Source organism: Nocardioides sp. Z43_10, assembly GCF_059766615.1.
In genome coordinates this window covers 110029-224189 of the sequence record NZ_JCBAJY010000008.1, presented here as the reverse complement: position 1 = coordinate 224189, position 114161 = coordinate 110029, and the positions used below count along the sequence as shown (strand labels likewise).

Annotated in this window: 100 protein-coding genes (2 of these 100 only partly in view); 41 read left to right on the top strand and 59 right to left on the bottom strand. The window is 71.5% G+C overall.

Annotated elements, in window-relative coordinates; translation table 11 throughout:
• Both AC6EI4_RS15925 and AC6EI4_RS15920 read left to right on the top strand, forming a co-directional pair.
• Positions 1-2656: the 3' portion of a DEAD/DEAH box helicase gene (locus AC6EI4_RS15925; RefSeq protein ID WP_498452098.1), read on the top strand. Its footprint begins 389 nt before the window's first position; only the last 2656 of its 3045 coding nucleotides appear in the window; the start codon falls outside the window, past its left edge; its stop codon occupies positions 2654-2656.
• A 180-nt stretch (positions 2657-2836) separates the two neighbouring features.
• Positions 2837-5086, top strand: coding sequence for a PAS domain-containing sensor histidine kinase (locus AC6EI4_RS15920; RefSeq protein WP_498452055.1), 2250 nt, complete (start codon positions 2837-2839; stop codon positions 5084-5086).
• A gap of 10 nt (positions 5087-5096) precedes the next feature.
• On the opposite strand, the gene AC6EI4_RS15915 is transcribed toward AC6EI4_RS15920, so the two are convergent.
• Genes AC6EI4_RS15915 through AC6EI4_RS15905 form a run of 3 tightly spaced genes read right to left on the bottom strand, consistent with a single transcriptional unit; the run spans position 5097 to position 7524 of the window.
• The gene (locus AC6EI4_RS15915; RefSeq protein ID WP_498423944.1) at positions 5097-6194 is read right to left on the bottom strand and encodes a potassium channel family protein; all 1098 of its coding nucleotides are present in this window, start codon (positions 6192-6194) and stop codon (positions 5097-5099) included.
• Between the two features lie 9 nt (positions 6195-6203).
• On the bottom strand, positions 6204-6572 hold the full coding sequence (locus AC6EI4_RS15910; RefSeq protein ID WP_498423943.1) for a hypothetical protein: 369 nt from the start codon (positions 6570-6572) through the stop codon (positions 6204-6206).
• Positions 6573-6585: 13 nt separating this feature from the next.
• A complete protein-coding gene (locus AC6EI4_RS15905; protein ID WP_498423942.1) occupies positions 6586-7524 on the bottom strand; it encodes a YihY/virulence factor BrkB family protein in 939 nt (312 codons plus the stop codon).
• A gap of 18 nt (positions 7525-7542) precedes the next feature.
• Here AC6EI4_RS15905 and AC6EI4_RS15900 point away from each other — a divergent pair, with 18 nt between their 5' ends.
• On the top strand, positions 7543-9189 hold the full coding sequence (locus tag AC6EI4_RS15900) for an acyl-CoA dehydrogenase family protein (RefSeq protein WP_498452054.1): 1647 nt from the start codon (positions 7543-7545) through the stop codon (positions 9187-9189).
• 281 nt (positions 9190-9470) lie between these two features.
• Here the strand turns inward: AC6EI4_RS15900 and AC6EI4_RS15895 are convergent, their stop codons facing one another.
• Positions 9471-10907: a flavin-containing monooxygenase gene (locus AC6EI4_RS15895; RefSeq protein ID WP_498452053.1), complete on the bottom strand. Its 1437-nt coding sequence runs from the start codon at positions 10905-10907 to the stop codon at positions 9471-9473.
• Between the two features lie 48 nt (positions 10908-10955).
• On the bottom strand, positions 10956-12392 hold the full coding sequence (locus tag AC6EI4_RS15890) for a glycine hydroxymethyltransferase (protein WP_498452052.1): 1437 nt from the start codon (positions 12390-12392) through the stop codon (positions 10956-10958).
• Between the two features lie 440 nt (positions 12393-12832).
• On the opposite strand from AC6EI4_RS15890, the gene AC6EI4_RS15885 reads away from it, so the two are divergent.
• The 4 genes from AC6EI4_RS15885 to AC6EI4_RS15870 are packed head-to-tail and all read left to right on the top strand — an operon-like array spanning position 12833 to position 16271.
• Complete coding sequence (locus AC6EI4_RS15885) at positions 12833-14539, top strand: nitrite/sulfite reductase (protein ID WP_498452051.1); 1707 nt, start codon at positions 12833-12835, stop codon at positions 14537-14539.
• Position 14540: 1 nt separating this feature from the next.
• Entirely contained in the window at positions 14541-14735 is a 195-nt protein-coding gene (locus AC6EI4_RS15880; protein WP_498423937.1) for a hypothetical protein, read from the top strand.
• Positions 14732-15478 carry a phosphoadenylyl-sulfate reductase gene (locus AC6EI4_RS15875; protein WP_498452050.1) on the top strand — a complete coding sequence of 249 codons (747 nt, stop codon included), beginning with the start codon at positions 14732-14734 and terminating at the stop codon, positions 15476-15478. Before AC6EI4_RS15880 ends, AC6EI4_RS15875 begins: the two co-directional genes overlap by 4 nt.
• Before the next feature lie 49 nt (positions 15479-15527).
• Positions 15528-16271 carry a sirohydrochlorin chelatase gene (locus AC6EI4_RS15870; RefSeq protein WP_498452049.1) on the top strand — a complete coding sequence of 248 codons (744 nt, stop codon included), beginning with the start codon at positions 15528-15530 and terminating at the stop codon, positions 16269-16271.
• A gap of 66 nt (positions 16272-16337) precedes the next feature.
• Here AC6EI4_RS15870 and AC6EI4_RS15865 read toward each other — a convergent pair whose 3' ends face one another.
• The 5 genes from AC6EI4_RS15865 to recA are packed head-to-tail and all read right to left on the bottom strand — an operon-like array spanning position 16338 to position 19783.
• On the bottom strand, positions 16338-16718 hold the full coding sequence (locus AC6EI4_RS15865; RefSeq protein ID WP_498452048.1) for a DUF3037 domain-containing protein: 381 nt from the start codon (positions 16716-16718) through the stop codon (positions 16338-16340).
• Entirely contained in the window at positions 16715-17524 is an 810-nt protein-coding gene (locus AC6EI4_RS15860) for a HipA family kinase (RefSeq protein WP_498452047.1), read from the bottom strand. Before AC6EI4_RS15860 ends, AC6EI4_RS15865 begins: the two co-directional genes overlap by 4 nt.
• Positions 17525-17563: 39 nt before the next feature.
• On the bottom strand, positions 17564-18043 hold the full coding sequence (locus tag AC6EI4_RS15855; protein ID WP_498452046.1) for a phosphoribosyltransferase: 480 nt from the start codon (positions 18041-18043) through the stop codon (positions 17564-17566).
• Between the two features lie 56 nt (positions 18044-18099).
• The gene (locus AC6EI4_RS15850; RefSeq protein ID WP_498423931.1) at positions 18100-18762 is read right to left on the bottom strand and encodes a regulatory protein RecX; all 663 of its coding nucleotides are present in this window, start codon (positions 18760-18762) and stop codon (positions 18100-18102) included.
• Complete coding sequence (gene recA / locus AC6EI4_RS15845; RefSeq protein WP_498423930.1) at positions 18746-19783, bottom strand: recombinase RecA; 1038 nt, start codon at positions 19781-19783, stop codon at positions 18746-18748. Before recA ends, AC6EI4_RS15850 begins: the two co-directional genes overlap by 17 nt.
• Before the next feature lie 294 nt (positions 19784-20077).
• Here recA and AC6EI4_RS15840 point away from each other — a divergent pair, with 294 nt between their 5' ends.
• The gene (locus tag AC6EI4_RS15840; protein WP_498423929.1) at positions 20078-20503 is read left to right on the top strand and encodes an organic hydroperoxide resistance protein; all 426 of its coding nucleotides are present in this window, start codon (positions 20078-20080) and stop codon (positions 20501-20503) included.
• A gap of 23 nt (positions 20504-20526) precedes the next feature.
• Here AC6EI4_RS15840 and AC6EI4_RS15835 read toward each other — a convergent pair whose 3' ends face one another.
• The gene (locus tag AC6EI4_RS15835; protein WP_498423928.1) at positions 20527-20718 is read right to left on the bottom strand and encodes a DUF3046 domain-containing protein; all 192 of its coding nucleotides are present in this window, start codon (positions 20716-20718) and stop codon (positions 20527-20529) included.
• 111 nt (positions 20719-20829) lie between these two features.
• Here AC6EI4_RS15835 and AC6EI4_RS15830 point away from each other — a divergent pair, with 111 nt between their 5' ends.
• Positions 20830-21339 carry a GNAT family N-acetyltransferase gene (locus tag AC6EI4_RS15830; RefSeq protein ID WP_498423927.1) on the top strand — a complete coding sequence of 170 codons (510 nt, stop codon included), beginning with the start codon at positions 20830-20832 and terminating at the stop codon, positions 21337-21339.
• 7 nt (positions 21340-21346) lie between these two features.
• On the opposite strand, the gene AC6EI4_RS15825 is transcribed toward AC6EI4_RS15830, so the two are convergent.
• From AC6EI4_RS15825 to AC6EI4_RS15815, 3 genes are read right to left on the bottom strand one after another with little or no spacing between them, the layout of a single operon-like run.
• Positions 21347-22150 carry an ABC transporter permease gene (locus AC6EI4_RS15825; RefSeq protein WP_498452045.1) on the bottom strand — a complete coding sequence of 268 codons (804 nt, stop codon included), beginning with the start codon at positions 22148-22150 and terminating at the stop codon, positions 21347-21349.
• Positions 22150-22941 (bottom strand): ABC transporter permease, encoded by a 792-nt coding sequence (locus AC6EI4_RS15820; RefSeq protein ID WP_498452044.1) that lies wholly within the window; start codon positions 22939-22941, stop codon positions 22150-22152. Before AC6EI4_RS15820 ends, AC6EI4_RS15825 begins: the two co-directional genes overlap by 1 nt.
• Positions 22941-23876, bottom strand: a complete 936-nt coding sequence (locus AC6EI4_RS15815; protein ID WP_498452043.1) for an ABC transporter ATP-binding protein — start codon at positions 23874-23876, stop codon at positions 22941-22943. The genes AC6EI4_RS15820 and AC6EI4_RS15815 overlap by 1 nt, the downstream gene beginning before the upstream one ends.
• A 103-nt stretch (positions 23877-23979) precedes the next feature.
• On the opposite strand from AC6EI4_RS15815, the gene AC6EI4_RS15810 reads away from it, so the two are divergent.
• The gene (locus AC6EI4_RS15810; protein WP_498452042.1) at positions 23980-28578 is read left to right on the top strand and encodes an ATP-dependent helicase; all 4599 of its coding nucleotides are present in this window, start codon (positions 23980-23982) and stop codon (positions 28576-28578) included.
• The gene (locus AC6EI4_RS15805) at positions 28571-29368 is read left to right on the top strand and encodes a DNA-formamidopyrimidine glycosylase family protein (protein WP_498423920.1); all 798 of its coding nucleotides are present in this window, start codon (positions 28571-28573) and stop codon (positions 29366-29368) included. The genes AC6EI4_RS15810 and AC6EI4_RS15805 overlap by 8 nt, the downstream gene beginning before the upstream one ends.
• A gap of 19 nt (positions 29369-29387) precedes the next feature.
• Here AC6EI4_RS15805 and AC6EI4_RS15800 read toward each other — a convergent pair whose 3' ends face one another.
• From AC6EI4_RS15800 to AC6EI4_RS15765, 8 genes are all read right to left on the bottom strand, one after another.
• Entirely contained in the window at positions 29388-29720 is a 333-nt protein-coding gene (locus AC6EI4_RS15800; protein WP_498423918.1) for a helix-turn-helix domain-containing protein, read from the bottom strand.
• Between the two features lie 59 nt (positions 29721-29779).
• Positions 29780-30298, bottom strand: coding sequence for a CinA family protein (locus tag AC6EI4_RS15795; RefSeq protein ID WP_498452041.1), 519 nt, complete (start codon positions 30296-30298; stop codon positions 29780-29782).
• Positions 30299-30391: 93 nt separating this feature from the next.
• Positions 30392-33238 (bottom strand): ExeM/NucH family extracellular endonuclease, encoded by a 2847-nt coding sequence (locus AC6EI4_RS15790; RefSeq protein ID WP_498452040.1) that lies wholly within the window; start codon positions 33236-33238, stop codon positions 30392-30394.
• A gap of 105 nt (positions 33239-33343) precedes the next feature.
• The gene (locus AC6EI4_RS15785; RefSeq protein WP_498452039.1) at positions 33344-35551 is read right to left on the bottom strand and encodes a bifunctional metallophosphatase/5'-nucleotidase; all 2208 of its coding nucleotides are present in this window, start codon (positions 35549-35551) and stop codon (positions 33344-33346) included.
• Positions 35552-35765: 214 nt separating this feature from the next.
• Positions 35766-36371, bottom strand: a complete 606-nt coding sequence (pgsA, locus tag AC6EI4_RS15780) for a CDP-diacylglycerol--glycerol-3-phosphate 3-phosphatidyltransferase (protein WP_498423912.1) — start codon at positions 36369-36371, stop codon at positions 35766-35768.
• Positions 36368-37783, bottom strand: coding sequence for a 30S ribosomal protein S12 methylthiotransferase RimO (gene rimO / locus AC6EI4_RS15775; RefSeq protein WP_498424022.1), 1416 nt, complete (start codon positions 37781-37783; stop codon positions 36368-36370). Before rimO ends, pgsA begins: the two co-directional genes overlap by 4 nt.
• 179 nt (positions 37784-37962) lie before the next feature.
• Positions 37963-39951 (bottom strand): helix-turn-helix domain-containing protein, encoded by a 1989-nt coding sequence (locus AC6EI4_RS15770; RefSeq protein ID WP_498452038.1) that lies wholly within the window; start codon positions 39949-39951, stop codon positions 37963-37965.
• The gene (locus AC6EI4_RS15765) at positions 39948-42584 is read right to left on the bottom strand and encodes a DNA translocase FtsK (RefSeq protein WP_498452037.1); all 2637 of its coding nucleotides are present in this window, start codon (positions 42582-42584) and stop codon (positions 39948-39950) included. The genes AC6EI4_RS15770 and AC6EI4_RS15765 overlap by 4 nt, the downstream gene beginning before the upstream one ends.
• Before the next feature lie 218 nt (positions 42585-42802).
• On the opposite strand from AC6EI4_RS15765, the gene AC6EI4_RS15760 reads away from it, so the two are divergent.
• From AC6EI4_RS15760 to cydD, 3 genes are all read left to right on the top strand, one after another.
• Complete coding sequence (locus AC6EI4_RS15760) at positions 42803-44251, top strand: cytochrome ubiquinol oxidase subunit I (RefSeq protein ID WP_498423909.1); 1449 nt, start codon at positions 42803-42805, stop codon at positions 44249-44251.
• A 10-nt stretch (positions 44252-44261) separates the two neighbouring features.
• Positions 44262-45281 carry a cytochrome d ubiquinol oxidase subunit II gene (cydB, locus tag AC6EI4_RS15755; RefSeq protein WP_498452036.1) on the top strand — a complete coding sequence of 340 codons (1020 nt, stop codon included), beginning with the start codon at positions 44262-44264 and terminating at the stop codon, positions 45279-45281.
• A gap of 97 nt (positions 45282-45378) precedes the next feature.
• Entirely contained in the window at positions 45379-48807 is a 3429-nt protein-coding gene (gene cydD / locus AC6EI4_RS15750) for a thiol reductant ABC exporter subunit CydD (protein ID WP_498452035.1), read from the top strand.
• On the opposite strand, the gene AC6EI4_RS15745 is transcribed toward cydD, so the two are convergent.
• Genes AC6EI4_RS15745 through AC6EI4_RS15715 form a run of 7 tightly spaced genes read right to left on the bottom strand, consistent with a single transcriptional unit; the run spans position 48782 to position 54801 of the window.
• Positions 48782-50473, bottom strand: coding sequence for a ribonuclease J (locus AC6EI4_RS15745; protein ID WP_498452034.1), 1692 nt, complete (start codon positions 50471-50473; stop codon positions 48782-48784). The genes cydD and AC6EI4_RS15745 overlap by 26 nt on opposite strands.
• A gap of 8 nt (positions 50474-50481) precedes the next feature.
• Positions 50482-51384: a 4-hydroxy-tetrahydrodipicolinate synthase gene (dapA, locus tag AC6EI4_RS15740; protein WP_498423905.1), complete on the bottom strand. Its 903-nt coding sequence runs from the start codon at positions 51382-51384 to the stop codon at positions 50482-50484.
• Positions 51385-51413: 29 nt separating this feature from the next.
• Positions 51414-52340 (bottom strand): LLM class F420-dependent oxidoreductase, encoded by a 927-nt coding sequence (locus tag AC6EI4_RS15735; protein ID WP_498452033.1) that lies wholly within the window; start codon positions 52338-52340, stop codon positions 51414-51416.
• A gap of 57 nt (positions 52341-52397) precedes the next feature.
• On the bottom strand, positions 52398-52889 hold the full coding sequence (locus AC6EI4_RS15730; protein WP_498452032.1) for a dihydrofolate reductase: 492 nt from the start codon (positions 52887-52889) through the stop codon (positions 52398-52400).
• Positions 52886-53695 carry a thymidylate synthase gene (locus AC6EI4_RS15725; RefSeq protein ID WP_498423902.1) on the bottom strand — a complete coding sequence of 270 codons (810 nt, stop codon included), beginning with the start codon at positions 53693-53695 and terminating at the stop codon, positions 52886-52888. The genes AC6EI4_RS15730 and AC6EI4_RS15725 overlap by 4 nt, the downstream gene beginning before the upstream one ends.
• 10 nt (positions 53696-53705) lie before the next feature.
• On the bottom strand, positions 53706-54530 hold the full coding sequence (locus tag AC6EI4_RS15720) for an aminoglycoside adenylyltransferase domain-containing protein (RefSeq protein ID WP_498452031.1): 825 nt from the start codon (positions 54528-54530) through the stop codon (positions 53706-53708).
• A gap of 4 nt (positions 54531-54534) precedes the next feature.
• The gene (locus AC6EI4_RS15715) at positions 54535-54801 is read right to left on the bottom strand and encodes a hypothetical protein (RefSeq protein ID WP_498452030.1); all 267 of its coding nucleotides are present in this window, start codon (positions 54799-54801) and stop codon (positions 54535-54537) included.
• 38 nt (positions 54802-54839) lie between these two features.
• Between AC6EI4_RS15715 and AC6EI4_RS15710 the strand changes: the two genes are divergently transcribed.
• Positions 54840-56213, top strand: coding sequence for a bifunctional adenosylcobinamide kinase/adenosylcobinamide-phosphate guanylyltransferase (locus AC6EI4_RS15710; RefSeq protein ID WP_498452029.1), 1374 nt, complete (start codon positions 54840-54842; stop codon positions 56211-56213).
• Positions 56210-57028 (top strand): adenosylcobinamide-GDP ribazoletransferase, encoded by an 819-nt coding sequence (locus tag AC6EI4_RS15705; RefSeq protein ID WP_498452028.1) that lies wholly within the window; start codon positions 56210-56212, stop codon positions 57026-57028. The genes AC6EI4_RS15710 and AC6EI4_RS15705 overlap by 4 nt, the downstream gene beginning before the upstream one ends.
• 308 nt (positions 57029-57336) lie before the next feature.
• Here the strand turns inward: AC6EI4_RS15705 and gcvT are convergent, their stop codons facing one another.
• On the bottom strand, positions 57337-58452 hold the full coding sequence (gene gcvT / locus AC6EI4_RS15700) for a glycine cleavage system aminomethyltransferase GcvT (protein WP_498452027.1): 1116 nt from the start codon (positions 58450-58452) through the stop codon (positions 57337-57339).
• A 43-nt stretch (positions 58453-58495) separates the two neighbouring features.
• On the opposite strand from gcvT, the gene AC6EI4_RS15695 reads away from it, so the two are divergent.
• Positions 58496-60082 (top strand): leucyl aminopeptidase, encoded by a 1587-nt coding sequence (locus AC6EI4_RS15695; RefSeq protein ID WP_498452026.1) that lies wholly within the window; start codon positions 58496-58498, stop codon positions 60080-60082.
• Position 60083: 1 nt separating this feature from the next.
• Here the strand turns inward: AC6EI4_RS15695 and AC6EI4_RS15690 are convergent, their stop codons facing one another.
• On the bottom strand, positions 60084-60440 hold the full coding sequence (locus AC6EI4_RS15690; RefSeq protein ID WP_498452025.1) for a hypothetical protein: 357 nt from the start codon (positions 60438-60440) through the stop codon (positions 60084-60086).
• Between the two features lie 126 nt (positions 60441-60566).
• Here AC6EI4_RS15690 and lpdA point away from each other — a divergent pair, with 126 nt between their 5' ends.
• The 3 genes from lpdA to AC6EI4_RS15675 all read left to right on the top strand — a co-directional run bounded on the left by lpdA (position 60567) and on the right by AC6EI4_RS15675 (position 64779).
• Positions 60567-61946 (top strand): dihydrolipoyl dehydrogenase, encoded by a 1380-nt coding sequence (gene lpdA, locus AC6EI4_RS15685; RefSeq protein ID WP_498452024.1) that lies wholly within the window; start codon positions 60567-60569, stop codon positions 61944-61946.
• A gap of 60 nt (positions 61947-62006) precedes the next feature.
• Positions 62007-63794 carry a 2-oxoglutarate dehydrogenase, E2 component, dihydrolipoamide succinyltransferase gene (gene sucB / locus AC6EI4_RS15680; RefSeq protein ID WP_498452023.1) on the top strand — a complete coding sequence of 596 codons (1788 nt, stop codon included), beginning with the start codon at positions 62007-62009 and terminating at the stop codon, positions 63792-63794.
• An 85-nt stretch (positions 63795-63879) separates the two neighbouring features.
• The gene (locus tag AC6EI4_RS15675; RefSeq protein ID WP_498452022.1) at positions 63880-64779 is read left to right on the top strand and encodes a TIGR01777 family oxidoreductase; all 900 of its coding nucleotides are present in this window, start codon (positions 63880-63882) and stop codon (positions 64777-64779) included.
• Here AC6EI4_RS15675 and AC6EI4_RS15670 read toward each other — a convergent pair.
• The gene (locus tag AC6EI4_RS15670) at positions 64762-65295 is read right to left on the bottom strand and encodes a hypothetical protein (RefSeq protein ID WP_498423881.1); all 534 of its coding nucleotides are present in this window, start codon (positions 65293-65295) and stop codon (positions 64762-64764) included. The two genes, AC6EI4_RS15675 and AC6EI4_RS15670, sit on opposite strands and share 18 nt — an antisense overlap.
• A 126-nt stretch (positions 65296-65421) precedes the next feature.
• Here AC6EI4_RS15670 and lipB point away from each other — a divergent pair, with 126 nt between their 5' ends.
• The 5 genes from lipB (at position 65422) to AC6EI4_RS15645 (ending at position 70029) form a co-directional block, all read left to right on the top strand.
• Entirely contained in the window at positions 65422-66159 is a 738-nt protein-coding gene (gene lipB, locus AC6EI4_RS15665) for a lipoyl(octanoyl) transferase LipB (RefSeq protein ID WP_498452021.1), read from the top strand.
• Positions 66160-66259: 100 nt separating this feature from the next.
• Complete coding sequence (locus AC6EI4_RS15660) at positions 66260-67264, top strand: ABC transporter ATP-binding protein (RefSeq protein ID WP_498452020.1); 1005 nt, start codon at positions 66260-66262, stop codon at positions 67262-67264.
• Complete coding sequence (locus AC6EI4_RS15655) at positions 67261-68265, top strand: hypothetical protein (RefSeq protein WP_498452019.1); 1005 nt, start codon at positions 67261-67263, stop codon at positions 68263-68265. The genes AC6EI4_RS15660 and AC6EI4_RS15655 overlap by 4 nt, the downstream gene beginning before the upstream one ends.
• Before the next feature lie 45 nt (positions 68266-68310).
• Entirely contained in the window at positions 68311-69261 is a 951-nt protein-coding gene (gene lipA, locus AC6EI4_RS15650; protein WP_498423873.1) for a lipoyl synthase, read from the top strand.
• A gap of 60 nt (positions 69262-69321) precedes the next feature.
• Positions 69322-70029 carry a DUF4191 domain-containing protein gene (locus tag AC6EI4_RS15645; RefSeq protein WP_498423871.1) on the top strand — a complete coding sequence of 236 codons (708 nt, stop codon included), beginning with the start codon at positions 69322-69324 and terminating at the stop codon, positions 70027-70029.
• Positions 70030-70120: 91 nt separating this feature from the next.
• Here AC6EI4_RS15645 and AC6EI4_RS15640 read toward each other — a convergent pair whose 3' ends face one another.
• Both AC6EI4_RS15640 and AC6EI4_RS15635 read right to left on the bottom strand, forming a co-directional pair.
• Positions 70121-70987: an SCO4651 family lipoprotein gene (locus AC6EI4_RS15640; protein ID WP_498423869.1), complete on the bottom strand. Its 867-nt coding sequence runs from the start codon at positions 70985-70987 to the stop codon at positions 70121-70123.
• Between the two features lie 66 nt (positions 70988-71053).
• Positions 71054-71476, bottom strand: a complete 423-nt coding sequence (locus tag AC6EI4_RS15635; RefSeq protein WP_498423867.1) for an RDD family protein — start codon at positions 71474-71476, stop codon at positions 71054-71056.
• Positions 71477-71671: 195 nt separating this feature from the next.
• Here AC6EI4_RS15635 and glnA point away from each other — a divergent pair, with 195 nt between their 5' ends.
• From glnA to AC6EI4_RS15620, 3 genes are all read left to right on the top strand, one after another.
• Complete coding sequence (glnA, locus tag AC6EI4_RS15630; RefSeq protein WP_498423865.1) at positions 71672-73090, top strand: type I glutamate--ammonia ligase; 1419 nt, start codon at positions 71672-71674, stop codon at positions 73088-73090.
• A 334-nt stretch (positions 73091-73424) separates the two neighbouring features.
• Entirely contained in the window at positions 73425-74510 is a 1086-nt protein-coding gene (locus AC6EI4_RS15625; protein ID WP_498423864.1) for a nucleotidyltransferase domain-containing protein, read from the top strand.
• Complete coding sequence (locus AC6EI4_RS15620; protein WP_498423863.1) at positions 74507-74845, top strand: HepT-like ribonuclease domain-containing protein; 339 nt, start codon at positions 74507-74509, stop codon at positions 74843-74845. The genes AC6EI4_RS15625 and AC6EI4_RS15620 overlap by 4 nt, the downstream gene beginning before the upstream one ends.
• A 121-nt stretch (positions 74846-74966) precedes the next feature.
• On the opposite strand, the gene AC6EI4_RS15615 is transcribed toward AC6EI4_RS15620, so the two are convergent.
• The 8 genes from AC6EI4_RS15615 to AC6EI4_RS15580 form a co-directional block, all read right to left on the bottom strand.
• On the bottom strand, positions 74967-75827 hold the full coding sequence (locus AC6EI4_RS15615) for a pirin family protein (RefSeq protein ID WP_498452018.1): 861 nt from the start codon (positions 75825-75827) through the stop codon (positions 74967-74969).
• 107 nt (positions 75828-75934) lie between these two features.
• Positions 75935-77221, bottom strand: coding sequence for a glutaminase (locus AC6EI4_RS15610; protein WP_498452017.1), 1287 nt, complete (start codon positions 77219-77221; stop codon positions 75935-75937).
• A 13-nt stretch (positions 77222-77234) separates the two neighbouring features.
• Positions 77235-77627, bottom strand: coding sequence for a GNAT family N-acetyltransferase (locus tag AC6EI4_RS15605; protein ID WP_498423859.1), 393 nt, complete (start codon positions 77625-77627; stop codon positions 77235-77237).
• The gene (locus tag AC6EI4_RS15600; RefSeq protein ID WP_498423857.1) at positions 77624-77941 is read right to left on the bottom strand and encodes a GNAT family N-acetyltransferase; all 318 of its coding nucleotides are present in this window, start codon (positions 77939-77941) and stop codon (positions 77624-77626) included. Before AC6EI4_RS15600 ends, AC6EI4_RS15605 begins: the two co-directional genes overlap by 4 nt.
• A gap of 35 nt (positions 77942-77976) precedes the next feature.
• Positions 77977-78816, bottom strand: coding sequence for an alpha/beta fold hydrolase (locus tag AC6EI4_RS15595; RefSeq protein WP_498452016.1), 840 nt, complete (start codon positions 78814-78816; stop codon positions 77977-77979).
• A gap of 42 nt (positions 78817-78858) precedes the next feature.
• Positions 78859-79803, bottom strand: a complete 945-nt coding sequence (locus AC6EI4_RS15590) for a protein kinase domain-containing protein (RefSeq protein ID WP_498452015.1) — start codon at positions 79801-79803, stop codon at positions 78859-78861.
• Positions 79800-80519 carry an ABC transporter permease gene (locus AC6EI4_RS15585; RefSeq protein ID WP_498452014.1) on the bottom strand — a complete coding sequence of 240 codons (720 nt, stop codon included), beginning with the start codon at positions 80517-80519 and terminating at the stop codon, positions 79800-79802. The genes AC6EI4_RS15590 and AC6EI4_RS15585 overlap by 4 nt, the downstream gene beginning before the upstream one ends.
• A 51-nt stretch (positions 80520-80570) precedes the next feature.
• Positions 80571-81449 carry an ABC transporter ATP-binding protein gene (locus AC6EI4_RS15580; protein ID WP_498423848.1) on the bottom strand — a complete coding sequence of 293 codons (879 nt, stop codon included), beginning with the start codon at positions 81447-81449 and terminating at the stop codon, positions 80571-80573.
• Positions 81450-81665: 216 nt separating this feature from the next.
• Between AC6EI4_RS15580 and AC6EI4_RS15575 the strand changes: the two genes are divergently transcribed.
• The gene (locus tag AC6EI4_RS15575; protein WP_498452013.1) at positions 81666-84407 is read left to right on the top strand and encodes an ATP-binding protein; all 2742 of its coding nucleotides are present in this window, start codon (positions 81666-81668) and stop codon (positions 84405-84407) included.
• An 18-nt stretch (positions 84408-84425) separates the two neighbouring features.
• On the opposite strand, the gene AC6EI4_RS15570 is transcribed toward AC6EI4_RS15575, so the two are convergent.
• Complete coding sequence (locus AC6EI4_RS15570) at positions 84426-84773, bottom strand: winged helix-turn-helix transcriptional regulator (protein ID WP_498452012.1); 348 nt, start codon at positions 84771-84773, stop codon at positions 84426-84428.
• A gap of 63 nt (positions 84774-84836) precedes the next feature.
• Between AC6EI4_RS15570 and AC6EI4_RS15565 the strand changes: the two genes are divergently transcribed.
• Positions 84837-87083, top strand: a complete 2247-nt coding sequence (locus tag AC6EI4_RS15565) for an LLM class flavin-dependent oxidoreductase (protein ID WP_498452011.1) — start codon at positions 84837-84839, stop codon at positions 87081-87083.
• A 16-nt stretch (positions 87084-87099) separates the two neighbouring features.
• On the opposite strand, the gene AC6EI4_RS15560 is transcribed toward AC6EI4_RS15565, so the two are convergent.
• The 4 genes from AC6EI4_RS15560 to AC6EI4_RS15545 all read right to left on the bottom strand — a co-directional run bounded on the left by AC6EI4_RS15560 (position 87100) and on the right by AC6EI4_RS15545 (position 90561).
• Positions 87100-87555: an arsenate-mycothiol transferase ArsC gene (locus tag AC6EI4_RS15560; RefSeq protein WP_498452010.1), complete on the bottom strand. Its 456-nt coding sequence runs from the start codon at positions 87553-87555 to the stop codon at positions 87100-87102.
• On the bottom strand, positions 87552-88685 hold the full coding sequence (arsB, locus tag AC6EI4_RS15555) for an ACR3 family arsenite efflux transporter (protein ID WP_498452009.1): 1134 nt from the start codon (positions 88683-88685) through the stop codon (positions 87552-87554). Before arsB ends, AC6EI4_RS15560 begins: the two co-directional genes overlap by 4 nt.
• On the bottom strand, positions 88682-89095 hold the full coding sequence (locus AC6EI4_RS15550) for a metalloregulator ArsR/SmtB family transcription factor (RefSeq protein ID WP_498452008.1): 414 nt from the start codon (positions 89093-89095) through the stop codon (positions 88682-88684). Before AC6EI4_RS15550 ends, arsB begins: the two co-directional genes overlap by 4 nt.
• Positions 89096-89181: 86 nt before the next feature.
• Positions 89182-90561 carry an NAD(P)-binding domain-containing protein gene (locus AC6EI4_RS15545; protein WP_498452007.1) on the bottom strand — a complete coding sequence of 460 codons (1380 nt, stop codon included), beginning with the start codon at positions 90559-90561 and terminating at the stop codon, positions 89182-89184.
• 92 nt (positions 90562-90653) lie between these two features.
• Between AC6EI4_RS15545 and AC6EI4_RS15540 the strand changes: the two genes are divergently transcribed.
• The gene (locus AC6EI4_RS15540) at positions 90654-91523 is read left to right on the top strand and encodes a helix-turn-helix domain-containing GNAT family N-acetyltransferase (protein ID WP_498423836.1); all 870 of its coding nucleotides are present in this window, start codon (positions 90654-90656) and stop codon (positions 91521-91523) included.
• A 48-nt stretch (positions 91524-91571) separates the two neighbouring features.
• Here the strand turns inward: AC6EI4_RS15540 and yidD are convergent, their stop codons facing one another.
• From yidD to aspA, 3 genes are all read right to left on the bottom strand, one after another.
• Complete coding sequence (gene yidD / locus AC6EI4_RS15535) at positions 91572-91961, bottom strand: membrane protein insertion efficiency factor YidD (protein WP_498423835.1); 390 nt, start codon at positions 91959-91961, stop codon at positions 91572-91574.
• A gap of 164 nt (positions 91962-92125) precedes the next feature.
• Positions 92126-93520, bottom strand: a complete 1395-nt coding sequence (locus AC6EI4_RS15530) for an anaerobic C4-dicarboxylate transporter (RefSeq protein ID WP_498452006.1) — start codon at positions 93518-93520, stop codon at positions 92126-92128.
• A gap of 4 nt (positions 93521-93524) precedes the next feature.
• Positions 93525-94976, bottom strand: coding sequence for an aspartate ammonia-lyase (gene aspA / locus AC6EI4_RS15525; RefSeq protein WP_498452005.1), 1452 nt, complete (start codon positions 94974-94976; stop codon positions 93525-93527).
• Between the two features lie 201 nt (positions 94977-95177).
• Here aspA and AC6EI4_RS15520 point away from each other — a divergent pair, with 201 nt between their 5' ends.
• The gene (locus AC6EI4_RS15520) at positions 95178-95852 is read left to right on the top strand and encodes a GAF and ANTAR domain-containing protein (RefSeq protein WP_498452004.1); all 675 of its coding nucleotides are present in this window, start codon (positions 95178-95180) and stop codon (positions 95850-95852) included.
• 91 nt (positions 95853-95943) lie between these two features.
• Entirely contained in the window at positions 95944-96774 is an 831-nt protein-coding gene (locus AC6EI4_RS15515) for a class II glutamine amidotransferase (protein WP_498452003.1), read from the top strand.
• Between the two features lie 25 nt (positions 96775-96799).
• On the opposite strand, the gene AC6EI4_RS15510 is transcribed toward AC6EI4_RS15515, so the two are convergent.
• Positions 96800-97789 carry an aldo/keto reductase gene (locus tag AC6EI4_RS15510; protein ID WP_498423828.1) on the bottom strand — a complete coding sequence of 330 codons (990 nt, stop codon included), beginning with the start codon at positions 97787-97789 and terminating at the stop codon, positions 96800-96802.
• Positions 97790-98085: 296 nt separating this feature from the next.
• Between AC6EI4_RS15510 and AC6EI4_RS15505 the strand changes: the two genes are divergently transcribed.
• From AC6EI4_RS15505 to AC6EI4_RS15485, 5 genes are read left to right on the top strand one after another with little or no spacing between them, the layout of a single operon-like run.
• Positions 98086-99441, top strand: coding sequence for an aspartate aminotransferase family protein (locus AC6EI4_RS15505; protein ID WP_498423827.1), 1356 nt, complete (start codon positions 98086-98088; stop codon positions 99439-99441).
• Positions 99438-100328 (top strand): ABC transporter permease, encoded by an 891-nt coding sequence (locus AC6EI4_RS15500; protein ID WP_498423826.1) that lies wholly within the window; start codon positions 99438-99440, stop codon positions 100326-100328. Before AC6EI4_RS15505 ends, AC6EI4_RS15500 begins: the two co-directional genes overlap by 4 nt.
• Positions 100329-100388: 60 nt before the next feature.
• A complete protein-coding gene (locus AC6EI4_RS15495) occupies positions 100389-101198 on the top strand; it encodes an ABC transporter ATP-binding protein (RefSeq protein ID WP_498423825.1) in 810 nt (269 codons plus the stop codon).
• 19 nt (positions 101199-101217) lie between these two features.
• On the top strand, positions 101218-102279 hold the full coding sequence (locus AC6EI4_RS15490; RefSeq protein ID WP_498423823.1) for a taurine ABC transporter substrate-binding protein: 1062 nt from the start codon (positions 101218-101220) through the stop codon (positions 102277-102279).
• A 7-nt stretch (positions 102280-102286) separates the two neighbouring features.
• Positions 102287-103027: an SDR family NAD(P)-dependent oxidoreductase gene (locus AC6EI4_RS15485; RefSeq protein ID WP_498452002.1), complete on the top strand. Its 741-nt coding sequence runs from the start codon at positions 102287-102289 to the stop codon at positions 103025-103027.
• On the opposite strand, the gene AC6EI4_RS15480 is transcribed toward AC6EI4_RS15485, so the two are convergent.
• The 5 genes from AC6EI4_RS15480 to AC6EI4_RS15460 all read right to left on the bottom strand — a co-directional run bounded on the left by AC6EI4_RS15480 (position 103028) and on the right by AC6EI4_RS15460 (position 108005).
• Positions 103028-104554, bottom strand: coding sequence for an aminotransferase-like domain-containing protein (locus tag AC6EI4_RS15480; RefSeq protein ID WP_498452001.1), 1527 nt, complete (start codon positions 104552-104554; stop codon positions 103028-103030).
• 60 nt (positions 104555-104614) lie between these two features.
• On the bottom strand, positions 104615-105406 hold the full coding sequence (locus tag AC6EI4_RS15475; RefSeq protein WP_498452000.1) for a sulfite exporter TauE/SafE family protein: 792 nt from the start codon (positions 105404-105406) through the stop codon (positions 104615-104617).
• A gap of 38 nt (positions 105407-105444) precedes the next feature.
• Complete coding sequence (locus AC6EI4_RS15470) at positions 105445-106413, bottom strand: MsnO8 family LLM class oxidoreductase (RefSeq protein ID WP_498451999.1); 969 nt, start codon at positions 106411-106413, stop codon at positions 105445-105447.
• A 57-nt stretch (positions 106414-106470) separates the two neighbouring features.
• Positions 106471-107703, bottom strand: coding sequence for a tyrosine-protein phosphatase (locus AC6EI4_RS15465; RefSeq protein ID WP_498423816.1), 1233 nt, complete (start codon positions 107701-107703; stop codon positions 106471-106473).
• A 116-nt stretch (positions 107704-107819) separates the two neighbouring features.
• Positions 107820-108005 carry a hypothetical protein gene (locus tag AC6EI4_RS15460; protein ID WP_498423815.1) on the bottom strand — a complete coding sequence of 62 codons (186 nt, stop codon included), beginning with the start codon at positions 108003-108005 and terminating at the stop codon, positions 107820-107822.
• 218 nt (positions 108006-108223) lie between these two features.
• Between AC6EI4_RS15460 and AC6EI4_RS15455 the strand changes: the two genes are divergently transcribed.
• Complete coding sequence (locus AC6EI4_RS15455) at positions 108224-108973, top strand: GAF and ANTAR domain-containing protein (RefSeq protein WP_498451998.1); 750 nt, start codon at positions 108224-108226, stop codon at positions 108971-108973.
• Between the two features lie 7 nt (positions 108974-108980).
• Here the strand turns inward: AC6EI4_RS15455 and crcB are convergent, their stop codons facing one another.
• Genes crcB through AC6EI4_RS15440 form a run of 3 tightly spaced genes read right to left on the bottom strand, consistent with a single transcriptional unit; the run spans position 108981 to position 113295 of the window.
• Complete coding sequence (gene crcB / locus AC6EI4_RS15450; protein ID WP_498451997.1) at positions 108981-109361, bottom strand: fluoride efflux transporter CrcB; 381 nt, start codon at positions 109359-109361, stop codon at positions 108981-108983.
• Complete coding sequence (locus tag AC6EI4_RS15445) at positions 109358-109843, bottom strand: fluoride efflux transporter FluC (protein WP_498423810.1); 486 nt, start codon at positions 109841-109843, stop codon at positions 109358-109360. The genes crcB and AC6EI4_RS15445 overlap by 4 nt, the downstream gene beginning before the upstream one ends.
• A complete protein-coding gene (locus AC6EI4_RS15440) occupies positions 109843-113295 on the bottom strand; it encodes an FUSC family protein (RefSeq protein ID WP_498423809.1) in 3453 nt (1150 codons plus the stop codon). Before AC6EI4_RS15440 ends, AC6EI4_RS15445 begins: the two co-directional genes overlap by 1 nt.
• A 186-nt stretch (positions 113296-113481) precedes the next feature.
• Between AC6EI4_RS15440 and AC6EI4_RS15435 the strand changes: the two genes are divergently transcribed.
• Both AC6EI4_RS15435 and AC6EI4_RS15430 read left to right on the top strand, forming a co-directional pair.
• Positions 113482-113787 (top strand): urease subunit gamma, encoded by a 306-nt coding sequence (locus AC6EI4_RS15435; protein WP_498423808.1) that lies wholly within the window; start codon positions 113482-113484, stop codon positions 113785-113787.
• A gap of 3 nt (positions 113788-113790) precedes the next feature.
• On the top strand, positions 113791-114161 hold the 5' end (the start) of the coding sequence (locus AC6EI4_RS15430) for a sirohydrochlorin chelatase family protein (RefSeq protein ID WP_498423806.1). It continues 499 nt past the right edge of the window; 371 of the gene's 870 nt are visible here — the first part of the coding sequence; it begins with the start codon at positions 113791-113793; its stop codon lies off the right edge, out of view.

Below are 114161 nucleotides of genomic sequence, written 5' to 3'. Positions count from 1 at the left end.
CTTCGTCAAGTGGCATGGTCTGCGTCTACTCGAGGACGAGCTCGGACGACTGCGGCGCCGCGGCGCGCCGTTACGAGTCATCACCACGACCTACATGGGCGCCACCGAACGGGCTGCGCTCGACCGCCTCGTACACGAGCTGGGCGCGGAAGTGCGGATCCAGTACGACGCCGCCCGGACCCGCCTCCACGCCAAGGCCTGGATGTTCCGCCGCCAGACCCGCTACGACACGGCCTACGTCGGCTCGTCCAACCTTTCCCGCGCCGCCCTGCTCGACGGGGTCGAATGGAACGTCCGGCTGTCTCGGGTTGCCACCCCGGCGCTGCTGGACAAGTTCCGCGGAACCTTCGACACCTACTGGAACGACGCGAGCTTCGAGATCTATCAGCCCGACCGGGACCGGGATCGTTTGGACGACGCACTGGCCGAAGCCTCAGGACGCCGCCAGCACGACCGGGTGACGATCAGCCTGTCGGGTCTCCAAGTCAGGCCCTTCGCCTACCAACAGCACATGCTCGACGAGCTGGCTGTCGAGCGCGATGTACACGACCGGCATCGCAATCTGGTCGTCGCCGCCACGGGAACCGGCAAGACCGTCGTTGCTGCGCTCGACTACCGCCGGCTGTGCGGGACCACCGCGGCCGAGCGGCCACGACTGCTCTTCGTGGCACATCGCAAGGAGATCCTCGAGCAGTCGCTGCGGACGTATCGGGAGGTCTTGACCGACCCCACATTCGGCGAGCTCTACGTCGCCGGGGCGCGCCCCGAGCGCTGGGATCAGGTCTTCGCCAGCGTGCAGTCGCTGCAATCATATGGCGTCACGAACATTCCTTCCGAGGCCTATGACGTGGTGGTCATCGACGAGTTCCACCACGCCCAGGCGCCGACGTACCGACGACTGCTCGAGCACCTGACGCCTCGTGAGCTGCTCGGGCTGACCGCCACTCCCGAGCGCGCTGACGGTGTCGACGTCCGCGCCGAGTTCTTCGGCGGTCGCACAGCCACCGAACTGCGCTTATGGGATGCCTTGGGCAAGGATTTGCTGTGTCCTTTCCACTACTTCGCCGTCGCGGACGGCACCGACCTGCGGCGCATCAGCTGGAGTCGTGGCCGGTACGACGAGGGCGAACTGTCCCACGTCTACACCGGTAACCAGGCCCGGGTCGCGATCGTCCTGCGGCATCTGCGCGAGAAGGTCCTGGATCCCGGTTCCATGCGTGCCCTCGGCTTCTGCGTCAGCGTCGCCCATGCCCGCTTCATGGCGCAGTCGTTCAATGCTGCCGGCATCCCCGCGCTCTGCGTCAGCGGCGATACCCCGGTCCCCGAGCGCCAGCGGGCGCTCGACGACCTCAAGTCGCGACGGGTCAACATCCTCTTCGCGGCGGACCTGTTCAACGAAGGCCTCGACCTTCCCGAGGTCGACACGGTCCTGTTCCTGCGTCCCACCGAGAGCGCCACGATCTTCCTGCAGCAGCTCGGTCGCGGACTGCGGCGCACCCCTCACAAGGCCGTACTGACCGTTCTGGACTTCGTCGGACACCACCGCCAGGAGTTCCGCTTCGACAAGAAACTGCGGGCGCTGACCGGCGAGACTCGTCGAGGACTCGAGCGGGAGATCGAACGGGGGTTCCCGTTTCTGCCGTCCGGCTGTCAGATCATCATGGACCGACAAGCTCAGTCGTTGATCCTGGAGAACCTGCGCACCCAGGTCGCCAACAGTTGGAAGTCGATGACCGCGGAACTGCGCTCGTACGGCGATCTGGACCTTCCGACGTTCGTGCACGAGTCGGGAATCGAGCTTCCCGACATCCTGCGCCGCGGCCAGCGCTCCTGGACCCAGTTGCGCCGCGACGCCGGCCTGCCCACGCTCGCCGGCACCCCGCGCGAGCGTGACCTGCTCAAGCGGATCCGCGCGTTCGCCCACGTGGACGACGAGCTTCGAGCGGTCGGCTACCGCACCCTCCTCGACTCGGCTGATCCCTACGCCGATCTCAGCAGCCTGGAGCAACGGTTGGCACGCATGCTGTTCTTCTCCGCCTTCCCCGCCGCTGGCGGCTTCTCGTCGTACGACGAAGGCCTCGCCGCCATCCGCACCGAACACGCGGCGGCCGCGGAGCTCGGCTCGGTGATCGACCTGGTGTTCGACGCGACGCGCCACGACGCCATCCCGCTGACCAAGGACCTCGCCGCGGTTCCCCTGCGCGTTCATGCCTCATACCAGCGCGAGGAGATCCTCGCGGCCCTCGACTACGCCAACCTCAACCGCAAGCCGACCAGCATGATGCAGGGCGTGGCGTACTGCGAGCCGCTCAACGTAGACGCCCTCTTCGTGACCCTGAAGAAGTCCGAGGCCGACTACTCCCCCACCACGATGTATCGCGATTACCCGATCAGCCCGACGCTCTTCCACTGGGAGTCGCAGAACGCCACCTCGGTCGCCTCACCCACCGGACAGCGCTACCTCTCGGGAGCAAGCACGGTGCTGCTGTTCTGCCGCATCGAGCACAAGGGCGAATACGACACCGCCCCGTATGTGCTCCTGGGTCCCGCCTCGTATGTCAAGCACGTGGGCGAGCGTCCGATCGCCATCACCTGGGAGCTGCAGCACGCCATGCCGTCGACCTTCTTCACCGAGGCCGCTCTGGTCGACTCCTGAGCTGCCTGCCCTGACCCTTACGCATCGGCCGCGCCCGACAGGCTCGACCCCTTGCGCCCGAACCGCCTGCCGACTCAGCCGGAAAGTGCTAAGAATGACCACCCGGCGCCCAACAGCATGTGCCGGAGGACACCGACACGGCGAGGGGGGCCACGCGTGCGGACCGATCCGGCGAGGGCTGTGCCTGCGCACGAGCGCGCGCTGGTCGAGACCAGCCAGCGCCACCGCTCGCTGTTCGAGTACAACCCGCACGCCGTGTTCTCCCTGGACCTGGCGGGGCGCTTCACCGCCGCCAACCCCGCCTCCGAGCGGGTCTCGGGCTACACCGAGGACGAGCTCCGGTCGATGGAGTTCGCGCGGATCATCGCCGAGGAGCACCTCGACGCGACGATGACCGCCTTCCTCAAGGTCGTCGAGCAGGAGCCCCAGCAGCTCGAGGCGCTGATCCTGCACAAGTCCGGCCGCCGGATCTGCGTGCGGATCACCGGCCTGCCGATCGTCGTCGACGGCGAGGTGGTCGGCGTGTACGGGATCGCCGAGGACGTCACCGAACGACTCCAGCTGCAGAACGACCTCGACCTGACCTGGGCCGCGGTGGCGACCGCGATGGACGGCATCTGCATCATCGACGCCGAGCAGCGCATCGTCTCCATCAACGACGCCCGCACCCGGATGCACGGCTTCGAGCACGGCGAGGAGCTGATCGGACAGGACTTCTCGGTGCTCACCGGCCCCGACCAGCCCCCCTGGCCGGCGTCGTTCGTCAGCGACCCGCGGGGTCGCTGGCAGGGTGAGGTCACCGGCCGGCGTCGCGACGGCACCACGTTCCCACTCGAGTCGTCGGTCTCCCGGCTGCCCGGTGGCGAGGTCATCTCCATCGCGCGCGACATCACCTCGCGCCGTGCCGCGGAGCGCGAGCTGCGCGGCAGCGAGGAGCGCTACCGCACGATCCTGGCCGAGATCGCCGAGGGGTACTTCGAGGTCGATCTCTTCGGCAACATGACGTTCCTGAACAAGTCCCTGACCACGCTCTTCGGCGGGCCGGCCGACAGCCTGATCGGCACCAACCACCGTGAGTTCACCCACCCCGACAGCCTCGCCAAGGTCCACCACCACTTCGCCGAGGTGCTGCGCACCGGACAGACCGAGCCCGGCTTCGACTGGAAGTTCATCTCCCCCGACGGCAGCGAGGGATACGTGTCCACATCGGTCTCCCTGGTCCGCGACGAGGACGGCGAGCCGGTCGGCTTCCGCGGGATCTCCCGCGACGTCACCGAGCGGGTCATCGCCGAGGATGCCCTGCGCCGCAACGAGCAGCGCCACCGGCTGATCACCCGCGCCACCCGCGAGGTCATCTGGGACACCGACCTGCTCAGCGAGGTCACCATGTGGTGGGGCGCCACCCACGCCATGTTCGGCATCGACGGCGACGGCCTCGAGATCGACAACGACTGGTGGACCGAGCGCATCCACCCCGACGACCGGGCGGCGGTGCTGGACTCGATGCGCGACGTCTACGCCTCCGACGAGGACATGTGGATCGCCGAGTACCGCTTCCGGGCTCTCCACTCGCATGAGGTGACCGTCTTCGCCCGCGGCTATGTGGTGCGCGACGAGGAGGGCATCGCGGTGCGCTGCGTCGGGTCGATGATGGATATCTCCGAGCGCAAGGAGGCCGAGCGCCAGCTGAGCGAGGCACGCCTAGCGGCCGAGGAGGCCAGCCAGGCGAAGTCGCTCTTCCTGGCCAACATGAGCCACGAGATCCGCACCCCCCTGACCAGCGTGCTCGGCGGCACCGAGCTGCTGCTGGAGACCGAGCTCGCTCCCGCCCAGGCCAAGCTCGCCGGGTCGATCGACCGGTCCGGGCGCCGGCTGCTGGCGCTGGTCAACGACATCCTCGACTTCTCCAAGATCGAGGCCGGGATGGCCCGCCTGGACCTTGCCGAGTACGACGTGCGCGCGGTCGTGCGCGATTCCGCCTCGATGCTGGAGCGCACCGCCGCCGACAAGGCGCTGACCTTCGAGACCGCGGTGGACGGCGCCGTCCCCGCCCAGGCCTGGGGTGACCCGGCCCGGCTCTCCCAGGTGCTGACCAACCTGCTGTCCAACGCGGTCAAGTTCACCGAGGCCGGCCACGTCCGGCTGCGCGCCGATGTGGCCGGCGTCCCCGGTGCGGGCCCCGAGGAGCAGCGGCTCCGCTTCGTCGTGGAGGACACCGGGATCGGCATCAGCGACGAGCAGAAGCCGCGGCTCTTCCACTCCTTCAGCCAGGCCGACGGCTCGATCACCCGCCGCTACGGCGGCACCGGCCTGGGCCTGGCGATCTGCAAGCAGCTGGTCGAGCTGATGGACGGCAGCATCCACGTGCACAGCCGGGCCGGGCACGGCAGCACCTTCACGGTGACCCTGCCGCTACGGCGTCACGCCTGAGCGCGGACGCTCACTCGCGCTCGTCGATCGCCAGGTCCTCGCCGTGGGTGCCCGGTCGCGGCGCCCACGGCCGCTCCCGGGACGGGCGTACGACGATCAGCCGGTCGCCGCGGGCCAGCCGGGTGACGACGGGGTCGAAGTAGCGGTGCACCTTCTCGTCGCGCACCACCGCGATCACCTGGTCGGGCAGCGACTGCGGGGGCTTGCCCACCTCGCTGACCAGCAGGTCGCGCTCGGCGACCTCGAGGCCCTCGCCGTAGGTCAGCAGGTCCTCCATCACCGAGCCCAGCTGCGGCGAGACCGAGGACAGCCCGAGCAGCCGGCCGACCGCCTCGGAGGAGGTGATCACCGAGTTCGCGCCGCTCTGGCGCATCAGCGGGACGTTCTCAGACTCCCGCGCCGAGACCACGATCCAGGTGTCGGGGTTCAGCTGACGCACGGTGAGCGTGGCCAGCACGTTGGAGTCGTCGCGGTCGGTGGTGATGATGACCTGGCTGGCGTTCTCCACGCCCGCGCGGCGCAGCACCTCGCGACGCGTCGCGTCGCCGGTGACCACGGCGAGCCCGTCGGCGTGCGCCTCGTGCAGGGCCGGTCCGCTGGGGTCGACGATCACGATCTCGTCGCGCTCCCGGCCGTTGCTGACCAGCGTCTCGACCGCGCTGCGGCCCTTGGTGCCGTACCCGATGACGACGACGTGGTCTCCCATTTTTCTCCTCCACCGGGCGACCCGGAACATCTCGCGGCCCTGGGAGGCGAGCACCTCCAGGGTGGTGCCGATCAGCAGCACCAGGAAGGCGATGCGGGCCGGCGTGATGACGAACGCGTTGATCATCCGGGCGGTGTCCGAGACCGGCGCGATGTCGCCGTACCCGGTCGTGCTCAGGGTGACCGTCGTGTAGTAGATCGCGTCCAGCAGGTCGACCTTGCCGTCGCTGGCGTCGCTGTATCCGGTGCGGTCGAAGTAGACCAGCAGCACCGTGCCGACCAGGATCCCCGCCGCGGCGAGCAGCCGCCGGCCCAGCTCCCACCACGGCGAGCGCTCGGGGTCGGGGAGCGCGACGTCGGCGTAGCCTCGCGGACGCGTCGTAGGGGACTCCGGGTCTGACACGTGAGGAACCTAGTCCACGACGTCGCCGTAGATGTACACCTTGCCGCCAGCTGTCTCGTCGTCCTCGTCGCGCTCGTCCTCGGGCGCCTGGGGGGTCTGCACCGACACGAAGCGGAAGCTGTCGCCCTCGTGGGGCGTGGTCGAGCCGGAGTCACGGCGCCACACGCCGCACAGGACGCCCTCCTCGGCGCCCTCCTGGTCGGCGACCGCGTCACCGGACAGGCACAGCTCGTTGGAGGTCGAGTTGAAGGAGTCGACGGTGCCGGTCGTCTGCGAGACCATGTCCGGTCCGGTCACGACACCGATCAGGTAGCCGCCCAGCACGCACAGGGCGCCACCGGCCACGATCAACGGGGCAGGGAGATTCACGTTCGCCACGTCGCCGAGTCTTTCACGACGCCTCGCGGACCCCGCGCCGGGACCTCAACCGCTGGGCGAGCTCGAAGCGGGCCCGGCTGGTCGACAGCTGCGGGAACACCGCGTCGCACGCCGCGTTGACCGCCGCCCCGATCAGCACCGCGATCGAGACCAGGTAGAGCCACAGCAGCACCGCGATCGGTGCGGCCAACGGCCCGTAGATGCTCGCCGACTCCGCCGCGGTCACCGTCAGCACCCAGCGCAGCACGTAGGAGCCGAGCACCCACGACACCAGCGAGAACGTCGCCCCCGGCAGGTTGAACGACCAGTTCGTCCGCACCGGCACCGACACGTGGTACAGCGTGGCCAGGAAGCAGATGCCCAGCACGAGGACCACCGGCCAGTACAGCGACTCGATGGCATCGAAGCGCTCCGGCACCCAGCGCCCGACCAGCGTCGGACCGGCGACCATCAGCGGGAGGCTGACGATGCCGATCGCCAGCCCCATCACGTACAGGCCGAACGACAGCGCCCGGGTCTTCACGATCCCCCGCTGCCCGCCCAGGCCGTGCATGATCGTGATCGTGTCGACGAACACGTTCAGCGCCCGCGAGCCCGACCACAGCGCCAGCACGAAGCCGATCGAGATCACGTCGTAGCGCCCGCCGGCCAGCACCTCGTCGATGGTGGGCTCGATGATCGAGCTCACCGCGTCCTCGGTCAGCGCCTGCGAGGACAGGTCGATGACCGCGGCCCGCACGTCGGCCACACGCGCCTCGGGGAACCCCTCCGAGACGTACCCGATCGCCCCGGCCAGTGCGAAGACCAGCGGGGGCATGGACAGCACCGCGAAGAACGCCGCCTCGGCCGCCAGCCCGGTCACCCGGTAGCGCATGCACGAGGCCACGGTCGCCACCACGACCCGCCACAGCAGGTCACCGATCCGGCGCAGCTGCTCCCCCGCGATCGGCATGGCGCCTACGGTATCCACATGCGCACCGACAGCCGGGCCGACATCCGCACCGTCATCAATCAGGTTCCTGTGCTGGCCGGGTACAACGTCGTCACCTCCGACCTCGCGCTCACCGAGGCGGTCACCCGGCACGCCGCGCCCGAGGTGGTCGAGGACCTGGCCGAGCTGGGCGCGCAGGCCGGCAGCGCGGAGGCCCGTGAGCACGGCATGCTCGCCAACGAGCACCCGCCGCAGCTGGTGCCCTACGACCGCTACGGCACCCGGGTCGACGAGGTGCGCTTCCACCCCTCGTGGCACTGGCTGATGGAGCGCGCCGTCGGCCACGGCCTGCAGGCGGCCCCGTGGGAGTCGGACTCGCCGCACGCGCACGTACGGCGCGCGGCGGGGTTCCTGGCCTGGTCCCAGACCGAGCCCGGCCACGGGTGCCCGATCTCGATGACCTACGCCGCGGTGCCCGCGCTGCGCGCCGACGAGGCCCTGGCCAAGGAGTGGGAGCCGCTGCTGGCCGCGACGTCGTACGACCCGGGGGTGCGGGCGGCCGCGCAGAAGAGCGGCGCGCTGGCCGGGATGGGGATGACCGAGAAGCAGGGCGGCTCCGACGTGCGCAGCAACGTCACCTTCGCCCGGGCCGCCGCGGCTGACGGCGAGTACACGCTGCACGGGCACAAGTGGTTCACCTCCGCGCCGATGAACGACGTCTTCCTGGTCCTCGCCCAGGCGGTCGGCGGCGTCACCTGCTTCGTGGTGCCCCGGGTGCTGCCCGACGGCACCCGCAACCAGCTCGATGTGGTGCGCCTCAAGGACAAGCTCGGCAACCGCTCGAACGCCTCCGCGGAGCTCGAGCTCGACGGCACCCTGGGCATCCGGCTCGGCGACGAGGGCCGCGGGGTGCGCACGATCATCGAGATGGTGGCCGCCACCCGCCTGGACTGCGTGCTCGGCTCCGCGTCGCTGATGCGCAAGGCGCTGGCCGAGGCGTCGTGGCACGTCGCGCACCGCTCCGCGTTCGGGTCGCTGCTCGCCGACAAGCCCCTGATGCAGAACGTGGTCGCCGACCTGGCGGTCGAGTCCGAGGCGGCCACCGCGCTGGCCATCCGGCTCGCGGCCGCCGTGGACAACCGCGACGATCCGCGGGAGGCGGCGTTGCGGCGGATCGCGCTGCCGCTGGCGAAGTTCTGGGTCTGCAAGCGCACCCCGGCGATGGTGGCCGAGGCGCTCGAGTGCCTGGGCGGCAACGGCTACGTCGAGGAGTCGGGGCTCCCGCTGCTGTTTCGCGAGTCCCCGCTGAACTCGGTCTGGGAGGGCTCGGGCAACGTCAACGCGCTCGACGTGCTGCGCGCACTCTCCCGTGAGCCGGAGGCCCTCGACGCCTGGATCACCGAGGTCGGCCTGGCCCGCGGCGCCGATGCCCGCCTGGACCGCGCCGTCGACGACACGCTGGCCCTGCTGGGCGACGCGGCCGGCCTCGAGGTGGCCGCGCGGCGCCTCGCCGGGCAGATGGCCGCCTGCCTGCAGGGCTCGCTACTGGTCCGCTTCGCCCCCGCGGAGGTCGCCGACGCGTTCTGCTCCTCGCGCCTGGGCGCCACTTGGAACGGCACCTTCGGCACCCTCACCTCCGGCGGCCTGCGCACGATCGTGGAGCGGGCGACGCCGGTGCTGGGGTGAGGCTGCGGGCTGGGGGTTGGGGCCGCGGCGTGGCGTGCGGGCGTGCGGCGTGCGGCGTACGGCGTACGGCGTCAGACGCTGAGCCTCACCGATTGGGCAGAAACGGCACCCCCGGACGCCGAATCGCACCCGTTGGGGACCAAACGGCGACATCTCTCCGCCGACACACGCCAACCCTCACCGATTGGGCAGAAACGGCATGCCCGGACGCCGAATCACATCCGTTGGGGACCAAACGGCGGCCCCGGCCGCGTCTTTCAGGCCCGGCGACGTAACGCCGGTCACCGGAAGCTGAGGACCCCGTCGTCCACCGGGCGGGCCAGCGCCCGGCGGTCGCGGACGTAGTTCATGCTCAGGTTCCACGGCGCGCGGTCGCCCTGCTTGGGCAGCCGGTCCATCACCCGCTGGATGTAGCCGGCCTGGAAGTCGGTGAACGGCAGCGCCGCCACGGACGGGTCGCGCGGTACGACGAACGTGCGGGCACCGACGTGGTCCATGTGCTGCAGCAGCCGGACGACGTACTGCGAGACGAGGTCGGCCTTCAGCGTCCAGGAGGCGTTGGTGTAGCCGAAGACGAAGACGAAGTTCGGCACGTCGCTGAGCAGCATCGCCCGGTAGGCCATCGTCTCGGCGAGGTCGACCTTCTCCCCGTCGACGACCAGGTCCATCCCGTGGAAGAGCGCCACCTCGATGCCGGTCGCGCTCACCACCAGGTCGGCCTCGAGCTCCTCGCCGGAGGCCAGCCGGATGCCGCGCTCGGTGAACGTCTCGATGGTGTCGGTGACGATGGAGGCGTCCCCGTGGCGCAGCGCCCGGAACAGGTCCCCGTCGGGCACGACGCACAGCCGCTGGTCCCACGGGTCGTAGCGCGGGCTGAAGTGCACGTCGACCGGGTAGCCCTCGGGCAGCTGGGCCGCGGCCAGCCGCCGGAACAGTCGGCGCGCCGCTGCGGGGCGGCGCCTGCTCAGCTCGTAGGAGGCCATCGCGCGCAGCACGTTCTTCCACCGGCTCAGCGTGTACGCCGCGCGCCCGGGCAGCACCCGGCGCAGCAGCGCGCCGGCCCGGTCCTGGGAGGGCAGCGCGACCACGTACGTCGGGGAGCGCTGCAGCATCGTCACGTGGGCGGCCTCGCGCGCCATCGCCGGTACCAGCGTCACCGCCGTGGCCCCGCTGCCGATCACCACCACCCGCTGACCGGAGTGGTCGAGGTCCTCGGGCCAGTCCTGCGGGTGCACCAGCCGCCCGGCGTACCGCTCGATGCCGGGGAAGACCGGCGCGTGGCCCCGGTCGTAGCGGTAGTAGCCGGTGCACGCCCAGACCAGGTCGGCGGTGAGCTCGCGGGTCTCGCCGTCGTGCTCGACGCTCAGCGTCCAGCGTGCCTCGGCGCTGGACCACTCCGCCCGGGTGACCCGGTGACCGAAGCGGATCCGCTGGTCGATCCCCCGCTCCTGGGCCGCCTCGGTGACGTAGTCGCGGATCGAGTCGCCGTCGGCGAGCACCTGACCGCCCAGCCACGGCTTGAAGTGGTACCCGAGGGTGAGCATGTCGGAGTCCGAGCGCACCCCGGGGTAGCGGAACAGGTCCCAGGTGCCGCCGATCCGCTCGCGCGCCTCGAGCACCGCGTAGCTGCGCTCGGGGAAGGCGTCGACGAGATGGGCGGCCGCGCCGATCCCGGACAGGCCGGCTCCGATGATGACGACGTCGAGGTGCTCGCTCACCCGGGGCAGTCTAGGCACGATCCCAGCCCCGCCCCGGGTGTCGCAGACTCAGCCCAGCACGAGCCCGGGGTAGAGCGGGTGCTTGTCGAGCATCTCCGCGGAGGCGTCCTTGACCTTGGCGGCCACCCCGTCGGCCAGCTGGTACGACGCCTTCGACGGCCCGCCCGCCTTGGTCGTGCCGGGCTGGGTGTTCGACAGCACCTCGACGACCAGGTCCGCGACCCGGTCGAACTCCTCGGCGCCGAAGCCGCGGGTGGTCAGCGCGGGCGTGCCCAGGCGGATGCCGGAGGTGTACCAGGCGCCGTTGGGGTCGGCCGGGATCGAGTTGCGGTTGGTGACCACACCGGCGTCGAGCAGCGCCGACTCGGCCTGGCGACCGGTGAGGCCGAAGGAGGTGACGTCGAGCAGCACCAGGTGGTTGTCGGTGCCGCCGGTGACCAGGCGGGCGCCGCGCTTGAGGAAGCCCTCGGCCAGCGTCTGGGCGTTGTCGGCGACCTCGTGGGCGTAGGTGGTGAACTCGGGCCGGCGCGCCTCGGCCAGGGCGACGGCCTTGGCGGCCATCACGTGCGAGAGCGGGCCGCCGAGCACCATCGGGCAGCCGCGGTCCACCGAGGAGGCGTACTCCTCCTGGGCCAGCACCAGACCGCCGCGCGGGCCGCGCAGGGACTTGTGGGTGGTGGTGGTGGTGACGTGGCCGAACGGCACCGGGTCCTCGTCGCCGGTGAAGACCTTGCCCGCGACCAGGCCGGCGAAGTGCGCCATGTCGACCATCAGCGTGGCGCCGACCTCGTCGGCGATCTCGCGCATCTTCGCGAAGTTCACCCGGCGCGGGTAGGCGGAGTAGCCGGCGACCAGGATCAGCGGCTTGAACTCGCGTGCCTTGGCGCGCAGCGCGTCGTAGTCGAGCAGCCCGGTCACCGGGTCGGTGCCGTACTGCTGCTGGTGGAACATCTTGCCGCTGATGTTCGGCCGGAACCCGTGGGTGAGGTGGCCGCCGGCGTCCAGCGACATGCCGAGCAGACGCTGGTTGCCGAGCTCGTGGCGCAGCTTCTCCCAGTCGGACTCGGTGAGCTCGCTGACGTTCTTGGCGCCGAGCCGCTCCAGCGCGGGGCTCTCCACGCGGTGGGCCAGGATCGACCAGAAGGCGACCAGGTTGGCGTCGATGCCCGAGTGCGGCTGCACGTAGGCGTACGGGGCCCCGAACAGCTCGCGGGCGTGCTCGGCGGCCAGCGCCTCGACCGTGTCGACGTTCTGGCAGGCCGCGTAGAAGCGGTGCCCGACGGTGCCCTCGGCGTACTTGTCGCTGAACCAGGTGCCCATCGTCAGCAGCGTCGCCGGAGACGCGTAGTTCTCCGAGGCGATCAGCTTCAGCGATCCGCGCTGGTCCTCCAGCTCCTGGCGGGTCGCCGCCGCGATCCGCGGCTCGACCGAGGCGATGACCTCGAGAGCCTGGGTGTACACGCTGCTGATCCGCTCATCCGTCATGTCTCCCAGCCTAGTGACCCGCCACACCGGCCGCCTCCCCGCGCCGAGCCGCAGACCGGCCGCAGAGGTGACCTGCGTCTCACCCAGCGCGCGGACCGCCCCACTGAGCCACTTGGCAGGTCCGCATCTTGGACAGACGTCTCACCACATGAGATTGCCGGTTGTGGAGACGCCGTCCGCTCCGTGAGACTCGCCGTCATGATCAGCTCCGCAACGCACACGTACCTCGTGGTTCGACGCCACGTGGACTACGGGCGTACGCGCAGCTCCATGTGTTGGCCCTGCTGACCTCGTCGTGCCAGCCCCCCGCTGGTCCGACGGACGCCCGACTGTGAACCTTCAGACCACCGGGCGCCGGTCGCAGGCCACCCCGACGACCTCACCGTCGCGGCGTCGGCCCCGCGCATCGCGCGTCTTCGTACCGCGTTAGGAAACGTCCCGTGAACGATCAGGCCCCCGCCGCACGCACGCCCCGCCCGCGCCCCAAGCGCGGCGAGGGGCAGTGGGCCCTCGGCTACCGAGAGCCGCTCAACGCCAACGAGCAGTTCAAGAAGGACGACGACGCACTCAACGTGCGCGCCCGCATCGAGGGCATCTACTCCAAGCGAGGCTTCGCCTCGATCGACCCCAACGACCTGCGCGGCCGGATGCGCTGGTGGGGTCTCTACACCCAGCGCGCCGAGGGCTTCGACGGCGGCAAGACCGCCACCGTGGACCCGGCCGAGCTCGACGCCGAGTTCTTCATGATGCGGGTCCGCTCCGACGGCAAGATCCTCGGCCCCGAGCAGCTGCGCGCGCTCGGCGAGGTCTCCACCACCTACGCCCGCGACACCGCCGACGTCACCGACCGGCAGAACATCCAGTACCACTGGATCCGCATCGAGGACGTGCCCGCGGTCTGGGAGCGCCTGGAGTCCGTCGGCCTCGACACCCAGGAGGCCTGCGGCGACTCCCCGCGTCCCTTCCTGGGCTCCCCGCTGGCGGGGATCGCCCGCGACGAGATCATCGACGGCAGCCCCGCGCTGGCCGAGATCAAGCGCCGCTTCATCGGCAACCCGGCCTTCTCCAACCTGCCGCGCAAGTTCAAGACCGCCGTCACCGGCCACCCCAGCCACGACGTGGCCCCCGAGGTCAACGACGTCTCCTTCGTCGGCACGGTCCACCCCGAGCACGGCCCCGGCTTCGACCTGTGGGTCGGCGGCGGCCTGTCCACCAACCCGATGCTCGCGCAGCGCCTGGGCGTGTGGATCCCGCTCGAGGAGGTGGCCGACGCCTGGGAGGGCGTGGCCTCGATCTTCCGCGACTACGGCTACCGCCGGCTGCGCTCGCGCGCCCGCCTGAAGTTCCTGGTCGCCGACTGGGGCGTGGAGAGGTTCCGCGAGGTCCTCGAGACCGAGTACCTGCACCGCACGCTCGTCGACTGCCCCTCCCCCGCCATCCCCGAGCGCCAGGGCGACCACATCGGCATCCACGAGCAGAAGGACGGCAAGTTCTACCTCGGTGTCGCCCCGATCGCCGGGCGGATCAGCGGTGGCACGCTCACCGCCCTGGCCGAGCTGGTGGAGCGGTACGGCGCGCTCGGCGCCCGGCTCACGGCGTACCAGAAGCTGGTCGTGCTCGGCGTCGACGCCGAGTCGGTGCCCGCGCTCAGCGCCGAGCTCGAGCAGATCGGCCTGACCGCGACGCCGTCGAACTGGCGGCGCAACACGATGGCCTGCACCGGCCTGGAGTTCTGCAAGCTGGCGATCGTCGACACCAAGGAGCGCGCCCGCGCCCTGGTCGCCGAGCTCGAGCAGCGCTTCCCCGAGCTGGACACCCCCATCTCGGTCAACGTCAACGGCTGCCCCAACGCCTGCGCGCGCACCCAGGTCGCCGACATCGGGCTCAAGGGCCAGCTGGTGCTGGACGCCGACGGCCGCCAGGTCGAGGGCTTCCAGGTGCACCTGGGCGGCGCGCTCGGGCTGAACGCCAACTTCGGGCGCAAGCTGCGCGCGCACAAGGTCACCAGCGCCCAGCTCGACGACTACATCACCAACGTGGTGACGGCCTACCTCGCCGACCGCGAGCCGGGCGAGTCCTTCGCCCGCTGGGCCGCGCGCGCCGACGAGGCACACCTGCGCGGCGAGAAGACCCTGGAGGTGGTCTGAGATGAGCGCACGCGCCGTCCCCTTCCACTGCCCCTTCTGCGGCGACGAGGACCTGCGCCCGCACGAGGCGATCTCCGAGACCGGCGAGGTCTCCTCCCCGCACGGCACCTGGGAGTGCCGATCGTGCATGCGCGCCTTCTCGCTGAAGATGATCGGGCTGCTGCGCCCCGACTCCGCCCGCGAGGGCTCGTCGTGAGCGCCGCGAGCACCACCGCGGCGCGCAACCGCCGCGGCACGCACACCGAGGGACGCAGCTCCGAGGAGCTGCGCGAGCTGGTCTCCCACGTCGGCGCCGAGCTCGAGCTCGCTCCGGCCGAGGACATCATCGAGTGGGCGGTGGCCACCTTCGGCGACCGGTTCTGCGTGACGTCGTCGATGGGCGACGCCGTCCTGGCCCACCTCGCCGCGAAGGTCGCCCCCGGCCTGGACGTGGTCTTCCTCGACACCGGCTACCACTTCGTGGAGACGATCGGCACCCGCGACGCCGTGGAGGCCACCCTCCCGGTCAACCTGGTCACGATCCAGCCCCGGCTCAGCGTGGCCGAGCAGGACGCGACGTACGGGCGCGAGCTCTACAAGAGCGACCCCGACCTGTGCTGCAAGCTGCGCAAGGTGCAGCCGCTGGCGGAGTCGCTGGCCGGCTACGACGCCTGGGCCACCGGGATGCGGCGCGCGGAGACCCACAACCGCGTGCTGGCGCCGGTGATCGGGTGGGACGCCAAGAAGGGCAAGGTCAAGGTCTCCCCGCTGGCGCGCTGGAGCGATGCCCAGGTGGAGAGCTACATCGCCGAGCACGGGGTCCTGGTCAACCCACTGGCCTACGACGGCTACCCCTCCATCGGCTGCTGGCCGTGCACCCGCCGGGTCGCCCCCGGCGAGGACCCGCGCAGCGGACGCTGGGCGGGCACCAACAAGACCGAGTGCGGGATCCACACATGACGCACACGAGGCACTGCGCACCACTGATCCCCGAAGGGAGACTGCTCTGATGGCCGCACCCGCACTGGTGGCCCTGGCACACGGGAGCCGCGACCCCCGTTCCGCCGCCACGATCACCGCACTGGTCCACGAGGTCCGCGCGATGCGCCCGGACCTGCGCATCGAGCCGGCGTTCCTCGAGCTCTCGCGCCCGTCCTTCGCGACGGTCGTGGATCGGCTGGTCAAGGCCGGCTTCGACGAGATCGTGGTGGTGCCGCTGCTGCTCAACGACGCCTACCACGCCAAGGTCGACGTACCGGCCGCGATCGCGGAGGCGACGGCGCGCCACGAGGGGCTGAAGATCCGCGCCACCGGCATCCTGGGGCTGGAGAAGTCCTTCCTCGAGGTGCTCGACCAGCGGCTGCGCGCCGCGCTCAGCGAGGCCCGGGTCCGCGAGCTCGACGCGCTCGTGCTGGCCGCCGCCGGCTCCAGCGACCCGCTGGCCAACCAGGCCGTCGCCCGGCTGGCCCGGGTCTGGGGCGCGCACCACAAGCTCCCGGTGACGGCGGCCTTCGCCTCGGCGGCTCCGCCCGCCACCGGCGAGGCGGTGCGGACCTTCCGCGCCCAGGGCCGGCGCCACATCGCGGTCGCCTCGCTGTTCCTCGCCCCCGGCTTCCTGCCGGACCGGGCCGCGGAGCTGGCGCTCGAGGCGGGCGCGGTCGCGGTCTCCGCACCGCTGGGCGCCCACCCGGAGCTGGCGCGCACCATCCTGGCCCGCTACGCGGTGGGCGCCGTCGAGCTCGTCCCCGTCTGAGCCACCTCCCCGGTCGTGTGCCCGAGGACGCGCCCAGGCGCGTCGTGGGGGCACACGACCCGGGGATCAGCGGACCAGGCAGCCCACCAGGCGGTCGAGCTCGGCGGCGGGGTCGTCGGTGAGGCCGCTGTGCACCGGCCCCGGCTGCAGCACCGTGCTCTTGGGCGCCTTCAGGAAGCCGAAGCGGGTGCCTATCGGTCGGGTCGCGGCCGCGCCGCCGCGCGCGTCGCCGGCGCACACCCCCGCCACGAAGTCGAGGGCGGAGCGGACGTGGGCGAGGTCCAGGCCCGGGTGCAGCGCGCGCAGCCGCTCGGGGTCGAGGTGCGTGCCGACGGCCAGCACCTCGTCGGCCTGGCAGTAGAGCACGACGCCGACGTTGACGAACTCCTCACGGTCGGCGCGCGGCACGCAGCGCAGGACCACGTACTGGTACGCCCGCCTGCTCATCGGGCCCCTCCCCTGCCGCTGCCGCCGTCGGTACCCGTGCCGGTGCCGGTGCCGGTGGGCAGCCAGTCGCGGACGGCGAGGCGAGCGGTCAGGAACGCCACGTACGCCGCGCGCACGGCCTCCGGCGACTCGGCACCCGGCACCGGCTCCAGCCACTCGTCGGGCACCTCGGCGAGCACCTCGGCGAACAGCTCCTCGTCGAGCAGCTGCGAGACCTCGGCGTCCACCTTCGCCAGCGCGGGCACGTAGGCCCCCAGCACGTGGTCGGAGACGTCCCAGGGCTGCCGGGCGAACCGGGCCGGATCGGTGATCCCACCCGACCAGGCGTGATGGAAGTACAGCGCCGCGCCGTGGTCGATCACCCACAGGTCGCCGTGCCACATCAGCAGGTTGGGGTTGCGCCAGCTGCGGTCGACGTTGGCGCAGAAGGCATCGAGCCACAGCACCTTCGCCGCGACCGCGTCGCCGGCGGGGAGGTCGCCGTCGAAGCCGAACGCGCCGGGCAGGAAGTCCACCCCCAGGTTCAGCCCCAGGCTCGCGTTGATCAGGTCTTGGACCTCCTCATCGGCCTCGTAGCGGGCGATGTCCGCGTCGAGCTGGAGCGCCACCAGCCGGGGGGTGCGCAGCCCGATACGGCGCGCGAGACCGGCCACGACCACCTCCGCGACGAGCACCCTCAGGCCCTGGCCGGCGCCGCGGAACTTGCACACGTAGGTGCCGAGGTCGTCGGCCTCCACGATGCCGGGCAGACTGCCGCCCTCACGCAGCGGCGTCACGTAGCGGATCACCGAGACGGTGTCGATCACGCCGGCCTCTCCTCTGCCTCGAGCTGCGCAGCCCGCATCTCAGAAGCCCTTGCGAACGACCGGCTGGGAGGACCAGGGGAAGTCGATCCATCGGTCGGTGCGCCGCCAGACGTAGTCGGGCTTCACGATCGAGCGGGTCTTCTCGTAGATCACCGCCATCCGGACGTCGGCGACGTGATCCGCGCAGTAGGCGCGGACCAGCTCGAGGGTCTTGCCGGTGTCCGCGACGTCGTCGGCGATCAGCACCCGCGCCCCCGAGAGGTCCACGGCCTGCGGGGTCGGCGGCAGCATCACCGGCATCTCCAGACGCTGGTCGATGCCGGTGTAGAACTCCACGTTGACCGCGGAGAGGTTCTTGACCCCCAGCGCGTAACCGAGCGCCATCCCCAGGCCCAGGCCGCCGCGCGCGATGGACAGCACCAGGTCGGGCTCGTAGTCATCGTCGACGATCGTCTGCGCCAGGTCCCGGGCCGCCACCCCGAACATCTCGTAGGTCAGGACCTCGCGCTCGTCGCTCATGGGCACATCATGGACCACCGGCGGTGTCGTCGCGCGGGCAGCCGGGCGCGGCTGCCTCACCCCTCCAGGTCCGGCACGTCGAGATCGGCGCGCAGCTCCTCACGGATCACCGAGAAGGCGAGCCCGGCCGGATAGCCCTTGCGCGCGAGCATCCCGGCGAGGCGACGGGTCGCCTTCTCCGGCTCCAGCCCGGCCACCGAGCGCAGCTTCTTGCGCACCAGCGCCCGCGCGGCGGCCTCCTCGTCGGCGGGGTCGATCTCGTCGAGGGCCTCACGGGCCAGGTCGTCGTCGATGCCCTTGCGCCGCAGCTCCTGGGCGAGCGCGCGGCGCGCCAGGCCCTTGCCCGGCTGCCTGCTCTCGACCCAGGCGCGAGCGAAGGCACGATCGTCGACCAGCCCGACCTCCTCGAAGCGGTCCAGCAGCCGCTGGCCCACCTCGGGCGGCACGTTCTTCTTCGCCAGCTTGTCGGTGAGCTCCTGACGCGAGCGCGCCTGGCCGGTGAGCTGGTCGAGCAGGATCTTGCGCGCCACCGCCTCCTGGTCGGCCTCCGGACCGCGCGCCACCGGGTCCTCGGGGGGAGGCAGGTCCGCCTGGGGAGCGACCGAGCGGATCCAGGCGGCCACCCCGGCCGCCACGTCACCGCGCCACGGGTCCTCCGCGTCGGTCACGGCCGCCTCGGAGTCGTCGTGGCGCGGTCCGCGCTCAGAAGCTCTCGACACCGGTCGGGTCGGCAGGCACGTCGACGTGCGGGCCGACGCCCAGCTTCTCGAGGATCTTCTTCTCGAGCTCGTTGGCCAGGTCGGGGTTGTCCCTGAGGAACTTGCGGGCGTTCTCCTTGCCCTGTCCCAGCTGGTCGCCCTCGTAGGTGTACCAGGCACCCGCCTTGCGGACCAGGCCGGCCTCGACGCCCACGTCGATCAGGCCACCCTCGCGGCTGATGCCCTTGCCGTACATGATGTCGAACTCGGCCTGCTTGAACGGCGGGGCCACCTTGTTCTTGACGACCTTGATCCGGGTCCGGTTGCCGACCATCTCGGTGCCGTCCTTGAGCGTCTCGATGCGACGCACGTCGAGACGGACCGAGGCGTAGAACTTGAGCGCCTTGCCACCGGTGGTGGTCTCCGGGGAGCCGAACATCACGCCGATCTTCTCGCGCAGCTGGTTGATGAAGATCATCGTGGTGCCCGAGCTGTTGAGGGCACCGGTCATCTTGCGCAGCGCCTGGCTCATCAGCCGGGCCTGCAGCCCCACGTGGCTGTCGCCCATCTCGCCCTCGATCTCCGCGCGCGGCACCAGCGCGGCCACCGAGTCCACGACGATGAGGTCGAGCGCGCCGGAGCGGATCAGCATGTCGGCGATCTCCAGGGCCTGCTCGCCGGAGTCGGGCTGCGAGACCAGCAGCGCGTCGGTGTCGACGCCCAGCGCCTTCGCGTACTCCGGGTCGAGCGCGTGCTCGGCGTCGATGAAGGCGACGATGCCCCCGGCCGCCTGAGCGTTGGCCACCGCGTGCAGCGCGACCGTGGTCTTACCGGAGGACTCCGGACCGTAGATCTCCACCACCCGCCCGCGCGGCAGGCCTCCGATGCCCAGCGCGACGTCCAGCGCGATCGCACCGGAGGGGATCACGCCCAGCGCGGCACGAGTCTCCTCGCCCAGGCGCATGATCGAGCCCTTGCCGAACTGCTTCTCGATGCCCGCGAGCGCGGCATCCAAGGACTTGTTGCGGTCTCCAGCGGCCATGTCATTCCATCCAATCTCCGGGCCCCGTAGAGCCCGCCGTGTGGTGTAGCGAGTCGTGTTCGTCTGTGGGAAGGACGCTAGACAAGACCACCGACAGTGCCGGAATCCTCCCGGAACCTGGGGACAACGAACGCCCCTGCGTCACCTGTGCATCCAGGGTAGCCCGAACAGGTGTTCGACCGAGAATCTCGCCCCCGCGTGTCGCTCGTTGATTTTCCATTGTGCGCAATTGAATCGCCGGATACGTTGGGGAGCGGGTCGGTCCCGGCCCACCACCTCACGGACAGGACCCCCATGGACGCGCTCTACACCGCCGAGGCCCTCGCCACCGGAGCCGGCCGCAACGGCCGCGGCAGCACCCCCGACGGCCGCCTGGACCTCGACCTCGCCGTACCCCAGGAGATGGGCGGCAGCGGCGAGGGGACGAACCCCGAGCAGCTCTTCGCGGTCGGGTACGCGGCGTGCTTCCACTCCGCACTGCAGATGGTGGCCCGCGCCGCCGAGGCCGATGTCACCGACTCCGCCGTGGGCGCCCGCGTCAGCATCGGCGCCGCCGAGGGCGGGGGCTTCCAGCTCGCCGTGACCCTGGAGGTCACCCTGCCCCACCTGTCCCTGGAGGAGGCGGAGAAGCTGGCCGAGCAGGCGCACCAGGTGTGCCCCTACTCCAACGCCACGCGCGGCAACATCGAGGTGACGCTGAGCGTCAACGACGAGGACTGAGCCGCATCCGGGCGCCGCAGGCCCTAACGCAGCGTCTCGGGGAGCTGCTGGTCGCGCCACACCGCCGCCCAGACCTCCTTCGCCGGTACGCCGGCGTCGAGCGCCTGGGTGACGGTGCGATTGCCCAGCTCGCCGATCACGTGATGTTCGGCGAACGTGGGGGCGTGCACGCCGAGGCCCTCCTCGAGGCGGCCCCAGAACTCGGTGAACCTCATCGCGGATCCCTGGGCAGGACAGGGGCCAGGTAGGCGGGGTCGGGGGTGAGCACACGAGCATTCTTCCAGCCACTGCCACATACGCCGCCCGGTGCTGGGAGGATGGCGGCTATGGCCGAGTTCTCGACCCGCTCCGCGACCGAATCCGATCTCGCCGCTATCTCGGCGATCTACACGCACGCGGTGGAGCACTCCACCACCACGTTCGACCTCGAGCCACCCGACATGGACCACTGGCGCGCGCGCCTGGACGGCCAGCACCCCGGTGACCACCTGCTCGTCGCGGTGAGCGACGCGGACACCGTCGTGGGCTATGCCTACTCGTGGTCGTTCCGGCCGCGACCTGCCTACTCCCTGACCCGTGAGACGTCGATCTACCTCGACCGCTCGGTGCGCGGCCAGGGCGTCGGGCGGCTGCTCTACCCCGCACTGCTGCAGACGATGGCGGTCTCGGGGGTGCACACCGCCATCGCCGCGGTCGCGCTGCCGAACCCGGCCAGCGAGCGGCTGCACCAGTCCGTGGGCTTCGAGAAGCTCGGGGTGATGCGGGAGGTGGGTCGCAAGTTCGACCAGTGGATCGACATGGCCTGGTACCAGAAGATGCTGATCAACCTGCCCTGAGGCTCGCTCAGGTCAGCAGGAGGCCGTCCAGGCGCCGCCGGACCACCCACAGCCCGGCCACCCCCATCGCCAGCAGGTAGAGCACCGAGACCAGGGACGCGCTCGTCACCGCCCCGGTGGTCAGCTCGCGGCACAGCACCACGCCCCGGTACAGCGGCGTGCACTCCACCACCCAGCGCAGCGCGCCGTCGAAGGCGGTGATCGGGAAGAACGTGGCCGAGAACAGGAACAGCGGCAGCTGCACCAGCGTCACCTTGTCGAAGTCCTGCCAGCTGGTGAACCACGTGGTCACGGCCATGAAGACAGCCGAGAACGCGAAGCCCAGCAGCACCGCCGCCGGCAGCGCCAGCACCGCCCACCAGGTGTGCACCAGTCCCATCGCCACCATCACCACCAGGAACATCGCGGAGTAGCTCGCCCCGCGGATCAGCCCCCACGCGATCTCGCCGCGAGCGATGTCGGAGGTGGACAGCGGGGTGGCCAGCATCTGGTCGTACAGCTTGGCGTACTTGAGCTTGAAGAAGACGTTGAAGGTGCTGTCCATCATCGCGCCGTTCATCGCCGAGGCCGCCAGCATCCCGGGCGCCACGAACTCGGCGTACCCGATCACCTCGCCGTTGAACTCGAAGGTGTCGATCAGCTGGCCCACCCCGATGCCGATCGAGAGCAGGTAGAAGAACGGCTCCAGGAAGCCGGTCAGGAACAGCTTCCATGCCTGCCGGTAGACCACGTAGTTGCGCAGCACCAGCAGACGGGTGGCCCGCCAGGGGCTCAACGGCGCCGGCACGGGCCCGGGCGAGAACGCCAGCATCAGCTCACCAGCCTGCTGCTCAGCCCGGTCACCGAGAGCCGCCAGCCGAGCGCCGTCAGCGCGCCCAGCACCAGCACGTGGACCGCCGCCAGCGGCCAGTCCACCTGGTCCAGGGTGAGCATCCGGGAGAGGTTGACCCCGTGCCACAGCGGGGTGAGCCGGGCGAGCCACTCCAGCACGGCGCCGAGGTTGGAGATCGGGAAGAACGCCCCCGAGAACAGGAACAGCGGGAACACCCCGAGCCGGTAGATCAGCCCGTAGCCCTCCTCCGAGCGCATCCGCACGCTCAGCGCGTAGACCAGCGTCGAGAAGGTCATCCCGACCAGCACCTGCGCGCCGAGCGCCAGCACCGCTCCCCACCAGGTCGCGAACACCCCGAACGGCGCCAGCACGAGCAGGTAGACCGCGCAGGTGGTCAGCAGCCGGAAGAGCACGAAGAGCTGATGGCCGGCGACCAGGTCGCGCGGCTGCAGCGGCGTGGCCAGCATCGAGTCGTAGACCTTCTGCCACTTCAGCATCGACATCACCGGGTACGTCACCTCGCCGACGGCCGTCTGCATGGCGTGGCTGGCCACCAGCCCCGGCACCACGAACGCCAGGTACGACGTGGCTCCCTCGAGCCGGTCGGGGTCGGCCTGGATGTAGCCGCCGAGCAGCACCCCCATCGCGACCACGTAGAACATCGGCGCCACGAACGAGGAGATCACCGAGCCCTTCCAGGTCCGCTTGTAGACCGTGAACCAGTAGTCGGCCTGCCGGGCGATCGCCTCGCGGGCGCTGAGCGTCTCCATCAGTCCACCAGCGTCCGGCCGGTCATCCGCAGGAAGACGTCCTCCAGGGTGGAGCGGCGCACCAGCACCGCGACGGGCTGCAGCCCCCGCTCGTGCACCTTCGCCACCACCTCCTCGCCGTCGGCGGTGTAGACCAGCAGCCGGTCGGGCAGCACCTCGACCCGCTCGCCCAGGTCGGCCACCTTCTCCGCGAGCTCCTCGTGCTCGCCGATGCCGAAGCGCAGCTCGGCGACCTCGCGGGTGGAGTGCTCACGGATCAGGCTCAGCGGGGCGCCCTCGGCCACGATCCGGCCCTTGTCCATCACCACCAGCCGGTCGCACAGCTGCTCGGCCTCGTCCATGTAGTGCGTGGTGAGCACCAGCGTCACGCCGGCCTGCTTGAGCCGGAACAGCCGATCCCACAGCACGTGGCGGGCCTGCGGGTCGAGCCCGGTGGTGGGCTCGTCCAGGAGCAGCAGGTCGGGCCGGTTGATCAGCGAGCGCGCGATCGTGAGGCGCCGCTTCATCCCGCCGGAGAGGTCCTCGACCTTGCTGCGGGCCTTGTCGGTGAGCTGGACGAACTCCAGCAGCTCATCGGCGCGCTCGCGAACCTCGGTCCGCGACAACCCGAAGTAGCGCCCGTAGATGACCAGGTTGTCGCGCACGTTGAGCTCGGCGTCGAGGGTGTCGTCCTGCGGGCACACCCCGAGCCGCCCGCGCACGGCGGGGCCCTGCGTGGTCGGATCCAGCCCCAGCACCCGCAGCGTCCCGCTGGTGGGTGGAGAGACGGCCGCGATCATCCGCATCGCCGAGGACTTGCCCGCGCCGTTGGGCCCGAGGAACCCGAACGCCTCGCCGCGCCGTACATCGACGTCGATGCCGCGCACCGCCTCCAGCTCGCCGAACGACTTGCGCAGGTCGCGGGCGTAGATCATCGACTCCGGGAGTTCGGCCACCTCGCGGACCCTAGTGCGCGGCTCCGGCCAGGTGAAGTGGTTTCCGGCCGGCGGCCGGGCGCGACCCGGAGGCGCTGTCGGTGCCGTCCGGCAGGATGGAGCCGTGCCCGACGTACTCGACCGGTTCAGCGACGCGACCCGCACCTGGTTCGCCGCCGCCTTCGCCGAGCCCACCGCCGCCCAGGCCGGCGCGTGGCAGGCGATCGGCGCCGGGCGGCACGCCCTGGTGGTGGCGCCCACCGGCTCGGGCAAGACGCTCTCGGCGTTCCTGTGGTCGCTGGACCGGCTGATGACCGGCCCGCCGCCCGCCGACCGGCTGCACCGCTGCCGGGTGCTCTACGTGTCGCCGCTCAAGGCGCTCGCGGTCGACGTGGAGCGCAACCTGCGCGCGCCGCTGACCGGGATCCGGCACACCGCGGACCGGCTCGGCTCGCCGGTGCCCGACGTCACCGTCGGCGTCCGCTCGGGCGACACCCCGGCCGCCGAGCGACGCCGGTTGGCCAGCGCTCCCCCGGACATCATGATCACCACGCCGGAGTCGCTGTTCCTGATGCTGACCTCGCAGGCGCGCGAGTCGCTGCGCGGCGTCGAGACGGTGATCCTCGACGAGGTGCACGCGGTGGCCGGCACCAAGCGCGGCGCCCACCTCGGGGTCTCCCTGGAGCGCCTCGACGCGCTGCTGGAGCGCCCGGCCCAGCGGATCGGGCTGTCGGCGACCGTGCGGCCCCTCGACGAGGTGGCCCGCTTCCTCGGCGGCTCGGCCCCGGTGGAGATCGTCGCCCCGCCCTCGGAGAAGCGCTGGGACCTGAAGGTCGTCGTGCCGGTGGAGGACATGTCCGCTCCCGGCGAGTACGACGAGGAGTCCGAGGACCCGCAGCGCAGCGCCTCGATGTGGCCGCACGTCGAGGAGCGGGTCGTCGACCTGGTCGAGCAGCACCGCTCCACGATCGTCTTCGCCAACTCCCGCCGCCTCGCCGAGCGGCTCACCGCCCGGCTCAACGAGATCGCCGCCGAACGCGCCGCCGCCCGCGACGCCGAGCGCGACGGCGAGCGTGACGGCGAGCGTGACGGCGACCGAGACGCCGAACCGGGCCGGACGCCCACCGCGCCACCGGCCCAGGTGATGGCCCAGGCCGGCCAGAGCCACGGCGCGGCGACGGTGATCGCGAAGGCCCACCACGGCTCGGTCTCCAAGGAGCAGCGGGCGCTGATCGAGGACGACCTCAAGCGCGGCCGGCTCCCCTGCGTGGTGGCCACCAGCAGCCTCGAGCTCGGCATCGACATGGGCGCGGTCGACCTGGTGATCCAGATCGAGTCACCGCCCTCGGTGGCCAGCGCCCTGCAGCGGGTCGGCCGCGCCGGGCACCAGGTCGGCGAGGTCTCGCGCGGCGTGCTCTTCCCCAAGCACCGCGGCGACCTCGCCCAGACGGCGGTGGCGGTGGAGCGGATGCGCAGCGGAGCCATCGAGTCCCTGCACGTGCCCGCCAACCCACTCGACGTGCTCGCCCAGCAGGTGGTCGCCGCGACGGCGCTGGAGGCGTGGGACGTCGAGGATCTCTACGAGCTGTTCCGCCGCTGCGCCGCCTTCACCTCGCTGCCGCGCAGCGCCTACGACGCGACCCTGGACCTGCTCAGCGGCCGCTACCCCTCCGACGAGTTCGCCGAGCTTCGGCCGCGGATCGTCTGGGACCGGGTCACCGGCCGGCTCACCGGACGCCCCGGCGCCCAGCGGCTCGCGGTGACCAGTGGTGGCACCATCCCCGACCGCGGCCTGTACGGCGTCTTCCTCGTCGGCGGCGAGGGGCCGGGACGACGCGTCGGCGAGCTCGACGAGGAGATGGTCTACGAGTCGAGGGTCGGCGACGTCTTCGCGCTGGGCGCGACCAGCTGGCGCATCGAGGACATCACCCACGACCGGGTCCTGGTCACCCCGGCGCCCGGCGTCCCCGGCCGGCTGCCGTTCTGGAAGGGCGACGCGCTGGGGCGCCCCGCCGAGCTGGGCGAGGCGATCGGCGCCTTCACCCGTGAGCTCGCCTCGCTGCCCCCCGAGACGGCCGGCAAGCGGGCCCAGCAGGACGGCCTGGACGAGTGGGCGGCCGCCAACCTCGTCGCCTACCTGGGCGAGCAGCAGGAGGCCGTCAACGTGCTGCCCAGCGACCGGTCCGTGGTCGTGGAGCGCTTCCGCGACGAGCTGGGCGACTGGCGCCTGGTCGTGCACTCCCCCTACGGCACCCCCGTCCACGCCCCGTGGGCGCTGGCCATCAACGCCCGGCTGCGCGAGCGCCACGGGGTGGACGGGCAGGCGGTGGCCTCCGACGACGGCATCGTGATCCGGATCCCCGACACCGACGCCGAGCCGCCGGCGGGCGACCTGGTGGTGTTCTCCCCCGACGAGATCGAGGACCTGGTCACCGCCGAGGTCGGCGGGTCCGCGCTCTTCGCCGCGCGCTTCCGCGAGTGCGCGGCCCGGGCCCTGCTGCTCCCCCGCCGCGATCCCGGCCGGCGCTCCCCGCTGTGGCAGCAGCGCCAGCGCTCGGCCCAGCTGCTCGAGGTCGCCGCGCGCTACCCCAGCTTCCCGATCGTGCTGGAGGCGGTGCGCGAATGCCTCCAGGACGTCTACGACCTGCCCGCGCTGGTCGCGCTGATGCGGCGGGTGGACCGGCGCGAGGTGGTGGTCTCCGACGTCGCGACGACCTCGCCCTCGCCGTTCGCGCGCACCCTGCTCTTCGGCTACGTCGCGCAGTTCCTCTACGAGGGCGACTCCCCGATCGCCGAGCGCCGCGCCGCCGCGCTCTCCCTGGACCAGGGCCTGCTCGCCGAGCTGCTCGGCCGCGCGGAGCTGCGCGAGCTCCTCGACCCCGAGGTGCTCGCGGAGGTGGAGGCCGAGCTGCAGCGGCTCGCCCCGGACCGCCGCGCCCGCGACGCCGAGGGGGTCGCGGACCTGCTCCGGCTGCTGGGTCCCCTGACCACCGCGGAGGTCACCGAGCGGTCGGTGGCCGAGGACGCCTCGCCCTGGCTCGCCGAGCTGCACGCCGTACGACGCGTGGTCGAGGTGCGGGTGGCCGGTGAGGAGCGCTGGACGGCCATCGAGGACGTCGCCCGGCTGCGCGACGGACTCGGGGTGCCGGTCCCGCCGGGCACGCCGGACGTCTTCACCGACCCGGTGGAGGACCCGCTGGGCGACCTGGTCTCGCGCTACGCCCGCAGTCACGGGCCGTTCACGGTCGAGGAGCTGGCCGCCCGCTACGGCCTGGGCCCGGCGGTGGTGCGGCACACGCTGCAGCGCCTCGGCGCCGCCGGGCGGGTCCTGGACGGCGAGTTCCGCCCCGCGGGATCGGGCACCGAATGGTGCGACGCCGAGGTGCTGCGCAAGATCCGGCGCCGCTCGCTGGCCCGGCTGCGCAAGGAGGTCGAGCCGGTCGAGCCCGAGGCGCTCGGCCGCTTCCTTCTCGCCTGGCAGCACGTCAGCCCCACCGCACGCGGCGGGCTGCGCGGCATCGACGGGGTGCTCGCGGCCGTCGACCAGCTGGCCGGCTGCGCGGTCCCCGCCTCGGCGCTGGAGCCGCTGGTCCTCGCGGCCCGGGTGCGCGACTACCAGCCCTCCTACCTCGACGAGCTCACCGCCTCGGGCGAGGTGCTCTGGGCCGGCCACGGCCCCCTGCCCGGAGCCGACGGGTGGGTCTCACTGCACCTGGCCGACCAGGCCCACCTGACGCTGCCCGCCCCCGAGCCGCTGGAGACCACGGTGCTGCAGCAGGCGGTGCTGGACGCGCTGGCGCCAGGCGGCGCCTGGTTCTTCCGCCAGCTCGCCGACGCGGTCGGCTCCACCGACGACAAGGCGCTCGCGGCGGCGCTGTGGGAGCTGGTCTGGGCCGGCCGCGTCAGCAACGACACCCTCACCCCACTGCGCGCGCTCGCCCGGGGCGGCACACCGGCGCACCGCTCACGCCGGCCACCGGCACGCGCCCGGATGACCGGCGCCCGCGGCACCCGGCTGCCCTCGCGCACCGGTCCGCCAGAGACGGCCGGACGCTGGGCGCTGCTGCCGGCCACCGACCCCGATCCCACCCGACGCGCCCACGCCGGCGCCGAGCACCTGCTGGACCGGCACGGGGTGGTCATCCGCGGTGCGGTGATGAGCGAGCGGGTTCCCGGGGGGTTCGCCGGCGTCTACAAGGTGCTGGCCGCCTTCGAGGAGCAGGGCCGGTGCCGGCGCGGCTACTTCGTCAGCGGCCTGGGCGCCGCCCAGTTCGGCACCGCCGGCGCCGTGGACCGGCTGCGCACCTTCGCCGAGCTCCCCCCGGGCGCCGAGCCGGTCGCGGTCGCCCTGGCCGCCACCGACCCCGCCAACCCCTACGGCGCCGCCCTGCCGTGGCCCGAGCGGGAGAGCGCCGCCGAGGGCGGGGCGGGGCATCGCCCCGGACGCAAGGCGGGCGCCCTGGCCGTGCTCGTCGACGGTGCGCTGGTGCTCTACGTCGAACGCGGCGGGCGCACCCTGCTCACCTGGTCCGACGACGTCGCGGTGCTCACCCCGGCCGTCCAGGCGCTCGCCGAGGCCACCCGTCGCGGCACGCTGGGCCGTCTCACCGTCGAGCGGGCCGACGGCGCCGCGCTGCTCGGCTCCGGGCCCACGCCGCTGCGCGAGGCCCTGCAGAGCGCCGGGTTCGTCTCCACCCCGAAGGGGCTGAGGATCCGTGCCTGAGGGCGACACCGTGCTCCGCACCGCCCGGCGGCTGCACCAGGCCCTGTCCGGGCGAGACCTGCTGAGCACCGACCTGCGGGTGCCCGAGCTGGCCACCGCCGACCTGTCCGGGGCCCGGGTCAGCGAGACCGTCGCCCGGGGCAAGCACCTGTTGACCCGGATCGACGGCGTCGAGTCGTGGACGCTGCACACCCACCTCAAGATGGAGGGCAGCTGGCACGTCTACCGGGCCGGAGAGCGCTGGCGCCGCCCCGCCCACCAGGCCCGGGCGGTGCTCGCGGTGCCGGGCGCACAGGCCGTCGGCTTCTCCCTCGGCGTGGTGGAACTGCTGCCTCGCGACGCCGAGCAGGACGCGGTCGGCCACCTCGGTCCCGACCTGCTCGGCCGCGACTTCGACGAGGACGAGGCGCTGCGCCGGCTGCGCGCGGAGCCGGACCGGCCCGTGGTGGAGGCGCTGCTGGACCAGGGCATCGTGGCAGGAATCGGGAACATGTACGCCGCCGAGCTCTGCTTCGTCGCCGGCGTGCACCCGCACACCCCGGTCGCCGAGGCGCCCGATCTGCTCCGGCTGCTGCGACGGGCCCGCCAGATGCTCCAGGTGAACGCCGAGCGCTCGGTGCAGTCGACCACCGGCAGCCTGCGCCAGGGCGAGCGGATGTGGGTGTACCGACGTGATCGCCGGCCCTGTCGTCGCTGCGCGACGAGCATCGCGGTGGCGATGCGTGGCGAGCCGGGCCGCGAGCGCGCGTCGTACTGGTGCCCGAGCTGTCAACCGGAGGTCGCCGGCTGACCCGGACGGTGCGGGCGGGTCAGGCGGCGGAGGCGACCACGTCGCCGGTGGTGCCGCGGCGCGCGGCGACCGGGACGGCCGGGATCTCGATGCGCGCGGTCTCCAGCGCGATCGCGGCCTCTTCGAGGGCGATGGCGTCGCTGACGTCGCGAAGCACCTCCGACAGCGGCAGGTCCAGCGCCGCGCACAGCGAGGCCAGCAGCTCGGAGGAGGCCTCCTTGTGGCCGCGCTCGATCTCGGAGATGTAGCCCAGGCTCACCCGGGCCTCGGCGGAGACCTCGCGCAGGGTCATGCCGCGCTTCATCCGCTGCGTGCGGAGCACGTCGCCGAGCAGCCGACGAAACAGCACCATGGGCGCACATCCTCTCCGTGTCAGTGGGGCAACGCTACCCGAGGGGGGTTGATTCCCGGTCAGGCGGGAGCCGCCGGCTCGTGCAGCATGGCAGACAGCGCCGACAGCGCGGCCGCACAGGTCCCCTCCCGGATCGCGTGCCGGTCCCCGTCCAAGGAGAGCGGGACGACCGTGGTGCCCGCAGAGGCGGCGACCGCCACGAAGACCGTGCCCACGTCCTTGTCCTCCTGCGTGCCCGGTCCGGCCACGCCGGTGGTGGCGAGCGCGTACGTGGCGCCGGTGAGCCGGCGTACCCCGTCGGCCATGGCGCGCGCACACTCGGCGGAGACCACGCCGTGCTCGGCCACCAGCTCCTGGGGCACGCCGAGCAGGCTCTCCTTCAGCGCGGTGGCGTAGGAGACCACGCCACCGAGGTAGACCTGCGAGGCCCCGGGGGCGTCGGTGAGCAGGGACGCGAGCAGGCCGCCGGTCAGCGACTCGGCCGTCACCACGGTCTCCTCACGCTCCTGCAGCAGCACGTGCAGATTGGCCGCCAGTGCGGCGATGGCCACGTCGCGTGGACCCTCCGAGTTGCTCACCGCGGGAATGTTGCCAGAGGGCCCCGACCCCAAACGTGGGCTACGCAACAGGGGGCCGCCCCGAAGGACGGCCCCCTGTGCGCAGTGAGTGGACTACCTGCGACGCACCACCCGGAAGGTGACCGTCTTCGTGCTGCGCTTGACGTTCCCGGCGCCCAGGTAGGTCACCTTGACCGTCTTGCGACCGGGCCGGCCGAACTTCGCCAGCCGGACCAGCGCCTTGCCCTGGCGCAGGGTCACCGTGCGGGCGTCCCGCCCGGCGACCCGGATGATGACCTTGCCGGTCGGCACGACGCCGGCCGCCCGGACGTTGATCCGCACCAACGGGCGGGTCCGCTTCGCGACCACCCGGCGCGTGAGGACCTTGAGCGACGTCACGGACTTCACCTTGGCCACGACAGCGGGGGCGAGGTCCAGCCCGAGGATCACCGGGTCGTGGTCGGAGGACCGGAACGGCGTCGGCTGGTGGAAGTCGGTGCCGTGGTAGTTGAACCGGCTGTACTCCAGCGGGAGGGCCTCACCGGAGTTGATGTTCCAGATGTCGGCGCCGGTGGCGGCCTTCATCGCCGCGGCGTTCGCGAGGACGTGGTCCAGCGAACCCGACAGACCGGAGAACGAGTAGGAGTACTCGTCGGCGGCGAACTCCGTGGCCACGTTCTGGTAGCCGGCGTCGCCGAGCACCTGCAGCGGGTCCTCCATCGCGTAGGAGTTGAAGTCGCCGGCCAGCAGCACCGCCTCGACCCCGAGCGCCGTCTGCACGGTCGGGATCCAGTCGCGCAGCGCCGTCGCCTGGGCGATGCGGTCCGGGTTGGCGTTGCCCTGCCCGGTGCCGTCGTCGACGCCGGAGCCCTTGGACTTGAAGTGGTTGACCACGAGCAGGAACGGCTCGCCGCCCTTCACCGGGGCGAAAGCCTGGGCGATCGGCTCGCGGGCGCTGTCGAACGCCTCGCCGGTGCCGCTCAGCTCGCCGAGCGCACGAGCGGCCCCGACGCGCTTGACCGAGTCGGCCTTGTAGATGATCGCGTTGGAGATGACGTCCATCTCCGCCGCCGGTGGGAGGTCGCTGGAGGACGGGTTCGCCGCCCACACCGCCCGCCCGGCGTCGGCGTTGAGCGCGGCGACCAGGGTCTCGGTGGCCTCGTCGGCGCTCTCACCGAGCTTCAGCGAGTTCTCGATCTCCATCAGGCCGACCACGTCGGCGTCGAGCGCGTTGATCGCCTTGACGATCTTGATCTGCTGACGCGCCAGGTCCTCCGGGTCCCAGGCGCCGCGCTGGTCGCACCCACCGCTGACGTTGGTGCCGTCGCCCGCACGGTCCTTGTAGGCCACGCAGCCGCCGTCACCGACGTTGTCGTCGTCGGCGTCCCCGAGGGTGGTGAAGTAGTTCAGCACGTTGAACGAGGCGACCTTGACGTCCGCCTTGCCGGCCGGGTCGAGGCGCTCCTCATCGGGTGCGGCGGTGCGGGTGTTCTCGAAGGTGGCCGGGGAGGCGGCGTTGTCCGGGCCGATCACCGGCACCAGCGGCTGGAACCGGTAGGTCGGCGCGGTGGCCGAGCCGCCCTCGGTGAAGATCACCGGCGCGGTGAAGGTGACACCGGCGCCGACCCGAACCGGCTTGTCGTGGGAGATGTAGGCCGGGGTGAGGCCGCTGTTGGACGCCGAGGAGAAGTTCACCGACGAGGCGTCGTCGAGCTGGATGGCCCGCGCCGTGTTGTCGGCCTCGAGCGCCTGGATCGCGGCGGTGTCCTGGGCGTCCGCCACCTCGGTGGGCTGGATCAGCGGCTGGTCGCCCTGGGCCAGCCCGAGCTCACCGAACTGGTTGGTGTTGTAGGTGTTGGTGACGGTGAAGTCGCCAGCGGGCACGTAGAGCATCCCCTCGAGGAGCTCCTTCTCCTCCCGCGTCGTGGGCCACTCGGTGGTGGTGGGCACCACCGGGTCGACCACGTCGGTGAGCTTGGCGATGTCGGCCGAGGCCGTCACGCTCACCTGGGTCATCCCGTTGTACTCCGCCACGGTGCCGGTCACCTGCACGAAGTCGCCCGGCGTGACGGTCACGGGTCGTGCCGAGGCCTCCTGGTAGACGAAGACGGCCTCGGACGAGGTGCGGGTGGACAGGTCCACGTCCGCGCCGCCGGAGCCGGGCCTCTGGAGGTAGAAGCCGTTGAGCCCGCCGGTGGGGTACGCCGCGGTGACCACGCCGGTGGTGACGACCGTGGTGCCCGCCAGCGGGCTGGCCATGCCCGGACCCTGGATCTGCGCGATGCTGGCGGCCACCGGGTCCGGGGTCTCCACGGGAGGCTCGCTCCCGCCGCCGGCGCCCGAGTTCTGGGGCGTGGGCGTGTTCGCCGTGAAGTCTGCGCTGTTGACGTCGGTGTCGCTGCCGGTGGCCGAGCGGCTGACCGAGGTGGAGTTGCTCATCGCCGGAGCCGCGGTGGTCTCGAAGACGTTGCTGGCGACCCCCACGAGGTCCACCACGGTGCTGTGACCGGCCGTGGCGAAGGCACCGGTCCCGGGGTTCACCGGGGTCGTGTTTCTGACCAGCATGGCCGTGCCGTTGGAGCCGCCCATGTTGATCGAGCCGGCGACGTCCGGGGTGGGCAGCTCGACGGTTCCGCCGGCACCGGGGCCCTGGCCGACGAGGAAGTGGCTCTTGGCCGGCACGCTCCCGGTCAGCGGCGTGACCCCGGTGGCGGCGGCCGTGCCGGTGCCGCTGCGCCACTGGACCGACCAGCCGGCCACCGAGATGGCGGCGTCGGTGGGGTTGTAGATCTCGATGAAGTCGTTCTTGAGGGTGGCACCGCTGTTGCCGCCGCCGCCGTAGACCTCGCTGATCACGAGGCCGGTACCGGCGGGGTCGGCCGCAGCCGTGGGAGTGACGAGACCGGTGACCGCGAAACCGAGGGCGACGCCCACGGTGATTCGCTTCCGGGTTGAGGACATGAAAGGGCCCTTCGAAAGAGGGAGATGCGGGGAACGACGACGCCGGGCAAGGGCCCGGAGCCGCCGGGGCGCGGGGACCGGCCGTGGCCGGCCCCCGCGCGGGGTTCAGCGGCGTCGCACGTGGATGCGGACGACCTTCTTGCTCGCCTTGACCGACTCGTCGCCGAAGTAGCGCACGGTGACCGTCTTCATGCCGCGGGCGGCGTAGGGGCGCACCGTGAAGGTGGCGACGCCGTCCACGACGCGTCGCGTGTAGAGCTTGCCGCCGGTGCGCAGCGTGACCTTGCCGGTGGCCGAGACACCCGGTGCGGCCACGTTGACCCGGAACGTCGGGCGGCTCTTCTTGGCGCGGACCTTGTTGGCCGGCTTCTTGACCTGCAGGGCCGAGGAGACCTTGACCTTCTCGACGGGCACCGAGACGGTCGTGCCCGAGGGCTGGGCCACGATCTCGATCACCGTCGAGGCACGCACCGTGTGAGGCACGGTGAAGGCCACGTCGGCGGAGCCGGCGGTGACGGCGATGTCCTTGGCCACCGACACCCGGTCCTCACCGGTCACGGCGAAGACCTCGAGCGAGGTGTTCGCCGGGCTGCCCAGCGAGGTCAGGTCGAGCTTCGACAGGGTGAACTTGACCGCCGAGCCGCTCCGCACGGAGGCGGGCAGGCCGGACGCCTCGACCTGCTGGCGCGCGAAGTCGGGCGTGATCGGGGAGTTGTCCCTGAGGTAGGCACGCCACATGTCGGCGTCGAGCAGACCGGTGTCGGTCATCGTCCCGGACGTGAACGCCCGGAAGTTGTCGCCGCCCGCCGCGAGGAACGACAGCGTCGAGACGGTGTACGTCGCGGCCGGGTCGATCGGCTTGCCGTCGAGCCAGATCGAGGTGATCCGCTGCCCGGCCGGCTTGGCCGAGTCGGCGGTGACCCGCACGTTGTCGGACAGCCCCAGCTGCAGGTAGGGCCGCGAGGGGACCGCGCCTGCGGCGTCGGTCTGCCACTGCTGCTCCAGCACGGCCTTGATCTGAGCGCCGGTCATCTTGACCAGCGCGACCGTGTTGTTGAACGGCAGCACCGCGTTGGCCTCGGCGTAGGTGACCACACCGTCGCCGTTCGCGGGGTTGGCGGCCGTGTTCCCGGCGTACAGCAGCTCCGCGCGCAGGCCGCCGGGGTTGGTGATGCCCAGGTCGACCTCGGCGAATTGAATGCCGTCGCGCAGGGCGTTGCCGACCAGGCCGCCGAGCGTGGACTCCGAGGCCCGGTCGTCGCGGCTGCCGCCGACGTAGGCGGTGGTGACGTCGCCGGTGATCGCGCCGATCGGCTGGTTGCCCACCTCCGCGGCCTCCGCCAGGGCCGCGTCGGTGATCGTCTTGACCTCGGCGACCCGGGGGAAGCTCAGGTCCTCGGTCGCGACGCGGGCGACGTTCTGCTGGGTGTGCGCCGAGACCTCACCCGTCACGGAGTCGACCGTCAGGGTGATCTGGCCGATGTTCTCGCCGTACGAGCCGGTCTGCAGCACCGGCCGGGTCTTGCCGGCGGCGCCGGGGACGGGAGCCACCCAGGCGTACTGCTTGTGGGTGTGTCCGGTGAAGATGGCGTCCACGTCGGCGGAGGTCTTCGTGACGATGTCGGCGAAGGTGCCGCCGGCGGCGACCTCCTGCTCGAGCGTGCTGTTGTCGGGGGTGCCGGCGCCGGCGCCCTCGTGGTACTCGGCGACGATGACGTCGGCCTCGCCGTTGTCCTCGTTGCCGTCGGAGAGCTGGGCGGCGACCCGGTTCGTGGCGACCACCGGGTCCCCGAAGGTCAGACCCTGCACGCCCGTGGGAGAGACCATGGCGGGGGTCTCCTCGGTCACGGTGCCGATGACGCCGACGGTCAGTCCGCCTGCCTCAACCAGCGCGAACTCCTCGAGTGCCGGGGTCGTGGTGCCCTTGGTGTAGACGTTGGCGCCGAGGTAGTCCCACTGCGCCGCGTCCGTGACACGGCCGGTCAGGTCGTCGAACCCGTTGTCGAACTCGTGGTTGCCGACCGCGGAGGTGGCGAGGTCGAGCGCGTTCAGCACGTCGAGGGTCGGCTGGTCGTCCTGGTGGCTGGAGGCGAACAGCGAAGCACCGATGTTGTCGCCGGCCGAGAGCAGGACCGTGCTGTCCTCTCCCCCTGTGGCGCGCAGCCGCTCGACGGTGGTGGCGAACTTCGTCGTGTTGGCGTCGATGCGGCCGTGGAAGTCGTTGATGTTCAGCAGGGTGATCTCGACCGGGTCGGCGGCCTGCGCCGGCGCCATGAAGACGGTCAGGGGCGCGGCGACGAGGCTGAGCCCCACCCCCGCGGTCAGGGCCCGAAGACCCCGTCGTGCCGGGCTGCTACCCGGCGATGAGTGGCTGGAGTACAAGGCAAAACCTTTCCAGAAGGCGATTCGCGCGGAGGGTGGAGCGCGGTCACCATAACGCCGCGAGGCGTACCGAAAAGGTGCTTTCGGGTGTCGATTGCATGACGGAAAGTTCGTGGTCCGAACACGTGCCCGGAGAAGCTCCGGCTCAGCGCCGGCGCAGCTGGTGGCGCTGGCGCCACACGTCGCGGAAGAACTCGTAGCCCGACCACATCGTCATCGCCACCGCGCCCGCCAGGCACACCTGGAACGCGTAGAACAGCACCTCGCCGACCGACTCCATCGCGCCGTCGAGGTGCAGCAGCGGCAGCGACAGCCCGCCCAGCGCCACGGCCTGCAGGGTGGTCTTGATCTTGCCGCTCTGGCTGGCCGCGATCACCACGGACTTCAGCACCGAGAGCCGCAGCAGCGTCACGCTCCACTCGCGCAGCAGCACGACGATGGTGACCCACCACCAGACCTCGCCGACCACCGAGAGCCCGATCAGCGCCATCCCGGTGATCGCCTTGTCCGCGATCGGGTCCGCGATCTTGCCGAAGTCGGTGACGATGTTGCGGGCCCGGGCGATGTCACCGTCGATCTTGTCGGTGAGCATGGCCAGCCCGAAGATGACGAAGGCCACCGTGCGCCACAGCACCGAGTCGCCGCCGTCGGCGAGCAGGGCCCAGCCGAAGAACGGCACCATCACGATGCGCAGGGTGGTCAGCGCGTTGGGCAGGTTCCAGTTGGTGGTGGCGGCGCTGGTCTCGGTCATCCCCGGCCCCCGTCCACCTGGGCGACCAGGTCGACGCCCTCGGTGTCGATCACCGTGGCGCTCACCAGGTCGCCGATGCGTACGTCGTGCGGCGCGCCCTCGAGCAGCGTCGTCCCGTCCACCTCCGGGCCCTGGTGGGCGGCTCGCCCCTCCACCACGCCGTCCTCGAGCGACTCCACGAGCACCTCGACCCGCTCGCCGATCCGCTCCTCGGCGCGCTGGGCGTTGAGCTCCTCGACGAGCCCGGTGACGTGCTCGGTGCGGGCGCGGACCTCGTCCTCGTCCAGCTTCGCCTGGTACGTCGCGGCCTCGGTGCCGTCCTCGTCAGAGTAGCCGAAGACGCCGGTCACGTCGAGGCGCGCGGCCTCCAGGAAGTCGCACAGCGTCTGCAGCTCGTCCTCGGTCTCGCCGGGGAAGCCGACGATCACGTTGGAGCGGATGCCGGCCTGCGGCGCGAGCGCGCGGATCTGCTCGAGCAGCCCGAGGAAGCTGTCGGGGTCCCCGAAGCGGCGCATCCGGCGCAGCACCGTGGCGCTGGCGTGCTGGAAGGACAGGTCGAAGTAGGGCACCACGCCGGGGGTGGAGGCGATCGCCTCGATCAGACCGGGCCGGGTCTCGGCGGGCTGGAGGTAGGAGACCCGCACCCGGGCGATGCCCTCGATCGCGGCCAGGTCGGGAAGCATCGTCTCGAGCAGGCGCAGGTCGCCGAGGTCCTTGCCGTAGGACGTGGAGTTCTCGCTGACCAGGAACAGCTCGCGGACGTCCTGGGTGGCCAGCCACTGGGCCTCCTGGAGCACGTCGCTGGGGCGGCGGCTGACGAACGATCCGCGGAAGCTGGGGATGGCGCAGAAGGTGCAGCGCCGGTCGCAGCCGCTGGCCAGCTTGAGCGGCGCCATCGGACCGCCCTCCAGGCGGCGGCGCATCGCGCGGGGCCCGCTGACCGGGGCGACCCCGTCCGGCAGGTCGGTCACCGCGTGGCCGGGGACGCTGAGCGTGCTCGCGTCGCGCTCGACCGGGGAGATCGGCAGCAGCCGGCGCCGGTCCTGCGGCGTGTGCGCGTGGTGGGTCTCGCCGGCGACGATCGAGCGCAGCCGGGCGGCGATGTCGGGGTAGTCGTCGAAGCCGAGCACCGCGTCCGCCTCGGGCAGGGACTCGGCCAGCTCGTTGCCGTAGCGCTCGGCCAGGCAGCCGACCGCCACGACGGCCTGCGGGCGACCGGACTCCTTGAGGTCCGCGGCCTCCAGCAGGGTGTCCACGGAGTCCTTCTTGGCGGCCTCGACGAAGCCGCAGGTGTTGACCACCACGGTGTCGGCCTCGGCCGGGTCGTCGACCAGGCGGAAGCCGTCGGCCTCGAGCCGGCCGGCCAGCTCCTCGGAGTCGACCTCGTTGCGTGCGCAGCCCAGGGTCACCATCGCGACCGACAGCAGCGTGCGGTTCGGCGCGACCCCGACCTCAGCAGCGGGCTGGGTGGGCACGTGGACAGTCGGGAGGGCGGTGGCTTCAGTCGTCATAGTCGTATCCGAGTATGGCGGTCGGGCGCGGCCGAGTCGAAACGCGCGCCGCACCCGACCGTGCGCGGCAGGTGGTCAGGTCAGCGGCGAACGACGAAGACACCCTCACCGGACTGCCCCGGCCGCCCGAGCGTGCCGCGCTGCTCACCGTCGACGGTGACCGAGATCGCTCCTGCGTCGGTGGCCGAGATGCGCACCGGAGGGGCCACCCGCAGACGCTTGACCTCCCCCATCGCCAGGTCGCTCTCCCAGACGACGGCGCCGCCGTCCCCGGTGACCTTGAGGTGCGCCCCACCCTTGGTCGCGCGCAGCACCACCGGGACGGTCGGCACCGAGGCGGGGGCCGCGCCGCCGACCGAGCCGTTCAGGCCGGGGGCCTGCTGCAGCTCGACGGGGGTGTCCATCACCAGACGGGCGATCGACCAGGCCAGCACGACGACCATGATCGCGGCGATCAGCGCCGACCAGTTCGGTCCGCCCCGCGTCCCTCGGATGGTCCCGTGCGCCCCGGTGGCCAGCTCCGCCTCGAACACCCGGCGCGCGTTGATCGGCGCGTCGGCGTAGCGCTCGTCGTACGACGCCAGCAGCGGCCCCGCGTCCACGCCCAGCACCCGGGCCAGCGTGCGCAGGTGGCCGCGGGCGTAGAAGTCCCCACCACAGGGCGCGAAGTCGTCGACCTCGATCGACTCGATCACGTGCGGGCGGATCCGGGTCCGCTCCGCGAGCTGGTCGACGGTGAGCGAGAGCCGGGTGCGAGCCGCGCACAGCTCGGGCCCGATCACCGGGTCCTCAGCGGGCTCGACCGCGAAGTCGTCGATGACCAGCGGCTCGACCGACTCGCCGGCGGTGGCGATCGGCCGGACCCGGTCACCCCACACCTGGGTGTCCTCGACCAGGTTGACGCTGCCGGGGCGGCGCAGCTCGCGCGCCTGGGGCGCCTCGTCGGCGGGGGCGCCCGCCTCGCGGTGGACCTCCGCCCGCGCGCCCGCCCGGGTGGTGCGCAGCGGCGCCGGAGTGGCGCTGGCGATGGGGCCCGCGCCCGGCTCGCTCGTCTGCGCGAGCGGGTCGGGCGACGCGTCGACGCGCACGTCGTCACGGTCCACGTCATGGTCGGGGTGCTGGTCGGCCTCGCGGTCGGCATCGTGGTCGGCGTCGTGGTCGGCGCGCGCGGGCAGCCTCGGCAGCCGCGCGGCGGCCTGGGAGATGGCGTGCGCCGCGAGCGGGCCGAGTCGGCGCAGACGCGACAGCGGCGCCTCGGTGGGCTCGTCCTCGGGGTGCGTCGTGGCCTGCTCGGACCGGTCGACGGGCGCCGGCTCCGCGTCGGCGCGCCGCTCGTGATCAGGGGTGTCCGCGACGGCGTCCGGCTCGTCGGCGACGACGACCTCGGGCACCAGCTCCACGACGTTCACCGACGCACCGGCGAGCCGCTCCAGGGCGACCGTGAGGTCGCCCTCGGCGCCGACCACGCGGGTGGCCAGGCCGAGCGGCACCGCGAAGGGCGCGCCGTGCAGGCGGGTGGCGACCCGGGTCTGGCGCCGTCCGGCGGCGTCGAGCTCCTCGAGGAAGCGCTCGGGGCTGCGGGCCACCAGCGCGAGCCGGCCGTCGCGCAGGATCCCGCGGCGCGGCGAGTGCTCGACCCGGTCCAGGGCGCCCCACGGCAGCCCGCGCCAGGTGCGCCCGAGCCGGATCCGCACCCCGTGCGTGTCGGCCACCAGCAGCGGCGTACGGGAGTCGACGAAGTTCCACAGGTGCATGCTGCCGAGCGCGCCCATCACCAGCACCAGCGTCCAGTCGAGGACCGCACCGGTCTGGGCCGCGCGACTCAGGTAGGCGATCGCGACCGCGGAGGCGGTCGCGCCCACCAGCGCCGAGAGGCCGGCGTTGCGGCGCACCTCGACGACGGCGGGCACCTCGCGCTGGCCGCCGAGCGGCCCGTGGGGCGTCACCGCCGTCGGCTCGATCCCGGCCGGCTGGGCGCCGGGCTCGGCGGAGCGCCCGTCCACGGCCACCAGCGGCTCGGGGACGAAGACGCGGTTCGGACGGTGGTCCCGGGCTTCTGCTGCACTCACTGTTGTTCCCCCTGGATGATGGCGATGACGCCGTCGACCTCGTCGGGCTTGACCAGCACGTCGCGTGCCTTCGAGCCCTCGCTGGGCCCGACGACCCCGCGACTCTCGAGGATGTCCATCAGGCGACCCGCCTTGGCGAAGCCCACCCGAAGCTTGCGCTGGAGCATCGAGGTCGATCCGAACTGAGTGGAGACGACGAGCTCGATGGCCTGGATGGCCAGGTCGAGGTCGTCCCCGATGTCGTCGTCGAGGTCGCGCTTGCTCGAGGCCGGCGCGGTGACGTCGTCGCGGTAGCTCGGCTCGAGCTGGCCGCGCACGTGCTTGACGACCTGCGCGATCTCGGCCTCGTTGACCCACGAGCCCTGCACGCGCACCGGCTTGGAGGCGCCCATCGGCAGGAACAGCCCGTCACCCTGGCCGACCAGCTTCTCGGCGCCCGGCTGGTCGAGGATGACCCGGCTGTCGGTGACCGAGGACGTGGCGAACGCCAGTCGCGAGGGCACGTTGGCCTTGATCAGGCCGGTCACCACGTCGACCGAGGGGCGCTGGGTGGCCAGCACCAGGTGGATTCCGGCGGCGCGCGCCAGCTGGGTGATCCGGACGACCGCGTCCTCGACGTCGCGGGGAGCGACCATCATCAGGTCGGCGAGCTCGTCGACGACCACCACCAGGTACGGGTACGGCGCGAGCTCGCGCTCGCTGCCCGGCGGCACCTCGACCTTGCCCGCGCGGACCGCCTTGTTGAAGTCGTCCACGTGACGGAAGCCGAAGTTGGCCAGGTCGTCGTAGCGCAGGTCCATCTCGCGCACGACCCAGGCCAATGCCTCGGCGGCCTTCTTGGGGTTGGTGATGATCGGGGTGATCAGGTGCGGGATGCCCTCATAGATGTTCAGCTCGACCCGCTTGGGGTCGACCAGGATCATCCGCACCTCGTCGGGGGTCGAGCGCATCAGCAGCGAGGTGATCATCGAGTTGATGAACGACGACTTGCCCGAGCCGGTGGCGCCGGCGACCAGCATGTGCGGCATCTTCGCCAGGTTGGCGACCACGAACCCGCCCTCGACGTCCTTGCCGAGCCCGACCACCATCGGGTGGTGGTCGTTGCGTGCGACGTTCGAGCGGAGCACGTCGCCGAGGGTGACGATCTCCTTGTCGCGGTTGGGGATCTCGATGCCGATCGCGGACTTGCCGGGGATCGGGCTGAGGATCCGGACGTCGGCGGAGGCGACCGCGTAGGCGATGTTCTTCGACAGCGCGGTGACCTTCTCCACCTTCACCGCGGGGCCGACCTCGACCTCGTAGCGGGTGACGGTCGGGCCGCGGGTGTAGCCGGTGACCTGGGCGTCGATGCCGAACTCGTCGAGCACCGTGGTCAGCCGCTCGACCACGTCGTCGCTGGCCTTCGAGCGCGGCTTGTGCGGCGAGCCGGGCTGGAGCAGGTCGTTGGCGGGCACCGTGTATGCGATGTCGCCGGACAGCGACAGCTGCTCGACGCGGGCGGGCAGCGGGGAGTGCGGCGGCGGGACCAGCTCGTGCTTGTCCTCGACGAGCGGGGTCTCGGGCGCGTGCGGGGCCGAGGCGGGCGTGGCCATCACGTCGACGGCCGGCGCCGGCCCGGCGCCCTCGGCCAGCGCCACGTCCAGCGCGTCCTTCTTGCGCCGGCGCTTGCTGACCTCGCGGTCCTCGAGCACCGGGGTGTCGTAGGCGGGGTCGCCGCGCTCGGGGTCGATCTCGTCGTCGTCCTCGCCGCGGCGTCCGCGGGTGCGCATCGGCTGGGTGGGCTGCTCGTCCTCGTCGTAGGTGATGCCGAAGAGCCGGTCGCGGGCCTCCGCGAGACGGTGCGGCACCTGGTAGACCGGCGTCGCGGTGATCACCAGGACCCCGAAGACCCCGAGCAGGACCAGCAGCGGCACCACGACGTACGGCGTGCGGAGCAGGTCGAGCAGCAGGCTCGAGACGACGAAGCCCACCGCTCCCCCGGCCTCCTGCAGCGAGCTGGCGTCCCCGCGCACCGGCTGCGGGCTGCCGTTGGCGATGTGCACGATGCCGAGCACGCCGAAGCCGAGCGCGGTCCAGCCGATGGCCTGGCGTCCCGCGGGGCCGTTGTGCACCGGGTCGCGCATGTTGCGCCAGCCCACGTAGACGAGCATCAGCGGCACCAGCCAGCCGACCTTGCCCACCGAGCCGGCGACGATCGTGCGGGTGACCTCCATGAACCCGCCGGGCAGCTGGAACCAGACGGCGGCCGCGGCGACCAGCGCGACGCCGAGCAGCAGCAGGCCGGCGCCGTCACGACGGTGCTCGGGCTCCAGGTCGCGGGCGCTGCGGCCGATGCTGCGGGCCACCGACCCGACACCGTGGGCCACGCCGAGCCAGGTGGCGACGAGGGCGCGGGCGAGCGCGCCGAAGAGCCGGGCCACCGGACCGGGCCCGTTGCGGACCGCCCGGGGCGCCGGGCGCGCCGGAGCGCGCTTGCCGCTCGCGCCGGACTTTCCGCGCGATGCGGTGGATCGGGTGCTTCCGGTACTCCTGGATCGGGTGCTCGAACCGCCCTTGGCCGCACTCTTGGTGCTGCTGCCTCGGGACGTGCTCGAGCTCCGCGACCCCGGCGGGGAAGACGTACGGGTCGCCATGCTCTGACCCTAGGTGAAAGTCACACGCGCATCACGCTTCACATGGAGCGTGTCGCGAGGCATCCCCGTGCTTATTCGGGACGTTCGACCCATGGCGCAGTGACGACCGACCCTGCAGACCGGGCAGGCCCAGTCATAGCGTCGATGAAGCTCCGGCGAAGTTCCGCTCGCACGCCAACCACACGGGCCTCTGTCCCGCAGCCGAAAGAAGAAGCGCCTTGGACGTTCTCGAGATTGCCCGATGGCAGTTCGGCATCATCACCGTCTACCACTTCCTCTTCGTCCCCATCACGATCGGCCTCTCGGCCATCGTCGCGTCCTTCGAGACGCTGTGGGTGTTCAAGAAGAGGCCCGAGTACCTGCGCCTGACCAAGTTCTTCGGGACGCTGTTCCTGATCAACTTCGCGCTCGGCCTGGTCACCGGCATCGTCCAGGAGTTCCAGTTCGGGATGAACTGGTCCGACTACAGCCGCTTCGTCGGTGACATCTTCGGCGCCCCGCTGGCCATCGAGGGCCTGCTGGCCTTCTTCCTGGAGTCCACGTTCCTCGGGCTGTGGATCTTCGGCTGGGACAAGCTCCCCCGTGGCCTGCACTGCGCCACCATGTGGATGGTGCACCTCGGCACCGCGTTCTCGGCGTACTTCATCCTCGCCGCCAACTCCTGGATGCAGCACCCGGTCGGCTACGAGTACAGCGCCGAGAACGGCCGCGCGGAGCTGGTCGACTTCTGGGCGGTGATGTTCAACAAGGTCCAGCTGGTGACGTTCCCGCACGTGATGGCCGCGGCGACCATGACCGGCGGCGCCTTCGTGCTCGGCGTCAGCGCCTGGCTCTACCTGCGCCGCAAGACCGCCGAGGGCGACCGCCCGATGTACCGGATCGGCATCCGCGCCGGCGCCCTGGTCACGCTGATCGCCGGGCTCGGCGTCGCCGTCACCGGCGACCTGCAGGGCAAGGTGATGACCGAGGTCCAGCCGATGAAGATGGCGGCCGCGGAGGGCCTCTACGAGACCGCCGAGAGCTGCGCGCCGTTCTCGATCTTCACCGTCGGCACCCCCGACGGCAAGGAGGAGAAGTTCGCGCTCACCGTGCCGTGTCTGCTGAGCTACCTGGGCACCGGCAGCTTCGACGGCGAGGTCCAGGGCATCAACGAGCTGCGCGAGACCTACGCCGAGGAGTTCGGCCAGGACCCGGGCGCGGCGTACTACCACGCCGGCGACTACGTCCCCTCGATCCCGGTGACCTACTGGAGCTTCCGGTTCATGATCGGGCTCGGCGTCTTCGCCGCCGCCGGTGCCGCGCTGATCCTGTGGGCGACCCGCAAGGGCCGGGTGCCCAACAACGTGTGGTGGGCGCGGCTGGCCGTCGTGCTCCCGCTCGCCGTGGTCTTCGCGAACTCGTGGGGCTGGCTGTTCACCGAGCTCGGCCGCCAGCCGTGGGTGGTGTACGGGCTGATGACCGTGGGGAACGCCGTGTCCCCGGGCGTCAGCACCACCGAGGCCTGGATCTCGCTGCTCTCGCTGACGCTGGTCTACGCGGTCCTCGCCGTGATCGAGATCGGGCTCACCCTGAAGTACGTGAAGGCCGGTGCCCCCGAGTTCCAGGAGCCGCCGGACCCCGGCAACACCCCGGCCGACGACGACGCTCCCCTGACCTTCGCCTACTGAGGACATCGCCATGGAACTCACCACTGTCTGGTTCATCCTCATCGCCGTCCTATGGATCGGCTACTTCACCCTCGAGGGCTTCGACTTCGGGGTGGGCATGCTGCTGCCCGTCCTGGCCAAGAACGACACCGAGCGCCGGGTCATGATCAACACCATCGGCCCGGTCTGGGACGGCAACGAGGTGTGGGTCCTGGTCGCCGGCGGCGCCACCTTCGCCGCCTTCCCGGAGTGGTACGCCACCCTCTTCAGCGGCTTCTACCTGCCGCTGCTGCTGATCCTGCTGGCGCTGATCGTGCGCAACCTCGGCTTCGAGTACCGCCACAAGCGCCCGGAGAAGCAGTGGCAGTCGCGCTGGACCAGCGCCATCATCGTCGGCTCGTTCCTGCCGGCGCTGCTGTGGGGCGTGGCCTTCGCCAACATCGTCGGCGGCGTGCCGATCGACGCCGACAAGGAGTTCACCGGCTCGCTGTTCACGCTGCTGAACCCCTATGGCCTGCTCGGCGGCCTGGTCACCCTGCTGCTCTTCCTCACCCACGGCGCGATGTTCGTGGCCCTGAAGACCGACGGCGACATCCGCCACCGGGCCCGCGACCTCGCGGTCAAGCTCGGCGCCGGCGCCGCCGTGGTCGCGGTGATCTTCCTGGTCTGGACCCAGGCCGAGACCGGCACCCTGGCCTCCGCCGTCGCGTTCGTGGCTGCCGCGCTCGCCCTGGTCGCCGGGATCCTCGCGGCGATGGCCGGGCGCGAGGGCTGGGGCTTCCTCGGCACGTTCGTGACCATCGGACTGGCCGTCGCCGGCCTCTTCCTGGCGCTGTTCCCCGACGTGATGCCCTCGACCACCGACGCGGCGTTCTCGCTGAACACCACCAACGCGGCCGCCACGTCGTACACGCTGACGGTGATGACCTGGGTCGCCGCGATCTTCACCCCGATCGTGCTGGGCTACCAGGCCTGGACCTACTGGGTGTTCCGCAAGCGCATCTCCATCCACCACATCCCGACCGCAGAGCTGGCCGCCAGCGGCAAGTGAGCACGACGACGGCGCCGCCCGTGGGTGACCCCCCGGTGCGGCGCCCTCGTCTGTCACGCTGGATCCAGACCGAACGCCGACGAACCAGGACCGCTGCGTGAAGCCCCTCGACCCCCGTGTCCTCCCCCACCTGCGCCCCGCTCGCGCCTCGCTGGCGGTGGTCGTGGTGGGCAACCTCCTCGCCGGCGTGCTGCTGGTGGCGCAGGCGTTCGCGCTCGCGACCCTGGTCACCCGGCTGGTCACCGGCGGCTGGGAGGCCGACCTCTCCGGCGACGGCTGGGCCGGGCCGGCGCTGGCCCTGCTCGCCATCACCCTCGGGCGTGGGCTCCTCGGCGCCCTGGTCGACACCGCCGCCTCCCGGGCCGCGGGACAGGTGGCCACCCACCTGCGCCGTACCGTCCTGCAGCGCGCCCTCGACCTGGACGCGCTCAGCCGCGCCTCGCACCGCTCCGGGGAGCTGGGCCTGCTCGCCACCCGTGGCGTCGCGGCGGTCGAGCCGTACCTCACCCGCTACCTGCCGACGCTGGTGCTGGCCGGGGTGCTGCCGGCGCTGACGGTGCTGGCGATCGCCACCCAGGACTGGCTCTCCGCGCTGGTGGTGGTGCTGACGCTGCCGCTGATCCCGGTCTTCGCGGTGCTGATCGGGATGAGCACCCGCGACCGCGCCGACCGGGAGTGGCGCATCCTGAGCCAGCTCTCGGGCCACTTCGTCGACGTGGTGCGCGGGCTGCCGACGCTGGTCGCGCACCGCCGGGCGCGGGCACAGGCGCCCCGGATCCGCGCGATCACCGACCGCTACCGACGCGCCAACGCCGACGTCCTCAAGCTCGCGTTCGCCTCCTCGGCCGCACTCGAGCTGATCGCGACGATCTCGGTGGCCCTGGTCGCGGTCCTCGTCGGCCTCCGCCTCGCCGCCGACGGCATGGAGCTGCAGACCGCTCTCACCGTGCTGCTGCTGGCCCCGGAGGCCTACTGGCCGCTGCGCCGCGTCGGCGCGGAGTTCCACGCCGCCGCCGAGGGCTCCGCGACGTTCGAGGCGATCCACGACCTCACCGCGCAGCCGTTGCCCGCCGCGGGCACCGAGCCGGCTCCGACCGGCCCGGTCCCGCTGCGCATCGACCGCCTGAGCGTGCGCTGGCCGGGCCGCGAGCAGCCGGCCCTCGAGGCGCTCGACGCCGGTATCCCGGCGCGCGGCCTCACCGTCGTCACCGGGCCGTCGGGGTGCGGCAAGAGCACGCTGCTGGCCGCGCTGCTGCGTGAGGTGCCGATCGCCGAGGGCCTGGTCCGGGTGGGCGGTGTGGACCTGGCGTCCCTCGACCCCGACTCGTGGCGCTCGCGGGTGGCCCACGTCTCGCAGCGGCCCTGGCTCACCGACGGCACCCTGGCCGACAACGTCCGCATCGGCCGCCCCGACGCCGACGACGCCGCGGTGCTCGACGCGCTGTCGCGGGTCGACCTCACCGAGTTGGTCGAGGCGCTGCCGCTGGGCATCGACACCCCCCTCGGCGAGGACGGCGTCGGCCTCTCCGCCGGCCAGCGCGCCCGCCTCGCGCTGGCGCGGGTGATCGTCTCCGAGCGCCCCTTCGTGCTCCTCGACGAGCCCACCGCCCACCTCGATGCCGCCACCGAGGACGTACTGCTGCGCACCCTGCGCGACCTCGCCCGCGATCACTGCGTGCTCGCCGTCGCCCACAGCCAGGCGCTCGTCGACGCCGCGGACACGGTGGTGGCGTTGACGGCGCGGGAGTCTGTGGTGGCTCCGGATGCCCCGGCGGCGCCGGTTTCCCCGGTCCAGTCGCCGAACCTGCACGTCCCAGGTGAAGGAACGCGTGGGAAGCGCGGGGATCGCGACTCGACCGGGGAAACCGACGACCCCGCCCCCTCCCGCCCCCGCGCCCGCCTCGCCCTGGCCACCCTGCTCGGCGTGCTGGCCTCGACGTCGGGGATCGCACTGACCGCCACCGCCGGCTGGCTGATCGTCCGGGCCGCCGAGCACCCGCCGGTGCTGATGCTGATGGTCGCGATCGTCGGGGTGCGCACCTTCGGCCTCGCCCGGCCCGCGCTGCGCTACGCCGAGCGGCTGACCTCGCACGACGTGGCCCTGCGCGAGCTGGCCGAGCGCCGCGCCAGCGTGTACGACGCGCTCGTGCCGCTGGTGCCCGGGCGGCTCGGCCGGCACCGCGGGGACCTGCTGGCCTCCGTGGTCGACGACGTGGACGCGCTGCTCGACGACCAGCTGCGGGTCCGGATGCCGCTGGTCACCTGGCTGGGCGCCGGCGCGGTCACCACGCTGGTCGCGACCTGGTTCCTGCCCGCCGCCGGCCTGGTCACCGCCGCGCTGGTGCTCCTCACCGGCACACTGACCTGGGCGACCGCCCGCTACGGTACGGCGCGGCACGCGGCCGAGCAGGTCACCGCCCGCGCCGAGCTGTCCCGGCGCAGCCTCTCGCTGCTGACCAACGCCCGCGACCTCGTCCAGTGGCAGGCGGGCGCGCGCGCCCTCGACCACGTCCAGCAGGCCGGCACCGTGCTGGCCCGGGCCACCGCCCGCACCACCCACTGGCTGGCCCTGGCCCGCACCTGGCCGATGCTGTCCGCCGGGCTGGGCGTGGTGCTGATGGCGGCCGTCGGCGGCGCCGCGCTGCGCGAGGGCACCGTGTCGGGACCGGTCGTGGCGCTGCTCGTGCTGCTCCCGCTGGCCCTGGTCGACGTGCTCAGCCCGGTCGCCGACGCCGGCGCCCTGCAGGTCTCCACCCGCGCCGCCACCCGACGCCTCGACGAGCTCACCACGCTGCCGCCCGCGGTGGCCGACCCGGTCGACCCGCTCACGCTGCCGACCCCACTGTCCCCCGCGGACGCCGCGGTCTGTCTCGACGAGGTGAAGGCCGCCTGGGAGGAGCGCGACGTGCTCGGGCCGATCTCGCTGGACCTCCCCCCGGGTCGCCGCATCGGCCTGGTCGGCCCCTCCGGCTCCGGCAAGTCCACGCTGGCCGCGGTCCTGGTGCGCTTCCTGGACCCGACCGCGGGCAGCTACCAGGTCGCCGGCATCGACGTGCGGGCCCTGGCCGCCGACGACGTACGGCGCGTGGTCGGGCTGCTCGACGACGACCCCTACCTGTTCGGCTCCACCCTGGTGGAGAACGTCCGGCTGGCCGCCCCCGACGCCGACGACGCCCAGGTGGAGACGGCGCTGCGGGCCGCCCGGCTCGGGGACTGGCTCGACGCGCTCCCCCAGGGTCTGCAGACCCGGCTCGGCGACGGTGGCGCGGCCGTCTCGGGCGGGGAGCGGGCCCGGATCGGCCTGGCCCGGATGCTGCTGGCCGACCACCGGGTGCTGGTCCTCGACGAGCCCACCGCCCACCTCGACACCCCGACCGCCCGCGCCGTCGCCGACGAGCTGCTGGCGGTCACCAGCGACCGCACGGTCGTGTGGATCACCCACGGCACCGTCGGGCTGGACCAGATGGACGAGATCGTCCGCCTCGGTCAGGAGGAGCCCCTCAGGACTCCACGACCACGGGGATGATCATCGGCCGGCGGTGGTGGGTGCGGCTCACCCAGCGCCCCACCACCCGCCGTACGATCTGCTGGAGCTGGTAGGCGTCGGTGGCGCCCTCCGCGCCGGCCCGGTCGAGCGCGTTGATGATCGGCTGCTTGATCTCCTCGAAGGTCGCGTCGTCCTCGGCGAAGCCGCGCGCGTGGATCTCCGGGCCGGCCGAGACCTTCCCGGTCACCGAGTCCACCACCACGATCACCGAGATGAAGCCCTCCTCGCCCAGGATCCGCCGGTCCTTCAGCGAGGACTCGGTGACGCCGCCGACGCTCGTGCCGTCGACGAACACGTAGCCGCACTCGACCTTCCCGGCGATCGAGGCCACCCCGTCGACGAGGTCGACGACCACGCCGTCCTCGGCGATCACCACCCGCTCGGACGGCACGCCGGTGGCCCGGGCCAGGGCCGCGTTGGCCTGCATGTGCCGGACCTCGCCGTGCACCGGCAGCACGTTGCCCGGCTTGACGATGTTGTAGCAGTACAGCAGCTCCCCGGCACTGGCGTGGCCGCTGACGTGCACGAGCGCGTTGCCCTTGTGCACCACCCGGGCCCCCCAGCGCGCGAGGCCGTTGATGACCCGGTAGACGGCGTTCTCGTTGCCCGGGATCAGCGAGCTGGCCAGGATGACGGTGTCGCCGTCCTCGATGTGCACGAAGTGGTGGTTGCGCTGCGCGATCCGGCTCAGCGCCGAGAGCGGCTCGCCCTGGGAGCCGGTCGAGATCAGCACCTGCCGCTCGGGCGCCAGCTGGGCCAGCTCCTTGGCGTCGAGCAGCACGCCCGGTGGGACGTGGAGGTAGCCCCGCTCGGCGGCGATGGCCATGTTGCGCACCATCGAGCGACCGACGTAGGCCACCTTGCGCCCGTGCGCGACCGCGGCGTCGAGGACCTGCTGCACCCGGTGCACGTGCGAGGCGAAGCAGGCCACGATGATCCGCTGGGTGCTGTGCTGGAAGGTGCGGTCCAGGACCGGGGCGATCTCCTGCTCCGAGGCGGTGAACCCCGGCACCTCGGCGTTGGTGGAGTCGGTGAGGAAGAGGTCGACGCCCTCCTCTCCCAGTCGCGCGAACGCCCGCAGGTCGGTGATCCGCCCGTCCAGGGGCAGCTGGTCCATCTTGAAGTCGCCGGTGTGCAGCACCATCCCGGCTCCGGTGCGGATGGCGACCGCCAGCGCGTCGGGGATGGAGTGGTTGACCGCCACGAACTCGAGGTCGAAGGGGCCGAAGGAGATCCGGTCCCCCTCGCGAACCACGTGGTGGACGGTCTCGCGCAGCCGGTGCTCGCGCAGCTTCGAGCCGAGCAGGGCCAGCGTCAGCTCCGAGCCCACCAGCGGGATGTCCCCGCGCTCGCGCAGCAGGTACGGCGTGGCGCCGATGTGGTCCTCGTGGCCGTGGGTGAGGACCAGCGCCTCCACCCGGTCGAGCCGGTCCCGGATCGCGGCGAAGTCGGGCAGGATCAGGTCGACGCCGGGGTGGCGGTCCTCGGGGAAGAGCACCCCGCAGTCCACGATCAGCAGCCGGTCGTCGTACTCGAAGACCGTCATGTTGCGCCCGACCTCGCCGAGCCCGCCGAGCGGGATCACCCGCAGACCTCCCGGGGCGAGCGGCTCAGGCGCGGTCAGCTCCGGGTGCGGGTGGCTCATCTGTCTCCTCAGTCGATCAGGCCCGATGCGGCGAGCCCGGCGCGCAGCGCGGCGACCTCGTCGTCGTCGAGAGCCACCAGCGGGCTGCGCACGTGCCGGTTGTCGAGCACCCCGAGCAGCTGCAGCGCCGCCTTGGCGGTGGTGGCGCCGTAGTTCGGTACCCCCATCACCGCACGGATCGCCGGCAGCAGCCGGGTGTAGACGGCGAGCGCCCCGGCGGTGTCGCCGGCGAAGAACGCGTCGGCCATCGCCTTGAGCTCGTTGCCGGCGGCGTGGCCGACCACGGAGACGAACCCGGCCGCGCCGTGCGCGAGCCAGCCGAGGTTGGCGATGTCGTCGCCGGAGTAGACCGCGTAGCCGAGCTGGGTCAACTGGACCCCGCGGGCGAAGTCGCCGACGGCGTCCTTGACCGCGACGACGTTGTCCAGGCGGATCGCCGCCTCGTAGGTCTCCATCGCGATGGTGGTGGCGGTGCGACCCGGGACGTCGTAGAGCATCACCGGGAGGTCCGCGGACCGCGCGACCTGGGTGAAGTGGTGCAGCACGCCCTTCTGGGACGGCTTGTTGTAGTACGGCGTGACCAGCAGCAGCCCGTCGGCGCCGATCTTCTCGGCCTGCTCGGCCAGCTCGACGGAGTGCACCGTGGTGTTGGTGCCCACCCCCGCGAGGATCGTGGCGCGGTCGCCGACCGCGTCCTTGACCGCGCGCAGGATGTCACCGTCCTCGGCGACCGTGGTCGTCGGCGACTCGCCGGTGGTGCCGGAGACCACCAGCCCGTCGTGGCCGTTGTCGACGAGGTACGACGCGATCCGGGCGGTGGCGTGCAGGTCGACCGAACCGTCCTCGTGGAAGGCGGTGGCCATCGCGGTCAACACACGGCCGAACGGCGCCTCGGGGGCATGGGTGCTCATAGGCACCACATTATCTGGCTGCGCCGATTTCACAGATGGGGCATGACCTGCTCGGCCACCAGCGCGAGGTGGTCGAGGTCGGAGAGGTCCAGCACCTGCAGGTAGACGCGCTGGGCGCCGAGCTCGCGGTAGCGGCCGATCTTGTCGACGACCTCCGCGGGCGTGCCGGCCAGGCCGTTCTCACGCAGCTCGGCCTTGTCCCGCCCGATCACCGCCGCGCGCCGGTCGATCTCGGCCTCGTCGGCGCCGCAGCACAGCACCAGCGCGTTGGACCAGACCAGGTCGCCGGGGTCGCGTCCGGCCGACTCGCAGGCCGCCCGGACCCGCCCGAACTGGGTGGCGGTGGTCTCCTCGGAGGCGAACGGCAGGTTGAACTCGTCGGCGTAGCGGGCAGCCAGCGCCGGGGTCCGCCGCTTGCCCAGGCCGCCGATCAGGATCGGCGGGTTCGGCTGCTGGACCGGCTTGGGCAGCGCCGGGCTGTCGGCGAGGCGGTAGTGCTCGCCGTCATGGCTGAACGTCTCGCCCACCGGGGTGGACCACAGCCCGGTGAGGATCGCGAGCTGCTCCTCGAAGCGGTCGAAGCGCTCCACGGTGCCGGGGAACGGGATGCCGTAGGCCTCGTGCTCCTGGGTGAACCAGCCGGCGCCCAGGCCGAGCTCGACCCGGCCCCCGCTCATCTGGTCGACCTGCGCCACCTGGATCGCCAGCGGCCCCGGGTAGCGGAACGTCGCCGAGGTCATCAGCGTGCCGAGCCGGATGGTGGAGGTCTCGCGGGCGAGGCCGGCCAGCGTGGTCCACGCGTCGGTCGGCCCGGGCAGGCCGTCGCCGCCCATCGTCAGGTAGTGGTCGGAGCGGAAGAACGCTCCGAAGCCGAGTCGCTCGGCCTCCTGGGCGACCCGAAGGAGGTCGTCGTAGGTGGCGCCCTGCTGGGGTTCGGTGAAGATGCGCAGCTCCATGGCCCCCACCCTGCCATCCGCTCGGTTGCCGCGCCTCGGCGGCCGACCGGGCGCGCCTCAGGCGGCGCGGCGCTCCAGCCACACCACCGAGTAGCCCTCGCGCTCCTCGCGGCGGGTCTCGGTCCACTCGTCCTCGTCGTACGCCGGGTAGTGCGTGTCGCCCGGCGGCGAGAGCGGAACCCGGGTCAGCACCTGCTGGTCGGCCAGCGGCATCGTCAGCGCATAGATCTGGGCGCCGCCGGCGACCATCACGTCGCCCTCATACGACGCGGCGAGCGCGAGCGCCTCGTCGACCGAGTGGGCCACCACCACCCCGTCGTGGGACCAGGCGGGGTCGCGGGTGACCACGATCGTGGTGCGTCCCGGCAGCGGGCGGCCGATGGAGTCGAAGGTGGCGCGACCCATCAGCAGCACGTGGCCCATGGTGACGGCCTTGAAGTGCGCCATCTCCCCGGGGATCCGCCACGGGATGTCGCCGGCGTCGCCGATCACGCCGTTGCGCGCGACCGCGACGACGTGCACGACGCGCTGGCCCGAGGGGGTCGTCATACCGCGATCGGCGCCTTGATCAGCGGGTGCGGGTCGTAGCCCTCGACGGTGATGTGCTCGAGCTCGAACGCGTCGAGTGCACTCACCGACTCGTCGAGGCGCAGCGTGGGCAGCGGGCGCGGCTCCCGGGTCAGCTGGAGCCGGGCCTGGTCGAGGTGGTTGAGGTAGAGGTGCGCGTCGCCCAGGGTGTGCACGAAGTCGCCGACCTCCAGCCCGGTGACCTGCGCGACCATGTGGGTGAGCAGCGCGTAGGAGGCGATGTTGAACGGCACGCCGAGGAACACGTCGCCGCTGCGCTGGTAGAGCTGGCAGCTCAGCTTGCCGGGCCCGTCGGCCGAGGGCGCGACGTAGAACTGGAACAGCGCGTGGCACGGCGCCAGCGCCATCTTGTCGATGTCGGCGACGTTCCAGGCGCTGACGAGGTGGCGCCGCGAGTCGGGGTCGCGGCGGATCTGTTCGACGACCTGCGCGAGCTGGTCGATGTGCCGCCCGTCCGGGGCCGGCCAGGAGCGCCACTGCCGGCCGTAGACCGGCCCGAGGTCGCCGTCCTCGTCGGCCCACTCGTCCCAGATACTGACGCCGCGCTCCTGCAGCCAGCGCACGTTGGTGTCGCCGCGCAGGAACCACAGCAGCTCGGCGAAGATGCTGCGGGTGTGCACCTTCTTGGTGGTCACCAGCGGGAAGCCGGCCGACAGGTCGAAGCGCATCTGGTGTCCGAAGACGCTCAGCGTGCCGGTGCCGGTGCGGTCGCTCTTCTCCACGCCGTCGTCGAGGATCCGCTGGAGGAGGTCGAGGTAGGGCTGCACGGGGGCGAGCCTAGCCCCGGCGGGTGCCCTCGACAGGTTGGCGGGCGCGCGTCCCGCTCTCGACGACGTACGCCGTGAACGCGGCGACGTCGTGACCGCGTGCGTCCGGGTCGCCCGCGTACTCCTCGGGGCCACCCCCACGGATCCGCAGCGCCTCGCGCAGGACCCGGTGGAAGCGCGCCGGATAGTGACCCAGCCCCCAGCGGCCCGCGCCCGACTTGCTGGTCAGCCTGCCGGTGACCAGCAGGTGGTGCAGCCGGGCGACTCCGAGCACACACCAGCAGCATGCGTCCGCGTAGGCGCCCTCGCCGGGCTGCGCGCTCAGCGCCTGCGAGGTGGCGCGCCAGTAGGTGTCGAGGTTGTCTCGGGTGAACGCGACCAGCCCGGCCGCGTCGGTCCAGATGCCGAGCGTCGCGGCGGCCGGCCCACGCACTGTGACTCCGCGTTCGGCGAGCTCGTGCCAGGTCACCGCATTGACGTCGTGCGCCGCCTCCGCCTCGAAGTGGTGGTGCAGCACGCACGGCACGTCCGGGCACAGCGCCGGCGCGCGGGTGAGGTCCTCGGCGAGCAGGTGCAGGCCGTCGAAGGGCACCCCGGGCAGATCCCGCGCCAGGGCCCGGTGGGAGTCCTCGATCGCGTCAACGTCGGCGCCGCGGGGGCGGCGGGTCAGCGTCGCGACGAAGTCGACGTCGCTGCGGCCCGGGATCCACTCGCCGAACGCGAGCCCGCCGCGCAGGTAGAGCCCCGTGACGAGGCCGGGCGCACGCGCGTCGATGTGCGCGAGCCAGGCGTCACAGACCTCACGGACCGGTCCGGGCAGCGCTACCGGCTGCACCGGCTCAGGAGGCGTGCAGCGACATCGGGCCGTAGACCTCGCGGTCGAGCTCGAAGAGCGTCACCGCGTCGACGCCCTCGGCGGCGAGGTCGGCCCAGATCTCCCCGACCCACGACTCCGCGTCGCCCTGGCTCTCGAAGCGGGCGCCGTCCAGCTCCTCGGGGACCGCCACCTCCTCGCCCGCGGCGTTCTCCATCCGCCACCACCACGGTCGGTCCGTGGGCGCGGGCTGACGGAAGGTGGGCGCGGACTCGTCCGAAGGGTTCACCATGGGCCGAGCATAGGACGGGTCGCGCATAAGGTTCTCCGGTGACCGTCCGCCTCCTGGGCACGGGTGCAGCCGACGGCTGGCCCAACCCCTTCTGCACCTGCGCGTCCTGCACTGCCGAGCGGGCGGCCGGGCGCACCCGAGCGCAGACCGCAGCTCTGGTCGATGACGTGCTGCTGCTGGACTGCGGCCCGGAGACGCCGGCGGCGGCCACCCGGCACGGGGTCGCGCTGGACCGGGTGCGCTACGTGCTCTTCACCCACCAGCACACCGACCACTGCTCCCCCGCGTTCCTGCTGCACCGCTCGTGGGTCAGCTCCGGACCGCTGACCGTGCTCGGCCCCCCGGACGTGATCGAGGCCTGCCGCCCGTGGCTGGCCGACGACACCGAGGTGCGGTTCGTGGCGGTGGCCCCGGGCGACACCCTCGACCTGGACGGGTACGGCGTGCGCGTGCTGGCCTCCTCCCACGTGACCGGACTGAGCCGCGACGGCGCCCCGGACGCGGTGCTCTACGAGGTCCGCACCCCCGAGGGGCGCAGCGTGCTGCACGCCGCCGACACCGGGCCGCTGCCCGAGGAGACCGTCGAGGCGCTGCGCGGCGCCGCGCTGGACACGGTGCTGATGGAGCAGACCTTCGGGGACCGCAGCGACCTGTCCGGCACCGGTCACCTCGACCTCACCACGTTCCCTGAGCAGCTGCGTCGGCTGCGGGCGGTGGGTGCCCTCGGCGCCGCCACCGAGGTGGTCGCGGTGCACCTGTCCCACTACAACCCGCCGACCGCCGAGCTGGCCCGGCGCCTGGCCGACTGGGGCGTGCGGGTGGTCGACGACGGCACCCTGCTCGACCCGGTGACCCGCGCCGTACCGCGCCACGACGGGCCGCTGCGGACCCTGGTCACCGGCGGGGCCCGCTCGGGGAAGTCCCAGGAGGCCGAGCGGCTGCTGGCCGGGGCCGCAGGGGTCACCTACGTCGCGACCTCCTACCCCGCGCTGCCCGACGACGCGGAGTGGGCCGAGCGGATCCGGGTCCATCGCGTGCGACGGCCCCCGCACTGGGAGACCGTCGAGACCCTCGACCTGGCCGGGCTGCTGCGCTCCCCCGGCTCGCCGCTGCTGGTGGACTGCCTGACGCTGTGGCTGACCCGGGTGATGGACGCCCACGACGCCTGGTCGGACGCGACGTGGCCGCGTGCCGAGCAGGCGGTGCGCGCGGAGATCGACGCGCTCGTCGAGGCCTGGCGGGCTACGGCGCGGCGCGTCGTCGCGGTCACCAACGAGGTCGGCCAGGGCCTCGTACCCGACACCGCGTCCGGGCGGCGCTTCCGCGACCTGATGGGCCTGCTCAACGCCCGGGTGGCCGACGCCACCGAGGACGTGCGCTGGTGCGTCGCGGGGCGGGTCGTGCACCTGTGAGGGGCGGGCTGGGAGGCGACGCGCTGCGGCTGATGCTCGGCACGCTGACCGCGCTGCCGGTGCCCGCGCCCCGGCGGGTGGACCGGGCGACCGCGGGACTCGCGATGACGCTGGCGCCCGCCGGCGGCCTGGTGCTGGCGGTGGCGGTCGGCCTCCCGCTGCTGGCCGCCGAGCACTGGTCGCGGGCCTCGGCCGTGCTGCTGGCGGCGCTGGCCATCGCCGCGCTGGCCGCGCTGACCCGGGCGATGCACCTCGACGGGCTGGCCGACACCGCCGACGGCCTCGGCAGCGGGCGTCGCGGCGAGGCGGCGCTGGCGATCATGAAGCAGTCCGACATCGGCCCCTTCGGCGTCGCGACGCTCGTGCTCACGCTGCTGGTCCAGGTGGCCGCCCTCAGCGAGCTGGTAGCGGCGGGCGCCGGCGCCGCCTCGCTGGCGGTGGCGCTGGTGGCCAGCCGCGCGGTGCTGCCGCTGCTGTGCACCCACCGCTTCCCGGCCGCCCGGCCCGACGGCCTCGGCGCCACCGTGGCCGGCACAGTGTCGGCCCGGCTGGCGATCGTCGCGGCCGCGCTCACGCTGGTCCTGGCCGGCGGCGCTGGCTGGGCGCTGCTCGGCTGCTGGGCGCTGCCCGCGGGCTACCCGGTGGGCGAGGTCGCGGCGGGACTGGCGCTCGCCGTACCCGTCGGGATCGCGGCCGGCGCGCTGCTCGCCGTACACGCTGGGCGGCGGTTCGGCGGACTGACCGGCGACGTCTACGGCGCCTCCGTCGAGACCTCCTTCACCGCCGTCCTGGTGGTCGCCGCGCTCGTTGCTTGAGGGCGCGGCGGCGCGCGGGTGGGTGCGGGGCGTCGGTTTCCCCGGCCGACCGGCGATCGCTGCACTTGTCGGGCGAAGCTTCGGCCGACAACATCAGGTTTCCCCGGTCGACCGGGGGTTCCGACGCCAGCGGGCGCGCCCCGGCCGTGACCGCTGAGACCGCTGAGGCCGCTGTGGCCGATGAGGTAATGCGCACAGTCAACTACTGATGTTGTCGGGCGAAGTTTCGCCGGACAACATCAGGCTTCCCCGGTCGACCGGGGAATCAGCCACCCCCGCGCGACCAGCCACCCCCGCCACAAACACCCTCAGCGCACGTGTGACTCCACGAACGGCGGGTCCACCAGCTGGAAGATCTCGCGGCGCCCGCGGATGTCGACGCCCACCTGCGCGTCGGGGGCGACCATGGTCGGGACCAGGGCCAGGCCGATGCCGGTGCGCAGAGTCGGCGAGAAGGTCCCCGAGGTGATCTCGCACAGCGGCACGTCCTTGACCAGGCTCACCGACATGCCCGGGCGCGGGATGCCCCGGCCGATGGCGAGCAGGCCGCGCAGCAGCCGCTCGGGGCCGCGCTCCCGCTCGGCGAGCAGCGCCTCGCGGCCCCAGAACTCCGGCTTCTTCCAGCCCACCGCGAAGCCGATCCGGGCCTGGACCGGGGTGACGTCGAGGCTGATGTCCTGCCCGTGCAGCGGGTAGCCCATCTCGGTGCGCAGCGTGTCGCGCGCGCCCAGCCCGCACGGCACCGCGCCGAAGGCCCGCCCGGCCTCGAGCAGGGCGTCCCACAGCTCGAGGGCGATGTCGTTGCCGGCGATCAGCTCATAGCCGCGCTCGCCGGTGTAGCCGGTGCGGCACACGACCACCCCGGTGCCGGCGAAGTCGGCGACGGTGAAGGACATGTAGGCGTGCCCGACCGGCAGCCCGACGGCCGCGAGCAGGTCGTCGGCGTGCGGGCCCTGGACGGCGAGCACGGCGTAATCGCGGTGGTGGTCGGTGATGCTCACCCCCTCGGGTGCCTGCGCGGCGAGGCGGCGCACGACCTCGGGGGTGTTGGCGGCGTTGGGGACCAGCAGCACCTTCTCCTCGGAGTGCAGGTAGACGATCAGGTCGTCGACGATGCCGCCGGTCTCGGCGTCGCAGCACAGCGTGTACTGCGCCTGCCCCGGCGCGATCCGGGCCAGGTCGTTGCTCAGGGTGCGGTTCACGTACGCCGCGGCGCCGGGCCCGCTGACGATCGCCTTGCCCAGGTGGCTGACGTCGAAGACGCCGACCGCGTCGCGCACCGCGGCGTGCTCCTTGAGGGTGCCGGTCGCGTACTCCAGCGGCATCTCCCAGCCGCCGAACTCCGCCAGCTTGGCGCCGAGCGCGACGTGGCGCTCATGCAGCGGGGAGGTCAGCAGCGCCGGCGGGGTGGGGTGCTCAGACATGGCCGCAACCTACCCCAGCGGCACTTCTCGTTATCCTGCGTCCGTGACGTCCTACAGCCTGCGCAGTGCCAGCCCCGCCAAGACCCGAGCCGACGCAGTGGTCGCGGGGGTGGTGCAGACCCCCAAGGGGCCGCGCCTGGTCCCCGCCGCGCAGGACGTCGCCGACGCCTACGGCCGCAAGCTCAGCCCGCTGCTGTCCACCCTCGGGGTGAGCGGCAAGGCCGGCGAGGCGGTCAAGGTCGTCACCGCCGGCACCATCGCCTCACCGCTGCTGGTGCTGGTCGGCCTCGGCAGCGAGGACGCCCTCGACGCCGTCGCGGTACGGCGTGCGGCCGGCGCCGCGGCCCGCGCCGTCCCCAACGCCGCCTCGGTCGCGCTGGCGCTGCCCGCCGACACCCCGGAGCTGGTCCGCGCGGTCACCGAGGGCCACCTGCTCGGCGGCTACTCGTTCACGGCGTACAAGCAGGACACCGCGGCCGACCCCACCGACGCCGGCACCGTCACCGTGCTCAGCCCGATCGCGCGCCGCGACGAGGCCGGCGAGGCGTTCGAGGCCGCGCGCACCGTCGCCGCCGCCATCGCCGGGGTCCGCGACTGGGTCAACACCCCGCCCGGTGACCTGACCCCGCCCAAGTTCGCCGACGCGGTCACCGCGGCGCACGCGAAGCTCACCAAGGGCCGCGGCGCCCCGAAGGTCGGCCTGACGGTGCTGGACGAGCAGCGCCTCGCCGAGCTCGGCTGCGGCGGCATCCTCGGCGTCGGCGGCGGCTCGGACGCTCCGCCGCGACTGGTCGAGCTCACCTGGGCGCCCGAGGACGCCGTCGCCCACGTGGCGCTGGTCGGCAAGGGCATCACCTTCGACTCCGGCGGCCTGACCATCAAGCCCGGCTCGAGCATGGCGACGATGAAGAGCGACATGGCCGGAGCCGCGTCGGTGATCCAGGCGACGTTCGCGATCGCCGCCCTCGGCCTGCCGGTGCGGGTCTCGGCGTTCGCGCCGATGGCCGAGAACATGGTCTCCGGCGACTCGATGCGCCCCGGCGACGTGCTCACCATGTACGGCGGGCGCACCGTCGAGGTCACCAACACCGACGCCGAGGGCCGCCTGGTGCTGGCCGACGCGCTGGTGCGCGCAGGCGAGACCGAGCCCGACGTGATCATCGACATCGCCACCCTCACCGGGCACATGGTGCTGGCGCTGGGCGACAAGGTCGCCGGCGTCCTGGGCGACGACCAGGTGGTGCCGGCCGTGATCGAGGCCGGCGCCCGGGCCGGCGAGGCCCTGTGGCCGATGCCCATCCCCGAGGAGATGAGCGAGCGGATCCGCAGCAGCAAGGTCGCCGACCTCGCCCAGCACGACTGGGTCCGCTGGGGCGGCGGCCTGTTCGCCGGCGCGTTCCTGCGCGAGTTCACCGGCGGCCTGCCGTGGGCCCACATCGACATCGCGGGACCGTCGTGGAACGGCGCCGGGCCCTGGGGCCACGTCACCTCCGGCGGCACCGGGTTCGGCACCGCCACGCTGATCGACTACGTCCGCGGCCTCGCCGAGCGGGCCACCGCGGTGGACGGGGCGGTGGACGTCGCGGTCGGCGGCGGCGACCCGGACGACTCCGACGCCCCCCAGGCCTGAGTCAGCTGCTCTTCATCCGACGGTTGTAGTCGCGCATCCGCTGCGGGATGCCGACCACGGCCGCGTCGTAGGAGGGCACCTGGTGCAGGTTCGCGAACTCGTGCGCCCACTTGACCGAGGGCACCCGGCGACGCGTCCACTCCCCGTCGTGGGCCACCAGCAGCAGGGTCACGTCGCTGACCGCGGTGCGGGGCTCGACGAACCCCTCGACCCCCCGGTGCTGGCGGACGAACTCCAGCAGGTGCGCCTGATCGGCGTTGTCGGAGGCGCGCACCTGGGTGGAGCCGGTGCGGGTCGCGTCGGCGGCCGGTCGGCGCATGCGGGGGCGTGAGCCACGAAGTCGATCGAACAAACCCATGCCCCCAGTCTGCCCTGTCCCGCCGGAGACCCGGTGTGGACAGGCTGGGCGGAAGTGCGAGGATGGACCGCACTTCGACCCGGCACGAGCTCTCGTGCCCGAGATCTGGGGGAGGAAAGGACCACGGTGGCCGACGCCGACTTCGACGTACTCATCCTGGGAGCGGGTTCCGGCGGCTACGCCTGCGCCCTGCGCGCGGCCCAGCTCGGCCTCACCGTGGGACTCGTCGAGAAGAGCAAGGTCGGCGGCACCTGCCTGCACATCGGCTGCATCCCCACCAAGGCCCTCCTGCACGCCGCCGAGGTCGCCGACTCCGCCCGCCACGCCGACCGGTTCGGGGTCCGCGCGAGCCTGGACGGCATCGACATGGCCGGCGTGAACTCCTACAAGGACGGCGTCGTCGGGCGCCTGCACAAGGGCCTGACCGGTCTGGTCCGCTCCCGCGGCATCACCGTGATCGAGGGCGAGGGTCGTCTCACCGGGCCCCGTGAGGTCACCGTGGACGCGAAGGCCTGGACCGGGCGCCACGTGGTGCTCGCGTCCGGCTCGGCTGCCAAGAGCCTGCCCGGCCTGGACGTCGACGGCGAGCGCGTCCTCACCTCCGAGCACGCCCTGTCCCTGGACCGCGTGCCCGGCTCCGTCATCGTGCTCGGCGGCGGCGTGATCGGCTGCGAGTTCGCCAGCCTGTGGCGCAGCTTCGGCGCCGAGGTGACCATCGTCGAGGCCCTTCCCCGGCTGGTCGCCGCCGAGGACGAGGCGTCCTCCGCGGCGCTGGAGCGCGCCTTCCGCAAGCGCGGCATCGCGCTGCGCACCGGCACCCCCTTCCAGAGCAGCAAGCCCGTCGACGGCGGCGTCGCGGTGACCCTCGAGGGCGGCGAGGTCCTCGAGGCCGAGCTGCTGCTCGTCGCGGTCGGCCGGGGCCCGGTCACCGACGGGCTCGGGTACGACGAGCAGGGCGTCGCCCGCGAGCGCGGCTTCGTGGTCGTCGACGAGCGCTGCCGGACCAGCGTGGACGGCGTCTACGCGGTCGGCGACATCGTCGCGGGCCTGCAGCTGGCGCACCGTGGGTTCGCCCAGGGCATCCTGGTGGCCGAGGACATCGCCGGCCTGGCGCCGGCCCCCCTAGACGAGGCGGGCATCCCGCGGGTGACCTACTCCAGCCCGGAGATCGCCTCGGTCGGCCTCAGCGAGGCCGCCGCGCGCGCGGCGTACGGCGCGGACGCGGTCGAGACGGTGACCTACGACCTCGGCGGGAACGGCAAGAGCCAGATCCTCAAGACCCAGGGGTTCGTCAAGCTGGTCCGCGAGAAGGACGGCCCCGTGGTGGGCCTCCACCTCGTCGGCGACCGGGTCGGCGAGCTCATCGGGGAGGCCCAGCTGATCTACGGTTGGGAAGCCCACGCCGAGGACGTCGCCACCCTGCTCCACGCGCACCCCACCCAGAACGAGGCTCTCGGCGAGGCCCACCTGGCTCTCGCCGGCAAGCCTCTGCACGCCCACTCCTGACCCAGACACGTCCTCACCGAGGACCCGACCAGACACACGACGCGAGCGAAGGAACCTTCCATGGCCACCGAAGTCAACCTGCCGGCACTCGGCGAATCCGTCACCGAGGGAACCGTCACCCGCTGGCTCAAGCAGGTCGGAGACACGGTGGCGGTCGACGAGCCGTTGCTCGAGGTCTCCACCGACAAGGTCGACACCGAGATCCCCTCCCCCGTGGCCGGCACCCTGCTGGAGATCCGCGTCAACGAGGACGACACCGTCGAGGTCGGCGAGATCCTCGCCGTCATCGGTGACGCCGGCGAAGGCGGCGGCGACAGCGGCGGCGAGCAGGCCCAGCCCGAGCAGGAGCAGGCCCCCGCCGAGCCCGAGCCCGAGCCGGAGCCGGAGCCGGAGCAGGCCGAGGAGCCGTCGGCCCCCGAGCCGCCCGCCGAGCAGCCCGAGCAGTCCCAGCCCGCCGCCTCCGGTGGCGACCAGGGCGGCTCCGGCACCTCGGTGACGCTGCCTGCGCTGGGCGAGTCGGTCACCGAGGGCACCGTCACCCGCTGGCTCAAGAAGGTGGGCGACGAGGTCGCCGTCGACGAGCCGCTGCTCGAGGTCTCCACCGACAAGGTCGACACCGAGATCCCCTCCCCCATCGCCGGCACCCTGCTGGAGATCAAGGTGGAGGAGGACGAGACCGTCGAGGTCGGTGCCGAGCTCGCGGTGATCGGCTCCGGCCAGCCCGCCCCAGCCGAGGAGAAGCAGCCCGAGCCCGAGCCCGAGCCGGAGCCGGAGCCGGAGCCCGCCCCGGAGCCGGCCCAGGAGAAGCAGCCCGAGCCGCAGGCGCGCGCCGCGGAGCCCGCTCCCGAGCAGCCCGCCAAGGCCGAGCCCGCCCCGCAGCAGGCTCAGCAGCCCGCGACGCAGACCGAGCAGCCCGCCGCCGCGGGTGACGGTCACGGCTACGTCACCCCGCTGGTGCGCAAGATGGCCTCCCAGCACGGCGTCGACCTCGCGTCGGTGACCGGCACCGGCGTGGGTGGCCGGATCCGCAAGCAGGACGTGCTGGACGCGGCGAAGGCTCAGGAGGCTCCCGCCCCGGCGGCTGCCGCCGAGGCGCCCGCCGCCGAGGGCGCCCCCGCCGCGGCTGCGCCGTCCCCGCTGCGCGGCAAGACCGAGAAGCTCAGCCGTCTGCGCAAGGTCATCGCCAAGCGGATGGTGGAGTCGCTGCAGGTCTCGGCGCAGCTGACCACCGTGGTCGAGGTCGACGTCACCGCGATCTCGCGGCTGCGCGACTCGGTCAAGGCCGACTTCGCGGCCCGCGAGGGCGTGAAGCTGTCCTTCATGCCGTTCTTCGCCAAGGCGGCCATCGACGCGCTCAAGCAGCACCCCTCGCTCAACGCCGCCATCGACACCGAGGCCGGCGAGGTGACCTACTACGACCGCGAGAACCTCGCGATCGCCGTGGACACCGACCGGGGCCTGCTGACCCCCGTGGTCAAGGACGCCGGGGACCTGTCGATCGCCGGGCTCGCCCGCAAGATCGCCGACGTCGCCGAGCGGACCCGCACCAACAAGATCACCCCCGACGAGCTGTCGGGCGGCACGTTCACGCTGACCAACACCGGCAGCCGCGGCGCGCTGTTCGACACCCCGATCATCAACCAGCCGCAGGTCGCGATCCTCGGCACGGGCACGGTCGTCAAGCGGCCGATCGTGATCGACGACGCGAACCTCGGCGAGACGATCGCGGTGCGCCAGATGTGCTACCTGGCGCTCACCTACGACCACCGCCTGGTCGACGGCGCGGACGCCGCCCGGTTCCTCTCCGAGGTCAAGCAGCGCCTCGAGGCCGGTCAGTTCGAGGTCTGAGCACCCGCACCACCACGCACCACCCACCACCCGGTGGTCCTCCGTCCGCGGAGGGCCACCGGGTGTCGTGTGTCACGCTGGCGTCATGCACGTCGTCGTCGCCGGCTCCTCCGGGTTCCTGGGCTCCCACCTGGTCACCGAGCTGCGCGAGCGCGGCCACCGCGTCACCCGACTGGTACGCCGCGCGACGGGGACGCCGGACGAGTCGGTGTGGGACCCCTACGCCGACCAGGTCGACTCCGAGCTGGTCGCCGGCGCCGAGGTCGTGGTCAACCTGGCCGGGTCCCCGACCGCCGGCAACCCGCACTCGCGGCGGTGGGCCGAGCAGCTGCGCACCAGCCGGGTGAGCACCACCGCGCTGCTGGCCCGGACCATCGCCGACGCCCGGGCAGGCGCGCGAGGACCGGCGTTCCTGGCCGGCAACGGCATCTCCTACTACGGCGACCACGGGCTCGCCGAGCTGACCGAAAACGACGAGAGCCGCGGCGACGCGCTGCTGACCAGCGTGAGCCGCGACTGGCAGGCCGCCGCGGAGCCCGCCCGCGAGGCCGGGGCCCGGGTCTGCGTGCTGCGCACCGCCCCGGTCCTGGATCGCGCGAGCCCCCCGCTGCGCCCGATGCTGCCGCTGTTCCGGCTCGGGCTGGGCGCCCGTCTGGGCGACGGCAGGCAGCACTTCCCGGTGATCTCGCTGCGCGACTGGGTGGGCGCGGTGGCGTTCCTGGCCGAGGACGCGGGAGCCGCCGGCGCCTTCAACCTGTGCTGCCCCCACACCCCCACCGACGCCGAGTTCACCGACGCGCTGGCCTCGGCGGTATCCCGGCGCGCTTTGCTCGCCGTTCCCGCGCCGATGCTTCGCCGTGCCGCCGGCGCGATGGCCCCCGAGGTCCTCGGCTCGGTCAACGCCCACCCGGCCGCGCTGCTGCGGGCGGGCTTCGCCTTCCGCGACCACGACGTGCGCGACGTGCTCTCAGCCGCCCTCGGCTGAGCGTCCGGCGGCCCGCACCTCCCCCACCAGCCACCGCTCGTCCTCGCGGACCAGCAGCACCGTCCGCGTGCGGGCCCGGCCCCGCGGCAGCGCCTGGTCCGTGCCGGGCCCCACCGCCCGACCGGAGGCGAGCCGCTCGGTGACCGAGAGGCGCCAACGGCCCGCGCTCGCGTCCTGCAGCCGGGCCCGCAGGATCTGGGTGCGCAGGTCGCGCACCACCAGCCCGCGTGCGACGTAGCGGCCCAGCATCGCCGCGTCCCGGGCGCCGGCCCCCGAGCCGGTCACGTACAGCGCGCGCAGCGCCACCACGTCACCACGCGCGTACGCCGCGGCCCGGGCGGCGTCCCACTCCCGCAGGACCGCGAGCGCCTGCTGCAGCTCCGAGCCGGCCGGGCCCTGCGCGCTCGTCGCCAGCGTCGGGGCGCGCCGCGTCTCCAGGCGCCACAGCACCCCCGTCAGCGTCGCCGCGAGCACGCAGAGCGCCACCACGAGCAGGAGGCTGCGGCGCGCGGTCACCGCTCCAGCATGGCGGGTGGGCGACGCCGGCGTCGGCGCTCCTCCACAGGGCCGCCGACCGGGCACCGGCGCCGACCGCGCCGGGCACCGGCGCCGGCCGCGCCGGGTGCGGCGTAGGCTCGCTGCGTGGTTGACTTCACGATCGCCGGCCTCGGCCCGGACGCCCTCGACTACCGCGCCGCCTGGGAGCTCCAGCGCGAGGTGCACGCAGCCGTCGCCGACGGTCGCCGGCCCGACACCGTGCTGCTGCTCGAGCATCCGCCGGTCTTCACCTGCGGCAAGCGCACCCAGCCCCACGAGCGTCCCGCCGATCCCGGCACGGCCGACGTCATCGACGTCGACCGCGGCGGCAAGATCACCTTCCACGGGCCCGGTCAGCTGGTCGGCTACCCCATCGTGCGGCTGCCCGAGCACGTGCTGGTCGTCGACTACGTACGCCGCGTCGAGGAGGCCCTGATCGCGGTCTGCGCCGACCTGGGCGTCACCACGGCCCGGGTGCCGGGCCGCAGCGGGGTCTGGCTGCGCGCCGACGAGCCCGGCACAGGCCTGCGTCCGGAGCGCAAGATCGCCGCGATCGGGATCCGGGTCAGCCGGGGCGTGGCGATGCACGGCTTCTCGCTCAACTGCGACGTCGACCTCGGCTGGTACGACCGCTTCGTGCCGTGCGGCATCGCCGACGCCGGGGTCACCTCCCTCTCGACCGAGCTGGGCCGGCGGGTCAGCGTCGAGGAGGTCCTTCCCAGCGTGGAGCGGCACTTCGCCGACCTGCTGGCATGGGCGCCGTACACGCCCACCCCGGACTACGAGCCCCGCCCCGACCCGGCTCGCACCCCGCGCATCGAGATCCTCACCCCGGGCGGCTGACCCGCGCGTTCTCCGTACGGCCGGAGCCCGGACCTGTCACGATCTCGTTCGGGACCGGGCGACGGGCGCGGTGGATCGGCGAGAACACGGGGGTGTGCCGATGGTCGGCAGTGCGGCGAGCAAGGTGCCGGTGGGCGATCTGGTGATCGAGACCCACCGACTGCGCAAGGAGTTCCACGGACGTCGCGGGCGTCGGGTGGCGGTGGCCGACCTCGACCTCGCGGTGCCGGCCGGCGGCGTGCACGGCTTCCTCGGCCCCAACGGCTCGGGCAAGACCACCACGATCCGGATGCTGCTGGGGCTGGCCTCGGCCACCTCGGGCAGCATGGCGCTGTTCGGGACCCCGGTCCCCCGGCGGCTGCCGGCGGTGATCGACCGGGTCGGGGCCGTGGTGGAGTCGCCGAAGTTCTCCCCCGGCCTCACCGGACGCCAGAACCTCGCCCTGCTCGCCGGCTCGATCGGCGTGCCGCGCATCCGCGTCGACGCCTCGCTGGAGACGGTCGGGCTGACCGCCCGGGACCGGGACCGCTACCGCGGCTACTCGTTGGGCATGAAGCAGCGCCTGGCGATCGCGGCGACGCTGCTCAAGCAGCCGGATCTGCTGATCCTCGACGAGCCCACCAACGGGCTCGACCCGGCGGGCATCCGCGAGATCCGCGAGACGATCCGCGGGCTCGGCAACGCCGGCGTCACCGTGCTGCTGAGCTCCCACATCCTGGCCGAGGTGCAGCAGGTGTGCACCTCGGCGACCATCATCGGCCGCGGCCGGCTGCTGGCCTCGGGCACGGTCGACGAGCTGATGGGTGCCGGCGTCGGCCGGCTCCGGGTCCGGGTCGCGGACCCGCAGGCGTCCACCCGGCTGCTGCGCGCGGCCGGCTTCGCGGTCAAGCCCGACCCCGACCCGCGCTCCGCCGCGGACGAGCCCGGCGCCACGCTGCGCGTGGACACCGACCGGCCGCCCCACGAGGTCACCCGGGTGCTCGCCGACGGCGGCGTCTGGCTCTCGGAGCTGACCCCGGTGCGCGCCGACCTGGAGAGCGTCTTCCTCGACCTCACCGCCCGGGACAGCCTCGGCGCCCCGACCAACGAGGGGGCGCTGCGATGATCCGGTTGATCCGCGTCGAGCTCACCCGGTTGCGGTGGCGACGCGCCATCCTCGTGCTGCTCGCCGCCGCGGTCGTCGTTCCCGTGTGCATCGGGGTGGGGCTGGCCTACCAGACCCGTCCGTTCACCGAAGCCGACCACGACCGCGCCGAGCAGGAGGCGGCCGCCTTCGCCGCGGAGCCCTGGGTCGAGGACGAGGTACGCCGCTGCGTGCAGCGCCGCACCGCGAAGGCCGCGGACGCAGGAGGCCCGGCCGCGGTGGACCCAGCCGCGGTGGAGACGGCCTGCCGCGAGCGCAGTGTGCCCAGCGCGGAGGACTTCCTCTACCGGCCCACGCTCTCGCTGATCCAGCAGAGGTACGAGACCGGCACCGCGGTGGTGCTGGTGCTGGCGGTGCTGGCCATGCTGATCGGCACGACGTTCGCCGGTGCCGACTGGAACAACGGCTCGATGAGCAACCAGCTGCTCTTCGAGGTCCGCCGTACCCGGGTCTGGGCGGCGAAGGCCGCGGTGGTGGTGCTGGCCACCCTGGCCACCTGCACCGTGGTCCTGGGCGCCTACTGGACCGCGCTGTGGGCGCTCGCACGCTCGCGTGACCAGGAGATCCACGACGACATCGTCCGGATCCTGACCGGGTTCAGCGGTCGCGGTGTCGTGCTGGCCGTCGCGGCCGCCCTGGGCGCCTACGCCCTCACCATGCTCTTCCGCAGCACGGTGGCCACGCTGGGGGTGCTGTTCGCCGCGGTCGTGGTGGGCGCGTTCCTGGTCGGCGCGCTGCCGTTGCCGGACCCCCAGCGCTGGATGCTGCACAGCAACGTTCTCGCGGTGCTCTACGACGGCGTCGAGTACTGGGACGACAGCCTGTGCGACGGGGCGCGGGCGGCCGAGGACTGCGGCGAGCAGGTCCTCACCACCACCGAGGCGACCCGCTACCTCGGCACCCTGCTGGGCGCCTCCGCCCTCCTCTCGCTGCTGGCATTTCGGCGCCGTGACGTGCCCTGACGGCAGCGGCGGACCGCTTCCGGGACGGGCGTACAGTGGGGCAACGTGACCCAAGCTCCCGCCCCTGAAGGCCGCAAGCTCCTCCGTCTGGAGGTGCGCAACGCGGAGACCCCGATCGAGCGCAAGCCCGAGTGGATCAAGACGCGCGCCAAGATGGGCCCGGAGTACAAACACCTGCAGAGCCTGGTGAAGTCCGAGGGGCTGCACACGGTCTGCCAGGAAGCCGCCTGCCCCAACATCTACGAGTGCTGGGAGGACCGGGAGGCGACGTTCCTCATCGGTGGCGACCAGTGCACGCGGCGCTGCGACTTCTGCCAGATCGACACCGGCAAGCCGCAGCCGCTGGACCGCGACGAGCCGCGCCGGGTCGCGGAGTCCGTGCAGACGATGGGGCTGCGCTACGCCACCATCACCGGCGTCGCCCGCGACGACCTGCCCGACGGTGGCGCCTGGCTGTACGCCGAGACGGTCCGCGCCATCCACGAGCTGAACCCGGGCACCGGCGTGGAGAACCTGATCCCCGACTTCAACGGCAAGCCCGACCTGCTGCGCGAGGTCTTCGAGTCCCGCCCCGAGGTCCTGGCCCACAACGTCGAGACGGTGCCGCGGATCTTCAAGCGGATCCGGCCGGCGTTCCGCTACGAGCGCTCCCTCGACGTGATCACCCAGGCCCGCGACTTCGGCCTGGTCACCAAGTCGAACCTGATCCTGGGCATGGGCGAGACCCGCGAGGAGATCTCCCAGGCGCTGCGCGACCTGCACGGCGCGGGCTGCGAGCTGGTCACGATCACCCAGTACCTGCGCCCCTCGGTGCGCCACCACCCCGTGGAGCGCTGGGTCAAGCCCGAGGAGTTCGTCGAGCTCAAGGACGAGGCCGACGCGATCGGCTTCTCCGGAGTGCTGTCCGGGCCCCTGGTTCGTTCGTCGTACCGGGCCGGGCGGCTGTACCGTCAGGCCATGGACGCGCGATCGGGCTCGGTCGCGACGTCCCTCTGACAGCGCCCCCGGGCGCTGTCACCTCCCTCTCGACCACCCGCACGAAGCAAAGGCACTCGCATGTCGACCCCCGTCGCTCCGGCCAACATGAACCGGCGCCAGCAGTTCGCCCAGACCTACCGGATGGCGAAGAAGTCCGATCCGCGCCTCGGCCTGTGGATCCTGGGCTCCTTCCTCCTCGGTGCCGTGGTCGGCTTCGTGCTGTTCCGGATCCTTCCCGGCAGCGGCATCCTCGAGTGGGTCATGAGCATCGTCGGCGCCCTGATGCTCGGCATCCTGGCGGCGCTGATCGTCTTCGGCCGGCGCGCCCAGCACGCGGCGTACACCCAGATGGAGGGTCAGCTCGGGGCGGCCGCCGCGGCGCTGCAGATGCTCAAGCGCGGCTGGAAGACCGACCCGGTGGTCGCGTTCACCAAGCAGCAGGACGTGGTGCACCGCGTGGTCGGCCCGCCCGGCATCGTGCTCGTCGGTGAGGGCAACCCCAACCGGGTGCGCTCGCTGATGATCAACGAGCGCCGCAAGCACGAGCGGGTCGTCGCCGACACCCCCATCCACGAGGTGATGGTGGGCAACGCCGAGGGCCAGGTGCCGCTGCCCAAGCTGGTCCGCCACATCACCAAGCTCAAGCGTGCGGTCAAGCCCGCCGAGCTCACCGACGTGCTGAACCGGCTCAAGGCCCTCGACGCCAACCGCTCCAACATCCCGCTGCCCAAGGGTCCGATGCCGAACAACATGAAGGGCATGCGCCAGAACATGCGCGGTCGCTGAGCCTGCGCGGTCGCTAGCGAGAACGCGAGAGGGCGCCGGGCCATGGCCCGGCGCCCTCTGCTGTGCGGTGCTGTGCGGTGCTGTGCGGTGCTCAGGGTGCGGTCGTGCTGCCCGGCATCTCGACGATCTCGCTCTCGTCGGGGGCCTCGATGCTCACCGGCTCGCCCCAGCCGTCCATCTCGGTGACGAACGAGCCGGTCTCCTTGCCCAGGTCCATCTCGGTGCGGCTGGTCCGGTTCTCCTCGTCGAGCCACACGTCGTAGGTGAGCTTCTCGGGCAGGTCGCCCTTGGCGTCGCCGGTGCCGCCACCCATCTGGCCGGCCAGGTCCTTGATGGCGTCGGTGTCCAGCGTCATCTCGTAGTGGCGCAGGCTCTCGCCGTCGACGTCCTCCTCGCCCACGAAGACGACCTTGTCGATGTGCTCGCCGAAGCCCTCGAAGGTCTTGCGGGGGTCGAACTGCTCGGTGAACAGCTCGCCCATCGGGTTGTTGGGGTCGTCGCTGTCGAGGGCGAGGAACTTGCCGTTGGTCATCCCGGGCACGGAGGCGTAGATCGTGCCGTCCACCAAGCGCACGTCCATGGCCTCCTCCCCCATTGTCGAGCTCTCCATCTTGATCGCCACCGACGGTGGCTCGGTCTGGTAGTCGACGTCGCCCTCGGCGGTCACCTCCATGGACCCGCCCTCCATCGTCACCTCGACGTGGCCGGTGGTCAGGTCCTCGAGGCCGGCGGCGATGTCGTCGACGAAGGTCTGAGGGTCGACCTCCTCACCGGCGGCCACATCGGCGGCGGGCGCAGTGCCAGCCCCCTCGGAGTCACTCGAGTCGGACTCGCTGGAGGAGGCGGAGCTCTTCTCCGCGGTGTCGGCCTCGTCGGAGCCACACGCGGTGAGCCCGACCAGCAGCACGGGGGTCGCGGCGGCGAGGGCCGCCCGGCGTACGAGTGTGGTGCGTCGCATGGAGTGCCTTTCTTCGCAGGTGCCGAGCCTGCGCCCGGCCGGGGCTCCTCCAGCGTACGACCCTGCCTACAGCCCGGTCGGACGCTCGCCGCGCACGGCGGACAGCGGCACGGTCACCGTGCCCGCCACGATGTCGTGCAGACCGCGACCGTCGGGGCGGAAGACCAGCGGCGGGATCACCAGCGCGATCATCACCTGGCGCACCAGGATCAGCAGCGGCGAGAGGGGGCGAGCGCCGGCGTCCACGCGCACGACGCGCAGGCGGGTGACGAGCTTGCCGAAGGAGCCGCCCGCCAGCAAGGTCAGGACGGTCGACTCGACCACGTAGAGCAGGAGCGTCAGGATGCCCGGGACCGGGTCGCCGGGCTCGCCGAAGTAGGCGTCGGCACCGAGGATGAACAGGGCCACGGCCATGCAGGCGAACCAGTCGATCACCAGGGCCAGCATCCGGTGGAACCAGGACGCGGTCTCCAGGGCGGGGTCAGTCACGGGAGTCAGGCTATCGAGTCGCTGTGAGCGGGTAGACCGGCACCACCTGTTACCTGGGTGAAACAATGTGGATATGGTCCAGAAACTGCCCCTGAGTAGTTTTCGAGGCAACGTTCGGTGCACCGCCGCACCGGAATCTCCCATCGCACTGCATGCCGGCCGCGAGGCGATCCAGATCGTGGCCAAGGAGGACGAATGTTCGCAAACAGCGACGAGCTGCTGAAGTACATCAAGGACGAGCGCGTCGAGATGGTCGACGTCCGGTTCTGCGACCTGCCGGGCGTGATGCAGCACTTCACGGTCCCCGTCTCGTCGTTCGACGAGTCGGTCTTCGAGGACGGCCTCGGGTTCGACGGCTCCTCGATCCGTGGCTTCCAGGCCATCCACGAATCGGACATGCAGCTCTTCCCCGACCCCAGCACCGCCTACATCGACCCGTTCCGGGTCGCCAAGACGCTGGTGGTCAACTTCTTCATCCACGACCCGATCACCGGCGAGGCCTACTCCCGCGACCCGCGCAACATCGCCCGCAAGGCGATGGCCTACATGGCCAGCACGGGCATCGGCGACACCGCGTACTTCGCCCCCGAGGCCGAGTTCTACGTCTTCGACAACGTGCGGTTCGAGACCAAGGCCAACGCCGGGTACTACCACATCGACTCCGAGGCCGGCGCCTGGAACAGCGGCTCCGAGGACAACAACCGCGGCTACAAGGTCAAGTACAAGGGCGGCTACTTCCCCGTCGCGCCGTACGACCACTTCGGTGAGCTGCGCGACGAGATGGTCATCGAGATGGAGCGTGCTGGCCTGCACGTCGAGCGCGCCCACCACGAGGTCGGTACCGCCGGCCAGGCGGAGATCAACTACAAGTTCGACGAGCTGCTCAAGGCCGCCGACGACGTGATGAAGTTCAAGTACATCGTCAAGAACGTCGCCTGGCGCAACGGCAAGACCGCGACCTTCATGCCGAAGCCGATCTTCGGCGACAACGGCTCGGGCATGCACGTGCACCAGTCGATCTGGAACAACGGCGAGCCGCTGTTCTACGACGAGACCGGGTACGCCGGGCTGTCCGACATGGCGCGCTACTACATCGGCGGCATCCTCAAGCACGCGCCGTCGCTGCTGGCCTTCACCAACCCGACGGTGAACTCCTACCACCGCCTGGTCCCCGGCTTCGAGGCCCCGATCAGCCTGGTCTACAGCCAGCGCAACCGCTCGGCCTGCGTGCGGATCCCGATCACGGGCTCCAACCCCAAGGCCAAGCGCATCGAGTTCCGCTGCCCCGACCCGTCGGCGAACCCCTACCTGGCGTTCTCCGGCCTGCTGCTCGCCGGCATCGACGGCATCAAGAACAAGATCGAGCCGCCGGCACCGGTAGACAAGGACATCTACGAGCTTCCGCCGGACGAGATGGCCGAGATCAACCAGGTCCCGACCCGTCTCGACGACGTGCTCACCAACCTGGAGAACGACCACGAGTTCCTGACGGCCGGCAACGTCTTCACGCCGGACCTGATCGAGACGTGGATCGACTACAAGCGGACCCAGGAGATCCTGCCCGTGCAGCTGCGCCCGCACCCGCACGAGTTCGAGCTGTACTACGATATCTGACGGACGTCGTAACCCCGAAAGGGCCTCTGAACTGCATGTTTGCAGGCTCAGAGGCCCTTTCGCTTGCCCTCTGGCGGCCCAAATACCGCAGGAGATCCGCGGGAGCGGTCTTCGGCGGCTCGTGACGACTGCCGTGCCCACTGATCAGGTGAGTGGATCGCACCAGTCCTCGTAGGAGAGTTCCAGGTCGGATCACACCCACTACGGCGAAGCCATCAACACCTGGGCCGAGCGCCACTCAAGCGTCTGGTCGTCCCGCGTGCGCGCGCAAACCGGGCCCTGGCTTGGGTCTGTGACGCTTGGACAGTATCTCTTTGAGCCATACAATCCAAGCATGAAGTCGACGGACGCCCTTCGCGTGGTCGCCGAGGTCACCGCCCACCAGTGGGGCATGATCACCTCAGCCCAAGCCCGCAGGCACGGCGTCTCCCGTCTGGATCTGTCGAGACTCGCCGCGGACGACTTCCTGGAGCGCCTGGCCCACGGCGTCTACAAGATCGCCGGGGCCCCGGGAGACCATGTCGACGACATGCGCGCCGCTTGGCTGAGCACCGATCCCTCACGTCTCGGCTTCGAGCGTGGCAAGGACCTCGCAGGCGGGGTCGTCTTCGCTGGCGCTTCCGCGGCCCGCCTGCACGGGATCGGGGACCTGTGGGATCGGCAGCACGACTTCATCGCACCCACCCGTCGGCAGAGCCAGCGCGCCGAGCTCCGCTACCGCCAGCGCGCTCTCGACTCGCGCGACATCACCGTGGTCGAGGGACTCCCGGTTTTGACGCTGGAGGCGACCATCGCAGACCTCTTCAACGCCGAGGCCGACCTGAGCCATATCGCCGACGCCCTCCGCGACGCCGCGGGCCAGCGCGGTCTCGACCTGGCCCGCCTCGAATCACTGCTGGCGCCCCACGCCAGCCGCCATGGACTGCGCAAGGACGATGGCGCCGGACTCCTCCAGCGCCTCCTTGAGATCGCCGGTCTCGACGTGGACTCACTGGCTCGATTCCTGGCCCGATCACCGACGTACGCCTCGCTCGCATATGTCACCAAAATCGTCGGGAATCTGGGGGCAGCCCCCCGATACGATGAAGCCATGACCGAGATCGCCACGCCCACCCGGCGGCCGCTCAGCGGCCCCACGGGCCGTCGCGTCGCCGCACACCGCGGCGAGGCACGCGAGGTGTTGCGCCGACACGGCGTCACCGACCCCGAGATCTTCGGAAGCGTCGCACGGGGTGACGATCGCGAAGACAGCGATCTGGACCTGCTCGTCGACTTTGCCCCTGGGACCGACATCATCGACATCATCGGCATCCAGCGCGAGCTGCAAGAGGTGCTCGGTGTGCCCGTCGATCTGGTGCCCCGCACCGGCCTCAAGGAGCGCGTACGCGAGCGGGCGGCCAAGGACCTGTTGCCGCTGTGAGCCGCTCAGACTCCGACCTGCTCGACGACATCGCCGAGGCCATCACCTCGATCCACTCGCACCTTCACTATGGCCCCATCTCCGTCGAGATCGTCATGGACGCCGTCGCGATGCGACTCCTGGAGATCGGCGAAGCGGTCAAAGGCATCAGCCATGAACTGACTGCTACGGAGCCGGAGATCCCGTGGAGCAACATCGCGGGTATGCGCGACTTCCTCGCCCATCACTACTTCGCCACGAATCCCGAGATCATCCAGGTCACCATCGACAAGCGCCTCCCGCCTCTCGCTGAGGCGGTCGACCGGCTGAGGGCCCGCCTGACATCCGAGGGCTGAGAGCCCTACATCGCCAGCCCGCGGCGCTCACCGTTCGACACCGAGGGCCCCGGCTTATGCCGGGGCCCTCGTTGCATCTCAAGTCGCGCCGCGGTCAGTTCGTTCGCCTGCATCTGGCGCGTCAGTGCCGTGGCTGGATCGTCGCGTTGGGGAGGACTGGTGCAGACAGGGGGTCGCCGTCGTACCCCCTGACCACGCCGAATCGCCCTGCTGGGTCGGCCCCTCCGATGACCTCGGACTGCCACTCCTGACGGAAGGTGACGATCTCGTCGTGGCTCCGGCCGACGAAGTTCCACCACATGACGATCTCCTCGCCCAGTGGCTCCCCGCCGATGAGCACCCCGCGTACGGCTGCGTCACCCGCGCGGATGACGAGCTCTTCGGATCCTGGAGGGACGTAGCACAGCTGGTGGACGCCGACCTCGACCCCGTTCAGCGCCGGCTCCCCGGCGTCGATGAGCAGACCGTGCTCGAAGGCAGGGTTCGCCGAGAGGCGGACCTCGCCGCCGGCAGGCAGGTCGATCTGTGCCGCTACGAGTGGACTGAACGTCGTCAGAGGGACCGACTGCCCGAGCAGCTCACCGAGGAAGACGCGCACTGTGGCGTCCCCGTGCGTGACCGGATGCGCCACGTGATGCTCGAACAGCGGTTCGGTCCATCGGTGGGCATCCGGCAGAGCGACCCACAGCTGCACGCCGTGCAGGCCTCGGGCGTCCTCGGTCGAGACCTCCGAGTGCTGGATGCCCCGCCCCGCGGTCATCAGGTTCACCTGGCCGGGAACGACGTAGGCCAGGCTGCCCAGGGAGTCGCGATGCTCGACCTGGCCTGCGTACAGCCAGCTGACGGTCTGCAGCCCGGTGTGCGGATGCGGACGGGTGTCCATGGTCCGCGCCGCGGATGCCGGTGTGGGACCGAAGGAGTCCGCGAAGCACCATGCGCCGATGAGGCTGCGCGCGCGTTGCGGCAGTGTGCGCCGGACCATCAAGGCACGCTGACCTCCCAAGGGGACCTCACGCGGCTCGAGTACCTCAGGTCGATCAGCAAGGTGCGTCACGCTCACCTCTTCATCCGGGTGCTGCTCGAGGTTGCTCACGCGGCACCCCTGCCGAGTGCTTGCTGAAGGTCTTCGACGACGGTGACTCGGCCCCCATCTCCGGGCTCGGGATCTGGAACGAGCGCTTCAGGGTCGATGAGAAGGACATCGTGACCATCCAACGTGAGCCGTCGCGCAACCTCCAGCAACATGCGTCGTGCCACGTCATCGATCGAAAAGACCATGGTGAGATCCAGAGCCACTCCGACTTCGGGGGGTGCCGTGTCCAGGATCTCTCGCAGGATCCTCTCGGCTCCGGCAAAGCGAATCCCACCCTGCAGCTGGATGACCCGGATAGCGTGCGGGCCGCCGCCAGCCACGTGGTTGGAACGTACGACCGCGGGCGCAGACGCCGGTACCTCCATCACGTGCAGACCCATGTCGGAGGAGAAACGCTCGAACAACGACACCCCGCGAACGCTGTTCCCGTGCGCGTCCAGTCGGGGTGAGAACGTGGCGATCCCGAGCTGGCCAGGCAGCGCGCCGATCAGTCCGCCGGCCACCCCGCTCTTGGCCGGGATGCCGACCTGGGTCGCCCAGTCACCGGCCGAGTCGTACATCCCGCAGGTGGCCATGACGCTGAGCACCTGACGCACCACCCGTTCGCCGACCACCCGCTCGCCCGAGACGGGGTTCACGCCCCGGTTGGCCAACGTCGCGGCCATCATCGCCAGATCCCGCACGGTGACGAGCACGGAGCATTGACGGGTGTAGCCGTCGACGACGCCCCGCGGGTCCTCGGTGAGGATGTTGTAGCTGCGGAGCATGTGCGCGATGGCAAGGTTCCGATGGGCGTGCTCCATCTCGGAGGCGCATACTGCCTCGTCGATGCTCAGCCGGCGCCCCGCGAACGCGGACAGGCCGTCGACCACACGCTCCACGCGTCCTGTCGAATCGAGCCCCCGCGAGCCCGCCAGCGAGTGCGCGGTGATGGCGCCAGCGTTGATCATCGGGTTGAGGGGGCGTCCGCTCTCACGCTCGAGGGAGATCTGGTTGAACGCCTCTCCCGAGGGTTCCACCCCGACTTTGGCGAGCACGGGGCCGAAGCCGCGATCTGCCAGCGCCAGCGCGTAGGTGAACGGTTTGGAGATCGACTGGATCGTGAACTCGGTATCCATGTCGCCGGCGCCGTAGATCTTCCCGTCGAGGGTGGCAAAGACCGCACCGAGACGACCCGGATCGGCTGCCGCGAGCTCGGGGATGTAGCCCGCCGGCTCTCCGGAGACATCCAACTCGACATCTGCGAGTGCCTCGGTCAGATAGTCAGGAATGACTGATTGCATTGATCCGCCTCCTTCATGCTCGGCCTCGTGCCGCCCGTGTGACGAGTGCGATGTCCGCAGGGGTCGGCCGGCGGAACACGCCGCCTTGCGCGGTGAACTCACTTCCGTGCCGCTTCAGGTGTCGGGCGAACACCGGACATACCGGCACGACGGTGACCTTGCGGCGGAGGCTGTCCTCAAGCGCCTCGCGGACCAGGAGCCCCGCCAGGCCTCGCCCCGCGAACTCCTCGTCCACCTCGGTGTGGAAGAAGATCCGCTCCTGGCCTGTCCCAGGAGAATCGACGAAGTCGGCATGGCCAACGGTTGATCCATCGTCGAGGCTCACTGTGTACGAACTGATAGGGCTGCCGATCTCGAGCCTGACCTGCACGGTTGCACCGGACTTGTCCGTCAGCGTCTTGGTCATGTGGCGTCCTTCCCTTGTGGCAGGTTCACGCCGTACACCATCGGCACGTACTCACGATGCCGTCCGATCCAGCCCTTGATGAAGGGGCACAGCGGCATGACCTTGCGTCCGCCTGCCGCACGGACTTCGTCCAGCGCGAATCGGGCGATGGCCGAGCCGACACCCGTGCCCTCGAACCGTGGGTCGACGTCGGTGTGGGTGAAGACGATCAGCTCGTCGGTGAGGATGTACTCGGCGAAGCCGGCGGCTTCGCCACCGATGCTTGCTCGGTAGCGCAGGCGGGAGGGGTCATGGACAACCTGGATGTCTGTCATGTGTCGGTCCTTTCGGAGCCTCAATCGGTCGGCGATCAGCCGAGGAAGGACTGCAGCGCGGCGTTGACCTCGTCGGCGTGGGTCCAGAGCAAGCCGTGCGGCGCGCCTTCGATCTCGACGTACTCGGCGTCCGGGAGGAGCTTGCGAAAGCGGCGCGCTGTGGCGTCGATCGGCAGGATGTTGTCGGCCGTCCCGTGCAGGATCAGAGCGGGCTTGCCGCTGGCGCGGACCGCCGCGACGTCGTCGCGGAAGTCCTCGATCCAGCTCGGGACGACCTCGTACGCCGCGACGGGGGCGCTGGTGGCGGCGGTGTTCCAGTTCGCCCGGACGACGTCCTCGCTGATCCGCGACCCGAGGGTCTCGTCGAGGTTGTAGAAGTCCCGGTAGAACTGGGTGAACCAGGCGTAGCGGTCGGTCCTTGCCGCGGCCTCGATGCCGTCGAAGACGTCCTGCGGCAGGCCTTCGGGGTTGTCGTCGCGCTGTACCAGGAACGGCTCGAGCGAGGCGAGGAACGCCAGCTTCGCGACCCGCTCGTGGCCGTACCGCGAGACGTAGCGGGCGAGTTCGCCCGTGCCCATCGAGAAGCCGACGAGGACGACCTCGCGCAGGTCGAGGGTCTCCAGCACGGTGGACAGGTCGGCGGCGAAGGTGTCGTAGTCGTAGCCGGACCCGACCTTCGAGGACTGGCCGAAGCCACGACGGTCGTAGGTGATCACGCGGTACCCGGTGGCGAGCAGCGCGCGCGCCTGGCGCTCCCAGCTGTGCCCGTCCAAGGGATACCCGTGGATCAGGACCACGGGCTGTCCTGAGCCCTGATCCTCGTAGTAGAGCTCGATGGGGGCGCTGTTCTCGTTCCCGACGGTGATGAATCCCATGACGTGGTTCCTCTCCTCGTTGTCCTGTCTCGTGGGTGCCGGTCAGCAGCCCAGCTCGGCCAAGCCGGCGGGATCGCCCAGCGCTAGTGCGACGCGCGCGTCGTCGTCGTCGAAGGCGCTCGCCAGGGCGCCGTGAGGGATGTGGACGGTGTCCTTCGCCGCAGCCAGGAGCGCCTTCCTGAACGAGCGCGCGTCCCGGAACCGGTCCTCCGGCTCCTTGGCGAGAGCCTTCGCGAGGACGGCGTCCAGCGCCGCAACGGCGGTGCCGAGCCGTGCGGGCTTCTCGTGGACGTGCTGGTAGGCGACGGAGATGGGGTCGTCCGCGACGAACGGCGGTCGGCCGGTCAGGAGCTCGTAGAGCACGCAGCCTGCGGAGTAGGGGTCGCTGCGGGCGTCCAGGGTCTGACCGCGCGCCTGCTCGGGAGAAACGTAGGCCGGAGTTCCGAGGAACGCCTGCGCCTGGGTCAGGGTCGCGGCGGGGTCTCCACCGGCACGCGAGATCCCGAAGTCCACGACCTTGACGGCACCCTCGGGCGTGATCATCACGTTGGCGGGCTTGATGTCGCGATGGACGACGCCCGCCCGGTGGCTGAAGTCGAGCGCCGAGAGGATCCCGACCTGGTATTGGAGCGTCTCGTTCAGCGTGGGCCGGCGCATCCTGAGGAGGTCCCGCAGCGACCGCCCCGCGACGTACTCCATCACGATGACCGGGACCTCGACCTTGCCTGCCGAGCCTGCGTCGACCTCCTCGTGCCCGGTGTCGTAGACGGCGACGATGGCGGGATGGCGCAGACCCGCCACGGTGATCGCCTCACGCTGGAAGCGGGACCGGAACATGGGGTCTCGCGCCAGGTCCTGGCGGAGCACCTTGATGGCGACCGGACGGCCCGAGTGGAGGTCGCGACCGCGATGGACGTCGGCCGTGGCGCCCCACCCGATGACCTCACCCACCTCGTACCGACCGTCGACGACCCGGTCCGTGCTCATCGGCGCGGCTCCCAGCGGAAGAGTCGACCAGCCAGGGCGACGGCGACGACGACCCAGCCCAGGGTGGGGACCAGGAGGGGCAGCGAGTCGGCGACGGGTACGCCGCCGTCCCAGGCGTTGACGACCAGCTCGGTGGCCGAGCCGCCGGGGAGAAGCCGCTTGAGGTAGGCGAGGTCCTCGGTGCCGGTGATCCCCACCCAACTGGCCACGGCGATCACCGCCAAGCTCACCGGCAGGGTGGTCACCTGGGCGTGCTCGGGTGAGGTCGTGACCCCCGCGGTGGCCAGCGCCAGAGCCCCCATCATGGCCGTCGTGGCCAGGATCGCCACGGCCAGCAGTGGGACATCGGCGGGGCCGGCGACCACCACACCGAGAACGGCCAGGATCGCGACCACCTGGACGAGCGCGACGACGGTGATCGGGAGGACCAGCCCGGTGAGGATGCTGGGGTCGCTGGCAGCGGTGGAGCGCAACCGCTTGAGGAAGAGGTCCTGCCGGCGTGCGGCCAACGTGGTCACCGCGGTGGTGTAGAGGCCGAAGGCCATCACGGTGACCATCACGATCGCAGCGACGAAGCCGAGGCTGCCGAGGTCGGAGTACACCTCGTGTTGGTAGACGAAGTAGCCGCCGACGGCCACCGGGATGACCAGGCCGGTGACCAGGACCAACCGGTTCCGCAGCATCTGAACCAGCTCACTGCGAGCGATCTCGAACATGGCGGTACTTCCCTTCATGGTGGTGCTCGTGGTCCCGGACAGGTCGTGGGCTCAGTCGGCGTCGAGGGTGCGGAAGACGTCGTCGAGGCGGGTGGGGCCGGCCGCCAGGTCCACCAGCTCCACCCCGGTGTCGTGCGCCCAGCCCAACAACCGGTACAGGTCCTGCTGCAGGCTGAACGTCTCGACGTGGAAGGCGCCGTTGAGCGCACCGACGATCGGCGGCTCGGGGGCGCCGGGTGACAGCGCGAAGCTGATCACCGACGGCAGGGTCTGCGTCAGCTCCGCGACCGTGCCCTCCTGCCGCAGCGTGCCCTCGTGCATGAGCCCGATGCGGTCGGCCCGCTGCTGGGCCTCCTCCAGGTAGTGGGTGGTGAGGACGACCGTGGAACCCTCGTCGCGCAACCGGTCCACGGCGGCCCAGAGGGCGTCGCGGGACTGGATGTCCAGCCCGGTGGTCGGCTCGTCGAGGACGACCAGCTCGGGCCCGCCGTAGACGGCCGTGGCGAAGTCCAGGCGCCGCTTCTCGCCGCCGGACAGCTGGGAGACCCGGGTGCTCGCCTTGCGGGTCAGGCCCGAGACGCCGAGCACCCGGTCGACGTCGTCCTGCCTCCCACTCAAGGCGCCGATCAGGCCCACCGACTCCCGCACCGTCAGGTCCGGGGAGAAGCCGCTCTCCTGCAGCATGATGCCCACCCGCGGCCGCACGGAGCGCCGGTCCTGCGGACTCTCACCGAAGATCCGCACCGTGCCGGACGCGGCCCGGCGATGACCTTCGACCACCTCCAACGTGGACGTCTTGCCGGCTCCGTTCGTGCCCAGCAACGCGTAGAGCTCGCCGCGCTGGACGTGGAAGGACAGGTCACGGACGGCCGCGAAGGCACCGTAGGTGACGTTCAGACGTTCGACGTCGATGACGGAAGAGGCGGACATGGTGGTTCCTCTCATGCTCCACGAGCCGGATCCGGCTGATCCGGTCCGTGCGGGCTGGTGCTGCCCCACCAGACTCGCGCTACGCGGGGTGCCTTCGCGTCGGTGGAATCCCCGATGTCTCGCCGCTCATCGCGTCGCCGCGGCGGGCCGGATCTGGCAGGCTGGGCTTCGCAACGGTGAAATCCACCTATCCGTGCCGCCCAGAGGAGAGCGAAGTTGACACACCTCCTGGGCCGTCGCGCGGAGCGCGAGATCGTCGAACAGCTGCTCACGCAGGCACAGGCCGGGCGCAGCGGTGCGCTGGTGGTGCGCGGGGAAGCGGGCATCGGCAAGACCGCACTGGTGGAGCAGGCCCGCGACGCCGCCGCAACGTCGGGGTTCCTGGTGGAGTCCTCGGTGGGGGTGGAGGCGGAGATGCAGTTCCCGTTCGCGGGTCTGCACCAGCTGTGCGATCCCCTGCTGGACCGGCTCGGAGCGCTGCCCGACCCCCAGCAGGATGCCTTGGGGGTGGCGTTCGGACTGCGCGCCGGTCCCGCGCCGGACCGCTTCCTGGTGGGATTGGCGACCCTCCACCTCCTGGCCGAGGTCGCCGAGGAGGCACCGCTGCTGTGTCTCTTCGACGATGCGCAGTGGCTGGACGAGGCGTCCGCACAGGTCCTGGCATTCGTGGCGCGGCGGGTATCGGCCGAGCGGGTGGCGCTGCTGTTCGCGCTGCGCGACTCCGGCGCAGGCGAGGACCACCCGTTCGCCGGGTTGCCCGAGCTACGTCTGGAGGGGCTCGGTGCGACCGACGCGCGCGCACTGCTGGTCGCCGCCGTCCGCACACCACTCGACGCCGCCGTGCGCGACCGGATCGTCGCGGAGGCGCGGGGCAACCCTCTGGCCCTGCTGGAGCTGCCCCACAGCACGCGGGCCGCACACCTGGCCGGCGGCTTCGAGCTGCCCGGTGTGCTGAGCGTGCCCCGCCGCATCGAGGACGGCTTCCGACGCCGTTCGGCCAGCCTCCCGGCAGAGACCCGGCTGCTGCTGCTGGTCGCCGCCGCCGACCCGACCGGCGATGCGGCCCTGCTGTGGCGCGCGGCCACCCACCTGGGCATCTCCCGCGAGGCGGCCGCACTCGCGGAGGCCAGCAGGCTGCTGGAGATCGACACCCGGGTGCGGTTCCGTCATCCGCTGGTCCGTTCGGCGGTCTACCAGGCGGCCACACCGCCGGACCAGCGTCGCGCCCATGATGCGCTGGCGGTGGCGACCGACGCCCAGGCCGACCCCGACCGGCGTGCCTGGCATCGGGGGCAGGCGGTGCTGGGCACCGACGAGGAGGCCGCCGCCGAACTGGAAGGCTCGGCAGGCCGGGCCCGCGCTCGCGGCGGGGTAGCAGCCTCCGCCGCGTTCCTGCAACGAGCGGCCGAGCTGACGCCGAAGCCAGAAGTCCGTGCACGACGAGCCCTGGACGCCGCTCAGACCCTGCACGAGGCGGGAGCGTCCGAGGCCGCCCTGGAGTTGCTGAGCGTCACGGCGGCTCAGCCGCTGGACGACCTGCGATGCGCCCGGCTGCAGCTGCTCCGGGCCAAGATCGCCTTCCACCTCACGCGCGGGAGCGAGGTGCCCGATCTGATGCTGGAGGCTGCCGCAACGCTCGCCCCGCTGGACGCGTCGCTGTCCCGTGACACCTACCTGGACGCCATCGACGCGGCGCTCATCATCGATGGACGCGACACGGCCCGTGTTGCGGCAGCTGCCCTGACGGCTCCCGAAGCCACCAAGCCACCACGGCCTTCGGACCGGCTCATGGACGGTCTCGTGACGACGTTCACCGCGGGGTACACGGCGGGGACGCCAGCACTCAGACTCGCATTGCAGGCGTTCTGCGACGAGGCGCACACTGCCCGGGCACTCGAGGCCCGCAGCGACCGCTGGCTGTGGCTGGCCGGTCGCTGCGCCGTCGGGATCCTTGATGACGAGCTTGCCCACGCTCTGGCGAGCCGTCACGTGAAACTGGCTCGCGAGACCGGCGCCTTGGCCACCCTGCCCGCTGCCCTCAGCTCGTTGGCGAACGTCTTGGTCTTGGCCGGCGAGCTCACTCGCGCCGGCGAGCTGGCCGCCGAGTCCACGGCGATCGCGGAGGCCACCGGCGGAGTGCCTCTGCGGCACACCCTCGTCGCGCTCACCGCGTGGCGCGGCGATCATGCAGCCGCTTCCCACCTGAACGAGGCAATCATCCGGAGTGCCGCCGACCCCGATAGCGACACGGAGGTCGCCGTGGCCCAGTACGCGATGGCCGTGCTGCACAACGGTGTGGGCAACTACGCTCAAGCGCACACGGCGGCGAGGCGGGCATGTGAGTCCGGTGAGCTGGGGCTCATCAACATCGGCCAGCCGGAGCTCATCGAGGCGAGCATGCGTGCCGGTCACCCCGACATCGCGGCGAGTGCCCTGGAGCAATTCAACTCACGCGCGCTCGCCTGCAACACGTCCTGGGCGCTCGGCCTCGCGGCCCGATCCCGCGCGCTGACCAGTGCGGGGCCCATCGCCGAGGACAACTATCGTGAGGCGATCGAACGGCTGAGCCGGTCCCGGATGACCGGCCAGACTGCCCGCGCACACCTCGTGTACGGCGAGTGGCTGCGCCGTGAGGGCCGTCGCCAGGACGCCCGGGAACAGCTGCGCACCGCCCACCAGCAGCTGTCGGACATGGGGATGGAGGCGTTCGCCGAGCGCGCCGCCCGCGAGCTGCGCGCCACCGGTGAGCATCCCCGCAAGCGGACCGCCCAGCCGACCGACGCCCTCACCGACCAGGAGCTGCACATCGCGCGACTGGTGGCCACCGGCGCGACCTCCCGGGAGGTCGCTGCGCAGCTCTTCCTCAGCCCCCGCACGATCGAGGCCCACCTCCGCAGCATCTTCCGCAAGCTGGGCATCACCTCCCGCCGGCAGCTCAGGGAGCTGGCGCTTCCCTGACCCGACGGTGCGGGACTCTCAGTCGCCCCAGCGCAGGTGATAGGCCACGAGCGGCTGCATCGCCGTCAACAGATCGCCACCGCGTGGGGTGAGCCGGTAGCGCACCGAGACCGGCGTCGTCGCGATCACCTCGCGCTCGACGAGGCCATGTGCCTCCAGCTCGCGCAGTCGGGCGGTGAGCAGGCGTGCGGAGAGTCCGTCGACGGCCGCTTCGATCTCCCCGAACCGTGACGCGCCGCGGCCGAGCGCAAGCATGATCGCGCCGGTCCAGCGGCGGCCGATGAACTCCAGACTCACCGTGGCCTCCCGGCAGGTGGCGTCGTCGATCCGGTGCTGGCGGACGGGGGTCGAGCTCCTCCTGGTCACTTACCCATAGTAACCCACTTACCACCAGTTGAGCCGCGCCGTCGCGCGGCGCATGCTGGGGGCATGCCCGACTATGGTCACCCACTTCGCTTCGGATCCTTCATCACTCCGACAGCCGCCTCGCCGCAACGACCGGTGGACCTCGCGCTCCTCAGCGAGGAGCTCGGCTACGACCTTGCGACGTTCCAGGACCACCCCTACCAGCCGTCGTTCCTCGACACCTGGACGCTGATGTCGTACGCCGCCGCACGCACCGAGCGGATCCACCTCGCCGGCAACGTGCACAACCTGCCGTTGCGCCCGCCCGCCGTGCTGGCAAAGTCGGTGGCCAGTCTCGACCTCCTCTCCGGCGGCCGCGTCGCGCTGGGGCTGGGCGCCGGTGGCTTCTGGGACGCGATCGAGGCGTACGGCGGAACCCGCCTGACGCCCGGCGAGGCGGTGGACGCGTTGGCCGAGGCGATCACGATCATCCGCGGCATCTGGGACACCGCCGACCGGTCGGTCCTCGCCGTCGAGGGCGCCCACCACCGGGTCCGCGGCGCCAAGCGTGGTCCGGCGCCCGCGCACGACGTGCCGATCTGGCTCGGTGCCCTCAAGCCGCGGATGCTGCGCCTGATCGGCCGCGCGGCCGACGGCTGGCTGCCCTCGATGCCGTACCTCCAGCCCGGGGATCTCGAGCGCGGCATGCGCGTGATCGACGAGGCTGCCCGTGAGGCCGGCCGGGACCCCGCCGAGGTCGTGCGGCTGCTCAACATCGCTCCCGAGACCGACGCCGACGAGCTGGTGCGCCTCGCTGTCGAGGACGGCGTCAGCACTTTCATCGTGATGGGCGACGACGAGGGCGGGCTGCGTCGCTTCGCCGCACTGACCGACGAGGTGCGCGACCGGGTCGCCGAGGCCCGCGCCGGCTCCGGGGTGCGCGAGCGCGCCCGGGTCCGCGGCTCCTCTGCCCTGGCGAAGCGCCTCCCCGGCATCGGCTACGACGACCTGCCGTCCGGGCTGGCCGAGCGCGCGGTCGAGCCCGGCGACCCGGCTTACGCGCGCTACACCTCGAGCTACCTGCGTGGCGGCGCCCCCGGTCTCGTGCTCCGGCCGCGGACCGTCGCCGAGGTACAGGCCGCGGTCGCGGTCGCCCGTGAGCACCGCGAGCTCCCGCTCGGCGTCCTCAGCGCCGGGCACGGCATCTCCGGCCGCTCCCTCAACCACGGCGGGCTCGTCATCGACGTCAGCGCCCTCGACAGCGTCGAGGTGCTCGACCCCGACACGGGCCACGTCCGGCTCGGCCCCGGCGCCCGGTGGGCCGACGTGGCCCGCACGCTCGCGGCGTACGGGCTCGCGATCAGCAGCGGCGACTACGGAGGCGTGGGCGTCGGTGGGCTCGCGACCGCCGGTGGGATCGGCTGGTTCGCGCGCAGCCACGGCCTGACCATCGACCACCTGAGGGCGGTCGAGCTGGTCCTGGCCGACGGCCGGGTCGTGCGCACCGACGCCGATCAGGAGCCCGACCTCTTCTGGGGCGTGCGCGGCGCCGGGGCCAACTTCGGCATCGCCACCTCCTTCGAGCTCACCGCAGCCCGGGTCGGCACGATCGCCTTCGCCCAGCTCGCCTTCGACGCCAGCGACACCGCGGCCTTCCTGGAGCGGTGGGGGCGCGAGGTCGAGTCCGCGGACCGCAGCGTCACCGGCCAGGTCATCCTCGGTGCTCGCCGGGGCGGGCAGCGGATCGCCCAGGCGATGCTGGTCGTCGACTCCGACGACCCCGACACCGTCATCGAGCGCCTGCAGCCGATCGCCGAGATCGCGCCCCTGGTGCAGCAGCAGGTCGCGCTCACGACCTACGACCAGGTGATGGGCCTGTTCGGCAGCGACGCGCCGCAGCAGGGCCACGGCGAGCCGCACACCCACTCCGGCCTGGCCGACCACCTCTCCCCCGGACTCGCGGCCGAGATCGCGGACCTACTCGACGCCGGCACGTCGTACTTCTTCTCGATCCGCGCGGTCGGCGGCGCGGTCTCCGACGTACCGAGCGGCGCCACGGCGTACGCCGGGCGCAGCGCCGCGTTCTCGCTCTCGGGGTTCGGCACCGGCCCCGCGTTCGACACCGCCTGGGAGCGGCTGGTCCCGCACCTGTCGGGGAGCTACCTCAGCTTCGAGACCGGCACCGGAGCGCAGTGGCTGGAGCGCGCCTTCCCGCCCGCCCACCTCGCCCGGCTGCGCGAGCTGAAGCGCCGCTACGACCCCACCGGCCTGTTCCGCGACAACTTCTTCATCGACCCGACGGCCGCCGCAGTGGAGGGCCCGGCCGCCTGAGCAGCCGACCTCCTCGTCAGGCTCGGCCCAGGACCGAGGCCGGGAGGTCGATGCCTGGGATCAGTTCGACCAGCAGGTCGCGGACCCGTGCGTCGAGGTCGGCGATGATGACGCGCACGGTGTCCTCGTCCTGACCACCCGGGTCGGCGACCGGCCAGTCGACGTACCTCACGCCGGGGACGTAGGGACACTCCTCGCCGCAGCCGAGGGTGATCGCCATGGTGCTGGTCGCGATGGTGTCGCGGGTCAGGAGCTTCGGTTCTTCGGCGGAGGTGTCCAGGCCGAGCTTCTCGAGCACCTCGGCGACCTCGGCGTGGATGTGCTCGCCGGGCTGGGTGCCGGCGGAGAGGGCACGGACGCGGCCGCCGGCGTAGTGCTCGGTGAGGACTCGACCGATGACTGAGCGGCCGCCGTTGCGCACGCAGGCGAACACGACCTGCGGGACATCGGCGGAAAGGTCGGTGCCGGTCATCGTGGCGCTCCTGGGGAGTCGGTCGCAGAGGCGGGAGTCGTTGCCGGTGCGCGCTCGGGGAAGAACTTGCGTGCCCACAGGCTGACGTAGACGAGAGCGACGAGGACGGGGACCTCGATGAGTGGGCCGACGACGCCGGCCAGTGCTTGACCGGACGCGACACCGAAGACACCGATGGCCACGGCGATGGCGAGCTCGAAGTTGTTGCCGGCGGCGGTGAAGGAGACCGCGGTCGCGCGCTGGTAGTCGAACCCGAGGACCTTGGTGAGCAGCATGGAGCCGCCCCACATGAGGGCGAAGTAGACCAGCAGCGGCACGGCGATGCGGACGACGTCGAGGGGCTGGTGGGTGATGGTGTCGCCCTGGAGCGCGAAGAGCAGGACGATGGTGAACAGCAGCCCGTAGAGCGCCAGGGGCCCGATGCGGGGCAGCAGGGTGGTCTCGTACCAGTCGCGGCCCTTGGCGCGTTCGCCGAGGGTGCGGGTGAGGAAGCCGGCGGCCAGCGGGATGCCGAGGAAGACCAGTACCGACTTGGCGATGCTCCACATGGAGACGTCGAGGTCGGTCTCGTCCAGGCCGAGCCAGCCGGGGAGGACCTGGAGGTAGAAGTAGCCGAGGACGGCGAAGGCCAGGATCTGGAAGACCGCGTTGAGCGCGACCAGGATCGCGGCGGCTTCGCGGTCTCCGCAGGCGAGGTCGTTCCAGATGAGCACCATCGCGATACAGCGGGCGAGCCCGACGATGATCAGGCCGGTGCGGTACTCGGGCAGGTCCGGCAGCAGCAGCCACGCGAGCGCGAACATCAGCGCCGGCCCGAGGACCCAGTTCAGGACGATCGAGGTCGCCAGGAGCCGGCGGTCGCCGGTGACGTGGCCGAGCTCGTCGTAGCGGACCTTGGCGAGGACCGGGTACATCATCACCAGCAGGCCGATGGCGATGGGCAGGGAGACCGAGCCGATCTCCACCTTCGCGAGGGCGTCGTCGAGCCCGTCGACGAGCCGGCCCAGCAGGAGCCCGGCGACCATGGCCACCCCGATCCAGGCCGGGAGGAACCGGTCCAGGGTCGACAGGCGCTGGAGTACGGCGTTCTCGGTGCCGGCCGAAGGCGTTTCGCGGACGGTGTCGCTCATGCCGACGCTCCGGCGGGCTCGGCGCGGGTCGCGGTGGCGCCCGTGGTGTTTCCCGTGGCGAACAGGGCGCCGAGCGCGCTCATCGCCTCAGGGCGGGCGATGTAGTAGACCCAGGTGCCGCGCTTCTCGCGGTTCAGGAGCCCTGCCTCGTGGAGGACCTTGAGGTGATGGCTGATCGTGGGCTGGGACAGGTCGAAGTGCGGCAGCAGGTCGCACACGCAGGCCTCGCCACCCTCGTGGGAGAGCACCAGCGACAGCAGCCGCAGTCGGGCGGGGTCGGCGATGGCCTTGAGCATCGAGACGACGCCGGCCGCCTGCTCGGCATTGATGGGCTCGCGGGCCAGGGGGACGCAACACGCCAGACCGTCGGCCGTGAGCGGTCCGCACTCGTTCTGCGAAGACATCGACATGCGTCAATGTTGACATACGTCGATACGGGGACGCCATTGACCGCCGTCGATAGCGATAGCGCCGGCGCGGCTGCCGCGAAGGTCGGTTACCCGCAGGACTTGCCGGAGCCGCTGCCGAGGGTGATCAGCTGCGGCTCGGCGGCGGCCGGGGCGCAGCACCCGCTCGCAGGGGCAGAGGCGTCCGCGAGGCCTTCGGGGTCGTCAAACGCGCCGGCGCCGTTGCACACACCCGTCTCGGGCAGGACCAGGTCCACTCGGTCGGCGGACTCGAGGTCTCCGTCGAGGGCTGCGACCACGGAGCGGACCTGCTCGTAGCCGGTCATGGCCAGGAACGACGGAGCGCGACCGTAGGACTTCATCCCGACCAGGAAGAGGCCCTGTTCAGGCTGGGCGAGCTCGCGGTGACCGTGCGGAGCGACGTCGCCACAGCTGTGGTGGTCGGGGTGGATCTGGTCGGCGAGCACGCGTGCGGCCCCCAGGGCGGGGTCGAGGTCGAGGCGGACCTCGGAGAGGAACCCGAAGTCGGGGCGGAACCCGGTGACGACGATGACCTCGTCGACGTCGGACACCGTCTGGCCGTTGAGGGAGGAGATGCTCAGGCGCCCGTCGGGCTGGACCGCCACCGACTCGGTACGGAACTGCGTGAGAGTCGCGACCAGTCCCCCGGTCACGGCGGCCTTGGCGTCCTGGCCGAGCCTGCCGCGCTGCTCGAGCTGGTCGTTGTCGCCACCGCCGAACGCGTCGCCCACGGACGGGCGGCGCAGCAGCCAGGACACCCGGGTGCCTGCCCCACCCTCGGACGTCGCCAGCTTGGCCAGGCCCACGAGGACGCCCTGAGCGGAGGCGCCCTTGCCGGCGACGGCGACGTGCTTGCCGGCGTAGCGGGCAGCCACGGCCGGGTCGGAGAGGTCGGGGATGCCGTAGCTGATGCGGTCCGCGTGCTCGCTCTCGCCGAGGGCGGGGTAGCCGTCGGCGCCGAGCGGGTTCGGTCGGCTCCAGGTGCCGGAGGCGTCCACGACCGCACCGGCCAGCAGCCGCTGGAGACCCTCAGGGGTCTCCACATGGACGGCGAACGGGTCATCCCCGCGGCCGGAGTCGACCATCAGGTCCCGGCCGGCGCGGGCAACGCCGACGACGCGGGACCCGTAGCGGATCCGCCCCTCGCCCGTGGCGGCCAACAGGTCGGCGAGCGGCTGCAGGTAGGCGCTGCGCCACTCGCCTCCCGTGGGGTAGGCGGAGTCGTCGGGGGCCGTCCAGGTGCCGGCCGCCTCGAGCAGGCGTCGCGCGGCCGGGTCGACCAGCTCGGACCACGAGGAGAACAGCCGCACGTGCGCCCACTCGCCCACGGCCGCCCCCGCATGCGGTCCAGCCTCCAGGACCACGAAGCCCATTCCCCGCTCGGCGGCGTTGGCGGCGGCCGCCAACCCGATGGGGCCGGCGCCGACGATGACCACGGGGTGCTGCAAGACCTTCTCCTCTGACTCTTCGGAAGTATCGAGACGTGTCGATGCGAGAAATGTATCGACCGGCGACGATGAAAGCAAGGTAGTCTGAGGACATGCCGTCCTCACCGGCCGTCGCGCCCACGCCCCAAGCCCCCCAGTCCGCTCCGAGCCTGGGTCAGCAGGAGGCCGAGGGCTACGCCGAGTGGTTCGCCGTGCTGGCCGACCCCACGCGGGTCCGCCTGCTCCACACGGTGTCCACGTCATCGACCGGAGCCATGCGTATCGGCGACCTCGCGGCGGCTCTCGGAGTCAGCCAGTCCACGTGCTCGCACCACGTCGAGCTGTTGAAGAGGGTCGGCTTCGTCGCGGTCGACAAGGTCGGCCGGGCGAGCATGGTCTCGGTCAACACCGCCTGCTGCACGGGCCTGCCGCACGCGGCCGACGTGATCATGGGGACCCTGTCCTCCCCGCCCTGCTGTCCCGAGGACCTGCCCGCCGACGTCACCACCCGTCTGGTGACCGACGACGACATGGCGGCGGTCCTCGCCATCTACGACGAGGGCCTGGCCACGCGCGACGCCACCTTCGAGACGACACTGCCCACCGCCCAGCAGTTGCGCGACCGTTGGCTTCCCGGCCTGGCGTGGGTCGCCGAGCTCGACGGGCAGGTGGTCGGCTGGAGCGCCATCACCCCCGTGTCGGGCCGGTCGTGCTACGCGGGCGTCGGCGAGAGCTCGGTGTACGTCGCTGCCGCGGCCCGCGGTCGAGGCGTCGGCAAGTCGCTGCTGTACACCCAGGTCATGGAGGCCGATCGGGCCGGTCTGTGGACGCTGCAGACCTCCGTCTTCCCCGAGAACCGCGCCAGCCTCGCGCTGCACCACTCCGCCGGCTACCGCACCCTGGCCGTACGCACCCGCATCGCCCAACTCGACGGTGTCTGGCGCGACACCGTCCTGCTCGAACGTCGAAGCGACGTCAACTGAGCACCTTGCGCCCTCGGCGACGACCTCACCCGGGCTGGCGGCTCGGGTTCACCTGGCTGCGGGCACCGGGTCCAGCGTCGCGGTTCCGGGCCGGCACCGACGCAGGCGCTTGACGGTGAGGATCGCGCCACGCAGGGCGCCGTGGGTGTGGAGAGCGTCCAGGGAGTAGCGCGAGCAGGTGGGCGTCATCGGGCAGCAGGGAGGACGGTTCGCCGAGACGTAGAGCTGGTAGGCGCGCACCCGGCGCCACAGCAGGGAGGCGAACCAGCCCTGAGGCCCGCCGGCGACTGCGGGCATCGGACGCAGCATCATGAGCGCCACGGAGAACAGGCCGATCATGCAGGGGCCTCCCAGGTCGACGCTGCAACAGTCGCTCAGGTCGCAGTTGTCGCGCTTGCGCTTGGCGTTCCGGTTGTGGCGGCGGTGGGGGTGGTTCACGTCGGCGTTCTCCTTGGTCGGGCCGGGTGCTCTCGAGCGCGGCCAGCATGCCAGGTGTCTGCCGCTGCCGTGGCGACTTCGGCGAAGGCCGCACGCAGAAGCCGCCGCGCGACCTTCGGGTCGCGCGGCGGCGCTTGTCGTGTGTCTGCTGGGGTGTCCCAGCCCTAGAGGATCAGCGAGCCGAACAGGAAGCCCAGACCGACCGCGATGGAGATGTTGATGGCTCCCGGCAGCAGGAACGGGTGGTCGAAGACGTACTTGCCGATCCGGGTGGTGCCGGTGTCGTCCATCTCGACCGCCGCGAGCAGCGTGGGGTAGGTGGGGAGGACGAACAGGGCCGAGACTGCCGGGAAGGCAGCCACCGCCGCGAAGGGCGCGACACCGATGAGCAGGGCCGTGGGCATCAGAGCCTGCGTCGTCGCGGCCTGCGAGTAGAGCAGGGCGGAGGCGAAGAACAGGACCACGGCCAGCATCCACGGCTGGTTGCTGAGCAGGTCACCGGAGAACTCGGTGATCTCCTCGACGTGGGCGCTGACGAAGGTCGTGCCCAGCCAGGCCACTCCCAGCACACACATGCTCGCGCTCATACCGGACTTGAACGTCGAGGCGGAGAGGATGTCGGGGGTGGGTACGTCGCAGAGGATGACGATCGCCGCCGCGATGGACAGCATGAACGTGATGATCGCGGCGTCGCGCGGCATCACCGGGTCGGTGATCAGACCGACGTTCTCACTGATGGCCGTGGCGTAGGCCATCACGCTCACCAGGCCGATCAGGAAGATCACGACCGAGAGCCGGGCCCGGGGCCGGATCACGCGTGCGGTCGACGGGGCCGCCGTCACGGTGCCGCCCGCCATCCGGTGCTCGTCCCCGGACTGCGAGCCCAGCTCCGTGGTGCCGCGCGCCTTGTCGACGGCCACCATCTCGGCGGCCGCCATCCGGCGCTGGTACTCGGGGTGCGAGGCCAGGTCCGTGGTGCCGCGCGCCTTGTCGATGGCCATCATGATGGCCGCGGTCGCGATGCAGGCCAGGAAGGTCGAGGGGATCGCCACCGCGAGCAGCTCCAGGTAGTCCACTCCCCCCGGCTCGAGCAGGTCGGCGAAGATCACCACGGCGGCCGAGACCGGTGACGCGGTGATGGCGATCTGGGAGGCGACCACGGCGACCGACAGCGGCCGCGACGGCCGGATGTTGTTCTCCTTGGCCAGCTCGACGATCACCGGCATGGTCGAGAAGGCCGTGTGCCCGGTGCCGGCCATGAAGGTCATCAGGTAGGTGATCACCGGGGCCAGGAAGTTGAGGTGCTTCGGGTTCTTGCGCAGGATGCGGTCGGCCAGGTCCACGAGGTAGTCCATGCCCCCGGCCACCTGCATCGTGGCCACGGCGGCGATGACGCTCATGATGATGGACACGACGCCCAGCGGCAGCTCCCCCGGTGTGACGCCGAGGATCGCCAGCACGAGTACGCCGAGTCCACCGGCGAAGCCGATCGCGATGCCACCGAGGCGGGCTCCCAGGAAGATCGCGCCCAGGACCACCAACAGTTCGACGATGATCACGTCATCACACCCTTAGCGGAAGATCGTTCGTTCCGGCCGCGGCGAAGATTTTCCCGCGGTACTGCGGTCGCATCAAGTTCTCCGGGGCGAGGTGGACGTCCAGCTCGGCCTCGGTGAGCAGCCCCATCTCGAGGACCACCTCGCGCACGCTCTTGCCAGTGCGCGCGCACTCCCGGCCCACGCGGTCACCGTTGTCGTGGCCGATCACGGGGTTGAGGAACGTGACGATGCCGATCGAGCTCATCACGTGCTCGCGGCAGACCTCCGGGTTCGCCGTGATCCCGTCGACGCACCGGACGCGGAGGTTCTGGCAGGCGTTGGTCAGCAGGCTGACCGACTCGAAGAGCGCCTGGGCGATGACCGGCTCCATCACGTTGAGCTGGAGCTGACCCGCACCGGCGGCCATCGCGACCGTCACGTCGTTGCCGATCACCTTGAAGCAGACCTGGTTCACGACCTCGGGGATCACCGGGTTCACCTTGGCCGGCATGATCGACGAGCCGGCCTGGAGCTCGGGGAGGTTGATCTCGTTGAAGCCCGCGCGCGGACCCGAGGAAAGCAGTCGCAGGTCGTTGCACAACGTGCCGAGCTTGACCGCCAGGTGCTTGATGGCCGCGTGCATGGACACGTAGGGGCCGGTGTCGGACGTCGCCTCGATCAGGTCCTCGGCCGACACCAGCGGCAGCCCGGTGACCTGCGCGAGCTTGTCCGCGGCACAGCGCGCATAGCCCTCCGGGGTGTTCAGCCCCGTCCCGATGGCGGTGCCGCCCAGGTTGATCTCCATGAGCAGCTCGCCGGCGCGGGAGAGGCGCTTGATCTCGTGGCGCATCAAGGCGCCCAGCGCGGTGAACTCCTGGCCCAGCGTCATCGGCACGGCGTCCTGGAGCTGGGTGCGGCCCATCTTCAGGACGTTCCTGAACTCCTCGGCCTTCGCGTCGAACGCGTCGGCCAGGGCGGCCACCTCGTCCATCAGACCGTCCACGACGCTGAGCACGGCCAGGTGCAGGCCGGTGGGGTAGGCGTCGTTGGTGGACTGGCACTGGTTCACGTGCTCGTTGGGGTGGATGACGTCGTAGCGCCCCTTCGGCAGGCCGAGGTGCTCGAGCGCCAGGTTGGCCACCACCTCGTTGGTGTTCATGTTGATCGAGGTCCCCGCGCCGCCCTGGAACACGTCAACCGGGAACTGGTCCATGCAGCGGCCCTCGACGAGGATCGCGTCGCAACCGGCGATGATGGCGTCCGCCACGTCCGCCGGGATCGTGGCGAGGTCCTTGTTCGCCAGGGCCGAGGCCTTCTTCACCTTGACCATCCCCCGGATCATCTCGGGGTAGTCGTTGATGGTGGCCGAGCTGATCTGGAAGTTCTCGACGGCACGGACGGTATGGATGCCGTAGTAGGTCTCGGCAGGTACCTCCCGTTCTCCCAGCAGATCAAGTTCGATGCGGGTAGATGCCACGTTGCGGCGCTCTTTTCTTGGGGTTGCAATGTCGGTTGTCCACGGCCTCGCTGCGTGCTAGCGGGGTCCCCCGACTCCGTCGATTCACTTGACCACGCCCCACCCCTGCGCAGAGGGGCCGGAAGTCCCTGCCGACCGGGCACCCCGTCATCGGTACGGCTCCTGCGAGTGAAATCGGTCGCCGGGGCGTAGCCTCAGCAGGTGATCCAAGAGAGCCTTATCGAGGCGACCCGCCGCCTCTCCACGGTCCTGAGCCCGGGCGACCTTGACGAGACCCTGCATCGCGTCACCGCGGCCGCAGTCGAGGTCCTGCCCGACGTCGCCTACAGCAGCATCACCATCAAGCATGCCGACGGGCGGCTCGAGACGGTAGCGCCCAGCCACGACCTCCTGTGCGAGCTGGACGCCGCGCAGTACGAGCTGCGAGAGGGCCCCTGCTACGAGGCAGCCGTGGAGAGCGTCCACGTGGCCGCGCCGGACCTGGGTGCCGAGGAGCGCTTCCCACGCTACGGCCGGATCGCGCAGGCCCATGGCATCCGGGCACAGATGGGACTGCGGCTGTTCGAGAGCTCACGTTCCCAGGGGGCCCTCAATCTCTACTCCCCGCGGGTGGGCGCCTTCGCCGATCTCAACACCCTGCGCGAGCTGTTCGCGCACCACTCGGCCACTGCGATCTCCTACGCCCAGGAGGTCGACGACCTCCGCTCCGCCCTGCGCTCGCGCGAGACCATCGGGCAGGCGGTCGGCATCGTCATGGAGCGCTACCAACTCAACGAGCAGCGGGCCTTCGCCTTCCTGTCACGACTCTCCCAGGCCCGCAACGTCAAGCTGCGGGCGATCGCCCAGGAGGTTGTGGACGCCACCATCGAGGGCTGAGCCCCCGAACGTGACGCAGGGCTGCCGTCCGCCTCACGAGACTCGCCACCGACTCTGGCCAACAGCCGGTCGGCGGTGTTTCAGTGGAGGCATGTGCAGGTGGATGGCGTACTCGGGCGAGCCGATCCTGGCCGAGCACCTGCTGTTCCGGCCCGTCCACTCCCTGATCGACCAGAGCCTGCACTCCCGGATGGGAGCGACCACCACGAACGGCGACGGCTTCGGGATCGGTTGGTACGGCGAGGGGCCCAACCCGGCGGTGTTCAAGAGCGTCGAGCCGGCCTGGAACGACCAGAACCTGCGTGAGGTCACCGGGCAGATCCGGACGCCGGTGCTGTTCGCCCATGTCCGCGCCGCCACCGGCACTCCCGTGCAGCGCAGCAACTGTCACCCGTTCCGCCACGGTCGGTGGCTGTGGATGCACAACGGCTCCCTGCGCGGCTTCCACGAGATCAAGCGGGACCTGGTCCTGGCCGTGGATCCGGCTCTCTACGCCGACATCGAGGGCTCCACCGACTCCGAGACCCTGTTCTTCCTGGCCCTCACGTTCGGGCTCAACGACGACCCGTTCACCGCCGTCGAGCGCGCCATCGGCCTGGTGGAGGACGTGGGCCACCGGCACGGTATCGAGCACCCGGTGCAGATGACGGTGGCGACCACCGACGGGGAGTCGGTATGGGTGTTCCGCTACTCCAGCGAGCGCGCGAGCCGGACCCTGTTCTTCTCCACCGCCGTCAGCGCGTTGCGCAGGCTACATCCGGAGATCGAGGTCCTCAAGCAGCTCGGCGACGAGACCCGCCTCATCGTCTCTGAGCCGCTGCGCGACCTCCCGGGTGCCTGGAACGAGATGCCTGAGTCCTCAGCCGGCGTGGTCCACCCCGCCAAGGCCGAGGTGCGTCCGTTCCGTCCCCTCGCGAGCTAGGGGTGCCCGGCGCCACATCGGATCGTCAGCGGTCGATCATCCGCGCCATGGCCTCGGGGTAGCGCTCGCCCTGCAGCTGCACACCGGCGGACGCTTGGTCCAGCTCGGCGAGGTCCTCGGCGGTGAGCTCGAGGGACGCCGATGCGAGGTTCTCGTCGAGCCGCTCGAGTCGCCGGGTGCCGGGGATCGGCACGATCCACGGCTGCTGGGCGAGCAGCCAGGCCAGGGCCAGCTGCCCGGGCGTGCATCCCTTCCGTTCGGCGGTGCGGGTGATCAGCTCCACCAGGGCGAGGTTCGCCTCGATGGCCTCGCGCTGGAAGCGGGGCAGAGTGGCGCGGATGTCACCCTCGCCGAACTCGGTCGCGGCGGTGACCTGACCGGTCAGGAAACCGCGCCCGAGCGGGCTGAAGGGCACGAAGCCGATCGCCAGCTCCTCGAGGGCGGGCAGGATCTCGTCCTCGGGCTCACGCCAGAACAGGCTGTACTCGCTCTGCAGGGCCGTCACCGGCTGGACCGCGTGAGCGCGCCGGATGGTGGAGACACCGGCCTCGGACAACCCGAAGTGTCGGACCTTGCCCGCCGCGATGAGTTCCTTCACGGTGCCGGCGACATCCTCGATGGGCACGTCGGGGTCGACGCGGTGCTGGTACAGCAGGTCGATGGTGTCGGTGCGCAGGCGACGCAGCGAGCCCTCGACTGCGGCCCGGATGTGGTCCGGTCTGCTGGTGACCCCGATCTGCCTGCCGTTCTGGTCGAACTCGAACCCGAACTTGGTGGCGATGACGACGTCCTCACGGACCGGTTGCAGCGCCTCCCCCACGAGCTCCTCGTTGTGGAAGGGGCCGTAGACCTCCGCGGTGTCGAACAGGGTCACGCCCCGGTCCACCGCGGCGCGCAGGAAGGTGATCATCTCCTCGCGCGGTGGGCGAGGCCCGAACGACTGGCTCATGCCCATGCAGCCCAGGCCCATCGCGGAGACGTGGAGGCCGTCCCGGCCCAGGGTGCGTGCCTGCATGGCGGTCTCCTCGGACGAGCGGGTCGCGGTCACAGCGCCACGAGCAGCGCCTGAGGGGCATCATGGCATCGCCGGCCGGGCCGAGCCAGCCGTTCCGGGGATCGGTGAGGGTGAGCTGTCGGCCGGTGCCGCCCCTGCCCGCACGTAACAGGTGGGACACAAGGTTGCCGTGGTGTTGCGGCTGGTGCGCAAAAGGGCTCGAGCGCTGGATCTTCTGCGCCGCCTCCGGATCTCCCAGGATCAAGGGGCCGGCCGCTGGTAGCAGAACAGCGGGGGCCGACCCCGAGGAGACCGCCATGCCTGCCCCCGCCGACCCGGCCGGCCGCCGAACCTACGAGCTGGACCGGCGTCACGTGTTCCACTCCTGGAGCGCCCAGAAGGAGCTCGATCCCCTCGTCGTCTCCAGGGCGGAGGGCTCGTACCTGTGGGACGCGGACGGCCGCCGCTACCTCGACTTCTCCTCGCAGCTGGTCTTCACCAACCTCGGCCACCAGCACCCGAAGGTCGTCGCCGCCGTCCAGGCCCAGGCCGCTCAGCTGTGCACGATCGCGCCCGCCCACGCCAACGCGGCACGCTCCGAGGCCGCCCGCCTGATCACCGAGGCGGCACCTGAGGGCATGGACATGGTGTTCTTCACCAACGGTGGCGCCGAGGCCGTCGAGAACGCCGTACGGATGGCGCGACTGCACACCGGGCGGCACAAGGTCCTGGCTGCCTACCGGGGTTACCACGGGGCGACCGAGACCGCGATCAACCTCACCGGCGACCCGCGGCGCTGGCCCAGCGACCGCGGCACCTCGGGGACCGTCCGCTTCTTCGGGCCCTTCCTGTACCGCACGGAGTTCCACGCCACCAGCCAGGCCGAGGAGTCGGCCCGGGCCCTGGAGCACCTCGAGCAGCTGATCCGCTTCGAGGGCCCCGACTCGTTCGCGGCGCTGATCCTCGAGACCGTCCCGGGCACGTCGGGCGTGATGCCGCCCCCTCCCGGCTACCTGGCGGGGGTGCGGGAGATCTGCGACCGCTACGGCATCGTGATGATCTGTGACGAGGTGATGGTCGGCTTCGGCCGCACCGGTCGCTGGTTCGCCGTCGAGCACTATGACGTGACCCCGGACCTGATCACGTTCGCCAAGGGAGTGAACTCCGGCTACGTGCCGCTCGGCGGGGTCCTGATCGGCGACTCCATCGCCCGCACGTTCGACCACCGTCCGTTCCCCGGCGGCCTGACCTACTCCGGGCACCCGCTGGCCTGCGCCGCTGCGGTGGCCACGATCCAGGCGATGACCGACGAGCACGTCGTGGAGAACGCCGCCCGCCTGGGCGCCGAGGTCTTCGCCCCGGCGCTCGCCGAGATCGGCGCCCGGCATCCCAGCGTGGGCGAGGTGCGCGGGCTGGGCGCGTTCTGGGCCCTGGAGCTGGTCCGGGACCGGGCGACCAAGGAGCCGCTGGCGCCGTACGGCGGGTCGAGCCCGGCCGTGGCGCGCACCTTGAGCGCGGCACGCGAGGCCGGCCTGCTGGTGTTCAACAACATGCACCGCATCCACCTCGCGCCACCGCTCAACCTCAGCGACATCGAGGCGAAGGAGGGGCTGGCCATCCTCGACGAGGCGCTCAGTGTCGCCGACGAGTTCACCGCCGGCGCCCCCGCATGAGCACGCTCGTGGTCCCCGCGTCCACCGAGACCACCTCCCCCGGCTCGGCGCCTCCGCGGCGCCCGGCGCGCTGGGTCCCCCGACTGCGCCGAGCGGGTGTCCATCTCGCCGGGTTCTGCAGCCTGCTGCTGATCTGGTGGGGTGTCACGGCTGCCGACCTGGTCGACGCCCTCATCCTGCCCGGCCCGGGCGCGGTCTGGTCGGCCTTCGTGGAGGCCAACACGTGCAACCCGGTGAGCGCGGGCTCTGACCGCGTGGCGTGCGGAGCGCAGAACCACTTCATGTGGGAGCACCTGCTGGCCAGCCTGCAGCGCATCGGCGTCGGGGTGAGCGCCGCCGTCGTGTTCGGGATCGCGCTCGGCTTCGCGATGAGCACCGTCCACCGCCTGGGCAGGGTGCTCGACCCCTACCTCAACTTCCTGCGCTCGCTGCCCCCGCTCGGCTACATCGGCCTGCTGATCGTCTGGTTCGGCATCGGCGACGTCTCGAAGATCTGGCTGCTGTTCCTGGCGGCCTTCCCGCCGATCACGATGGCCACCATCGCCGGCGTGCGGGGCATCCACCCCTCACGCATCCACGCCGTCGAGTCGCTGGGCGCCTCGCGCTGGCAGGTGCTGGTGCACGTGGTCCTCCCCTCGGCGCTGCCGGACATCGTCGCCGGCGTGCGGATCGCGGTCGGCTTCGCCTGGACCACGGTGGTGGCCGCCGAGCTCAACAACGGGATCCCCGGGATCGGCGGCCTGGCCTACATCTCCGGGACCCAGCTGCAGACCCCGCTGGTGTTGGCCTGCATCGTCGTCATCGGGATCGCGGCCATCACCCTCGACACCGCCCTGCGGTTCCTCGGCGGCCTGCTCGTCCCCTGGCACGGCAAGGCCAAGAGCTGAGCCACTCCCCCGTACCGCCACTCCCCGTCGATGCTCGCCGCCCACCCGACAGAGGCCGCCATGTCCATGCCCGCCACCCTGCCCACCGCCGACGCACCACGCATCACCCTGACCGGTGTCACGAAGGACTTCACCAGCGACAACGGCGACACGGTCCGCGCCGTCTCCACGATGGACCTGGTCATCGAGCCGGGCGAGTTCGTCTGCATCGTGGGCCCCTCGGGCTGCGGCAAGTCGACCCTGATGGACCTGGTGGCGGGCTTCCTGGCCCCCACCACCGGGGAGCTCCAAGTCGGCGACCGCGCCGTCACCGGCCCCGGACCCGACCGCGGGGTCGTCTTCCAGCAGCCCAACCTGTTCCCCTGGCTCAGTGTCCGCCGCAACGTCGAGCTCGGACCGCGACTGCGCGGTGTCCCGGCCGCGGAGCGACGTGCCCTCGCCGAGCGTTTCCTGACCCTCGTCGGGCTCGAGCAGTTCCTCGAACGCAAGCCCTACGAGCTGTCCGGCGGCATGCAGCAGCGCTGCCAGATCGCCCGCGTCCTCGCGAACAATCCCGAGATCATCTTGATGGACGAGCCGTTCGGCGCCTTGGACGCACTCACCCGCGAGCGCCTGCAGACCGAGCTGCTGCAGATCTGGCGACAGAAGCAGAACACCGTCCTGTTCATCACCCACAGCGTCGAGGAGGCCATCTTCCTCGGCACCCGGGTGCTGGTGATGAGCGCCCGGCCCGGGCGGGTGATCCTCGATCAGAGGGTCGCGCTCGCCGGCCCGGAGGTCGGGGCCGAGCTCCGTTCGCTACCCGAGTTCGTGGCCTTGCGCGACAAGATCTCCAGCGCCATCTACGCGGCGCAGGATCTCCCCCAGTGACCCTACGAAAGGCGCACCGATGACCCTCTCCCGCTTCGCCGGCCTGTCCCTGGCGATCGCCGCCTGCACCCTCGGCGTCGGCTGCACCTCCAGTGAGCAGGCCACCGAAAAGGCCAACGCGGAGTCCGCGACCGAGTGTCCGTGGCAGGCCGACGAGACCGTGACCGGGAAGATCCGGGTGGCCTTCCAGATCCTGCCGGTCGGTGACCTCGTCGTGAAGGACCAGCAGATCCTGGAGGCCTGCCTGCCCAAGGCGCAGATCGAGTGGAACCAGTACGCCTCCGGCGGCGACGTCGTCCAGGCGTTCGCGGCGGGCTCCGTCGACATCGGCACCGTCGGCTCGAGCCCGGCGGTCAAGGCAGTCTCCGCGCCACTCGACCTCGACGTACGGGTCGTCTGGGTCCAGGACGTCATCGGCGAGGCCGAGGCGCTGGTCGCCAAGGACCCGTCGGTCACGTCGGTCGCGGACCTGAAGGGCGCCACCATCGGCGTGCCGTTCAGCTCGACCGCCCACTTCAGCCTTCTGGCCGCCCTCGACGACGCCGGTCTGGACCCGGCCCGCGACGTGAAGATCATCAACCTCGCACCCGAGGCGATCGTCGGGGCCTGGCAGGGCGACCAGATCGACGCCGCCTACATCTGGGACCCGACCCTGGGCGAGCTGCTCGCCGACGGGACGAAGCTGCTCTCCGGCAAGGAGGTCGCCGAGATGGGCGCTCCCACCTTCGACCTGAGCGTCGCCTCGGCGGCGTTCCTCGAGAAGACCCCCGCCTTCCTCGAGACCTGGACGCGCGCCCAGGACTGGGCGGTGAAGCTGATCCAGGAGGACCCGTCGCTGGCGGCGGAGTCGCTCGCGGTGGAGATGGGCGCGGACCTCTCCGTGGTCGAGACCCAGCTCGCCGGCACCACCTACCTCACCGCCCAGGAGCAGCTCGACACCTACTTCGGGGGGCAGCTGGGTCAGGTGATGGCCGACACCGCGGCCTTCCTGGCTCGTCAGGGCGAGATCGACGCCCCCGCTGACGTGGCCCACTACACCGACGCGGTGCACAGCGACGCATCCGCGAGCATCACCGAATAGGAGACCCATGAACACCAGCACCAAGCCCGTCGCCGTGATCACCGGGGCCAGCAGCGGCATCGGGGCGGCCACCGCCCGAGCCCTGGCCCGCGCCGGGTACGACGTGGCGCTCGGGGCACGGCGCCTCGAGCGCCTCACCGAGGTGGCTGCCGAGTGCGGCGGCCGAGCGCTGCCTCTCGACGTGACCGACCAGGACTCCGTGGACGCGTTCGCGGACGCGGTGGGACCCGTGGACGTGCTGGTCAACAACGCCGGCGGCGCCCTGGGGACCGAGTCGGTCGCCGAGGCCGACGTGGATGCCTGGCGGTGGATGTTCGAGACCAACGTGCTCGGCACCCTGCGGATGACCAAGGCCCTGCTGGCGCGCCTGGCAGCCTCCGGCGACGGCCAGGTGGTCAACATCGGGTCCATCGCGGCCCGGGAACCGTACCGGGGCGGGGCCGGGTACAACGCCGCCAAGCACTCCGTCGCGGCGCTCACCCGGGTGCTGCGCATCGAGCTGCTCGGGCAACCGGTGCGCGTGTGCGAGATCGACCCCGGCATGGTGCACACCGACTTCAGCCTGGTGCGATTCCGCGGTGACGCCGACCAGGCCGCCGCGGTCTACGCGGGGGTCACCCCGCTCAGCGCCGACGACGTCGCCGAGGCCGTGCGGTGGGTGGTCACCCGCCCCTCCCACGTCAACATCGACCAGATCCTGATGCTGGCTCGGGACCAGACCTCGGCCCAGGTCGTCCACCGGGCGTGATCAGCCCGGCAGGCCCACCTCCCGAGCGGCCTGGGCGAGCAGACGGATCCCGGCGTCGATCCGGTCCGGGCTGATCGAGTTGAACCCCAGGCGGAAGGAGTTCCTCGGTGGGTCGGCACGCAGGTAGTAGCGCTCCCCGGGGATGACGAGGACGCCGAGCTCACGCGCCCGGCGTGCCATGGCGCCGGCGTCGAAGCCGGCGGGGCCGGTGACCCACAGGCTGAGCCCGCCCTCGGGGATGTCATCCACCGGCCACGGGAAGTGCGCCGCCAGTGCCTCGCGCACCAGCTGCCAGTTGCGCTTGAGGAAGCGGCGGTGCTTGGCGAGCACCCGGTCGTACTCCCCGGAGGCGATGAACAGGCCCAACGCCCGCTGGTCGATGCCCGAGGGATGCTTGGTCGCCAGGTAGCGGCGCTCGCGCAGCTCGGCGATCAGCGGCTCCTGCGCCACCACGTATCCGAGCCGGAGAGCCGGCGCCAGGAACTTCGAGAACGTCCCCAGGTACACGACCCGGCCGGTCCGGTCGTTGGCGCGCATCGAGAGCGTCGGGGCGCCCCGGAAGCGCAGCTCGGAGTCGAAGTCGTCCTCGATCACGATGAAGTCGCGCAGCTGCGCCTGTCGCAGCAGCTCGGCGCGACGCCTGGCCGACAGCGTCGCGTTCGTCGGATGCTGATGTCCCGGGGTGACGAAGACGGCGTCGACCTCCGCGCGGTCGTCGAGCAGCACCCCGGAGGCGTCGACGGGGCAGAGCTCGATCCGCGCGCCGGTCCTGGAGAAGATCCGCGCGGCGTCCACGTACCCCGGGTCCTCCACCGCCACCGTGCGACCGCGATCCAGCAGGGCCCCGGCCAGGAGCGAGAGGGCCTGCTGGACTCCCGAGGTGATCAGCACCTGGTCCGGCGTGGCCTCGATGCCCTTGCGTCGCAGCACGTGCGCGATCAGGGTCTCGACCAGCAGCGGGTCGTCGGCGTCGGCGGAGTCGCGCAGTCCGTGCAGGATGTTCGCCCGGTCGAAGACCTGCGAGGTCGCGCGCAGCCAGGCCCGCGCCGGGAAGCTCCCGGGCAGGAGCTGTCCGGGCAGGAACGGGTAGGGGTACTCGGCGTAGTCGGGGTCGCTGACGGACTTCGCCTGCCACGGGTCCCGCTGGGTCAGCAGGTGATCCGCCCACTGGACCGGCGAGGGTGCGGGGCCCAGGTCCGGGCTCGGTGGGAGGGCTCCCCCCGCGTCCGGCCCGCCCTGGCCTGTGGACAGGACCGGGTACAACCCCGAACGCGGTCGGCTGGTGAGCAGGCCGACCGCGACCAGCCGGTCGAGCGCGGTCAGCACCGTGCTCCGCGAGACCCCGAAGCTCTCGGCCAGCAGGCGGCTCGAGGGAATGGGTCGGTGGGACGGGAAGTCACCCCGACGAAGTGCGCTCTCCAGGGCAGCCTGCACCTGCAGGTGCAGCGGCTCGCGGCCCCCGGTCAGCACCCAGGCGCCGTCGTCGTGAGGCGTCCCGGTCGCCGGCACCTCGGTCGAGCTCTCCACGGCGGTTCGCTCCCCTCCCCTGACGGCGGTCGTCGACCTCATGATGGCGCGGGGTCGGCGTCAGCGCTCGATCGGTCCCACCGCGGCCTGGACGAGGTAGATCAGCGCCAGCCCGACCGCCAGCAGGCCGAGCAGGTCGCGCAGGCGCCGCTCGGGCAGATGGGGCTGCAACCGGGCACCGAGGTACCCGCCGGCGAGCCCACCGAGGCCACAGGCGACGCCCAGGCTCCAGTCGGGGCCGACGCTGCCGGGGGCACCCGTGGCAAGGACGGCGAACGTCGCGACGCCCACCACGGAGGTGAGGAAGGTGCTCACCAGAGCGGCCGGTGCGACGACCGCCAGGGACATCCCCGATCCGACGAGGATCGGCCCGAGGAGGGAGCCGCCGCCGAGGCCGTACAGGCCCCCGACCACGCCGACGACGAAGGCCAGCGACGTCACGGCTCGGGGGTGCAGCGGCGGCCTCGCCCGGGAGGGTGTCCGCCTGCGACGCAGGATGACCAGGCCGGTCGGCAGCAGCACCGCTGCCGCGAGCAGCCGAAAGACCAGCGGGTCACTGACGACGTACACACGCAGTACGGCGCCGAGGATGACGCCGGGCAGCGACCCCATCGTCAGGCGGCCGATCAGGATCCACTCGAGCTGGCGTTGCCGCGCGTAGCGGATCAACGCCCCGGGGCCGGAGACCACGTTGAAGACCAGGTTCGTCGCCGTGAGCTGGGGGTGGGCGACCTGCAGGACGCTCAGCTGCACCGGAAGCAGGAAGACCGCGCCGGAGACGCCGACCGGCGAGGTCACCACCGCCAGCAGGAATCCGGCAAGCAACCCCACCGCGTCTCGCTGCCACTCCACCCGGCGACCCTTTCACGCCGCCTCAGGCCACGGTGGGCTCAGCGAAGGAGATCACGCAGCATCGTGTCGGAGGCGAGCAGCGCGTCACGGTCGTACGTCGAGGCGCTCGACATCAGCTCGTCGGCGTGGGTGCGCTCGATCAGGGGGCCCAGGCGCCCCCGCACGGTCGCTGGTCCGCCGGCCACGGCACGCTCCAGGGAGGCCTCGACTCGCCGCGCGAGCTGCGCCGACCAGGTGCTGGCCCGGATGGTGGCCGCAGGCTCGAGCGGGGGAAACTCCCCGTCGCGACGCGAGATCGCCATCGCCCAGGCCTCCGGAAGCGCCAGCTCGCGGGCGGTGGCGTCGTCCTCGGCGAGCAGGACGTCCAGCGAGATCGTCACCCGCGGCGTGCTGTCGAGGTGCGGACGGAACTGCCGCCGGTAGCGACCCAGCACTTCGGGCAGCTCGTCGGAGTCGAGGATCGGACCGCCCACCACCACCGGGAGCCCCAGACGTGCCGCCACGTCGACCCCGCGCCCGGTGGCGAGCAGGTGCATCGGGACCCGCCCCCGCGTGGCCGGACGCGCCGTCACCTCGGCGCTGCCCTCGAGGTAGCCACGCAGCTCCTCCAGGTCGTGCTCGAAGGAGTCCGGCGCGTCGACGTCGCGTCGCAGCGCACGACGTACGGGTGCGGTGAAGCCGAGCGAGCGGCCCAGCCCCAGATCGACTCGGCCAGGATGCAGCGCGTCCAGGACCAGGAACTGCTCGGCGACCACCAGCGGCTGGTGCAGCGGCAGCATCACCCCACCCGACCCGATCCGGATCCGTGACGTGCGTGCGCCGACGGCGGCCAGCAGTACCGCCGGTGCACCGGACGCGATCCCAGGAACGCCGTGGTGCTCGGCCACCCAGTAGCGCTCGTAGCCGACCTCCTCGGCGTGCACGGCGCGCGCCACCGTCTCCGTCAGCGCCTCCGCCTCGGGCAGGCCGGCGCGGGTCCTGGACCGGTCGAGCAACGAGAGCCTCACGCCCGTGTCAACGCGACGTGGAGTCCCCCTCTTCCCCGGCGGAGCCGACGAGTCACCTCAGATCAGCAGGTTCGCCCGGATCGCCCTGATCGTCCTGGTGTCCAGGCCGAGGCCCCGGGTCAGGAAGCGGTCGAGGTTGCCGTACGCCTCGTCGATGGCGCGGAACAGGCTGGCCAGGTTGTCGCCGTCCTGCTCCAGCAGCGGCTCGAGCATCCGGCGGTCCACCCCGATGGCCTCCAGACGCGTGTAGGTCGCCTCGTTGGCGGACCTGCGGTAGACGTTGGACAGCTCGTAGTCGGTGATGGCGTCGCGCTCGGAGACGCCCAGCAGCCGCTGCACGATGGCAGCGAAGGCACCCGTGCGGTCCTTGCCGGCGGTGCAGTTGAAGATCAGGGGAACCCCCTTGTCCTTGGCCAGCACGCGCAGCATCTGGGCGAAACCGTCACGACCGGCCTGGCTGAGCACCAGGTCGACCACACCGTCTCGGGCGATCCTCTCGGCCTTGCCGTCACCGAGGAGGTCCCGGACGACCTGCGGGTCGCCGCTGCGAAGGGCACCTTGGATGGCGAGGGACAGCGCATCGGTGGCGGCGTCGAGCAAACCCACCGAATGCTCGGTGACCGAGGCGGGATATCGGTTCGCGCCGTTCTTGGCCACCTCGGAGGCGGAGCGGAAGTCGACGGAGCGCTGCAGCCTCGACTTCGCCAGGATCGCCTGGTCGCGGACGGTCGGAGCCGTCACCGCCTCGCTGCGAAACAGCACTCCCCAACGGATCGAGCGTCCGTCCACCGTCTCGAGCCCGCCGAGGTCGCGTGCGTTACTGACGCTGTCGAGTCCCAGGCCGCGCGTCGCCGCGACGACTCCCCTGACGTCCCTGATCGTCCTGACCACCTTGGTCTTGCCGTTCCGGCGGACCCTTTTGGTCACCCGAGCGGCCTTCACCGCTGCCGGTGAGGCGATCTCGAAGTACCATCGCGCCCCATCGCTCAGGCCCTTGACGCTGAGCGAGCCCCACTTGCTCGTGCCGACGAGCTGTCCGCTCCTGGACGGGTTCGCGGCCTTGGTGCTGGCGTAGACGCGGTGCCTCCCTGCGCCGTTCCAGGTCACCGAGTAGCTGCCGCCGGCAGTGCGGACGACCTCGATCTCCTTCGGGACTGCCGTGCTGGACTCGGTCGGGCTGCTGGCTTGGCGTGTCGGCGAAGCCGGCGCAGCCGCCGTCGCCGGCAGGCCGAGCGCGAGTGTGGACAGGGCAGCGAGCGCGCAGGTGACGATGTGGCCGGGCTTGTGCATCGAGTTCCTTTTCCAGGCGGACCTCTGTGAGGCGGGTCACGCCAACCTAGGAGACGCACGGTGCCGCGAGGACGACTTCCTGCTCAGCGGGACGCCGGCTCATCCAGCGGCGGCGCTCACGAACGGACGATCCAGTGGGCAAACTGGCGCCGGACCCGCGCCGACAGCTTGTACGGCGGGCGTTCGCTCGTCTGCAGGTAGCGGCGAAGCTCCTCGTCGCTGGGCCGGTGGCCGGCGAACCGGATGAAGTGGTGGACCAGCGCCTGATCGATCTCGTTGCCGGAAGGCGTGGACTCTGCCATCGCTACGCTCCTCGACCATGCGTGGGCTACGCGACGCCGAGGGCTTGACGTCTTGTAGCCACTCTAGGCCGGGGATCAAGGCGCACACTGGGGTTCCGGTCGCCTCTGGATGCGGCCGGAGCGGCGTAGGGTGGGGGCGAGTCCACAGCACGGGCCCATCGTCGCCAGCCGTCACGTGTCTCGTCGAGCGCTTCGTCTGGGGCACTCCGGAGACGTCTATGACCGAACAGCCCGCCACCCAGATCGCCGACGCACTGGCCACAGCGGCCAAGGCCATCAACAGTCCACGCACCCTCGAGGACACTCTCGACACGATCGTCCACACCGCCCTGCTGTCGCTCCCGGGTTTCGACCACGTCGGCATCTCGATCAGTCACCGCGACGGCAGGATCGAGACGATGTCGGGCACCGACCAGCTGGTGTGGGAGCTCGATGAGCTGCAGTACCGCCTCGGCGAGGGGCCCTGCGTCGACTCCGTGTACAGCGCCCCTGTGGTCCTCGTCGAGCATGCCCGCCACGACACGCGCTGGCCGCGCTACATACCCGAGGCGGTCAGGCTGGGGCTGCGCTCGCAGCTCGCGCTGCGCCTCTACACCGAGGGGGAGACCATGGGCGGTCTCCACCTCTGCTCCACCGAGTCCGACACCATCCACCCCGACGCCGTCCACCTCGCCGAGCTCTTCGCGACCCACGCCTCCATCGCGCTGGGCCGCTCTCGCCAGGAGAACCAGCTGAACCAGGCCCTGGGCTCCCGCAAGATCATCGGGCAGGCCACCGGCATCATCATGGAGCGCTACCAGATCGATCAGGAGCGCGCCTTCCAGTTCCTCGCCCGCGCGTCGCAGACCAGCAACATCAAGCTCCGCGACATCGCCCAGGAAGTCGTCGACATCACCAACGACAAGGCGAGGGCGCTGGGCGAGCCGCCTCAGTTCCCCGACTGGAGCGGCTCGCCGGATCAGCCCTGAGGCTCGTCTACAACCGTGATCCGTAGTAGTAGCCCAGGAGCGCCAGCCCCACACCGGCCACCAGGACCCCGATCCCGTAGGCGAGCGCCAGCCCGAGGCGCTTCTTCCGCACGAGCTGGACGGTCTCGTAGCTGGCGGTGCTGAAGGTCGTGTACCCCCCGAGAAGACCGGTGCCGACGACTGCGCTGACATCGGTGTCGGCGATTCGGTCGACCACCAGCCCGGTGAGGAAGCCGAGCGCGAGCGAGCCGGTCAGGTTGATCAGCGCCGTCGACCAGGGGAAGGCCGATTTCGTCGTGCGCTCCTTGATCAGGCCGTCCAGCACGTAGCGCAACGAGGCGCCGATGCCGCCGGCGAGGATCAGCAGCAGATACAGACCGAGGCTCATGCGCCCACCCCTTCCGTGCCGGTCGGTCGTGGCCGCAGCCGCGCCCCGGCCGCGATGCCGAGGATCGTGGCGCCGGCGCCGATCACCACCGTCCCCAGGGCGTAGGCCAGCGCGACACCGATCCGGCCATCGTCGAGAAGCACCGCGCTATCGGTCGCCAGCGAGCTGTAGGTGGTCAGCCCGCCGCAGAAGCCGGTCCCGAGCAGAGCCTTGAGCTGGGCGGTCCGCGTGCGCCCAGGATCCCTGCGGGTGAGGCCCTCGTAGAGCAGCCCGAGCAGAAAGGCGCCGATCAGGTTCACCACGGGGACCACCACCGGAACTCCGTCGAAGTTGGGTATCTCGCGCGAGAGGACCTCGCGGCATCCCGCCCCGATGCCGCCTCCCAGCAGCACCAGCCCGATCGAGGGGGCCTGCAGGTACGCCGGTCGTGGGGACCGCTTTCGTCGTGCCTGGCTCCCCGAGGAGCTCGCCGCATCTGACATCACACGCCCGTCCCTTCCGCTTGTCTGAGATCGGCGACGCTCACGGCGCCGGGTGAGGCCGCTTCCAACAGTGCCAGCAGGGTCTGGTTGACCCGCGCCAACTCGCGCACCACGTCATCGACGGCTCGAGCCGCCGGAGTGGACCGATCGACCTCGAACTGGGCCACCTCGGGCACCACACCACCCGGCAGCTCTCCCTCCAGGCCCGAGACCAAGGCCGCGACGTTCTGGCTCGTGGCCCGGCTGAGGCCGTCCCAGTCCTGGGCGTCGGGCCCGACTCCGGCCGCCACCGCACGCTCGGCCGCGCGGACCAGGCGCCGCGTGTGGTTGGTCAGCGACCACAAAGCGGTCAGCCGCCCCTCGATCCCGCCAGGACCGAGCGCGCCGGGTGCTCGCCGCATCGGCTCGGCCGTGGCGGTGATCGTGCGCACGTGCTGGCTGGTCGTGAGCAGCCGTTGCCGCAAGGCCGGCAGCGCGCTGCTGGACCCCCCGGAGAGTCGAGTCATGCTTGCGGCGACGATCGCGTCCACGTCGCGAACCAGGACGGCGACGTCCTTGTCCAGCACGGTCCTGGTGTGCGCCGGCAGTACCCAGGCAGCGACACCGAGGGCGACGAGCGCTCCGAGGATGGTCTCGAGCACCCTCTGCTCCAGCGCCAGCGTGGTGAGACCGCCGAGGTAGTCGTAGAGCAACGCGAAGATCATCGTGGTCCAGAAGGTCGACATCGCCGGGGCGACCTGCCGGTAGTAGGTCGAAGCGAAGACGGCCACGGCCAGCAGCGGCAGGAGGACTGCGGTGATCCCCGCGCCGGACAGAGCGATCCCGAAGCCGACGATCGCCCCGAAGACCGTGCCCACCACGCGCCTAGCGCCCCTCAAGAAGGTTTCGCCGTCGGTGTCGCCGAGCACCTGGTACGCCGACAGCGTCGCCCAGTACTGGTGGCTCGAGGAGACCAGCCAACCGACGCCCAGCGACACCGCGGTGGTCACCCCCGCCTGGACGGCTCGATGGGTCTCCGGCGCGGCAAGCTGGCGGCCCGACGACGCCGTACCGGCCGATGCCTCGCTCAACACCGGCATCCCCGTGGTGTCCGCCACCGCCTCGTGCTCGTCCTCTTGCTCTTCAGCGCTCAGCGGGACGTCGTAGGAGATCGCGGGGTCAAGAGCGGCGATTGCGGCAGCCCGCAGCGTCCGTGCCACCTCGTGCATCTCGTCGATGGACTGGTGGAGAATCCGGGCGGCGCGTGGCCAGGCTGGCGGCGGGTCCTCGTGGGTCCACCGCGCCGGCTCTGCCGGGGCCGCGTCGGAGTGCCCGGCACCGGATGCGGGTGGTGCGGCGAGCTCGGCCAGGTCGGCCTGCAACAGCTCGATGCGACCGGCCAACCGGGCTCGCGCCTCCAGGGAGACGCTGACGCCGGCGAGCTCCCGGGCTGCCGAGACGAGGCTCATCAAGGCGAGCTCGGTGTCGAAGAGTCGCAACCGCAGCGCGGCGGCCCGCTCGGCGGGAACGCCGATCACCTTCTCGTCGGCGCTCAGCTGTCCCCCGACGAAAGCCGCGTGGTGGCGGACCTCCTGCACCTCGAACTCGACGTGCTTGCGGATGTCGTGGTCCCAACGAGCCCATGACACGGCGTCGAGCAGCACGTCCATCGACGACACCAGGCGCCCGGAGAACCCCTGGAGGCCGCTGCGCAGGACCGCCTTCGGGCGTTCCGGGACGAGGACGTGGTTGACCAGGAATCCCAGACCCACCCCCACCGCGGCGGCGAGGACGTAGTCGAGGACGTCGGAGAGCTCCAGGCGCAGGATCAGCGCGAAGTAGTAGACCATGAACGCCGCCTGCCCCAGGGCCATCCCCCGCGGGCCGTAGCGCCTGGCCCAGACGGCGAGGGCGGCGACCAGCACCAGGAGGGCGTCGGTGAGCCACACGGCCTCAGTCGCGAGCGCGCCCAGGAGCACGACCGCCACGATCGGCACCACCACCACGATGCTGGTGATCCGACGCTCCCGCGGCGTCCGTCCGACGGCGGAGCTCGAGCTCAGCATCGCGACGAAGCCCCCGAACACCGCCGGCTCGACCGCGGTCCGCTCCACCACCTCGAAGACGACGAACAGCAGCGCGACCGCTGCGACGGCCGCGATGATTGCCCGCCCGGCCATCCGCAGCCGCGCATAGCCGGGGTCGGTCTGCGCCAGGTGCCGGCGCAGGAATGCAGGCAGTCGCCACATCCGGGTGCGGTCTTCGCGCACCACGAGCTGGGCCGGCGCCAGGCCGTCCTCGACGGTGCGGCGTATCAGTGCGTCGTCCGGGCGCAGCAGCGACACCGGCCGGGTGGAGACGATGACCGGCTGGTAGTCGAGGTCGTCGCTGACCGCGAGCGTGATCTGCTCGGCGCGGAAGGCGAACGGGAGCCACCCGCTGTAGCGCCGGTAGGCGTCGTCGGGGTCGGCGAGCGGCTCGATCCCGGCCAGCCGGGCCATGGCGGCGTCGAGCTGCAGGAACCGGGCGACCCACACGTCCTCGGTGTGACGCCCGGTGGCGCGGGCGATCCGAGTGAACTCCTCGAGGGCCACCACCTCGGGCACCGCGAGGTTCTTCCACGGCACGGTCCGCTCGAGGTACTCCCCGAACTCGAGGAACTGGAAAGTCAGCGGGACCAGGCCCGGCTCCGTCGAGGCCGGGTGCCCGGTGGGCAGGCCCCAGCGCAACGCGCCGATGGTCCCCCCGAGCATCCGCACGGCATAGGGCAACGCGAACTGGTCCCGCCCGCTCTGGAAGTAGTAGGCGGCGTGGTGCAGCCGGATCCCGTCCACGTAGGACGAGAAGGAGTCGGCGATGCCGTCGAGATGGCCGTCGAGGCCGCTCGGCTCGCCGGCACGGAAGAACGGCACCAGGCTCGCCGGCACCGAACCCGCCCCGCGCTCGGCGGTGAAGAAGTGGCGGCACAGGGCGTTGAGGTCGTCGATGACCGAGTAGACGCCGAGGAGGAAGGTGAGGATGAGCGAGACGAGGATGACGCCGCTGAACGTCTCCGCGACGCTGAGGAACCGCAGCAGGTCGGTCTCGGCGGTGAGCGAGGAGCCGCCGACGGTCGCCATCTGGGCCGCGCTGAAGTAGAGCGCGTCGAAGAGCGTGAGACCTGCGTCCGTGCCTGACACCGAGAACGCCGCGCGCGACATCAGTCCCCGGTAGATCATCCCGAAGCCGAGGATCACGCCGAACAGCCAGGCAGTGATGATCACGACGATCTGCAGCCCGGTCACCTGGCGCAACGCGACCGGGCGCCAGCGCCGTGGCATGCGCCGGGTGAACCGGCGCAGCACACGCCACTGGATCCGGCTCAGCGGGCCCGCGATGAACCCCGCCTCGTCGAAGTTGAGGGCCGTCAGGAAGACGTCGAGCAGCGTCGCCGCGAGGACGACGATCCCGAGAGCCAACCAGAGATTCTCCATCGAGACGGGCTAACCGCCCGTATAGCGGAGCAGTCCGGTGCGCGGCAGTGACATACAAGCCATTAGCACACAAACGATCGGGATCTGGCCAGACTTGTCGAAGTCACGATTGCGGGTACCGTGATCTAGGACACACCCACTACTGGGAGTGCCGGCCAGCCTCTACGCGGAAGGTCGTCGAAAACCATGAACCTGACTCCTCGAGAGCTCGACAAGCTGTACATCTATCAGGTCGCCGACCTCGCCCGCCGCCGCCGAGATCGTGGCACCAAGCTCAACCTCAGCGAGGCGCAGGCACTGATCTGCGAGGCGATCCTGGAAGCCGCGCGCGACGGCAAATCGGTCGCCGAGTGCATGGAGCTCGGCAAGCACGTGGTCTCCGAGGCCGACTGCATGGACGGCGTGCGGGAGCGACTCTCCCTGCTCCAGGTCGAGGCGACCTTCGTCGACGGCAGCAAGCTCGTCTCGTGCCACGACCCCGTGGCCGCGTGACCCATGCGCCTCTCGGGCGGGCAGGACCCGGTCACCACCGTTCTCGTCGGCGGACACGAGAGCGGCCAGGCCGCTGATCTCGCGCCGCTGCTGGAGCTGCTGCCCGAGGCCGTCGTCACCCCGTCCGGGCGCGCCCTGCAGGATGCCCTGATCACGATCCTGGCCACCGAGGCGAAGGCGGTTGTGCTGCCGATGACCTGGGGCCGGGACCCGCGCATGGTCGCCGACACCGCCAAGACGCTCAGCTGGCTCGCGACCGGCGCCGGAGCCGGTCGGCTGGCCCTGTGCGCCGACTTCGGCACCCCCGACCACCTGGTCTCGTGGCTGCGCCGCGCCGCCAACCGGACGGCCCAGCAGCACCCCGGCGCGGCGGT

Bases quoted from the DNA above. Each gene is read 5' to 3' on its own strand.
- AC6EI4_RS15905 (WP_498423942.1), bottom strand. From the start codon at position 7,524: ATGCCGATCGCGGGGGAGCAGCTGCGCCGGATCGGTGACCTGCTGTGG.
- AC6EI4_RS15900 (WP_498452054.1), top strand. From the start codon at position 7,543: ATGCGCACCGACAGCCGGGCCGACATCCGCACCGTCATCAATCAGGTT.
- AC6EI4_RS15890 (WP_498452052.1), bottom strand. From the start codon at position 12,392: ATGACGGATGAGCGGATCAGCAGCGTGTACACCCAGGCTCTCGAGGTC.
- AC6EI4_RS15880 (WP_498423937.1), top strand. From the start codon at position 14,541: ATGAGCGCACGCGCCGTCCCCTTCCACTGCCCCTTCTGCGGCGACGAG.
- AC6EI4_RS15870 (WP_498452049.1), top strand. From the start codon at position 15,528: ATGGCCGCACCCGCACTGGTGGCCCTGGCACACGGGAGCCGCGACCCC.
- AC6EI4_RS15865 (WP_498452048.1), bottom strand. From the start codon at position 16,718: ATGAGCAGGCGGGCGTACCAGTACGTGGTCCTGCGCTGCGTGCCGCGC.
- AC6EI4_RS15855 (WP_498452046.1), bottom strand. From the start codon at position 18,043: ATGAGCGACGAGCGCGAGGTCCTGACCTACGAGATGTTCGGGGTGGCG.
- recA (WP_498423930.1), bottom strand. From the start codon at position 19,783: ATGGCCGCTGGAGACCGCAACAAGTCCTTGGATGCCGCGCTCGCGGGC.
- AC6EI4_RS15840 (WP_498423929.1), top strand. From the start codon at position 20,078: ATGGACGCGCTCTACACCGCCGAGGCCCTCGCCACCGGAGCCGGCCGC.
- AC6EI4_RS15835 (WP_498423928.1), bottom strand. From the start codon at position 20,718: ATGAGGTTCACCGAGTTCTGGGGCCGCCTCGAGGAGGGCCTCGGCGTG.
- AC6EI4_RS15830 (WP_498423927.1), top strand. From the start codon at position 20,830: ATGGCCGAGTTCTCGACCCGCTCCGCGACCGAATCCGATCTCGCCGCT.
- AC6EI4_RS15825 (WP_498452045.1), bottom strand. From the start codon at position 22,150: ATGCTGGCGTTCTCGCCCGGGCCCGTGCCGGCGCCGTTGAGCCCCTGG.
- AC6EI4_RS15820 (WP_498452044.1), bottom strand. From the start codon at position 22,941: ATGGAGACGCTCAGCGCCCGCGAGGCGATCGCCCGGCAGGCCGACTAC.
- AC6EI4_RS15800 (WP_498423918.1), bottom strand. From the start codon at position 29,720: ATGGTGCTGTTTCGTCGGCTGCTCGGCGACGTGCTCCGCACGCAGCGG.
- AC6EI4_RS15790 (WP_498452040.1), bottom strand. From the start codon at position 33,238: ATGTCCTCAACCCGGAAGCGAATCACCGTGGGCGTCGCCCTCGGTTTC.
- pgsA (WP_498423912.1), bottom strand. From the start codon at position 36,371: ATGACCGAGACCAGCGCCGCCACCACCAACTGGAACCTGCCCAACGCG.
- rimO (WP_498424022.1), bottom strand. From the start codon at position 37,783: ATGGTGACCCTGGGCTGCGCACGCAACGAGGTCGACTCCGAGGAGCTG.
- AC6EI4_RS15765 (WP_498452037.1), bottom strand. From the start codon at position 42,584: ATGGCGACCCGTACGTCTTCCCCGCCGGGGTCGCGGAGCTCGAGCACG.
- cydB (WP_498452036.1), top strand. From the start codon at position 44,262: ATGGAACTCACCACTGTCTGGTTCATCCTCATCGCCGTCCTATGGATC.
- AC6EI4_RS15745 (WP_498452034.1), bottom strand. From the start codon at position 50,473: ATGAGCCACCCGCACCCGGAGCTGACCGCGCCTGAGCCGCTCGCCCCG.
- dapA (WP_498423905.1), bottom strand. From the start codon at position 51,384: ATGAGCACCCATGCCCCCGAGGCGCCGTTCGGCCGTGTGTTGACCGCG.
- AC6EI4_RS15735 (WP_498452033.1), bottom strand. From the start codon at position 52,340: ATGGAGCTGCGCATCTTCACCGAACCCCAGCAGGGCGCCACCTACGAC.
- AC6EI4_RS15730 (WP_498452032.1), bottom strand. From the start codon at position 52,889: ATGACGACCCCCTCGGGCCAGCGCGTCGTGCACGTCGTCGCGGTCGCG.
- AC6EI4_RS15715 (WP_498452030.1), bottom strand. From the start codon at position 54,801: ATGGTGAACCCTTCGGACGAGTCCGCGCCCACCTTCCGTCAGCCCGCG.
- gcvT (WP_498452027.1), bottom strand. From the start codon at position 58,452: ATGTCTGAGCACCCCACCCCGCCGGCGCTGCTGACCTCCCCGCTGCAT.
- AC6EI4_RS15690 (WP_498452025.1), bottom strand. From the start codon at position 60,440: ATGGGTTTGTTCGATCGACTTCGTGGCTCACGCCCCCGCATGCGCCGA.
- sucB (WP_498452023.1), top strand. From the start codon at position 62,007: ATGGCCACCGAAGTCAACCTGCCGGCACTCGGCGAATCCGTCACCGAG.
- AC6EI4_RS15675 (WP_498452022.1), top strand. From the start codon at position 63,880: ATGCACGTCGTCGTCGCCGGCTCCTCCGGGTTCCTGGGCTCCCACCTG.
- AC6EI4_RS15660 (WP_498452020.1), top strand. From the start codon at position 66,260: ATGGTCGGCAGTGCGGCGAGCAAGGTGCCGGTGGGCGATCTGGTGATC.
- AC6EI4_RS15655 (WP_498452019.1), top strand. From the start codon at position 67,261: ATGATCCGGTTGATCCGCGTCGAGCTCACCCGGTTGCGGTGGCGACGC.
- AC6EI4_RS15645 (WP_498423871.1), top strand. From the start codon at position 69,322: ATGTCGACCCCCGTCGCTCCGGCCAACATGAACCGGCGCCAGCAGTTC.
- AC6EI4_RS15640 (WP_498423869.1), bottom strand. From the start codon at position 70,987: ATGCGACGCACCACACTCGTACGCCGGGCGGCCCTCGCCGCCGCGACC.
- glnA (WP_498423865.1), top strand. From the start codon at position 71,672: ATGTTCGCAAACAGCGACGAGCTGCTGAAGTACATCAAGGACGAGCGC.
- AC6EI4_RS15625 (WP_498423864.1), top strand. From the start codon at position 73,425: ATGAAGTCGACGGACGCCCTTCGCGTGGTCGCCGAGGTCACCGCCCAC.
- AC6EI4_RS15615 (WP_498452018.1), bottom strand. From the start codon at position 75,827: ATGGTCCGGCGCACACTGCCGCAACGCGCGCGCAGCCTCATCGGCGCA.
- AC6EI4_RS15610 (WP_498452017.1), bottom strand. From the start codon at position 77,221: ATGCAATCAGTCATTCCTGACTATCTGACCGAGGCACTCGCAGATGTC.
- AC6EI4_RS15605 (WP_498423859.1), bottom strand. From the start codon at position 77,627: ATGACCAAGACGCTGACGGACAAGTCCGGTGCAACCGTGCAGGTCAGG.
- AC6EI4_RS15600 (WP_498423857.1), bottom strand. From the start codon at position 77,941: ATGACAGACATCCAGGTTGTCCATGACCCCTCCCGCCTGCGCTACCGA.
- AC6EI4_RS15595 (WP_498452016.1), bottom strand. From the start codon at position 78,816: ATGGGATTCATCACCGTCGGGAACGAGAACAGCGCCCCCATCGAGCTC.
- AC6EI4_RS15590 (WP_498452015.1), bottom strand. From the start codon at position 79,803: ATGAGCACGGACCGGGTCGTCGACGGTCGGTACGAGGTGGGTGAGGTC.
- AC6EI4_RS15585 (WP_498452014.1), bottom strand. From the start codon at position 80,519: ATGTTCGAGATCGCTCGCAGTGAGCTGGTTCAGATGCTGCGGAACCGG.
- AC6EI4_RS15580 (WP_498423848.1), bottom strand. From the start codon at position 81,449: ATGTCCGCCTCTTCCGTCATCGACGTCGAACGTCTGAACGTCACCTAC.
- AC6EI4_RS15565 (WP_498452011.1), top strand. From the start codon at position 84,837: ATGCCCGACTATGGTCACCCACTTCGCTTCGGATCCTTCATCACTCCG.
- AC6EI4_RS15560 (WP_498452010.1), bottom strand. From the start codon at position 87,555: ATGACCGGCACCGACCTTTCCGCCGATGTCCCGCAGGTCGTGTTCGCC.
- arsB (WP_498452009.1), bottom strand. From the start codon at position 88,685: ATGAGCGACACCGTCCGCGAAACGCCTTCGGCCGGCACCGAGAACGCC.
- AC6EI4_RS15550 (WP_498452008.1), bottom strand. From the start codon at position 89,095: ATGTCGATGTCTTCGCAGAACGAGTGCGGACCGCTCACGGCCGACGGT.
- AC6EI4_RS15540 (WP_498423836.1), top strand. From the start codon at position 90,654: ATGCCGTCCTCACCGGCCGTCGCGCCCACGCCCCAAGCCCCCCAGTCC.
- AC6EI4_RS15515 (WP_498452003.1), top strand. From the start codon at position 95,944: ATGTGCAGGTGGATGGCGTACTCGGGCGAGCCGATCCTGGCCGAGCAC.
- AC6EI4_RS15510 (WP_498423828.1), bottom strand. From the start codon at position 97,789: ATGCAGGCACGCACCCTGGGCCGGGACGGCCTCCACGTCTCCGCGATG.
- AC6EI4_RS15505 (WP_498423827.1), top strand. From the start codon at position 98,086: ATGCCTGCCCCCGCCGACCCGGCCGGCCGCCGAACCTACGAGCTGGAC.
- AC6EI4_RS15500 (WP_498423826.1), top strand. From the start codon at position 99,438: ATGAGCACGCTCGTGGTCCCCGCGTCCACCGAGACCACCTCCCCCGGC.
- AC6EI4_RS15495 (WP_498423825.1), top strand. From the start codon at position 100,389: ATGTCCATGCCCGCCACCCTGCCCACCGCCGACGCACCACGCATCACC.
- AC6EI4_RS15490 (WP_498423823.1), top strand. From the start codon at position 101,218: ATGACCCTCTCCCGCTTCGCCGGCCTGTCCCTGGCGATCGCCGCCTGC.
- AC6EI4_RS15485 (WP_498452002.1), top strand. From the start codon at position 102,287: ATGAACACCAGCACCAAGCCCGTCGCCGTGATCACCGGGGCCAGCAGC.
- AC6EI4_RS15465 (WP_498423816.1), bottom strand. From the start codon at position 107,703: ATGCACAAGCCCGGCCACATCGTCACCTGCGCGCTCGCTGCCCTGTCC.
- AC6EI4_RS15460 (WP_498423815.1), bottom strand. From the start codon at position 108,005: ATGGCAGAGTCCACGCCTTCCGGCAACGAGATCGATCAGGCGCTGGTC.
- AC6EI4_RS15455 (WP_498451998.1), top strand. From the start codon at position 108,224: ATGACCGAACAGCCCGCCACCCAGATCGCCGACGCACTGGCCACAGCG.
- crcB (WP_498451997.1), bottom strand. From the start codon at position 109,361: ATGAGCCTCGGTCTGTATCTGCTGCTGATCCTCGCCGGCGGCATCGGC.
- AC6EI4_RS15445 (WP_498423810.1), bottom strand. From the start codon at position 109,843: ATGTCAGATGCGGCGAGCTCCTCGGGGAGCCAGGCACGACGAAAGCGG.
- AC6EI4_RS15440 (WP_498423809.1), bottom strand. From the start codon at position 113,295: ATGGAGAATCTCTGGTTGGCTCTCGGGATCGTCGTCCTCGCGGCGACG.
- AC6EI4_RS15435 (WP_498423808.1), top strand. From the start codon at position 113,482: ATGAACCTGACTCCTCGAGAGCTCGACAAGCTGTACATCTATCAGGTC.